We start from the raw sequence: 111,407 nt of genomic DNA, 5'->3' as shown, positions 1-111,407 counted from the left end.
ATTGCGGTTCCGCGACGCCATGCGCGGCCACTGGCCCGAGGCCATCGGCGTTGGCCTCCTGTCACCGCTCTCCTACATCCTGGTGCTCGAAGCCCTGCGCCACGGCGCGCCCCTCAGCATCGTCGCGCCGATGCGCGAGATGTCCATGATGGTCGGCGCGCTCATGGGGCTGTTGATCCTGCGCGAACACGTCGGCCCCTGGCGCCTCGGCGGCTGCGCGGTGCTGGTGGTCGGGGTGATGCTGCTCGGCTCGGCCTGAGCGGTCAGAACCGCCGAAGCCCCGTCAGAACGGCGCGGGCGCCCGAAAGCTCATGCCCCGCCCGCTCTCCGGATGGTTCACCCGCAGCTCCTCCGCATGCAGCATCATGCGCGGGTACTGATCCGCCGTCTCCGGCGCATAAAGCTCATCACCCAGGATCGGATGGCCCAGCGACAACATATGCACCCGCAACTGGTGCGACCGCCCGGTGTGCGGGAACAGCCGCACGCGGCTTTCCTCGTCCGAGGCCTTCATGACCTTGTACCCCGTCAGAGCAGGCTTGCCCGTCTCGTGACAGACCATCTGCCGCGGCCGGTTCGGCCAGTCGACGATCAAGGGCAGGTCCACCTCGCCCGTCCTCGGCTCCAGCCGCCCGGCGACCCGCGCCACGTAGGTCTTCTTCGTCTTGCGCGTCTCGAACTGGTTGCCAAGGTCGCGCTGCGCATGGGCCGTCAGGGCAAAGACCATCACACCCGAGGTATCCCGGTCCAGCCGATGCACCAGCCGCACCGTGGGAAAGCCCGCCTCCAGCCGCGCCAGCAGGCAGTCCGCCAGCTCCTCCCCCTTGCCCGGCACGGACAACAGGCCCGCAGGCTTGTCCACGACCAGCAAGTCGCTGTCTTCGTGCAACACGGTGATCGGATCGGTCGGAGGATTATACGCGCTCATGGGCCCCTCCCTACCGCAGCCCCCGCGCGGCGCAAGCCCTTTTGCCGACGGAGACCCGTGCCCGCGCCGTATCACCGGCACAAGATCGAACAGGAGCCTCCATGTCACACCGCCACAGCCTCAACCCCCGCACCCTGACCGTGACCCTGACCCTCGCGGTCCTCTGCTGCGCCTTCGCCGCCGTGGCCCAGACCCCGCCCGCCCCCCCGCCGGGCCAGGGACCGGGCCAAGGATTGGGCCAACGCCCCACCGGCAAAATCGCCGCCGACCTCGGCATCACGGAACAACAATTCATCGCCTGTTTCGGCAACGTCCGCCCGGGGCCGAACCATGCCCCCGACAGCGCGACCCAACGCGCCAACAAGGCCCGGCTCCTGCCCTGCCTGCAACAGGCCAACCCGTCGATCACCAACGCCAGCCTCGACACGGTCATGGACCGCTACCGCCCCGAAGGCCCGATGCCCCGCCGCTGAACAACGCCGGACAAAGGGGGCTCCGCCCCCGCCGCTCCTTCGGAGCGTCTCCCCCGCGGTATTTGGATCAAGATGAAGACAGCCCACGCCCCTGCCTTCATCTTGACTGAAATACCGCGGTGGAACTCCCGAAGGGAGTTGGGGGCAGAGCCCCCATCGCGCCGCAGGCGCGCCGGTCGATCTGGCGCAGCCGGATCGAAATCCCTTACAGGCGCACCCGCCCGCCGGTCGGATCATACATCGGCTTCAGCGAAACCCTTGCCGCCACACGCCGCCCGGCCACGTCGATCTCGTAATCCGACGCCAACACCACTTCGGCGCTCTCGCCGGTGCAGGGCACATATCCCAGACCAACCGCGCCCCCAAGGCTATGCCCATAGCCGCCCGAGGTCAGCTGACCAACGATCACGCCATCCCGCAGGATCGGCTCGTTATGATACAACAAGGGTTCCGGGTCGCTCAGCAGGAACTGCACCAGCCGACGCTCCAGCCCTGCCTCTCGCTTGCGCAGCACAGCGTCGCGGCCAATGAACGCCGCCTTGTCCTTCGCCACGGCAAAGCCAAGCCCTGCCTCCAGCACATGATCCTCGCAGGTAATGTCGTGACCGAAATGGCGGAAGCCCTTCTCGATCCGGCAGGAATCCATCGCATGCATCCCGCACAGCCGCAGGCCCAGCGGCGCCCCTGCCTCCATGATCGTCTCGAAAACATGGCCGCACATGTCCGAGGACACATAGACCTCCCATCCCAGTTCTCCGACATAGGACACCCGATGCACCCGCGCCTCGCCCATGCCGATATGGATGCGCTGCGCCGTGCCGAAGGGGTTCACGTCGTTCGAGAAATCCCCGTCCGAACAGGCCTCCAGCACCGCGCGCGCGCGCGGTCCCATCACCGCCAGTACGCCTTCCCCTGCTGTCACGTCGGTGATGACCACGGCACGGTCGCCGATGTGCCGCTTGAGCCAGGTCTCGTCCGCCCGCCGCGTCGCCGCCGGTGTCACCACCAGGTAGGCCGTCTCCGACAGGCGGGTCACGGTCACGTCCGCCTCGATCCCGCCGCGCGCGTTCAGGAACTGCGTGTAGACGATCCGCCCCACGGGCACATCCACCTGCGCGCCGCAGACATGGTTGAGAAACGCGCAAGCCTCGCGCCCCTCCACCCGCAGCTTGCCGAAGGAGGACATGTCGTACATGCCCACGCCCTCGCGGATCGCCATGTGCTCGGCCCGCTGGTTGTCGAACCAGTTCTGCCGACCCCAGCTGTAGCGGTAGGCCCTTTCCTGCCCCTCGGTCGCGTACCAATTGGCCCGCTCCCAGCCGGACAATTCACCAAAGACCGCCCCCCGCGCCTCCAACTGCGCGTGGAAGGGCGAGCGCCGCACACCGCGCGCCGTCTCTTTCTGGCGATAGGGATAATGGTCGGCGTAGAGCAGGCCCAAGGTCTCGGACACCCGCGCCGCCAGAAAGCTGCGGTTGGTCTGGAACCCCTGCGCGCGGGCGATGTCCACGTCGCCCAGATCGAAGGGCTTCGCCCCGTCCACCATCCATTGCGCCAAGGCCATGCCCGCGCCGCCCGCCGACTGGATCCCGATGGAATTGAACCCCGCCGCCACCCAGACGTTCTCGCGCCCCGGACACAGCCCCATGTAATAGGCGTTGTCCGGGGTGAAACTCTCCGGCCCGTTAAAGAACGTGTGGATGCCCGCCGATCCCAGCATCGGCATCCGGTTGACGGCCTTTTCGAGGATCGGCTCGAAATGGTCGAAGTCCTCCGGCAGCTGGTCGAACTCGAAATCCTGCGGGATGCCGTTCAGCGCCCAAGGCTTCGCGCCGGGTTCAAAGGCCCCCAGCATCAGCTTGCCCGCGTCTTCCTTGTAATAGGCACATTCGTCCGGCACCCGCAGCACCGGCAGAGGCCCCAGCCCCGCAATGGGTTCCGAGACGATGTAGAAATGCTCGCAGGCCTGAAGCGGGACATCGGTGCCGAGCATCCGCCCCACCTCGCGGCCCCACATGCCCGCGCAGTTGACGACGTGCTCGCAGGCGATCTCCCCGCTGGTGCCATCCTCCGCCAGCCATTGCACGGCGGTGATGCGGTCGTTGACGGCGGTCACACCGGTGGCCTTCACCCGCTCCTGCACCACCGCGCCGCGCATCCGTGCGCCCTTGGCCATGGCCAGCGCGATATTGGCCGGATCGCCCTGCCCGTCCTTGGGCAGATAGACGCCGCCGACGACGCCGTCGGTGTTCAGATGAGGGTACTTCGCCGCGATCTCGGCCACGTCGATCTCGCCGATCTCGACACCAAAGGCCCGCGCCATGGCCGCCGAGCGGCGCAACTCCTCGTGGCGCTCCGCCGTGAGGGCCACGGTGATCGACCCCACCCGCTTGAAACCTGTCGCCACGCCGGTCTCCACCTCCAGCGCGCCGTACAGCTCCTGCGAATACTTCGCCAGCTTCGTCATGTTGGCCGTCGCCCGCAGCTGCGCGATCAGCCCCGCCGCGTGCCACGTGGTGCCGGAGGTCAGCTGCTTGCGCTCCAGCAGCACCACGTCGGTCCAGCCCAGCTTTGTCAGGTGGTAGGCGACGGAGCAGCCGATGACGCCGCCGCCGATGATGACGACGCGCGCGGAAGTGGGAAGGGTCATGTCAGAACCTCGACGGCGGGAACGATTTTTCGCTGAAAAATCGGAAACCGCGCCCTGCGGGCGCGAAGGTGAGTATTTGGACCAAGAAGAAGCATCAGACGATCTCGTGACCCGCCGCACCCAGCCGCCGGGCGATCTCGGCGATATGGGCCGGGCCGGTCTCGCAACAGCCGCCGACGATGCTGGCCCCCATCTCGACCCAGCGCAGCGCGTGGTCGGCATAGACCTCCGGCCCCATGTCGCGGCGGGCGGTCAGCGCGTCCACCGTCGGGCTGTCTTTCAGGAAATCCTTCGTAATCATGGTAAAGCCGTTGCCATAGGCGCCGAAGGGCATACCGGCCCTGGCCAGTTGCTCCAGCGCGGCGGGCATCGCCTCGGGGGCCGAGCAATTGGCCAGCACCGCCGCCGCCCCGTCCCGCGCGATGGCGGCGATCTCTGCCACCGGCTCGCCCGAGCGCAGCCGCGCTCCGTCCTCGTCATCGACCGTCACCGCCAGCCAGACGGGTTTGCCCGTGCGCAGCGCGCCCTCCAGCGCGGCGCGGGCGTGGGCGAGCGAGGCCACGGTTTCGCAGATCAGCAGGTCGACGCGCGGCGCCAGAAACCCCGCCACCTCGGCATAGAGCGGCACGGCCTCGTCATGGGGCGGGTGGATGTCGGGCCGGTAAGAGGCCGCCAGCGGCCCGATGCTGCCGGCGATGCGCCCCCGTCCAGCCGCCTCACGCGCCGCCTCTGCCTCGGACAGGGCGGCGTCGAACAGCGCCTCCAGCCGGTCCTCGATCCCGGCCTTCACCAGCCGGTCGCGGTGCAGCGCATAGGTGTTCGTCGTCGCCACCGTCGCCCCGGCGTCGAAGTAATCGCCATGCACCTGCTGCACCAGCCCGGGGTGTTCGATCATCACCTGCGTCGACCACAGCGGCGTCGGCTTGTCGCCCGCGCGGTGGACCAGTTCCTGGCCCATGCCACCATCAAGAAGGGTTATCGCGGTCACGTCTGGTCTCCTGCATAAGGGGGCGCGCCCCGTCGTTGGTTGTTGCTCAAGGTCACGCTTTCAGTCGCGCGTTCGTCGGGTCCCACAGCGGGCCGTCCGGCTGCACCGTGGCGCGGCGGCGCTGGCCGAAGATGTCGATCTCCACCTCCGTGCCCGCCGTCGCCAGATCGCTCCGCAGCATGCCCAGCGCCACGCATTGCCCGACGCGATAGCCCCATGCGCAAGAGGTCACCTCACCCACCACCGCGCCGTCGTGCAGGATGTTTGCCATATAGGGCGCGTCCTCGTCGCCCGCCGCGACGGTCAGGGTGACAAAGCGTTTCGCCGGGCCCGTTTCGGCCTGCGCCATCAGCGCCGCGCGCCCCGGGAACGCGGGTTTGTCGAAGTGGACGAACCGCTCCAGCCCCGCTTCCAGCAGGGTGTAATCGGTGGACAGGTCGCCCTTCCACGCGCGATAGCCCTTCTCCACCCGCAGGCAATTCAGCGCCCACATGCCAAAGGGTTTCAGCCCGAAGGGACGGCCTGCCTCCAGCAGCATGTCGTAGACGGCGGCGGTGTCCGAGGCCTTGGAATGCACCTCCCACCCCAGTTCGCCCGCAAACGATACGCGCACCAGCTGCACCCAAGTGCCGTTCAGCTGCGCCGACTGGTGCGTCAGCCAGGGCTGCGTCAGGTCCGCTTCGGTCAGCGTGGCGAGGATCTCGCGCGATTTCGGTCCCGTCAGGATCTGGCAGCCGAACTCCCGCGTCACATCCGTCAGGGTGAAAGCGGCACCCTCCGGCACATGGCGTTGCAGCCATTCCAGATCATGCCATTGCGCCACGGCGGCGGTGATGAGGAAGAACATGTCCTCGGCAATCCGCATGGCCGTCATCTCGGTCACGATCCGCCCGCGCGTGTCGGCGAAATACAGCAACCCGATCCGCCCGACCTTCGGGATGCGCCCGGTGCACAGGCTGTCGAGGAACTCCGCCGCCCCCTCGCCCGCCAGCCGGAAGCGCGAGAAGCCCGGCAGGTCCAAAAGCCCCGCCGCATCGCGCACGGCTTCGCATTCCTGTTGTATACGAGGCTGCCAAGAGCCGTTCCTGCCCCATGTCCGGGTCGCCTCTTCGGACAGGTCGTCACCCGGCTGAGCAAACCAGTTCGCCCGCTCCCAGCCATTGTAGGCCCCCATGACGCCGCCCAACTCGCGCACCCGCGCGTCCGCGCCGGACAGCTTGCGGTCACGCGCGGCGGGCCAGCTGTGATACGGGAAGTGCATCGCGTATTCGTGGCCGTAGACCTCCATCGCCTTGTCCACGCAATAGGCGTCGTCGGTATAATCCGTGTAGCGGCGCGGATCGACGGACCACATGTCCCACTCGGTCTGGCCCTCGGTCACCCATTCCGCCAGCACCTTGCCCGCGCCGCCCGCCTGCGTGATGCCAAAGGTAAAGACGCAGGCCTCGAAGGCATCCGGCACACCGGGCATCGGCCCGATCAGCGGCAGGCCGTCCGGCGCATAGGGGATCGGCCCGTTGATGACCCGCCCCACGCCCGACTGCCCCAGCAGCGGCACCCGCGCCATGGCGTCTTCGATGTACCATTCCAGCCGGTCCAGATCGTCCGGATACAGCTGAAAGCTGAAATCCTCCGGCATCGGATCGTCGGGCGTCACCCAATGCGCCTTGCAGTTCCGCTCGTAGGGGCCAAGGTTCAGCCCGTGCTTCTCCTGCCGCAGGTAGTACGAGGAATCCACGTCGCGCAGCAGCGGCAGCTTGCCGTTCTCCTGCGTCCAGGCCTCCAGCTCCGGGATCGGCTCCGTCAGGAAGTACTGGTGGCTCATCACCGCCATGGGCACCCGCCGCCCGCCGTAGGGACGGAACCACTCGCCCACCCGCTGCGCGTAATAGCCCGCCGCGTTTACCACCTTCTCGCAGCGGATCTCGCCCTTTTCCGTCTCGACGATCCACTTGCCCGCCTCGCGCCGCACCCCGGTCGCCCCGCAGAACCGCTCGATCCGCGCCCCGGCCATGCGCGCCCCCCGCGCCAGCGCCTGCGTCAGCTGCGCCGGGTCGATGTCGCCGTCGTCGGGGTCGTACAAGGCCCCCGCCAGATCATGCGTTTCGAGGAAGGGATACCGCGCTTTCAGGTCCGAGACCTGCATCATCTCCAGGTCCATCCCCTGCGCGCGGCCCATGCCCACGGCGCGCTCGAACTCCATCATGCGTTCGCGCGTATGCCCCAGCCGGATCGAGCCGGTGACATGGTAGTTCATCGGGTAATCGACCTCGTCCGCCAGCCGCCGGTAGAGCTGCAACGAATAGCGCTGCATGTTCATCACCGCCCAACTGGTCGAGAACGACGGGCAATTCCCCGCCGCGTGCCATGTCGAGCCCGCCGTCAGCTCGTTCTTTTCCAGCAGGACCACGTCCCACCCGGCCTTGGCGATGTGATAGGCACACGACGCCCCCACCGCACCGCCACCGATGATGACCACGCGCGTCTCGGTCGGGAAATCCTGCTTGCTGTCGGTGCTCATGATTGCGGTACTCCGTCCGTGATGTCGTAGTAATCGCCCTTGTCGGCGGTAAAGATGTGCTTGGTCAGGCGCAGACCGGTGCGCGCGTCCAAGGCGCCGAGGGCAAAGCTGATCGTGTCCTCATCATGCGCCTGCCAGAACAGGAAAGACCCGCAGACGGGGCAGAACCCGCGTTGCGCCTTGTCCGAACTGTCGAACCAGCGCAGCGCTCCGCTGATGGTCAGATCTGCCTTGGGCACGTAGGCCGAGGCCCAGAGATGCCCCGACTGCCGCCGGCACTGGCCACAATGGCAGACGCTGGCCCCCTGCGGGACTGCCGCCGTCTCGAAGCTCACCGCGCCGCACAGGCACCGTCCTCGCGTCATCTTTGCTCCCTCAATAGACCGGCGGCGCGATCACCCAGATCGCGGTCGCGGGCACATCGTACGGATTTTCCCAACGCATCGGCTCGCCCCGGATGCGAAAGCTGTCACCCGGCCCGATCTCGAACCGGTCGCCCCCAATGGTCACCACCAATCGGCCAGAGACCAGCCAAGCCACCTCCTGCGTCGGGCGCGTCACGGTCTCGCCGATCTCGGACCCCGGCTCAAAGACACAGTGCACCATCTCGAAATCATCGGTCAGATCGGGCGAGAGCAGTTCTTCGACCAGCCCGGACACCCGGCTGCCGATGGGCCTGCGCGCGCCCGCCCGGACCACGCGCCCGGCCTCCGGCCCCTCGGCCTGATGCCGTGCCAGCATGGAGACGGTGACGCCCAGCAGTTCGGCCATGTGCCGCAATTCGGTGATCGAGGGCTGCGACAGGTCGCGCTCCACCTGGCTCATCCAGCCGACGGACCGCCCAAGCCCCTCGGCCACCTGCGCCAACGTCAGGCCACGCGCGCGGCGCAAGGCGCGGATATCCGCGCCAAGGGTTTCGAAAGAGGGGCTGTCGTCAGGCATGGCACGCGAGTCGTGAAATTCTATGTCAGAATTTCACGCTGCCACGGGTTCATGAAATTTCAAAATGAAATTTCACGCGCCTCACCCGGCCGTGGCGAACACCTCGTCGAGGATCGCCTGAAGCGCCGTCGCGTCGCCTTCGGTAAAGGCGTCGGGAAAGTCGCTGTCGATGTCAAAGACCCCCAGCAACCGCCCCGCCCCGTCGCGCACCGGCAGGACCAGCTCCGACCGCGTGGAACTGGCGCAGGCGATATGGCCCGGAAAGGCATCCACGTCGGGCACCAGCTGCACCTCGCCGGTTCTGGCACAGGCGCCACAGACCCCACGGGAAAACGGGATGACGAGGCAGCCATGTCCGCCCTGATACGGCCCGATCTTCAGCAGTTCCGGGGCCACGACGCGGTAGAACCCGGTCCAGTGAAAGCGGTCGTCCGCGTGGTGCACTTCGCAGGCGAGGGTCGCCATCAGGGCAACGGTGTCGGTCTCGCCTTCGGTGAGGGCGGCGATGGTCTTGGTCAGGTCGGTGTAATCAACGGTCATGGCGTCACATGTGGCACGGTCGGATGCGAGGGGCCAGCCCCTCGCGCTCCCCGAGGTATTTGGATCAAGATGAAGCAGGGGCGCGGTGTCTTGCCCCTGCGTCGGTGGCTTGTGTCAAAGCCGTTCGATGGCGATGGCGGTGCCTTCGCCGCCGCCGATGCAGATGGCGGCCACGCCGCGCCTGAGGCCGCGCTTTTCCAGTGCATTCAGCAGGGTGACGATGATGCGCGCGCCGCTTGCGCCGATCGGGTGGCCCAGCGCGCAGGCCCCGCCGTTCACGTTCACGATGTCACGCGGCAGGCCCATTTCCTTCATGAAGGCCATGGGCACCACGGCAAAGGCCTCGTTGACCTCCCACAGGTCCACATCGCCCTTCTTCCAGCCGATGCGGTCCAGCAGCTTTTGCGCGGCGGGGATCGGCGCAGTCGGGAAGTCCTTGGGCGCCTGCGCGTGGCTGGCGTGGCCAAGGATACGGGCGCGCGGCACCACCCCGGTGCGCCTGACCTCGTCGAGCGTGGTCATCACCAGCGCCGCCGCGCCATCGCTGATCGACGAGGAATTCGCCGCCGTGACGGTGCCGTCCTTGCGGAAGGCGGGTTTCAACAGCGGGATCTTTTCCGGGCGCGCCTTGCCGGGCTGCTCGTCGCGGGTGATGATCTCCTCGCCGTGACGGCTGTGCAGCGTGACCGGCGTGATCTCGCGGTCGAACGCATCCGAGCGCTCCGCGTCCAGAGCGTTCGACAGGGAGGCCAGCGCGTATTGGTCCTGCGCCTCTCGGGTGAACTGGAAGGCTTCGGCGCAGTCCTCGGCGAAGGTGCCCATCAGCCGCCCCTTGTCATAGGCGTCCTCCAGCCCGTCGAGGAACATGTGGTCGGTCACCTGCTGGTGCCCGATCCGCGCGCCGCCGCGCATCTTTGGCAGCAGGTAGGGAGATTCGGTCATCGACTCCATGCCGCCCGCGACCATCGTCGTGGCATGGCCCAGCGCCAGCCGGTCCCAGGCCATCATCGCGGCCTTCATGCCCGATCCGCACATCTTGTTGAGCGTGGTGGCCGGGACGTCCTCGCCCAGCCCCCCGGCGAATCCCGCCTGCCGCGCCGGGGCCTGCCCCTGACCCGCGGGCAGCACGCAGCCCATCAGCAACTCGTCCACCTGCGGTCCGCTCGCCTCTGCCATGGCCGCGCGGATCGCCGCGCCGCCCAGCGTTGCCGCCGGTACGCCTTCGAACACGCCCTGGAATCCCCCCATGGGCGTGCGCGACGCCCCCGTGATCACCACGTCTTTCATCTCTCTCGCTCCCGTCGTTTTCCCATGCATACCGAATGGTAAGGAATGCCGTCTAGGCTGTGGATCAAAGACAACCTTCGGGCAGCAGGAACCTGACATGCAATTGAACACCCGTTCCGAAAATGGGGTCGAGGTCATCACCGTCGATGCCGACCGGATCGACGCCGCCGTGGCCATCAGTTTCAAGGACCGGATGCGGGAATCGCTGACCAACGGGTCCGGGCGTTTCGTGCTCGATCTGGAAAAGGTCGACTTCATCGATTCCAGCGGCCTTGGCGCCATCGTCGCCGCGATGAAACTCATGCCACAGGGGTCGAAGCTGGAGCTTGCCGGCCTGACCCCCGCCGTGGACAAGGTCTTTCGCATGACCCGCATGGATTCGATCTTTGTCATCCACCCGTCGGCCTCGGCGGCCCTCGGGGCCTGAGGACGCGGCGGGGGCGTGCCGATGTTCGCGGAAACGCTGGAGGATGATCGCCTCTCCATCCAGGGAATTTTGCCCAGCACGCCCGATGCCGTGACCGCGGCCCTGCGCGACCTGCGCGCGCATATGACGGCCGTCCCCGCCCTCGCCCATCTCGACCCGTCGTGGGAAATCGTTCTGGCCGAAGTGCTCAACAACATCGTCGAACACGCCTATGCCAATTGTCCGGAGGGCGAGATCCGCTTTCAGATCACCGTCGCCCCCACGCTTTTGCAGGCAGAATTCTGCGATTGCGGTCGCGCCATGCCCAATGGCGCCCCGCCGCAGCCCAAACCCGCCAATCTCGACGTCCCCTCCGAGGACCTGCCAGAGGGCGGATTCGGCTGGTCGCTGATCCACGCCCTCGTCTCGCGTCTGGATTACACCCGCAGCGACGGTCACAACCACCTTGCACTGGAAATGCCGCTGCGCTGAGGGGGCGCCCGAAAATGACCGCGCTGCGGTCCAAATCGCGCCCGATTCCGACGACATATTCGGTCCTGTAGCTGCATATGGCTTCACCTCGGCACCGGGTGTTATCAGCCCCCACCCAGTACCCGGTGCCGAGGTTCCTAAATCCCTGACACGCCCGACAACACGCCCCACACGGCGTGTTTTTTTGTGCCTGTCGACCTCCAGTCCGTCCCCCGCACGTCCCCCGCACGTCGGCCCCGAAATCACCCAACTCGCTCCACATTCCCGCCCCGTTCGGAAACGATAATCGTTCCTGTAGCTGCATAGGCTTCACCTCGGTGCCGGGCGTTATCAGCCCCCACCCAGTGCCCGGTGCCGAGGTCTCAAAAACGCGCCCCCCACGGCGCGTTTTTTTATGCCCGCCGCCCCGACACCTGCCCCCAAATCACCGCACGCGTTCCATATTCCGGCCCCGTTCGGAAACGATAACGGGTCTTGTAGCTGCATAGGCTTCAACCTCGGCACCGGGCGTTATCAGCCCCCACCCAGTGTCCGGTGCCGGGGTTCCAATGCGCCACCCAACTAAATCACCACATTGACGCTGCCGGTGCGCACCGACATCTTCCCCGCAACAAGGGAGGACTTCATGCGCGATTTCCACATGCCCGGCCGCTCGGCGGTCTGGGCTGAAAACGGCCTTTGCGCCACATCGCATCCGCTGGCCGCCAGCGCCGCCATCGACATCCTGCGCCGGGGCGGCAACGCCATGGATGCCGCCATCGCCGGAGCCCTGATCCTCGGCTGTGCCGAACCGGCCATGACCGGGATCGGCGGCGACTGCTTTTCACTCGTCTCGCCCGCCGGGACCGAGGATGTCATCGCCGTGAACGGCTCGGGCCGCGCGCCCGCCGGGCACAACGCCGCCGACCTGCGCGCGGCGGGCCACGCCACCGTCCCCACCGAAAGCGCGCTGGCCGTCACCGTGCCCGGCGCCATCGACGCCTTCTGCGCCATGTCGGACAAATGGGGCAAGCTCGGCCTCGCCGACAGCCTCGCCCCCGCGATTCACTACATGGAAAACGGCATTCCCGTCGCGCCGCGCGTGGCCTTTGACTACGGGCAGGCGCATGGACGGCTGCAAGGGGCGGCGCAGACCCATTTCCTGCCGTGGAACCGCGCGCCGAAACCCGGTGACAAGCTCGCTCTTCCGGGCAATGCCGAGGTCCTCAAACGCATCGCGCAACAGGGCCGCGACGGCTTTTACACCGGCGAGGTGGCCGAGGACATGGTCGCCAGCCTCAACGCGCTCGGCGGCGCGCACACGCTGGACGATTTCGCCGCCGCCCGCACCGATTTCGCAGCGCCCCTGACCGGCACCTACAAGGACCGCGAGCTGCTCGAGCATCCGCCGAACGGTCAGGGCCTCACCGCGCATCTGATGCTGAACATCCTGTCGCATTTCGACGTGGCCTCCATGGACCCCTTCGGCGCCGACCGCGCCCATGTGGAGGCCGAGGCCGCCAAGCTCGCCTATGACGCGCGCAACCGCTTTGTCTCCGATCCGTCCACCATGACGCGGCTCGACCACCTGCAAAGCCCTGAAACCGCAGCGAAACTCGCCGCGCTCATCGACATGAAGCGCGCCATGCCCTCGGCCACAACGATCTCCGAGGCGGTGCACAAGGACACCATCTACCTCACCGTCGTCGACCGCGACCGCATGGTCGTCTCGCTGATCTACTCGGTCTTCCACAGCTTTGGCTCCGGGCTGGCGTCGGACAAGTTCGGCGTGCTGTTCCAGAACCGTGGCGCGGGCTTCTCGCTGACCGAAGGCCACCCCAACGAGATGGCCGGCGGCAAGCGCCCGATGCACACGATCATCCCCGCCATGGTCCGCGACGGTGGCCGCGTCACCATGCCCTTCGGCGTGATGGGTGGGCAGTACCAGCCCAACGGCCATGCCCGCGTTCTGTCGAACATGACCGATTTCGGCATGGACCCGCAGGCGGCGCTGGATGCCCCGCGCAGCTTTGCCGAGGGCAACACGCTGCAACTGGAGCGCGGCTACGACGCGACGGTCGCCGCCGATCTGGCCGAGAGGGGCCACAAGGTCGAGACCCCTGTTACCCCCATCGGTGGCGCTCAGGCGATCCTCATCCATCCTTCGGGTGTCCTCGAAGGCGCCTCCGACCCGCGCAAGGATGGCTGTGCCCTGGGTTACTAGGCCCCTCCGTCCAACCCGAAAGTATATAAAAATCAATGTGGGTGCCGTTAAGAATTCCTAACAGCGCCCCATTCTCGCCCCGGTTGGACTGCACCCATAGCGTGTATCACTACCGGAGTCTCAGAATGGTCCTGCCGCACACCGCCTTCGCCCGCCTGTTCACCCGGGCGCTTGTCTTCAACGGGCGTTCCAGCCGGTCGGAATTCTGGTGGGGGCAGACGATGCTGGGCAGCGTGGCCGTGGCGGCCGTCTACATTCTGGTCCTCTCCATGCCGGTGTCGATCCTCGACGCCGGGGCGACGCCGCTCACCGACAGCGCCATGGTGATGACCCTGCTCGGCCTGTCCGCCGGTCTCACGCTGATAAATTTCACGGCGCAGGCCCGCCGCCTGCACGATGCCGGGTATTCCTCGCTGTGGATGCTGGTCAGCTTCGTGCCACTGATCGGCGCGCTGGTGCTGCTGGTGCTTTATGTCATGCCGTCCGAAAACGGGTCGAACAAGTGGGGGGCAGGCCCCGACGGCCCCATGGGCTTTGACGACCGCCCCCTGCGCGAGGGCGGAGAGGCAGAACTCTCCCCCACCCCCGCAGCCCCGCGCAAGGTCAAGGCCAAGGGCAAGGCCGGGCGCAAACCCTCCGCCTGGGACAGTTACGCCATCCTCGCCAACGGCGACGCCGATGCCCCGCCCCCGCCGCAGGTGGTCGAGGCGCGCAAGGCCGAGATCAGCGATTACTACCGCCGCAACGTGTTGAAACAGGCCGATATTCCGGCAGAGTGACGGCTGGATATGCGTAGGTCGGGGCTGTGCCCCGACTCCCCCGCAAAATCAGCCCAGACGATCAGTAGGAATAGGCCCCGTAGATCTTCGTCAGATCGCCGTTCCAGTCGCCGTGGTAATGCTCCAGCAACTCGTCCGACGGCACCTTCCCGCTTTCGACCGATTCCTTCAGCGCGTTCAGGAAATGCGTCTCGTTCGGCACAAGGCCCCCGGCCCCCGGACGTGCGCGCGCCACCAGACCCGCCTCGGCGATCTCCAGCACCTCGCGCGCCAGCGCATGCATCGAGATCCCATCGACCTCTGCCTGCAAGCCCTCGCGCGTCGCCGCCAGCCGCAGCGCCTCGCGCTGCTCGGCAGACCAGCCCTTGCACAGATCCCAGGCCGCATCCAGCGCGCCCTGATCGTACATCAGCCCGACCCACAGCGCCGGCAGCGCGCACAGCCGCCGCCACGGACCACCATCGGCCCCGCGCATCTCGATATACTTCTTCACCCGCGCATCCGGGAAAGCGGTCGTCAGGTGATCCGCCCAATCCGACAGCGTCGGTTTTTCACCGGGCAGCGCGGGCAGTTCACCCTTCAGGAAGTCACGGAACGACATCCCCAGCGCATCAATGTACTTCCCGTCGCGGTAGACAAAGTACATCGGCACATCCAGCGCATATTCCGCCCAGCGCTCGAACCCGAATCCCTCTTCAAAGACGAAGGGCAGCATCCCGGTCCGCGAATCGTCCAGCGTCTCCCAGATCTGCATCCGCTTGGACTTCACGCCCACGGGCTTGCCCTCGAAGAAGGGCGAATTCGCGAACAGAGCCGTCGCCACGGGCGACAGGGCCAGCGCCACGCGCAGCTTCTGCACCATGTCCGCCTCGGACCCGAAATCGAGGTTCACCTGCACGGTGCAGGTCCGCCGCATCATCTCGCGCCCCGTGGTGCCGACGGTCGGCATATAGGCATCCATCAGCTTGTAGCGCCCCTTGGGCATCAGCGGCATCTCGTCATGCGACCAGATCGGCGCAGCACCGAGGCCAATGAAGCCCACGCCGATCTCGTCGGCGATGTCCTTCACCTCGCGCAGGTGCTCGTTCACCTCGTCGCAGGTCTGGTGGATGGTCTCCAGCGGAGCACCGGACAGCTCCAGCGCGCCTCCCGGCTCCAGCGAGACATTCGCCCCGTCCTTGGTCAGCCCGATGATGTGGCCGCCTTCCTCCACCGGGGCCCAGCCCCAGCGGTCGCGCAGGCCTTCCAGCACGGCGCGAATGGACCGCTCACCGTCATAGGGCAGCGGTTTCAGCGAGTCCTTGCAGTAGCCGAACTTCTCGTGCTCGGTCCCGATGCGCCAGTCGTCCTTGGGCTTGCACCCCGAGGCAAGGTATTCTGCCAGTTGCTCATGGCGCTCGATCGGCCCGCCGCCGGACTGAGGAATGGACATGTGAGCGCTCCCAAATGCGTTTCGTGTCGTCTGCACCTAACGTCCTGAGGGCAATATTCCAGAGTGTCAATGCAACCGAATGGCTGGGTTCTGCGCCCCCTGTGTGCGCCAGATCACAACCGGCCCCGGAGAGGTGCCCTCCATGTGGCGCAGCATGTGCTCCGTCTGGATGCCCGGAAGGCTGGCGAAGGCGTCGAACAGCTGGTCCGCGCCCTTGGCCGTCAGCGGGATATGCAACGGCTGCTGCCCCGGCGCGCGCAGCACCCAATGCGGCGGCTTCCCCGAAGGGTCCAGCACCAGCGAGGACATGGCCTCGAGGTCGACGATCCCACCGTTCAGCGGCCCGAAGTAGCTGACGCGACGTTCCACCACCTGCACCACGCCGGGGCCGCCGTTACCTTGGTGAAAACGCGCCCGCTGCACGCCCGCGACGATCCAGGCACCACCCGCGAGGCAGACCAGCCAGCCGATCCAGTGCAACAGCCCGCCGCCGGTGAACAGCGCCCAGTAAAGCCCCAGCGCCACCACGGCGACGCCCGCCAGAACCTCCTGCCAGCGCGCCAGCGCCGCGCGCACCTCGGGCCGGATCATGCCGGGTTGCCCAACGTGACGGGCTGCGCCAGCAGCGCCACGCGGTAGTCGCCGCAGCGCTCGAATCCCAGCCCCTCGTACATCTCGGACGCCCCGTCCGAGGCCGAGAACAGCATCGCCCGCGTCACCCCCTCGCCCGCCAGTTCCGCCAGCATCCCGGCGATCACGCGACGCGCATAGCCACGCCGCCGCGCTTCGGGCGGTGTCCAGACGCTGCCCAGCTGCACCGCCGAGCCCGCCCGCGCGTTGATCCCCGCCATGGCCACCGGGACGCCGTCATCCTCCAGCAGCCACAGCCGCCCCGCCAGCACCGACCGTGCCGCCCGCGCCCGCGCGACCTCGTCGGGATCGCCCGGGTCCTGCACGCCGGTCTCTGCCATCAGGTCGCGGAACCACGGCACCAGCGCCGGCACATCGGCGGCCTCGGCCCTGCGCACGCCCGCATGATCGCCGCCCGGACCAACCGCGCGCCGGAACAGCGGCTGCACCGCATTCATCTGCCACGCCTCGGCCCGCACCGGCAAAGCCTCCACCACGGTCTGCACCTGCTCCGCCGCGCCGCTCATGCCCGACAGCGTGTAGCCCTTCAGCAAATGCGCATAGGTCTGCGCCTCCGTCGCGGTCAGCCCCGGCAACTGGCACAGGAGGAACCCGCCGTTGGTCGCGCCGAACACGCCGGTGATTCCTTCTCCGGTCTCGCGCAGGAAAAACGCCGTGCCATGCACATGGTCGCGGTCGTCGGTGCCATGCGCCTCCAGGTTGCCCAGCAGGAACATCGACGTCTCGATATGCCCTTCGAGGAAAGCGGCTATGGCCCCCGCATCCTCCATCCCGGCCTTGCGGATCATGCCCCGCCCTCCATGTCGCGTAGGTCGGGGCTGTGCCCCGACTCCCCCCGCCAGTCGCCCACCGCCACCTGCCACAGCGTCAGCGCCGCCACCGCCGCCGTCTCCGCCCGCAGGATGCGCGGGCCAAGGCTGATCGCCGTGGCGCAGTCCATCCCGCGCAACCTTGCGCGCTCCGCTTCGGAAAACCCGCCCTCCGGCCCGATCAGCACGGCCCATGGCCCCGGCTCAAGCCCGTCCAAGGACACCGCCGTCCCCACGGCGCTCTCGTCGCAGAACAGGATGCGCCGCGCGGGGTCCCAGTCCGCCAGCAGCCGGTCCAGCTTTGCCATCTCGCCCACCTCGGGCACAAACGTCCCACCGCATTGCTCGGCGGCCTCGACCGCATGCGCCTGCTGCTTTTCCACCCGCCAGCGTTCCGAGTTGGTGTATTCCGTCTGCACCGGCAGCACCCGGCGCACGCCCATCTCGACGGCCTTCTCGACGATGAAATCGGTGCGCGCCTTCTTCACCGGGGCAAAGACCAGCCAAAGATCCGGCGGCACGCCCTGCGGCGCCGATTGTGCCCGGCACACCAGTTCCCCGCCGCGCTTGCCCACCTGCGTCACCTCGGCGCGCCATTCGCCGTCGCGCCCGTTGAACAGCGCCACATGCGCGCCTTCCGTCAGCCGCATCACGCCGAACAGGTAATGCGCCTGTTCCTTCTCGAGGCTGACGGCCTGTTCCTCGGCCAGCGGCTGGTCTACAAACAGCCGGACTTTGACTTTTTCCTGATCCATGGGGCGGAACATATGACCGGCACGCAGCAAGCGCCAGACACGGCGGGGCAAGTTTCCGACGCGGTCAAGGGCAACTGGGTCGACACCCTCGCCCCGTCCTGGAGCCGCCCCTACCTGCGCCTGAGCCGCGCCGACCGCCCCATCGGCACCTGGCTCCTGCTCCTGCCCTGCTGGTGGGGGCTGGTGCTGGCCATGGTCTCGGACGGGCGGGCCAGCTGGTTCGACGCGTGGATCTTCGTCGGCTGCGGGCTGGGCGCGTGGCTGATGCGCGGCGCGGGCTGCACCTGGAACGACATCACCGACCGCCACATCGACGGCTCGGTGGCGCGCACCGCCTCGCGCCCGATCCCCTCGGGTCAGGTCACCACGAAACAGGCGCTCGGCTGGGCGGTCGCGCAATGCCTGATCGCCTTCTGCATCCTCGTGACCTTCCCGCCCATGGCCATCGCGCTTGGTGTGCTGTCGCTGCTGCCCGTCACGATCTACCCCTTCGCCAAGCGCTTCACCTGGTGGCCGCAGGTCTTCCTCGGCATCGCCTTCAACTGGGGCGCGCTGCTGGCCTGGACCGCCCACACCGGCAGCCTCGGCCTGCCCGCCGTCCTCCTTTATCTATCGGGCATGGCGTGGACCCTGTTCTACGACACCATCTACGCCCATCAGGACAAGGAAGACGACGCCCTCATCGGTGTCAAATCCACCGCCCGCCTGTTCGGAGACGACACCCCCAAGTGGCTCGCCCGCTTCCTCGTCATCACCGTCTCGCTCATGGGGATCGCCACCGTCCTCGCCGCGCCCGATGGCGAACCGCTGAAGCTGGTCCTCCTGCTCCTTGGTCCTTGGGCGATGGGCTGGCACATGGTCTGGCAGATGCGCCGCGTGAAACTGGATGACAACGAACGCCTGCTAATGCTCTTCCGCGCGAACCGTGATTGCGGCCTTCTGCCCGTGCTGTTTTTCGCCACCGCCATAATCGCCTGATTGCGCCGCCCCCCCGGCTTGCGTATCAGTCCTTAACCCGGAACTTGGGAACTACGCCTTACATGCGGCTTTCATCGCTCTTCATCGTCGCCGGAACCTTTGCCGCCGCAGGGGCCGCAAGCCTGCTGGCCGCCTACTTCTCGGCAGGGATGGTGGAAAGCGCATCGCAGACCGGGGTGCTGAGCGAACTCGACAACGAGGGCCTGACCTGGGCCGAGGTCGACACCAACGGCCTTCAGGTCTTTCTCATCGGCACCGCCCCCGACGAGGCCGCGCGCTTTCAGGCGCTCTCGGCCGCCGGTCGCGTGGTGGACGCCTCGCGCGTCATCGACCAGATGCTCGTCGAGGAACCCGAGGACATGGCGCCCCCGCGCTTCTCGATCGAGATCCTGCGCAACGACGCCGGCATCTCTGTCATCGGCCTCGTGCCCGCCTCCACCGACCGCGAAGACCTGATGGAAAGCTTCCGCTCCATCGCGGGCAGCGCCGAGGTCTCCGACCTGCTCGAAGCCGCCGACTTCCCCGCCCCCGACGGCTGGGAGGACGCGCTGCGCTACGCCACCGGCGCCCTGCGCGACCTGCCCCGGTCCAAGATCTCGGTGGCCGCCGACATGGTCGACATCAAGGCCATGACCGACAGCGCCGAGGCCCGGACCCGGCTGGAAACCACCCTCACCCGGCGCAAGCCCTCCGACCTGCGGCTGGCGCTGGAACTGACCGCGCCCCGCCCGGTCATCACGCCCTTCACCCTGCGCTTCCTCATCGACGAGGACGGCCCGCGCTTCGACGCCTGCTCTGCCGACACCGAGGAAGCCCGCGCCCGCATCCTGCGCGCCGCCGCCCGCGCGGGGCTCGAGGGCAAGGCCAGCTGCACCCTCGGCCTCGGCGTGCCCTCGCGCCGCTGGGCCGATGCCGTCGAACTGGCGATCTCGAAACTCACCGACCTCGGCGGCGGCTCCGTCACCTTCTCCAACGCCGACGTGACCCTCGTCGCCCTCGAAGGCACCGCGCAGAACACCTTCGACCGCGTCGTCGGCGAACTCGAATCGACCCTGCCGGACGTCTTCGCCCTGCACACCGTCCTGCCCAAGGCCCCCGAGGCCAGCGCCGAAGGTCCGCCCGACTTCACCGCAACGCTGTCCCCCGAAGGCCGCGTGCAACTGCGCGGCCGCCTGAACTCCGAAATCGCCCGCCAGACCGCCGACAGCTACGCCAAGGCCCGCTTCGGCTCCGATCAGGTCTACACCGCCGCCCGCGTCGTCGAAGGTCTGCCGATGGACTGGTCCGTCCGCACCCTCGCCGCGCTCGAAGCGCTCTCGATGCTCGCCAACGGCGCGATCACCGTGACCCCGGACAATGTCGTCGTCACCGGCCAGACCGGGATGAAGGACGCCAGCGCCCGCATCTCCGCCCTCTTCGGCACGAAACTCGGCGAAGAAGCCACCTTCGAGATCGACGTCGCCTATATCGAACGCCTCGACCCGACCCTCGGCCTGCCCTCGCCCGAACAATGCGAACGCATGATCGTGGAAACCGTCGGCGCGCGCAAACTCAGCTTCGAACCCGGCTCCGCCACGCTCGACGGCTCGGCCCGCGCGATCCTCGACGACCTCGCCGACCTGCTGAAGAAATGCGGCGACATCCCGCTGGAAATCGGCGGCCACACCGACAGCCAGGGCCGCGAGACGATGAACCAGCAGCTTTCGCAGAAACGCGCGCAGGCCGTTCTGGACGCGCTGCGCACACGCCTCGTGCCGGTCGCCAGCTACACCGTCAAAGGCTACGGCGAGGAAACCCCCATCGCCACCAACGACACCGAGGAAGGCCGCGAGGCCAACCGCCGCATCGAGTTCACGCTCATCCGGGACCCGAACGCGCCCGCCCCCGCTGCGGCCCCCGCCGCGCCCGAGGCTGACACCGATGCAGGCAGCGCCGCATCCGATGCCGCCCCCGAAGCGACCGGCACCGACGGCGGCGTCGTGGCCACACAAGGCGCGGAGGCAGGCACCGACGGGGCCGACGCCCCGCTTCAGGACCCAGCCGCGACCGAGGCCGCCGCCAGCATCGGCGCCGACAAGGCCGTGCCCGATGGCGCGGTCCGCGAACCAGATTTCAAGCCCGAAACGGGCAACGACGGCTAAGACCGCCTGAGGGACAACAAAAACAATGGACAGAACCCAGTTCATCATCACCACGGCGATCATCCTGTTCGTGGCCTTCGGCCTCGGCTGGTTCGCGCATTGGCTCATCCACCGCTTCAAGCGCGTCAGCCAGGCCGACATGGATCAGCTCGAACGCATGAGCCAGGAACTGCACGAGGCCGAGGAGACCCGCGATCAGGCGATCACCTACCTGCAACAGCGCGAGGCCGAGCTGACCAACCAGCTGGCCCAGACCGAGGCAGAGCTTTCGGCAGCCATGGACGGCCTGCGCGAGGCCCGTCAGGAAGCCGAGGAAATGCGCTCCTACGCCGAACGTCTGCACAACCAGCACCACAGCTGACACATCATCTGCCACAGGGGCGCGCGGCCTGCGCCGGGCGTGATTTTTCGCAGAAAAATCGGTCCTCCCCCCGAGGTCAGGCGCATTGGTTAAGATGCTGCGCTGCGGCGCAACACCTCTCCGGCGTCAAAGGTTAACAACCGGCCGCTTTGCCCCGTCAAAGCGGCCGGTTCTGCGTTCAACATCCGGTAAACGCCCGCCGCGCGCCGTTAACGCGCTGTGGTGTCCGCTCCGCAGGCGCCCACATCTTGTGCCCCGGACACCGTGCGCCGCGTTCACCTTTGCTTGGCGCACCCGCCAAACCAGCCCAGACGCCCCGATTTACCCTTTGGCAACGCCCTGTCCTTCCCGCCCGCTTGGCTCTATCTAGGGGGCAACGAGACATGCCAGAGGCCCCAATGACCCAGATCATCTCCCAGCTTTCCGACATTTCCGACCGCTACGACGCCCTCTTCGTCGATCTCTGGGGCTGCGTCCACAACGGGGTCAAGGCCTTCCCCGAGGCCGTCGCCGCCCTCCAGTCCTACCGCGCCCGCGGCGGCGTGGTGGTGCTGGTGACCAACGCGCCCCGCTCCCGGCACGAAGTGGCCAAGCAGTTGATAAAGTTCGACGTTCCCGAAGACGCCTATGACGCCATCGCCACCTCTGGCGACAGCGCCCGCGCCGCCATGTTCACCGGCGCGGTGGGGTCAAAGGTCTGGTTCATGGGCCATGACTTCGACCTGACCTTCTTCGAACCGCTCTCGCTGATCGACAACCCGGTCCACATCGAACGCGTGCCGCTGGCCGAGGCCGAGGGCATCGTCTGCTGCGGCCCCTTCGACCCCCATGCCGATCCCGCCGTTAACCGTCCGGAATTCATTCTTGCCAAGCAGAACGGCCTCAAACTGCTGTGTGCGAACCCAGATATTGTGGTCGATCGCGGCGAACGCCGAGAGTACTGCGCCGGGGCGCTGGCCAAGCTCTACACCGAGATGGGTGGCGAAAGCCTCTACTTCGGCAAGCCCCATCCCCCCATATACGACCTCGCCCGCCGGCGCCTGTCGCAGATTCGTCCCGGCATTTCAGACGCTTCCATCCTCGCCATCGGGGACGGCCCCGCCACCGACATCCTTGGCGCCATGGGCGAGGACATCGATTCCCTCTTCATCTCCGGCGGCCTCGCACGGGAGGAGACCAAAACGACGCACCAGCCCGACCCAACCGCGCTAAGCGATTATATTAAAAAGGAAAAAATCTCTCCGACCTATACCATAGGCGCATTGCGGTAACAAAATTACCGCTTGCTTTTGCTGCATCCGCAAAGTAATAAAATTACCAAACACGGCGCCTATTGGCGATTTTGTTACCGGATGGAGCTCATGGAGGGCAAGATGTTGGACAACCTGCCGCGCGGAACGATCTGCATCGAGGACATCGAGATGGGCATGACCCGTTACCTGCGCAAGCAAGTGACGGATCAAGACATTGAAATGTTTGCCGAAGTCTCCACCGACCGCAACCCGGTGCACCTGGACGACGATTACGCGCAGGACACCATCTTCGAGGGGCGCATCGCTCACGGGATGTTAACCGCCGGTCTGATATCAGCAGTCATCGGCGAACAGCTTCCGGGCCACGGCACCGTTTACCTTGGCCAGTCGCTGAAGTTCCTCGCCCCCGTCCGCCCCGGCGACGTGGTTTATGCCGAGGTCAAGGTGACCGACATCGACCACGCCAAGCGCCGCGTGACGCTGGAAACGCATTGCTCGGTCGATGGCAAGAAGGTCGTCATCGGCGAGGCCAAGGTGCTCGCCCCCTCGCGCAAGTTCGATTGACAACAGGCCACGCAGCGGCTGGTGCAGGGCAAAACATGTTGCGCCCTGCAACACCCAAAGCACCCATGTCAAAAGCGCCCCGCTGGGCGCTTTTTTCTTTTAAAGACAATCCTCTACCCGGAAACCCTCCGGCACCTGATCGCGCCCGTCCAGCACCAGATCGGCCATTACCTCGCTCACCTTCGGCGCCATGCCAAAGCCGATCTTGAACCCGCCATTCGCCACGAAATGCCCCGCCCGACCGGGCCATTCGCCCAGCACCGGCGCCCGCGTCCGCGCCCTTGGCCGCACCCCGGCCCAGCGCTCCACGACCTCGGCATCGCGCAGCGCCGGCAAGGCCTCCCGCGCCCGCGCGATCAAATCCTCGCACCCGCCATCCACCGAATTTTCCGAGGAAAATTCACGCTCCGTCGTCGATCCGATCGCTACCGTCCCATCCGCATGGGGCACGATGTGCAGCCCGCCAACGAACAATTGCGGCGCCTCGCGCGCCTCGCACCGGAACGACGCCGACTGCCCCTTCACACCATCCCCGACCTTGCGTTCCAGGGCGTCTGACAACGCCTGCAATCCCCGCCAGCCACAGGCCCAGACCACAGCCCCCGCATTCGGGGCTTCGGCCTGAACCTCGACCCCACGCGCCGCCAAAGCCGCCACCAGAGCCGCACAAGCCCGGCGCGGATGCATCCGAGCCGACAGCGTGTCCCGGATCACCCAACCCGTTGGCGATGCTGGCGAAAACCCTTCTGCCGAAGGGACCACCTCCCACACCGCCCGGCCCTGCCACAGTTCCGCCGCCCCCTCGGCCCGCGCCCGTGCCAGGGCCAGACCGTTCTCGTCCATGATCGGTTGCAGGCGCCCCGTCCGGCCATAGCCCGACGACACGCCGCCCGCCGCCTGCACCCCGGCCCAGAACCCTTCGGCCATCAAAAGGCTCTCCAGTTGAAAGGCCTTCTTGGCGTTCCAGTTCTCAGGCACATGGGGCGCAAGCGCGCCCACCAACCCGCCCGACGACCCCGCCCCCGCGCCGAAAGGATCGACCACCTGCACCCGCGCGCCGCGCTGCACACAGGCCCAGGCAATCGACAGGCCAAAGATTCCCGCCCCCCGAACCGTCACATCCACGCTTGCCATTGCCGTCCCTTCCCGTCACATCTCGGCCATACCTCTAAGGACTTCCCCGATGCCCGACCAGAGCCCGCTGCTCGATTGGAGCGACGACATCCCCGTCTCGACCCGCTTCGACGACCCGTATTTCTCGCTGGACAACGGGCTGGCCGAAACGCGGCACACGTTCCTTGCGGGCAATGGCCTGCCCGAGAGGTTCCGCGACGGGTTTCACATCGCCGAACTGGGGTTTGGCACAGGGCTCAACCTGCTGGCAGCGCTGCATCTTTGGCGCGCGACGGACCAAGCCGGGCAGCTGCATTTCACCACCTTCGAGATGTACCCGCTGGCCGCCTCCGAGATGACGCGCGCGCAAACCGCCTTCCCGGAAATGGCCGAGATCGCCGCCGGGCTCGCCCCCTTCTGGGCGCAAGGCGCACGCCAATTCACCTTGCCAGACCTCGTGTTCACCATGGTCGAAGGGGATGCCCGCGACACCCTGCCCGTCTGGCCGCACGTCGCGGATGCTTGGTTTCTTGACGGGTTTTCCCCGGCCAAGAACCCCGAACTCTGGTCCCCTGACCTGATGCAGGCCGTCCACGACCACACCGCCCCCCAAGGCACCGCCGCCACCTATACCGCTGCGGGCCATGTCCGGCGCGCTCTGGCAGAGGCCGGTTTTACCGTGACCCGTCAGTCCGGCTATGGCCGCAAACGCCACATGACCACCGCAGCAAAGGCCTGAGATGACCGAACAGAACACCCGCCTTGGCATCCTGCTGATGGTCGCAACCACCTTCGTCTTTGCCATGCAGGACGGGCTTAGCCGCCATTTGGCCAGCGAATACAACACCATGATGGTGGTGATGATCCGCTACTGGTTCTTCGCGGCCTTCGTCATGACCATCGCAGCCCGCCAGACCGGCGGCCTCAGGCGCGCGGTGCGCAGCGGCCACCCCATCGTGCAATGCTTTCGCGGCGCGCTTCTTGTGGTCGAGATCAACACCATGGTCCTGGCTTTCGTTTATCTCGGTCTGGTCGAAAGCCATGCGGTGTTTGCCTGCTATCCGCTGCTCGTAGCAGCCCTGAGCGGCCCGGTGCTGGGCGAGCAGGTCGGCTGGCGCCGTTGGGCCGCGATTGGCGTGGGCTTCGTTGGCGTCATCATCATCCTGCAACCCTCCGGCGGCGTGTTCTCGCCCTATGCCGTGATCCCGCTGGCGGCGGCGCTGATGTTCTCGCTCTACGCGCTGCTGACGCGCTTTGTTGCCCGCACCGACACGGCTGCGACGTCGTTCTTTTACACCGGCACGGCAGGCTCCATCGTCGCCACGGCCATTGGCCTGTGGTTCTGGCAACCGATGACCGCGCCGGATTGGGGCTGGATGGGCCTTCTCTGTCTGACGGGCGCATTGGGACACTGGTTGATGATCCGCGCCTACGAAGTGGCCGAGGCCAGCGCCGTGCAACCCTTTGCCTACCTGCAACTGGTCTTTGCCAGCACGCTGGGGCTGGTTCTGTTCAATGAAACACTGCGCAGCAACGTCATCGTCGGCGCAAGCATGATCGTCGCAGCCGGTCTCTTCACCCTGTGGCGTGCACGGGTGACGGCCAAGGCGGACTAGTCCGACAGCGCCCGCATGGTGCTCCCGACCAGCTCTTCGCTGAAGGGCACCGGGTGCGGGTCCTTGCCCAGCCGTGCGCGGTACACCGGCAGGCTTTCAGTGACGCGCATCACGTAGTTGCGGGTCTCGTCAAAGGGGATCAGTTCGATCCAGTCGACCACGTCGATCCCGCCCTTGCGGGGGTCGCCGTTTTCTTCCATCCAGCGATCGGGCCGCGAGGGCCCGGCATTGTAGCCCGCGGCCATCATCACCGGGTTGCCATCGTAGCGATTGGCCAGCCCCGCCAGGTAGTTGGATCCCAGCGTCGCGTTGTAGGCCGGGTCCGTCAGCAGCCGGTTCGCGTCGTAGTCGAGCGACAAGGACGCCGCGACTTCCTTGGCCGTTCCCGGCATCAGCTGCATGAACCCGCGCGCCCCCGCCCCCGAGATCACCGTCGGATTGAACTCGGATTCGCGGCGCGCGATGGCCAGCACCAATTCCTTGGGGACCGGGTATTCGGTCCCGACCACTTCGGGGTGCAGCGCGTAATACGGTCCCGGCAATTCGATCCCGAATTGCGCCGCGCGCTTGCCGAGCATGACCTGGATATGCGGGCGCTTCATCTCTTCCAGCATGGCACCCATCTGGCCCATCGCATCCCGGTCGAGGCTCTCGGCCAGATGCGTCATGAACCGCTCTCCAAGGTCGACCTCGCCCGCGGCCAGCAACAGGACCGACGCCTGAAACACGCTGGACTTGGTAAAAGCCGCGTCGCGCCAAGTGCCGAAAGCCTCGTTGCCGGACAGGGTCTCGCTGACCGGAAAGCCCCCCCGTTCGGCTGCCAGCAGCCCGTAGAAGGACGTCTGGAACTTTGCCCCCTCCCGGTAGGCGTCCTTGGCGGCGATGGTGTCTCCCGCCGCCTCCAGCGCCCGGCCCAGCCAGTAGCCGCCGCGCCCAACGGAAATCGGCGTCCAGACCGCCGTGTTGAAGTTCTTGAAATGCTGCACCGCCAGATCGGCCCGCTTCAGGTAGCGCAGGGCCAGATACCCGGAAATCCATTCCAGATCCGCGTAGTCCGCCCCTTCAACCAGAAAGTGCCGCGACGCGATCTCGTAGGCTTCGGCGTATTGGCCCGCCTGCATCTGTCGCCGCGCAAGGTCGCGCCGCTCACGGGCCCAGGCCCAGGGTTCGCCCAATGACGCGAGACTGCCGGAGCGCTCCTTCAGCAGCTCGATGGCCTCATCCCGCCGGCCCTTCTTTACCCGCCAGAGAAACCTTTCGAACGCCAACCCGGCATCACCCTGCAATGCGTCCGGAACGCGGGAAATCAGCCCGTCCACGTTGCCAGAGCCGGTGCGCAACGCCATGCGCGCCTCCGCCAGTGCCTTCCAGCCATCATCGACGTAGGGCAGCATCGCCGCCGCGTTCTGCGACCAGCCTTGCCACAGCGCCATGTCCAGCCGCGCTACGTGATGCGGCGTCAGAATGTCCCCCCAACGCTCCATGAAGGCGCGCCGCTCGTCGCCTGACAGCGACAGCGTCCGCCAGGCCAGGACCACATCCGCCTGCGCCAGACCTTCTTCGCCATCCTCGACGTGGACCTTGGCCAGAGCCAGCGCCCCAGCGCCGCTTTGTGGCTGATGGTCGGAAAAGAAGTGGCGCAGTTCGACCGAGGTCGCCTCGTCCGCCATGATCGGCTCGGACTTCTCCCTCAGGTACTCCATCCCCGGCCAGTCCGGACGCCGCGACAGGAAATCCATCACCTCGCGGGAATCGCCTCGACCGGCGCGCAGGGCGTGCCAGAGGATCACGTCCACCGCGATCTGCCCATCGCCGCGTGCCTCGATCTGCGCGGCGGCCCAATTGCCCTCGCGCATATACTGCATGGCCTGTGCCAGCGCCTCGCCCGCCTGCTTCTCGGCGAACTGCCCACGCTGCTGCGCGCGGGCCTGTGCCCGTGTCTGCGACGTGACCTGGGTCTCTGTCTCTGCCTGCGTCTCACCCTCCTCCTGCGCGTACCCCGCGAGGGGCGCGACAGCGCTGGTACCAAGAATCAGCAGAACGGCAAAAAGGCGCGACATCGGCTTGCATTTCTCCGGTGAAGGATGAATAGACCCACCTCGGAGGATACTGCCCGCACCCTTGGCTTCAACACACATTCCCGCTGGGTCGGCGGAAATCTTCCAAGACGTGCAAGAACCCCGAAACCACAGCAAAGGAGCGTGAGATGTTCAAGGGATCAATGCCTGCCCTGGTCACGCCGTTCAAGGACGGCGCGGTGGATTTCGCCACGCTCAAACAGCTGGTGGACTGGCAGATCGAACAGGGCACCCACGGGCTGGTGCCGGTCGGCACCACGGGTGAAAGCCCGACCCTGACCCATGCCGAACACGAACAGGTCATCGAGGCCGTCGTCGAGGCCGCCGCTGGCCGCGTGCCGGTCATCGCGGGCGCGGGATCGAACAACACCGACGAGGCGATCCGCCTTTCGGTGCATGCAAAATCCGTCGGCGCCGATGGCGTGCTGATCGTGACGCCCTATTACAACAAGCCGACGCAGGCGGGCATGATTGCCCATTTCAAGGCAATCCACGACGCCGCGCAGTTGCCGATCGTCATCTACAATATCCCCGGTCGGTCGGCCGTGGACATGACTCCGGCGACCATGGGCGAGCTGGCGAAGCTGCCGCATATCGTCGGCGTGAAGGACGCCACCGGCGACCTCGCCCGCGTCAACGCGCAGCGCATCACCTGTGGCAAGGACTTCATCCAGCTCTCGGGTGAGGACGGCACCGCACACGGCTTCAACGCCCAGGGCGGTCGCGGCATGATCTCTGTCACCGCGAACGTGGCCCCGGCGCTCTGCGCGCAGATGCAAGAGGCGTGCCTGGCCGGTGACTACGCAAAAGCGCTCGAGCTTCAGGACCGTCTGATGCCGCTGCATCAGGCCATCTTCCTCGAGCCGGGACTGTGTGGCGTGAAATACGCCATGTCGCGGCTGGGACTGTGCGAAAACTCGGTCCGCCTGCCGCTGCTGCCGGTAACGGAACCGGTGCAGGAGCGCATCGACGCCGGCCTGCGCCACGCCGGGCTGCTGAACTGATGAGACGGGCCGGTCTGCTGATCGGCCCTTTTCCGTTGCGCCTGCGCATACGGATCATGGCTGCCGCTTTCGCCATCGCGGGAGCGGCCTTGGCCTTGCACATATGGCTCCATGGCGACGGGCGTGGCAGCGCGCTGGAGACGCTTTTCTACGCCGCCAGCTTCGTCGCGCTGTATATCCTCGTGTTCCGCCTGATTCACCCGGCCCTTGTCCGACGCGTGGCGCGCAGCGTGCCGACCACCGGCCTGCGTGGCTGGTATCTGTCCACCGGTCAGCGATAGGCTTTCATCGGGTTGGTGAAGGCACCCAGCTTCAGATCCCGCCTGAACATCGCGTGATCCCGATCCAGCCGCGCCACCGCCTCGCGGGCGAAACACAGCATGTCGTCGATGAACAGTTCCAGCGGCTCCATTGCCTCCAGGATGCGCGGCTCGATCCGGTAATCCAGCTGGCCAGCATCGTCGGACCGCGCATGCGCCTGCGCCAAGGCCTGCCCGCAGGCGTGGGCGTAGCGCTTCCACGACTTCTTGGACAGGTCGTCGAGGTCGATGTCCTCGCGAAACGGTGCGCGTTCCCGCGACATGAAGGACACCCCGTCGATCTCTACCGAACCATAGAACACGTCCCCATTCGCCAGATGCACCGCCTGCCCGTGCGCGATCCGGTCGCCCTGGTCGCCCGCGTGAAAATCATTCGGCGGCACCAGCCCCTCCAGCGCCGAAGGCCGCGCACGCTTGAACTCGATGATAAGGTCGTCCGTGGCGTTCTCGCTCGGCCCCTCCAGCAGGACGTAGTAACGCGCCAGTCCCAGCGACGCCGTCCCCTGCCCGTGCCGCATACACACATCCTTGACCTTCAACGCGCCGACACGGCCCACGTCCTTGATCCCGGCGCCCTTGGCCAGTTGGTCGATATACCCCTGAAATTCCGTCACCCGCGAGGACACCGGCGTCAGTTCGTAGTTCGCGCGAAAGCCCAGCCCGTTTTCCGCCAGATAACGGTCCCAGAGCCATTCCTTGCGGCTGGTCTGCGCCTCTTCGAACAGCTTGCGGATCACCTTTGGCGCATTGTCCTGCCGGATCTGCTGGCTGCTTTCGGTGTCGTGCCGGGCGTAAAAGGCGATGCCCTCGTGGTAGCCCTCGATGAACTTTCGCGCGACCTTGATCCGGTGCTTCTCGGACAAATCGCTTTGCTCTTCGGCGGCCAGCAGAAAACCCGTGGTGCCGCGCTTCAGATCCCATGTGAAAGGTCCGTAGATCACGTCGTCGAAATCGTTGACGCCAAAGATCGGGGCATTGTCCGCATTGGGCATGACGCCGAAATTCTCGGGATGCACGTCGCCCAGCACAAGCACCGTCGGCATCCGTGCGTCATCCCCCAGCATGTCCCGGTGAAACAGCAGAGATGTCCCGCGAAAGAACGAGAACCGCGACTTGGCCAGCGTCTCGAATTTCTCACGCGCGCCGTCGGCCTGTTGGGCGATGCGCAAGGCGTGGTCTTCGAGGATCGTCTCGCGCACATGCCGCCGTCGGTCTTCGCCGGTCAGGTCAGAGGGACGCATGATGCAAGGGTACTCGACGAACCTCTCCGTCAGACGGCGATAGTCGTCCACCCGGCTCTTGAGCTCGGTTTCCGGTGCGGCCTTGTTGGATTTCTTCGCTTCCGGCCCTTTGGCCCTGCCAGAGCCGCCCTGCCCGCCGCCGTCCTTCGGTGCCATGTCCGTCTCCCTTACTTGACGAAGAAAAACGCACGCATTCGATGAATCGTTCCTGCAGAACGACACAGGGCGGGAAAGCCCCGCCCTGTGTTACAGTCCCATCCGGATGACTTACTGACCGACGTTCGCAGCCTCCAGCCCTACGGGCTGACCGACGACGACAAACGCAAGCTCATCCGGCTTCATCAGTTCCGACGCCACGCGGTTGATGCCCTCCAGCGTGACGGCCTCGATATTGGCATTGCGGGTCTTGATGTAGTCCGGGTCCAGATCGTCCAGCTGCATCCCGGCGAGGATCTTGGCAATCGGCCCGTTGCCGTCGAACCGCAGCGGGTAGGCACCCGTCAGGTAGGTCTTGGCGTCGTCCAACTCCTGTTGCGTCACTCCTTCCGAAGCGACCTTGGCCCACTCCGCCTTGATGACCTCGACGGCCTCCGCAACGCGGTCATTGGCCGAGGCCACGCGACCGATCACCAGTTCCGCATGATCGCGCGGCATGAGGTAGGAATAGACCCCGTAGGTCAGACCGCGCTTCTCGCGCACCTCGTCCATCAGGCGCGACTCGAAACCGCCCTCGCCAAAGATGGTGTTCAGGATGTACGCGGCAAAGAAATCCGGATCGTTCCGCTTCATCCCGCGATGGCCGAAAATCGCAACCGACTGCGGCGTATCGAAGGGAACCACGGTCACGCCGGCTTCGGTCATCACGTCCACCCGCGCGGGCTGAGGCGCGCCGGTGTCCGGCAGGTCGGACAGGAGGCGATCCATCAGCGCGCCCAGTTCCTCGGCGGTGATGTCCCCCGCTGCCGAGACCACGACACGGTCCTTGGCAATCGCGTTTTTCCAGGCCTCGACAATATCGTCACGGGTCAGAGCCGAGACGCTTTCCAGCGTGCCCGAGTAATCAGTCGCATAAGGGTGATCGCCGTAGACCATGCCGTCGAACACCCGGCTGACGATCTTGTCCGGGTCCGTGGCATCTGACGCCAGCCCCGACAGCACCTGCTTGCGCACGCGCTCGATGCTGTCCTCGTCAAAGGCAGGATCAACGATCGAGGCCCGCAGCAGGTCGACACCCTCATCCCGCGTCTCGGTCAGGAACTTCGCCGAGATGCTGAGAGTGTCATCGTTCAGGTCATACCCGATCTGCGCCGCGATGCCCTCCTTCGCCTCGGCAAAACCGCGCGCGTCCATGTCGCCCGCACCTTCCTCCAGCAGGCTGGCCATCAGGTTCGTGGCGCCACGCTTTCCTTCGACATCCAACGAGCCGCCCCCCTTGAAACGCAGCTCCAGTGCGACAAAGGGAATGGCATGCTCTTCCACCAGCCAGGCGTCAAAGCCTCCGGGGCTTTCGACTTGCTGGATCTCGATATCCGCCTGGGCGAGCGTCGCGCCGAAGATCAGCCCGACGGCCAGGACAAAACGCTTCACGACGAAATGCTTCATTGCGTCACCTCCTCGGCGGGCTTCAGGAAGCCGGTCACAGAATGGTTGCGGTCAAAGACCATCTTGGCAGCGGCCACCACGTCCTCGGAGGTCACCGCCTGCAGCACCTCCGGCCAGGCCTTCACGTCCTCGACCGTCAGGCCAGAGGTCAGCGCATCGCCATACTTCCGCGCCAGACGACCCACGTCATCCGCGCCATAAATCTGCGAGGCGCGCACCTGGAACTTGATCCGCTCCAGCTGCTTTTCATCCACGCCCTCGGTGATGAACTGCGCGATCACGCCGTCCATCTCCCGTTCAGCCTCTTCCAGCGAAACACCGGGGGCCGGAACGACCACCAGACCAAAGGTCGTGTCGTCCAGCGAGGTGCCGTTGTAGAACGCCGAGGTATAGACGGCTTTCTTCAGGTCGAACTGGAGCTTCTGGTTCAGGACAGACGTCTGCCCGCCACCCAGCACCTCCGCAAGGATGGTCAGCGCCGCTGCGGTCTCCTGCGCGCCGGGATCACGCTCCGGCGCGAGGTAGGTCCGCATGACATAGGGTGTCGAGACTCGCGCATCGCGGAACACCATGCGGCGCTCTGCCATCTGGCGCGGTTCACTGGGACGCGCGCGCGGCTGAAGGTCAGGGTTCGGCGCCAGAGGCTCGTAATACTGTTTGGCCAAGGCCAGCACCGCGTCCGGCTGCACGTCGCCCGCCACGATCAGGATCGCGTTGTTGGGAGCATAGAACTCGCGGTAGTAGTCCAGCGCCGCCTTGAGATCGAGCGCCTCCATCTCGTGCCGCCACCCGATGACCGGCGTACCATATGGATGGTTGAGGTACTGCGCCGCCATAGACTGTTCGCGGAACAGCGCGCCCGGATCGTTCTCGGTGCGCATGTTGCGCTCTTCGATGATGACGTCCCGCTCGGTCTTGATGGCCGCTTCGTCCAGCTGGAGATTGACCATGCGGTCGCTCTCCATCTCCATCATCAGGCCCAGCCGGTCCGCCGCGACACGTTGGTGATAGGCCGTCTGATCGAGGCTGGTAAAGGCATTGTCCGTGCCACCGTTGTCCGCCACGACCTTGGAAAATTCGCCCGGCGCCAGCTTCTCGGTCCCCTTGAACAGCAGGTGTTCGAGGAAATGCGCGACCCCGGACACGCCGACCTGTTCATCGGCCGATCCGGCCTTGTACCAGACCATATGCTCGACCACCGGGGCGCGGTGGTCTTCGATCACGACCACCTCCATCCCGTTGTCCAGCGTGTAGGTTGTCACGGGAACCTCGGCCTGCGCCGGAACGGCGACCAAGGGCGACAAGGCGAGCGCAAGTGAGAGCGTGATGTGGCGCATTGCGTTTCAAGTCTCCACGAGTGTGCGAATAGACACATTACCTACGCGCCGGTGCATTAACTTCAAGTTAACTCTGCCCTTCCAGAGTGTATCTGACGTGGACGTGATGAAACCTGCACTTGTGTATCACCTATTCAGCACAAGTGCCCCAAGGTAAACGCCGAGCAGCGTCCAGAGGAGAACGATCACGATCAAGGCGATCAGACTGCGTGGACGCGCCCTCCCCTGCGCCGTTTGCCGGAAGAGCGCCATAAGGTCCGGCGGGATCAGCCGGACAGCCAGCACAACGCCCAAAGGAACGATCAGCAGATCGTCCAGATAGCCCAGCACGGGAATGAAGTCGGGGATCAGGTCAATCGGGCTCAGCGCATAGGCTGCCGTCGCTCCGGCGACCAGTTTCGCCGCAAGGGGCGTGCGCCGATCCCGCGCCGCGATCCACAGCGCGACCACATCACGTTTGACCGAACGCGCCCAGCCTTTCAGCCCGTCGAGCCAGCGTTTCAAAGCAACTCGGGAAAACCACGCGGCGCGATCACTCGACCGGCGGGGCAGATGGCGTGCGCGCACCGGCGCTGCGGTAACGCTGAAGCCAGGCGTAGGGGTCCAGCTTCTGGCGCTTGTAGGCCGCGGAATAATTGTCCTTCGGCACGATGGACCAGGTGAAGCGCCCCTTGCCCTTGCGGAACTGCGCATCCTCCGAGGCAAGCGTACCGCGGATGTTGTCGTCACGGCCAAAGCGGCTGGCCTGCTGCACAATGGCACCGTCCCCGGCACCGATTGTGCCCGTCGTCGCATTCACCGCCGCCGGGTTGCCCCCCAGCGCGGCCACGGCATCGGCCTTGGGCGTCTGATCGGTGCGGTTCGCACCGCCCGGAGTCGGCTGTGGCAGCTCGGCAAAGCTTTGCGGCATGGTCAGCGGCTTGTTCGGAACAATGGCGAATTCTTCGGGCTCGCCACTGTTGGCGCGCAGGTCGTGCAGGGGCTTCACCTCGCCGCCGCTCGTGCGCGAGCAGCCAGCCAGCGCCACTGCGCCCAGAGTCAGAACAATCGCCAGATGCGCAGCTCGCATCACACCCTCCACCTTCCGTGTTGCAGCGGTTCTAACCCATTGTCAGATCGGCGTCACCCGCCCTTTTCCAACAGCGCGCCTTACGGGGCCTTTTTCGCCGACGGAAACAAGACCAGACCGAAGGCGCCAGCGAAAATCGCGATATCCGCCACGTTGAAGGCAAAGGGATTCACGAAACCGCAGCAGGACATGTTGAGGAAATCCGCCACAGCGCCATACAGCACCCGGTCCACCACGTTGCCCAGCGCGCCGCCCACCAACAGGCCTGCCGAGATCATGCCCAGCTTGCCCGGAGGCTCGCGCCGCATCCAGACCACCACGAAGAGCACGATGCCCAATGCGACCGAGATCAGGATCCAGCGCGTTGCCGCCGCCTCTCCCGCCAGCAGGCCGAAGTTGATGCCGTAGTTCCACGCCATGTGAAAGTTGAGATAGGGAGGTATGACCTCGATCCGCAGCACGGATTTCAGGTCGAGCAGATGCACGACCCAGACCTTACTCACCTGGTCCACAAGGAAAATCCACAACGCGACCCACCAGACAAGTCGAAGGGGCTGCGTCTGTTCACTGCTCTGCCTGCGTATCACCACTGTCTCGCTCATGGCATTTCCGGCGTTGTTATCGTTTTTGCTCTGTTGGGGATAGATGCGTAAACCACGATTGCCTTGCAACCTTGGCGCGATCACGCGCAGTTGACTGCGCCGTTTCGTGCCGATCCGGCCGTTCGCGGGGACTGCTCTTCCCTCTGCTCTTGGGCCAAAAGCATATGCGCCCCGAAAGGGGCGCACAACCGCAGGCATCAGCAATCCGCCCGCGCAAAGGTATAGGAAGAGCAAAGCTTCCGTAAGATCACCCACCCATCAGTGGCGGAAGTGGCGCATTCCGGTAAAGACCATCGCCAGCCCAGCCTCGTCCGCGGCCTTGATGACCTCGTCGTCGCGCATCGAGCCACCCGGCTGGATGACACAGGTGGCGCCAGCGGCGGCGGCTTCCATCAGACCGTCCGGGAAGGGGAAGAACGCGTCCGACGCCACCGCAGAGCCGATGGTCAGCGGCTGCGGCAGCCCCAGGGCTTCGGCCATACGCTCTGCCTTCTTGGCCGCGATCATGGCCGAGTCCACGCGGCTCATTTGTCCCGCACCGACACCCACGGTCGCGCCATCCTTGACGTAGACGATGGCGTTGGATTTGACATGCTTGGCGACCTTCCACGCAAACAGCAGGTCCTGCATCTGCGCATCGGTCGGGGCGAGCTTTGTCACCACCTTCAGGTCGTCCACGGTCAGCGCGCCGTTGTCACGGTCCTGCACGAGGATGCCGCCCGAGACCTGCTTGAACGCCACACCTACCTCAGCCGTGTTCGCCAGACCGGGGGCGAGGATCAGGCGCAGGTTCTTCTTGGCGGCAAAGATGTCCTTGGCGCCCTGATCGATTGCGGGCGCGATCACCACCTCGGTGAAGATTTCGGAAATCGCTTCTGCCGTCTTTGCGTCGAGCGTGCCGTTCAGCGCCACGATGCCCCCGAACGCGGACGTCCGGTCGCAGTCAAACGCCTTCTGGTAGGCCTCCAGCATTGTCGCGCCCTTGGCGACACCGCAGGGGTTGGCGTGCTTGATGATCGCCACCGCCGGGCCGTCCTTGGGCAGGAATTCCGACACCAGTTCGAACGCCGCATCGGTGTCGTTGAAGTTGTTGTAAGACAGTTCCTTGCCCTGCAACTGCTCCGCCACGGCCACGCCGGGACGATTCGACCCATCGGTGTAGAAGGCCGCGCCTTGATGGCTGTTTTCGCCGTAACGCAGCGACTGCTTCAGCTCGCCCGCGATCACACGGCGGCGCGGGGTCTTCTCGCCAATCGCGCCCGCCATCCAGGTGGAAACCGCCGCGTCATAGGCACCGGTGCGGGCATAGGCGATCTGCGCCATCTTCTGGCGGAAACCGTAAGAGGTCTGCGCCTCCTCGCCGCCGTTCGCCTTGATCTCTTCCAGCAGCGCGTCGTAGTCCTCGACGTCCACGACAGTCGTCACGAACTGGTGGTTCTTGGCCGCCGCGCGGATCATTGCCGGGCCGCCGATGTCGATGTTCTCGATCATCTCGTCATAGCCCGCGCCACGCGCCAGCGCTGCCTCGAACGGGTAGAGGTTCACCACCAGTAGGTCGATCGGAACAATGCCATGCTCCGCCATCGACGCCACGTGCATGCCGTTGTCCCGCAGCGCCAGAAGGCCGCCGTGAACCTTGGGGTGCAGTGTCTTGACCCGGCCATCCATCATCTCGGGGAACTCGGTCAGGTCAGACACGTCGCGCACCGGGATACCCGCATCGCGGATCGCCGCAGCAGAGCCGCCGGTCGACAGGATCTCGATCTTCAGGTCTGCCAGCGCACGGGCCAGGTCGATCAGGCCGGTCTTGTCGGAAACGGAAATCAGCGCGCGGCGCACGGGGGCGAGGTCGGTCATCGGGGCTCTCCTGAGGAGTTATACGGTCAGGTCCGCCTCATCCCTCTGGAGGTCGCGCACGGCAATGGCCGTGTCCTGCGCCTTGGCCAGGGACCAGCGGACGCGCGTCGCATACTGCATTGCCCGCCCGGATAGAACCACCTGCTTGGTCGCACGGGGGCGCAAACGGCCCTTTTCCAGGTAAACCGATGCCTCAAGCGACAAATCCACCCCGCCTTCAAAGCGGAACACCCAGATTTCCCCGGATTTCAGCGCCATGGAGACCATGGTTCCGCCCATATCTACCGCCACGTCCACGTCGGGATGCAGGTGAAAGCGAATCTCGAAAGGCACGCCAGACAGTTTGACCGCGTCCATCGCCCGGTCGAATCGCTTTTTGGCCGGGGCATCCAGCGCGACGAGGTAATCCTCGCCCCGCAGACTGCGCCCGTCCAGCGACAGCTCCAGGCTGCGCGCATGGGTCAGCCCCTGCACGCTGACATAGCCATCATGCCCGCCCTCAAAGCGCAAGCTCTCCGCCAGGTGCGCCATGTGGATCGGCGTTTCCCTTGGGGCGTCCTCCAGAAGTTCGCGCCGCGACTGGCCCACCCAGCGCGCAGGCGCCAGCCGGGCCGAGGAATAGCCCTGCAGACACAGCACCGAATGCGACAGCGTCGCCCGGCCCGCCCGTCGCCAATCCTCCCCAAACCCGCCGCCCGAGCCGCAAGACACGATCAAAGGCCGCCGCCCAGACGTCAGCTCGAACGCAAGGGTCGACGCATGGGCATTGGCCGAGGCCGCGCCCACCGGCGGCACGCTGGCATCCACGATCACGCTCGTCCGGCCCGCCGACAGCCGGGCAAAGCCCATGGCAAGCCCGTCCGCCTGCCGCTTCTTCGACCCGGAGGCCGCAAGCGCCATGTCCAGCCGCCCATCCAGCCCCCTGCCCCCGCCATGGAACCGCGCCAGCCCGCCGTCGGCATGGCGGAGCGTCCGCAAGGTCGGCGCTATGCGCCCGATTGCCTGCACGTGGCCGGGATGTGGCTGCATGTCCGCTTCGTCCAGCGCCAGCTGCGCCCAGGTCAGCAGGGTGAAAACCTCCAGCAGTTCCTCGGGGTTGCGCGTGGGGATACCGCCCTGCGCGTCCACCTGCCGTTCGCAATCGACGCCCAGCGCATCCCGCGCCGGGGCGACATGCGCCTGCATCCCTTCCAGCGACAACCCGGCATAGAGAAGGCCGGTCATGGCCTCGAACCGCGCCAGCCCCGGCGGGGCCGAGGCCCCCCGTTTTGCAAGGAACTGCGCCTGCGCGCCCAAGGCCGCGTAAAATGCTTCGGATTTTTCCGAGGGCATGCCGCGCAGCAGGAACAGCGCATGGTGAATCCAGCGGATCACCCGCCGCCCGGTCAGCTCCGGCGTCCAGCCCGGTCCGCGCCCGCGCCCGTAGCGCTCGATCCAGCCCCACAGCCATTGCTGCGCCAGCGCCCGCGCCTTCATGTCGCCCACGGCGGCCAGGTCGTCGAGCCATGCAAAGCCGTGGATTTCCTCGGCAAAGGCCGCTTCGGGCGCCTCGATCTCCCACAGCATCGCGCCGGGAGCCTCGACCAGATGGCCCGCGAACATCAGGTTTCCGGCGATCATCTGCCGCCCGCGCGCAAAGAACCCCACGGTGCGCGGTTCCGGCTGGCTGACAAAGCCATCCGCCGGACGCGCGCGCGCCGCCAGTCTTGCGTGAACATGATTCATGACTCGCGCTGGCGCAGTCCGCCAGTTGGCTTGCGTTGTCATCTCTGCCTGACCTCGTTGCCCTCGGGGGGATGGCCCTTTGCGGGCACTTGGGCGGCATCCTACAGGGCAATCGTTACGAAGTCATCTCCGTAGTTAACCGCCTGTTAACCCCAAGCGGAACGGTCAGTCCTTCGACAGCAGCGCCATGTAAAAGCCATCCATGCCGCCCCGCTGCGGCCAATAGTCCGGGCGCAGCCGCAATCCGCCCTCTTCCGAGCGCCAGCGATCCTCGATCCACGCCTGCTCCAACGGCAGGACCTTCAAGCCGGGGTGGCGCGCCAAGGCCTCCTCGACCTGGCACTCCCCCTCGTCCGGGATCAGAGAACAGGTGGCAAACACCAGCTTTCCGCCCGGTTTCAACAGGGTCAGAGCATGATCCAGCATCCAGGCCTGCAAGCCGATCAGCTCGGAAATCTTCTCGCCCTGATGGGCATGTGGTAGGTCGGGATGCCGACGGATCGTGCCCGTCGCCGAACACGGCGCATCCAGCAGGATCGCATCGTACGCGCCCTTGTGTTCCAGCGCATCGCCCACGACCAGCGTCGCCTTCAGCCCGCAACGGTCGAGGTTCTCCTTCACCCGCTCCATCCGCGCCTCGGACAGGTCGAGCGCCGTCACATTGGCCCCCGCAGCCGCCAGTTGCAGCGTCTTGCCCCCGGGCGCGGCGCACATGTCCAGCACATCCAGTCCTGCCACATCGCCCAGCAGCTTGACTGGCAGGGCAGCGGCGGCATCCTGCACCCACCAATCGCCCGCCTCGAACCCCGGAAGCGCCCGCACCTGCACCGGCCCCTCCAGACGCAGGGACCCGGTGGGCAGCGTCACGCCCTCCAACCCCTCGACCGGCGCGCCCTTTAAGGTCACGTCGACCGGAGCGCCGTTCCAATGCGCGCGCTCCATTTCGGCCACCACCTGCGGTCCCCAGGCATCGACCAGGGGCTTGCGCAGCCACTTCGGCAGACGCGGCACCCGCAGTTTGCCCCAGATCTCAGGCCCCTCGGCGGCGACCTTGCGCAGCACCGCGTTGACCAGCCCCTTGGCCCCCTCGGTGGCCTTGCCGCGCGCCGCGATCTCGACGCAGTCCGACACGACGCCATGCGCCGCACCGCCCATGCACAACTCGACACAGCCCAGCCGCAGGATGTTCATCACCCGAGGCTCCGGGGTCTTGCGCAAATAGCCCTTCAGGATCTTATCCGCGCGCTCGAGATTGCGCAGCACCTCCGCCGTCAGCCGCCCCGCCGCCGCACGGTCCGCCGGTTCCAACGCCGCCAGCCGATTGCCCTGCGACAGCGGCAAGCCGCGCTCCAACACCTGGTCCAACAGGTCGACGGCGGCCAGTCTGGCGGGGCTCGGTGCGCTCATTGATCTCTCCGGGAAAGGCCCCGGCCTTGCCGGGACGGGCTGCCCGGGCCTATATCAACCCAACCAGACAAGGAAAACCCTCATGTCCGAAGAGTCGAAACCAGACCTGCCGCCCGCCGCACAACGCGCCCTTGCCGAGGCCGCCGAACGCCGCGCCCAGGCCGAGGCCGAAGCAAAGGCCAACCCCCGCCCGGTTGAACTTGGTGGCCGCGATGGCCTCGACCCGGCGCGTTACGGAGACTGGGAGAAAAAGGGCATCGCGATCGACTTTTGAACGCTGCTGCACTGCGGTCGCCACGTCGGAGCCATGGCACCCGCGCTGCACGCACGGCCGCCAAAACCCTGTGATAAAAATCAAAAGGCCCCCACCTTCCGGCAGGGGCCTTGCGTTATCAGCCTCAAGCGGCTCAGGCGATGTCGAAGCGATCCGCGTTCATCACCTTGTTCCAGGCGCTGACGAAATCGCAGACGAATTTCGCCTTGTTGTCGTCCTGGGCATAGACCTCGGACAGCGCGCGCAGCTGCGAATTCGAGCCGAACACGAGGTCCACCCGCGTGCCGGTCCAGCGGTCGCCGCCGTCCGAACGGTTGGTCGCCTTGTAGACGCCCTGCTCGCCTTCGACCGGCTTCCACTGCACGCCCATGTCGGTGATGCCCTCAAAGAACTTGGTGTCCAGAACACCGTAGTCCCCGTCGAACATGCCATGCGTGGTGCCACCGTAGTTGGCGCCAAGCGACCGCATCCCGCCGACCAGCACCGTCATCTCCGGGGCCGACAGGCCCAGCAGTTGCGCCTTGTCGACCAGCATCTCCTCGGCGGAAATGCTGAACTGCTGGCTCGAGTAGTTGCGGAAACCATCCGCCTCGGGCTTCAGCGGGTCAAAGCTGTCCGCATCGGTCTGCGCCTCGGTCGCGTCGGTCCGGCCCGGAGTGAACGGCACCTCGCAGGGGTTGCCACCTGCCGCCGCAGCCTTCTCGATGGCGGCATTACCCCCCAGAACGATCAGGTCCGCGATGGACACCTTCTTGGCACCTTTGGCGTCGAAATCTGCCTTGATGCCTTCCAGCGTCCCCAGCACCTTCGCCAGTTGCTCGGGCTGATTCACCTCCCAGTCCTTCTGCGGTGCCAGGCGGATCCGGGCGCCATTGGCCCCGCCCCGCTTGTCCGACCCACGGAAGGTCGAGGCCGAGGACCAGGCCGTGTACACCAACTCCTGCACCGTCAGGCCGCTGGCGAGGATCGCCTCCTTCAGCGCCTTAACGTCACCCTCGTCGATCTGCGGGTAATCCGCCGCAGGAACCGGGTCCTGCCAGATCAGGTCTTCGGCAGGGACTTCCTCGCCGAGGTACAGCGCCTTCGGACCCATGTCGCGGTGCGTCAGCTTGAACCACGCGCGGGCGAACGCCTCCTGGAACTCCGCCGGGTTCTCGTGAAACCGCTTGGAGATCGGGCCGTATATCGGGTCCATGCGCATCGCCATGTCGGCGGTGGTCATCATCGGCGTGACCTTGTCACCCGACCCGTCCACCTGCGGCGCGAAGTCCTCGTCCTTGAGGTCCTTCGGATGCCACTGCCACGCGCCTGCGGGCGACTTCACCAGTTCCCATTCGTAGCCGAACAGCAGGTCGAAATAGCCGTTGTCCCAAGTGGTGGGATGCGCCGTCCACGGGCCTTCGATGCCGCTTGTGATCGTGTGCTTGCCCAGCCCGGTCTCGTGCGTGGACGCCCAGCCAAAGCCCATGGCTTCCAGCTCGCCCGCCTCGGGTTCCGCACCGACCAGTGCCGCATCGCCCGCGCCGTGCGCCTTGCCAAAGGTGTGGCCGCCCGCGGTCAGCGCGACGGTTTCCTCGTCGTTCATCGCCATGCGGGCAAAGGTCTCGCGGATGTCGCGGCCCGACGCCAGCGGATCGGGCTGGCCGTCCGGACCTTCGGGATTCACGTAGATCAGGCCCATCTGCACGGCCGCCAGCGGGTTTTCCAGATCTCGCTCGCCCGAGTAGCGCGAGTTCTCCTTGTCCGAGGTCGCCAGCCATTCGGCCTCCGAACCCCAGTAGACGTCTTCCTCCGGCTGCCATGTGTCGGCGCGCCCGCCGCCAAAGCCGAAGGTCTTGCCGCCCATCGATTCGATGGCGACATTGCCCGCCAGCACGAACAGGTCCGCCCAGGAAATACTGTTGCCGTACTTCTTCTTCACCGGCCACAGCAGGCGCCGCGCCTTGTCGAGGTTGCCGTTGTCCGGCCAAGAGTTCAGCGGCGCGAACCGCTGCTGCCCGGTGGAGGCGCCACCCCGGCCATCCGCCGTGCGATAGGTGCCCGCCGCGTGCCACGCCATGCGGATCATGAACGGGCCATAGTGCCCGTAATCCGCCGGCCACCAGTCCTGGCTGTCGGTCATCAGCGCCGTCAAGTCGGCCTTCAGCGCCTTCAGGTCCAGCTTCTTGAACGCCTCGGCGTAGTCAAATGCCTCACCCATAGGGTTAGAGGCCGGGGCGTGCTGGTGCAGGATGCCCAGGTTCAGCTGGTTCGGCCACCAGTCGCGGTTGCCGCGCACCTTGAAGTTCGTGGCTCCGTGGATCGGGCATTTGCCGATATCGCTACCATCCATGTCAAGTCTCCCTCAGGTCAAAGGTCATATGCTCCCCGAAAGGCACCCAAGCCCCCGGAGTTGTTCGATTCTTCCGATGTCAGGCGTCTGGCCCGCCAGGCTCCTCTCCTGTCCGGACCGGGTGCACCGTTGGGTGCGCCCTCTCCTCGCGCATCAGTCTGGAACCTTTCTAACCCGCGCTTCCAATATATTTAAGTTGAAACTTCTCATCGGATTGATAATCAAAACCTATGATAAACATCACTCTGAAACAGCTCAAATACTTCGAGGCACTCGCCCATCACGGGCATTTTGGCCATGCCGCCGCCGCCTGCGCCATCTCGCAGCCCGCGCTGTCCGTGCAGATCAAGGAACTGGAGGCTGAATTGGGCCAGCCGCTGGTAGAGCGCGGTCCGCGCCAAATCCGGCTGACCGCGTTCGGAGAGGCGTTTCTGGCGCGCGTCACGGACATCCTGCGGCAAGTTGACGAATTGGGCGACTTCGCCCGCTCGGCCCGTGGGGGCATGATGGAACGCCTGCGGCTGGGAATCATCCCTACCATCGCGCCCTACCTGCTGCCGCGCCTGATCGGGCATCTGTCGGCGGATTTCCCCGGCCTCGACCTGAACGTGCGCGAGACCCTGACGCCGCGCCTGATCCAGGAATTGCACGAAGGCCGCATCGACGCGGCGATCCTCGCCTTGCCGATCTCGGAACCGGCACTGACCGAGGTGCCGCTGTTCGATGAATCCTTTGTGCTGGTCCGTCCGTCCGGCGACGCCGGTCACCCTGTGCCCGATGGCGAAACGCTCGCCCGGATGCGCTTGCTGCTTCTGGAAGAAGGCCATTGCTTCCGCGATCAGGCACTGTCCTTCTGCCGCATGGGGTCGGCGGTGCCGCGCGACGGGCTGGACGGGTCATCGCTGACGACGCTGGTGCAGATGGTTGGCGTCGGGCTTGGCGTGACGCTGATCCCCGAGATGGCCGTCCCGGTCGAGGCGCGCTCGGCCGAAGTCGACATCGCGCACTTCTCAGCGCCGCAGCCGACGCGCACGATCGGCATGGTCTGGCGGCGTTCCTCGCCGCTGGCAGACCAGTTTCAACGCATCGCCGAAGTGGTCCGCCGCGTTGGCGAGCAGTCCCGCTGACGCGGCGCACCCTCAAACCGCGTAGCGCGTGGCCCCCCGCCGGGTGGCATCGACGGGAGCTTGCAGCACCAATGCCTGATGCGCCCGCTGGTCGCAGTTCGCGCGGGGACAAATCCGGCAGTTGATACCGATCTCGGTGGCGCGCGTGTCCGACAGGTTCAGCGTCTCGGCATAGCCGATCTCGCGCGCGTGTTCCGTGGCGCAGCCGATGGCCACCGCCAGCCGCACATCCTGTGCATGGCGCGTAAAAGCCGGACGGTCCACCGTGCGCGACAACACGAAGAAAGACGAGCGGTCCGGCATCTCGACCACTTGGCTGGAAATCCGCCCCGGGGTGCGGAACGACGAGTGCACTTCGAGGCGCGGACAGGCGCCGCCGTGTTCGGCCAGGTGGAAGTCCGTGGCGTTGAATCGCTTCGTCACATTCCCGGCCTTGTCGATTCGCAGGAAAAAGAACGGGATGCCCCGCGCGCCGCTGCGTTGCAGCGTCGTGGCGCGGTGGCAGGCCTGCTCGAAGGACACGCCAAAGCGCACGGCGAGGTGGTCAAAGTCGTATTTTGACGCCTTGGCCTCGGCCAAATAGCGGTCGTAGGGCATCAGAACGGCGGCGGCAAAGTAGTTCGCCAGCTCCACCCGACAACGCGCCTGTCCGGTGGGGTCCTTGATGTCGGTCTCGGCCAGGATCGTTTCCAGCAATTCGCGCTGCTCGATCAGGCCCGCGACATGGACCAGCTGGAACAGGCGGTTGGGGTGGTCGAGGGCCTCGGACAGGCGGACCTCGGCGCGCTCGCGGTCGTATTCGCGCAAACTGGCGGGCATCTCGGTCACGGGGACAACGCGCACGCGCAGGCCAAGCTGTTGCCGCAGCCGCGTTTTCAGCGCGAAATACATGTCGTCCACGGCGACGGTCTCGCCCTCCCAGAACGATTCGGCGGCGGCCTCCAGCCGGGGAAAATGGTTCTGGTTGCGGCGAAAGAAGTGGTGGACGGTCGCCTCGGGGGCGGTGTGCAGCAGGCTTGGGGCGTCCTCGCCTGCGCCAGCCCCGGCGACACTCATGAGTTGATCCGTCGCTGCCAGGTAGGCCCGATGCAGTTTGACGAAGGCCCCCGCCAGATCGGGCGCATGGGCCATGGCCGCGCGCAGCTGCGCCAGGTCCGGGCGCGCGCCATCAAAGAGCGGGTCCTGCAACGCGCCACGTATGTCGGCCAGCGCCGCCGTATCGTCATCCTCGGCAATGTCGCGCCAGTCGACACCGTAGGCCTCGAACAGTTTCAGCAGGACCGGCACCGAGACCGATCTCTCATTCTTTTCCAATAGGTTGACGTAGGAGGTGGAGATCCCCAGCTCCTTGCCCATTTGCACCTGTGTATGGCCGTGCTCGATCCTCAAACGCCGCAGGCGCGGCCCGATGAAGGTCTTCATGTCGTGTATTCCTCTTCCCTGCCGCGACCATACACGGAAAAAAGCAGAACACCGATGTATTTTACAGTATACTGAATTTGACATTTTTACAAAACCTGCGGTCTGTAAAATCTCGCATTTACAGCGCGACCCGGAAGCATTTCCAATTCGCGCCATGGCTGTGTCATGACGATAGGCATCGGAGGAGGAGACCGACCATGTTCAAGGCACAGCACAGCGGACAGACCCACCTGTTCATCCCCGGCCCGACGAATGTCCCGGAGGCCGTGCGGCAGGCGATGAACGTGGCGCAGCAGGACATGCGGGCGGCGGACTTTGGTCAGCTGACGCTTCCGCTGTTCGAGGGGCTCAAGAAGGTCTTCAAGACGATGGGCGGCGAAGTCATGCTGTTCCCCGGCTCCGGCACCTCGGCGTGGGAAGCGGCGATCACCAACACGCTGAACCCCGGCGACAAGGTGCTGATGGCGCGCTACGGCCAGTTCTCGACCCTCTGGGTGAAGATGGCCGAGATGCTGGGGCTGGAGCCCATCGTGGTGGATGTGCCTTGGGGCGCGGGCGTGCCGTGGAAGGAATTCGGCCGCATCCTCGGTCGTGACAAGGACGACGAGATCAAGGCGGTCTTCGTCACCCACAACGAGACCGCGACCGGTGTCGTGTCCGATATCGAGGCCGTGCGCCGCGTGATGGACGAGTGCTTCCACGAGGCGCTGCTGTTCGTGGATGGCGTGTCGTCGATCGGCTCGATGGATTTCCGCATGGATCAGTGGGGCGTCGACCTCGCGGTGACCGGCTCGCAGAAGGGACTGATGATGCCGGCAGGGCTGGGCATTCTGGGTGTCAGCCAGAAGGCGCTGGAGGCATCCAAGACCGCCACCATGCGCCGGGCCTACTATGATTTCGCCGACATGCGGGCGTTCAACAAGGACGGTTATTTCCCCTACACGCCGCCGACGCCGCTGCTGCACGGGCTGCGCGCGGCGCTGGGGCTGATCGAGGCGGAGGGGCTGGAGGCTGTCTTTGCCCGCCACGCGCGGCTGGCCGAGGGCGTGCGCCGGGGCGTCAAGGCCTGGGGCCTGGACACCGTGGCCGAGCACCACTCGCTCTACTCGAACACCGTAACGGCGGTGCGGGTGCCGGAAGGCGTGGATGCCCGCGAGGTGCTGCGCATCGCCTACGAGGAGCTGAACGCCTCGTTCGGCTCGGGCCTGTCGCGGTTGGCGGGCAAGGTGTTCCGCATCGGGCATCTCGGGTCGTTCAACGAGGGTATGACGCTGACGGCGCTGTCGCTGGCCGAGCTGGCGCTGGTCAAGGCAGGCGCGCGGGTGCCGCTGGGCGCGGGTGTCGCGGCGGCGTCGAACTGGTTTGCCCATGGCGCGGCTGCGCCGGGCGTGATGGCTGTGGCGGCGGAGTGACCGCCGCTTAAACGATAACGAATTCAGAACTTTGGGCCAAGGAGGCCGGTCGCGTGGACGTGACCGGACAGGGAGGCTCTGACCTTAAAGGAAGGACAATACATGTCTCATACGCTTCATCCCCTGCGCAAGCAGCGCCTGCACCGCTCGGAACTGGCGGTGCCCGCGTCGAACCCTGCGATGGTTGAGAAGGCCGCTGACTCGGCCGCTGACGTGGTGTTCCTGGACCTCGAGGACGCCGTCGCGCCGCCCGAGAAGGAACAGGCCCGCAAGAATGCTGTGGAACTGCTGAACGACATCGACTGGGCCGGCAAGGGCAAGACCGTTTCGGTGCGGATCAACGGTCTGGACACGCATTACATGTACCGCGATGTCGTTGATATCATGGAAAAAGCAGGGGATCGCGTCGATACCCTGCTGGTGCCGAAGGTCGGCGTTCCGGCGGACCTCTACATGGTCGAGGCCATGGTGAATCAGATCGAGCAGGCCTGTGGCCTGACCACCCGCGTGGGTCTGGAGGCGTTGATCGAAACCGCCCTGGGCATGGCCAACGTCGAGGCGATCGCGCAGTTCGGCGGGCGTCTGGAGTGCCTGCACTTCGGCGTGGCGGATTACGCAGCCTCGATGCGGGCGCGCACGACGAACATCGGCGGCCTGAACCCGGATTACCCGGGCGACCAGTGGCATGCGTCGATCACCCGCATGGTCATTGCCTGCCGCGCCTATGGCCTGCGTGCAGTGGACGGTCCCTTCGGCGATTTCAGCGATCCCGAGGGCTACATCGCCGGTGCCAAGCGCGCCGCCGCTCTGGGCTGCGAGGGCAAGTGGGCGATCCACCCGTCGCAGATCGCCATGGCGAACGACGTGTTCTCGCCGCCCGAGGCCGAGGTCACCAAGGCGCAGCGCATCATCGAGGAACTGAAGGCCGCCGAAGCGGCTGGCAAGGGCGCGGCAAGCCTCGACGGCAAGATGATCGACGCGGCCTCCGAGAAGATGGCGCGCAACGTGATCGACATGGCGAACGCCATCGCCGCCAAGGCTGGCCCGATCGCGGCCGAGTAAGCCCCTGATTTTCAGGGGAGTCGGGGCAAAGCCCCGACCTACGCAAACCTCCGAGGGCCCGTACGAGGGGCCCCGGACAGGATGGCGGGGAAACCCCGGCCAACGGTTTGGAGGAGATCGAAAATGGACATTCATGAGCATCAGGCCAAGGAAATCCTGAAGGGCTTTGGCGTGCCGGTGCCGCGCGGGATCGTGGCCTATTCGCCGGAACAGGCGGCCTATGCGGCGCGAGAACTGGGCGGCAAGGGTCCGTGGGTCGTGAAGGCGCAGGTGCATTCCGGCGGCCGTGGCGAAGCGGGCGGCGTGAAGTTGTGCAAGTCGGACGCCGAGGTGGCCGACTACGCCAAGTCGCTGCTGGGCACCCAGCTGGTGACCAAGCAGACCGACGCCAACGGCAAGGGGGTCTACCGCCTCTATGTCGAAGAAGCCTCTGACATTGCGCAGGAACTGTACCTGGGTTTCGTCCTGGACCGGAAGACCGAGCGCATCATGATCGTCGCCTCCGGCCATGGCGGGATGGAGATCGAGGACCTCGCCCACGAGGACCCCGACAGCCTTGTCCGGTCCGTGATCGACCCGGCGGTGGGTCTCCGCGAATACCAGGCGCGCGACATCGGCTTCCGCCTCGGCCTCGACGGGAAGCAGGTCAACCAGTTCGTGACCTTCCTGCAGGCGTGCTACCGCGCCTACCGCGACCTCGACGCCATGATGGTCGAGATCAACCCGCTGGTCATCACCAGGCAGGGCAGCCTGATCGCGCTGGATGCCAAGATGTCCTTTGACACCAACGCGCTGTACCGCCGTCCGCAGGTTGAAGCTCTGCGTGACCCGAGCCAGGAAGACCCGCGCGAGGCCTTTGCCGCCGATCACGGGCTGGCTTACGTGGGCCTCGACGGCGATATCGGCTGCATCATCAACGGCGCGGGCCTCGCCATGGCGTCGATGGACATGATCCAGCTGGCCGGTGGTCAGCCCGCGAACTTCCTCGACATTGGCGGCGGTGCCTCGCCCGAGCGCGTCTGCCAGGCCTTCCGCACCGTGCTGTCGGACAAGAACGTCTCCGTCATCCTCGTGAACATCTTCGCCGGCATCAACCGCTGCGACTGGATCGCGAAGGGGGTCATCCAGGCCTACAAGGAAGTGGGCATCGACCTGCCCGTCGTGGTGCGCCTGTCGGGCACCAATGTCGAGGAAGGTCAGAAGATCATCCGCGAGAGCGGGCTTCCCATCATCTCTGCCGACACGCTGGCCGAAGCCGCAGACCGCGCCGTCGCCGCTGCCTCGCAAAAAATCGCCGCCGAATAAGCCCCTGAGGAGAGACAAGAAATGGCAATTCTCATCACAGATGAAACCAAAGTCGTCGTCCAGGGTCTGTCCGGGCGCATCGGACAATTCCACGCCCAGGAAATGATCGAATACGGCACGAAGGTCGTGGCGGGTGTGACTCCCGGCAAGGGCGGGTCAACCGTCCTGAACCGCCCCATCTTCAACACCGTACGCGAGGCGGTCGAAGAGACGGGGGCGACCGCGTCTCTCCTGTTCGTCCCCCCGGCCTTCGCCGCCGACGCCATGATGGAGGCCGCCGAGGCCGGGATCGAGACCGCGGTCTGCGTGACCGACGGCATCCCGGCGCAGGACATGATGCGCGTGAAGCGCTTCCTCCGCCGCTTCCCGCGCGAGCGCAAGATGCGCCTGATTGGCCCGAACTGCGCGGGCATCATCTCTCCCGGCAAGGGTTTCATGGGGATCATGCCGCCGCATATCTACATGCCGGGCCGCGTGGGCATCATCGGCCGCTCGGGCACGCTGGGCTACGAGGCGGCCAGCCAGATGAAGGCACTGGGCATCGGCATCTCCTCCTCCATCGGCATCGGCGGCGACCCGATCAACGGCTCGTCCTTCCGCGACATCCTCGAACTGTTCGAGAATGATCCCGAGACCGATGCCGTCATGATGATCGGTGAAATCGGTGGCCCGCAGGAGGCAGAGGCCGCAGCCTATGTCCGCGATCACATGAAGAAGCCCGTCGCCGCCTATATCGCCGGTCTCGCTGCCCCCAAGGGCCGCAAGATGGGCCACGCCGGTGCAATCATCTCCGCCTTTGGCGAGAGCGCGCAGGAGAAGGTGGACATGCTGTCCGCTGTGGGCATCACCGTGGCGCCGAACCCCTCGGCCATGGGCGAGACCGTCGCCCGGATGCTGGGGATGAAGGTCGAAGCATGAGCGCGTCCTCCCTCATGAACCCGGATTACACCGACTGGATCGGCCGGTCCGAGACCCGTGAGGGGGGCGTTACGCCCAACCTCGCGGGGATGCTGAACGCCGCCGTGTCGCATGATCTGTCTCCGGTGCATGCCATTGCGCCGGGGATGGTCCTGCCCTCGCTCTGGCATTGGGTGGCCTTCAACGAGTTCGTTCCCATGAGCGACCTGGGCGAGGACGGACATCCGGCGCTTGGGGGATTTCTTCCCCCGCTGCCCTTCCGCCGCCGCATGTGGGCGGGCGGCGACGTGCGCTTCAAGGGCGTGTTCCACGTGGGCGAAAAGCTGACCAAGGTCTCGACCATCCGCGCCGTGACCATGAAGGAAGGCACCACCGGAAAGATGGCCTTTGTCACCGTCGATCACGTGACGACCGGCGATCAGGGCGGCGTTGTCGAGGAAGAGCAGAACATCGTCTACCTCGACATGCCGAGATCCTTCCGGCCGCCAAAACAGACCCCGGTGCCGGAGCGTCTGGCCTATGACGAGCGCGTGCCGATGAACGAGGTCCGCCTGTTCCGATATTCGGCGGCGACCTACAACGCGCACCGCATCCACTACGACCTGCCCTATGCTAGGGAGGTGGAGAAGTACCCGGCGCTGGTGGTGCATGGGCCGATGCAGGCGACCATGGCGATCGAGGCCGCCGAGCGGCACACCGGCAAGTCGCCCTCGCGATTCACGTATCGCGTCGTGCACCCGATGTTCCACGACAGCGACATTCGGCTGGTCGGCGCGCTCGACCCGGCGGGCGGCGCGATCGAAATCGGGACAGCGACCTTCGAGGATTACCTCGGGCTGAAAGCCCGCATGGAATGGAAGACGGGCTCGCGCCCTTCGGGGGAGTGGATGAAATGAGTATCCTGACAGGCATGCGCGTCGTTGAATCTTCGGCCTTCGTGGCAGTGCCGCTGGCGGGGATGACGCTGGCGCAGATGGGCGCGGACGTGATCCGCTTTGACCTGCCGACCGGCGGGATGGACGCGAAACGCTGGCCGGTAACGGCGAGCGGAGAGTCGCTGTTCTGGGCCGGGATGAACAAGGGCAAGCGCTCCGTGGCGCTGGACGTGAAATCCCCGCGCGGCCGCGAGATCGCGCAGGAAATCATCTGCGCGCCCGGACCCGATGCGGGCCTCTTCATCACCAACCTCGCAGTGAAGGGCTGGACCGATTACGAGACCCTGTCGGACCGCCGCCGCGACCTTTGCATGGTTCAGCTGCGCGGCGACCGAAACGGGCGCCCGGCGGTGGATTACACCGTGAACCCCTCCTTGGGCTTCCCCATGGCGACGGGGCCGAAAGGCTCCACCGATCCGGTCTGCCACGTGCTGCCCGCCTGGGACTGTATCGCGGGAAGCATGGTTGTTTCCGGGGTCCTGGCCGCCGAACGCCACCGCCTGCGCACCAAGTCCGGGCAGTTCGTCGATCTGACGCTAAAGGACGCAGCGGCGGCCATGCTGGGCAACCTCGGCATCATCGGCGAATGCACGGTGAACGGCCAGTCGCGCGAAAAGCACGGCAATGCGCTGTATGGCGCCTACGGTCAGGACTTCGAGACCGCCGATGGCCGCCGTGTCATGGTCATCGCCCTGACCGAACGCCAGTGGAAGAACCTCATGCGCGTGACCGGGACCGAGACCGACATGAACTACCTCGCCGGTCGCCTCAATCTGGACCTGTCGCAGGAAGGCAATCGCTGGGAGGCTCGCGCCGAGATCACCAAGGTCCTCGCGCCGTGGTTCGCCGCGCGCAACCTGTCTGATTTCACTGACACTTTTGATCGCTCTGGCGTGACGTGGTCGGTCTTCCGCAGCTTTGCCGAGGCCTTGGCCGAGGACGCGGACCTCAGCGCAGAGAACCCGATGTTCAAGGAAATCGACCAGCCGGGGATCGGGCGCTACCTGACGCCGGGCTCACCGTTCTCCTTTGCCGGATATGGCCGCGACGACCCGCGCCCGGCGCCGGTTCTGGGCCAGCACACAGAGGAAGTCCTCGCCGATGTGGCCCGCCTGCCCGAGACCGAGATCAACAGCCTGATGGACGACGGCGTCGCCATGCAGGTGCGCGGCGACTTTCGCCTCGCGTCATGAAAACACGTTAACTCCTCCAGAGTTAACGCAGCGCGCGCCGTGGCAAACGCGGCGTCCGCACCCAAGATCCTGTGGCAGGATTTGCGCAACACTCCCTGCCATAAGGTTTCCTTTACGGACCTGCACCGTCTGTAAGGGATGAACCGGCCGGAACGGCCCCTCGATCCGGCCGGTTTTTAACCTTTTGCCTGCGTCTCCGATAAACAGCGGAAAATCGTGGTTAACGCCTCAATTTTCCGCACCGCCCCTGCCCTTCATCTTGATCCAAATACCCTCGGGGGCGCGGGGGCAGAGCCCCCGCCGTCGTGCAAAGCACGACAAACTAAAGATGGGCGCCATGCGCAGCACGACACAGGCTGAATGACGCGCAGCCACGACCTGTGCCGCACAGGCCTCGACATCAACCCACCGAAACGGCGCCAAACGAAAAGTCAGGGAACGCCCTCACTCTCCGGCGTCGATCTTCTTCATCAGGTAGGTGTCCATAACCCAGCCATGCGCCTCCCGCGCGGCGGCGCGGGTGGCGATGATGCGCTCGGCCGCCTCGTCCAGCGGGCCATGGTCGAGGATCTGTTCCGGCATGCCCAGGAAGGCGCCCCACCAGATGTACAGCCCCTCCCCCGTCAGCGCCTTGAAGGAGCACTCGCCGTCCAGCACGGTCACCACCGTCTCGGCGCCCTCGGGCCAGCCGCCGTCGCGCAGGCGGCGGCCCGTGGTGGTCAAGATGCGCCCGTTCACGGCGTTGACCGGAATGGCATGGGCGGCGGTCAGCGCCTGTACGGCCGTGATCCCCGGCAGCACCCGCAGGCGGTCGCGTGTCGTCAGCCGCAGCGCGATCCGCATGGTGCTGTCGTAAAACGACGGATCGCCCCAGACCAGCAGCGCCACGGATTTCGCCTCGCCCGCAGCCTCGGCCCAGCGCGCCGCGATCTCGTCGTGCCAGCGCTCCACGCGCTCGAGATAAGGCAGGCTCTCGTCCCGCACCGGGTAGTCAAAGAACGCCACGCGGGCCGTCACCCCCAGCCGATCCAGCAGGGCCAGCCGGATCTCGGCCAGATCATCCTTTCCGGTGCCCTTGCGCGGCACGAGGATGGTGTCCGCCGATGTCAGCGCCTCGGCCCCGTCCAGCGTCAGGTGGCCGGGATTGCCTGTGCCGATGCCCACGAGGGTGACTGTCTCGATCATGGTGCCTCCATGGAAAAGGCCCGGCGCAGATGCACCGGGCCCTGAATGTCGGATCGTGTTTCGATCAGGCGTTGTAGACGCGATCGGTGACGAGGCCGTTGGTGCGGCCCTTCAGCGCCTTGGCAGCGGCCAGCGCGCCGAGGTCGAAGATCGGCTCGACCAGCAGGACAACCATGTAGGATGCGCCGAAGGTCAGGACGCTGTCCACAGCGCCAAAGCCTTGGGCGAAGAACACCCAGAAGGCGACCCATGCGACCACGCCGCCCTGGTACAGGGCAGAGAGCTTCAGCACGTCCGAGTAGGCCAGATCGACGTAGGCGCGGCCCGCGGTCATGCGCTTGGCCACGGCACCCATGGCAAACAGCGGCACCAGCAAGGTGGTGACGTTCACCGCGTACATCGGCATGTCCCAAGGCGCAAAGAACAGGCCCTGGATCAGCAGACCCAGCGCGAGGCCGACAGCCGCAGGCGCCATGCCCATCAGCAGGAACAGCGCGGTGCCCATGATGAAGTGCACTTCGGACACGCCGGCGACGTAGTGCGGCAGCACTTCGAAGCAGACGAAGGTGCCCACGGTCGCCATCGCAGAGCGTGCGATGAAGGACAGCGGGTTGGAGCCCACGATGTCCTTGAGCGCGGCGCGCAGCATGTAGGTGGCGGAGCCTGCCGCGGTGACGGCTGCAAAGCCCATCTTGGCACCGTGCACGAGGCCGGGTTCGATATGCATGTCTGTCCCTTTCCATCTGGCCGCCCCACCGGCGACCGGGGTGCCGCGTTATGCGGCTGGATTATGTTCTGACACGGCAGGTCTCCTGACTTGCGGATCATTGCGCTGTCGGCCTTCCCGGTCCGTCGTGGACCAGTGGATTTCCTTGGCGCTCCTCGCTCACAGTTGCGGGGGCAGTCCGGGTGTCTCACCCGATTCCCTTTTCAGCCGCGCGGATGCGGCACCGTATCACTTTCAGTTAACCCGAGGCGGGGCCGCGAAACAAGTGCGTTTGCGACACTTTCAGGTAAAGCCAAGACCTCTTTGCCCGGACATTGGTCGCATTTTTCCCTATGCCTCGGCGAGTGGCCCGTAGAGGATCAGCGCAGCCTTCGTGCCCTTTTCCTGCGCCAGCTGGTCGGCCAGCGCGCGCACGGTGCTGCGGGTGATCTGCTGGCCGGGGCCGCTGACCTCTTCGGCGAGGATCGCGGGGGTATCGTCCGGCAGGCCACGGGCGGTCAGCGCCTCCAGCAGCAGGGGAAAGGTCCCCTTCCCCATGAAGACCACGGTCGAGGCTGTCGCATCCGCCAGCGCGTCGAGGTTCAGGTCCTCGGGCAGCTTGCCGCCCGCGTCATGGCCGGTGACGAACTGCACGCGGCGCGCGGTCATCCGGCGCGTCAGCGGAATGCCCGCCGCCGCCGCCGCCGCGATGGCCGAGGGCACGCCGGGGATGATTTCATAGGGGATGCCCGCGGCCTTGAGCGCCGTTAGCTCTTCTTCCAGACGGCCAAAGATGCCGCTGTCGCCGGATTTCAGCCGCACCACGCGCTGCCCGGTCAGGGCGTAATCCACCAGCAGGCGGCTGACGTGGTCCTGTTTCGGCGAGGGTCGCCCGGCCCGCTTGCCCACGCCGACGAGGTCCGCGCCCTGCCGCGCGTGTTCGAGGATCGGACCCGACGACAGGTCGTCGAAGAGCACCGCATCGGCGCGCTTCAGGCGGTCCACCGCCTTCAGCGTCAGAAGTTCCGGGTCGCCGGGGCCGGAGCCCACGAAGGATACGAAGCCGGTCATGACGCCTCCGATGTGATGAGGTGAAAGAAGGTGCCCGAGACAAGCCCGCGCACCGATCCGGTTTCCGGCACCGCGTTGCCGTCGGCATCTGCGACGGCGGCCAGCGGCGCGTCGGGTTGCTCGAGGATGGTCGAGTAGTGGAATTCGTGCCCCCTGAGCGCGGTTCCGGCGGCGAAACCCGGCATCGACGCCGACAGCAGGGCGCGGCGGTAGCCGAGGTGGAATTTCCTCTTTTCATAAGAGGTTACGAGGCCCAGCAAACCCGCCATGCGATGCGTAGCGCCGTCCTTGTCGGTCAGCGCCTCGCCCAGCGCCATGTAGCCGCCGCACTCGCCATGCACGGGCTTGGTTTCGGCATGTTTCCGCAAAGCGGCGCGGAAACGCTCCGCCGCCGCCAGCCGTCCGGCGTGCAGTTCCGGGTAGCCGCCCGGCAGCCAGACCAGATCGGCGTTCATGGCCGGGGCCTCGTCCGCGAGGGGCGAGAACGGCATGATTTCCGCCCCGGCCTCCTGCCAACCTTTGAGGATATGTGGGTAAGTGAATGAAAACGCGGCGTCTTGGGCCAATGCGATCCGCTGGGCGGGGGACTTGGGGAGATGCGCGTTTTGCGTCGGTCGGGGATGTCCCCGACCTGCCTCAAGTATGGCGTCCAGGTCCACGTGATCGCGCAGGAAATCCGCGTAGCCTGCGATGGCTGCGTCCAGATCCGGGTGCTCGACCGCCTGCACAAGCCCCAAGTGCCGCTCCGGCAGCGCGAGATCGCCGCGCCGGGGCAGCACGCCCAGCACCTTGATGCCCGCACGCTCCATCCCCAGCCGGGTCAGCCGTTCGTGGCGCGGGGAGGCGCAGCGGTTCAGGATCACGCCCGCGAAGGGCAGTTCCGGCATGTAATCGCGGAACCCCATCGCGGTGGCCGCCGCCGATTGCGCCTGCCCGCCCACGTCGACCACCAGAACCACCGGCCATCCCATGCGCAGCGCCGTCTCGGCCGAGGACCCGAACCCGGTCTGGCCCTTGGTCGCCACGCCGTCATAGAGGCCCATGGACCCCTCGCCGATGCAGAAATCGGCATCTCCCGCCTCACCCGCCAGCGCATCCAGCAAGCTGCCGTCCATCGCCCATGTGTCGAGGTTGAAGGACGCCCGCCCGCAGGCGGCGCGGTGGAACGCCGGGTCAATGTAGTCCGGCCCGCTCTTGAAGGGCTGCACCTTGATGCCCCGGTCCGCCAGCGCCCGCAGCAGCCCCAGCATCACCGTCGTCTTGCCCGTCCCCGAGGATGGGGCCGAGATCATGACCCCCTTCATCCTTTCGGCCCCTCATCCTCGGGCCGCCAGCCCGACCACGGGCTGTCCGCGCTTTGCGGGCGATACCGGCGGTCGTAATCCACCGCATAGAGACAGCTTTCGTCGAATCCCTCCTGCGCCAGCGCAGGCCCAACCAATATCAGCGCCGTGCGCGTGATTCCCTCGTCCAACTTCCCAGCGATGTCCGACAGCACGCCGCGCAGGATGCGCTGATCGGGCCACGACGCGCGGAAGACCACCGCCACCGGGCAGTCCGCCCCGTAGAAGGGCGAAAGTTCCGCCACCACCGTCTCGATGTTCTGGATCGAGAGGTGGATGCACAGGGTCGCGCCGGTGCGGGCGAAATTCGCCAAAGTCTCGCCCTCGGGCATGGCCGAGGCCCGGCCAGAGGTCCGCGTCAGCACCACCGATTGCGCCAACCCCGGCAGGGTCAGTTCCGCCCCCAGCGCCGCAGCGGCAGCGGCAAAGGACGGCACGCCGGGTGTTACAGTATACGAAATCCCCATCTCGCGCAGGCGGCGCAGCTGTTCGCCCATGGCCGACCAGACCGACAGATCGCCGGAGTGCAGCCGCGCCACGTCCTGCCCCGCCAGATGCGCGTCGGCGATTTCCTTCATGATGGCGTCCAGATCCATCGGCGCGGTGTTGACGATCTTCGCGCCCTCGGGGCAATGGCCAAGGATCGCCTCGGGCACCAGTGACCCGGCATACAGGCAGACCGGACAGGACGCGATCAGGTCGCGGCCGCGCAGGGTCAGAAGGTCCGGCGCGCCCGGTCCGGCGCCGATAAAATGTACCGTCATTCGTCTTCTCCAAAGGCAAAGGCGCAGGTGGCCTTGCCGTCTTCGGACACAACGCGCAGCGACAAGAGCCGCGCCCCCGGTCCCGCTGCCGCCAAAGCCGCTGCCTCGGCCACCGATCCCACGCCGCGCGCCTGAAGCACCACCTCGGACACGGTCTCCGTCTCCTGTTCCTGCATGAACCGCGCGGCCACCCCCACGGCGGGGCGGCGCATGTCCGCGCCGAGGTCCTCGACCAGCGGCAGTTTGTCGTCCACCGTCGCCAGCACGTCCGCGTCCTGCCCCAGACGCGCGCGCCTGTAAGCGTCCCGCAGGCTGTCGACGCTGGCCCCGCTGCGATATCCGAATCCTGCCACGATCATAGCGTCACGCTCCATTGCACCACCGGATAGGCGGATTTCCAGCCCCGGCGCGGCCCCAAGGGCGCGGCCTGCGCCAGTTCGATCCGCAGCAGGTCGCCGCCAAAGCGGTCTTGCGCCTGCGCCAGAACCACCTCGGATTCCAGCGTCACCGCGTTGGCCACCAGCCGCACGCCGGGGGTGTTCTGCTGCAACCAGTCCAGCAAGTCCACCGACAGACCGCCACCGACAAAGACCACATCGGGCCTGCGCAGGCCGTCGAGCACGGCGGGGGCCTTGCCCGTCACCACCGCCAGCCGATCCTGCCCGAGGGCGGCGGCGTTGCGCGCGATGCGGTCGGCCCGCTCGGGTTGGACCTCGATGGTGGTGGCGGTCAGCGAGGGGTCGCACATCAGCCACTCGATCGCGATGGACCCCGACCCGCCACCGATGTCCCACAGATGCTCGCCCAGCCGAGGGGCCAGTGCCGAGAGCGTCAGCGCCCGCACGGGCCGCTTTGTCATCACGCCGTCGGTCTCGAATATCGCGTCGGAGCGGCCAGAGGCCAGCGTCAGTGCCGCGCCCTCCGGCTCGATGGCGACGACGACCGGGTGTCCCACGTCCTGCGGCACGTCCTCCGCCAAACAGGTCCGCACCCGTTCCCGCGGCCCGCCCAGCGCCTCCAGCACATGCAGCCGCGAGGCCCCGAAGCCCACCGAACACAGGTAAGCGCCCAGTTCGCCAACCGCCGCCCCGTCGCGCAGGGTGACGACGATGCGCCGCCCCCGCGCCAGCACGGGCCTCAGCCGCGTCAGGGGAGCCGCGTGCAAGGCCAGCGCCCGCACGCCCTCTACCCGCCAGCCCAGCCGCGCGCAGGTCAGCGCCACGCTCGACACGCCCGGCAGCGCGCGCCATTCGCCCGCCTCCAGCCGATCCGCCAGCACCGCGCCCGCGCCGAACCAGAAGGGATCGCCCGAGGCCAGCGCCAGCACGCGCCGCCCCTTCAGCGCCAAGAGCGCCTCAACCCCATCCGAGAAGGGCACCGGCCAAGCCTTGATTTCCGCCGTGCCGCCCGTCAGAACCGCATCCAGCAGGTCAAGGTGCCGGGGCGGTCCCATGACCACCTCCGCCTGCTGCAACGCCGTCAGGGCCGCGGGCGTCAGCCCCTCCGGCCCGTCCTCGCCCACGCCGATGATCGTCAACCAGGGATCAGACATGCCGAACCCCCTCGTCCTCGGTGGCACCACCGAAGCCACCGCCCTCTGCCGCGCCATGGCCGAACAGGGCCTGACCGGCACGATCTCCTTTGCCGGCCGCGTCGAACGCCCTGTGCGCCAGCCGCTGCCGCAACGGGTCGGTGGCTTTGGCGGGGTCGAGGGGCTGGCGGCCTATATCCGCGAGAACAAGGTGACCCATTTGATCGACGCCACCCACCCCTTCGCCGCGCAGATGAGCCGCAACGCGGTGGAGGCCTGTGCGCTGACGGGAACGCCGCTGATCGCCCTCACCCGCGCGCCGTGGCAGCCGCAGGAGGGCGATGACTGGACCCGCGTGCCGGATATCGCGGGCGCCGTCGGGGCGCTGGACTGTCCCGCCGCACGCGTCATGCTGGCCGTGGGCCGGATGCACCTGGCCGAGTTCGCGCCGAACCCGCAGCATTTCTACCTCTTGCGCCTCGTCGATCCGGTGCAGGGCGACCTGCCCTTCCCCGACGCGCACGCCATCATCGACCGTGGGCCCTTCACCACGGAAAACGACAGCGCCCTGATGCAGGAACACCGCATCGACCTCGTTGTCTCGAAAAACGCCGGTGGCACCGGCGCGCAGGCCAAGATCACCGCCGCCCGCCAGCTGCGCCTGCCGGTCATCATGATCGACCGCCCCGCCCTGCCCGATCGGGCCGAGGCGCATGACGTGCAATCCGTGATCGACTGGCTGGTGCATTAGCCTCACCCCTCGACGAAGCGCGGCGTGTAGACGATGCCCGTGCCGGGGATCACCCGCGTCAGCGAGGATCCGACGATCACCATGGTGCGCATGTCGGCCATCTCCGGCGTGGCGTCCTTCAGCGCGACGACGGTTAGCGCCTCTTCCGGCGTGGTCACCGCGCGGGCGAAGATAATCAGCCGTTCCGGCTCGCAGCAGTCGCGCAGGATGTCGAGTGTGCGCTCGAAGCCTTCGGGGCGCGACTTGGACCGGGGGTTGTAGAAGGCCATGGCAAAGTCACCCTCTGCCGCCAGCCGCAGCCGCTTTTCGATCAGCGCCCAGGGTTTCAGGTTGTCAGACAGGTTGATGGTGCAGAAGTCATGCCCAAGCGGTGCCCCCGCCCGCGCCGCCGCCGCAAGCGAGGCCGTGATGCCGGGGATGACCTGGATATCCAGCGTTTTCCATTCCTCCGGCCCGGCCTCCAGCGCCTCGAACACGGCGCTGGCCATGGCAAAGACGCCCGGATCGCCCGAGGACACCACGGCTACACGCTTGCCCTCGGCGGCCATGCTGAGTGCGTGCAGGGAGCGGTCGATTTCCACGCGGTTGTCGCTGGCATGTTTGACCAGACCGGGACGCTCCGGCACCCGGCCGACGTAGGGGATGTAGCCCACCACGTCGGTGCAGGTGTCCAGCACGGCCTGCGCGTCCGGCGTCACCAGCCCGTCAGCGCCCGGCCCGAGGCCGACGATCCGGACCCAGCCGCCCGGCCCGTTCATGGCCTGCGCCCCTGTCCATGCACGATCACGATCGAGAAATAGGGCGTCACCCGTTCGCCCGCGTCACGCAGCCGCTGCACCGTCTGCCCCTCCTGACTGGCATATTCCACCAGCCACGCCCGGTCATACAGACCCGCCGCGCGCAGGGCCGTGCGCACCTTGGCCATGTTGCGCCCGATCTTCATCACGACCAGCGCGTCGGCCTCCTTCATCCGGGCAGCCAGCACTTCCTCCGGCAGGGTCGCCATGAGGACGGTCAGCACGTCGTCACCCCATGTGATCGGGCTGCCCGTGGCCGTCCAGGCCGCCGACATGCCGGTCACGGCGGGGGTGACCTGCACCGGAACCAGGTCTTTCAGCCGCTCGTAGATGTGCATGAAGGACCCGTAGAAGAACGGGTCACCCTCGCAGGGGACCACGACATCCTCTCCGGAAATCAACAGGTTGCGCAGGTGCATGGTGACTTGCGCGTAGAACTCGGACAGCACCTCGTTGTAGCGCGGATCGCCCAGCGGGATTTCCGTCGTGACGGGATATTCCATCGGGAAATGGATCGCGTCCTTGGGCAGGAAGGCCTCGGAAATCGTCAGGGCATGGCCCTTGCGCCCTTCCTTGCGGAAATAGGCGACGTGCCGCGCGCCTTCCAGCAGGCGACGGGCGCGCACGCTCATCAGGTCGGGGTCACCGGGGCCAAGGCCCACGCCGTGCAGCGTGCCCATCTTCGGGCTTTGCGAGGCATGCGCGCTCATTCCGCGTAGCTCGCGATGGCATTGACGGCGGCGACGGTGATCGCACTGCCGCCCAGACGGCCCTCGACGATGCAGCAGGGGACCGGCTGGTCCTGCCATAGCGCGTCCTTCGATTCCATCGCCCCGACGAAACCCACGGGGCAACCGATGATCGCCGCCGGGCGCGGGCAGTCTGGGTCCTCGAGCATGTTGAGCAGGTGGAACAGCGCCGTGGGCGCATTGCCGATGGCCACCAGCGCGCCCGCCAGATGCGGCCGCCACAGCTCCAGCGCCGCCGCGCTGCGCGTGTTCGACATCTCTGCCGCCAGCGCCGGGACCTGCGGGTCATGCAGCGTGCAGATGATTGCATTGTTCGCGGGCAGGCGTTTGACCGTTATCCCCTCGGACACCATGCGCGCGTCACACAAGATCGGCGCACCGTCGCGCAGCGCCTGCCGTGCCGCCACGGCAAAGCTTTCCGAGAACTTCACGTGCTGCTCCAGCCCCACCATCCCGGCGGCGTGGATCATGCGCACGACGATCCCCTCTTCCTCGGCGTCGAACCGCGCCAGGTCGGCCTCGGAGCGGATGGTGGCAAAGGACTGCTTGTAGATCGCAGCCCCGTCGGTCTCGTACTGGTAGGTCATGTGCGGCCTTTGAAATGGGCGGAAAGGTCGGCGGCGGTGAGGCCGGATAGCGAAGGGGCGTCCCACGCGCAACCCTGCTGCACCACGTCATAGAGGCCGTCGCGGCCCACGATGGTGACAGCGGCGGACGTGACGCGGGCGCAGCCCTTGGCGCAGCCCGAGACGTGCAGGTCGGGGACGTGTGGGGCCAAGGCTCGGGCCAGTTGGCGCGTCTCGACCGTGCCCTGGGGGCAGGCAGGCGCGCCGCGGCAGGCGGATGTGGTCAGCAGCGGGTCGGCGGGATCGGTGACCAAGCCGGGATGCGCGTCAGGGCAGTTGCCCTCCACCAGCAGCATCCGCCAAGGCGTCACCCGGATGGCCTGAGCGTCGGAATGCGTCAGAAGCGACACGAGGTCAGCGACCTCGATCCGGCCAAAGGGCGCGGCAAAGGCGCCTTGTTCACCCGGCTGGATGCGGGGGCTGGATGGCAAGGGCGTGGCCCGCTGCCAGTCGTCGGGCAGTTCCGCGACCCAGTCGCGCACGCGGCGCTGCTCGGGTGTGCGGGTGTCGTTGAACAGCTGCGCCAGTTCGATCAGCGCCGGGATCGCCTGCGCCTCGCTCACCACGCGGCCCTTCGCCGCGCCGTCAGCACGCAGGATCAGCCCGGCGTCAGAGCGTTCGAACCGGAAATCTGCCGGATCCCGCGCCAGCATTGGCGCCTCCCCGGTGTCGACGGCAAAACCCACCTTCGGCGGCAGCTTTGGCAGGTCCAGCAGCGCGTCGTACAGCGCCGCCACCAGCCGCACCGTCAGATCGTCCTCCTGCCAGAAGGGCGAGATCAGCACGTTGCGCCGCCCCTCGACCGCCGCGTCCGCGTCCAGCAGACCAAGGCCCGCCAAGCCCTCGATCAGCGCCGCATGATCCGCCTCGGCCACGCCGTAGATCTGCAGGTTCGCGCGGTTCGTCAGCTCCAGCCCGCCGTCGCCGTAGCGGTCCGCCAAGGCGCAGAGCCCCAACACCTGCGCCGCCGTCAGCCGCGCGAAGCGGGGTCGCACCCGCACCACCAGCCCGTCCCCCGAGGCCATGGGCCTGAGCGCCCCCGGACACCATCCCCTGACAATCGGTTCGCTCATGCGCCACCTTCCATATCCGCCAGGATTGAGTTCCGGCGACTGATCCAAAGCCCCGCCCGATGCAGCTCGGCAAAGCGGTGCCGCATGGCCTCCAAGGCGCCGGGATTGGCATCCGCAAGGAAATCGACCACCTCAGGGTCGCCCAAAGTCGCCTCGTGGTAGGCGTCGAACAGATGCGCCGGGACCGCCCGCGCCAGATGGGCGAAGGCGGCCATATGTTCCAACGTCGCAGCGATCTCTGCCGCGCCCCGGAAACCGTGCGGTTTCATGCCGTTGATCCAGACCGGGTTCGTGGCGCGGGCGCGCACCACGCGGGCGATCTCTTCGGGCAGGGTCCGCGCGCGCGGCTGCGAGGGGTCGGAATTGTCGAGGTGATAGAGCGCCGCCGCGCCGCCCGCCACGGCCTGCGCCGCCGCAAAGCCGCCCTCATGCGCCGCGAAATCCGCCGCCAGCAGCAGGTCCGTCTCGGGCAGGTCATGCAGGTGGACAAAGCTGTCGGCCCCCGCCACGCGGGCCTTCAGCCCCTCGTCGTCCCGCCGCACGTCGTCGCCATCCAGGGCATAGGCCGAGGCCCGCAGCCAGGCCTCCCCCGCCGCGCGACGCCCCTCGTCCGTATAATCCTCGACCGAAGCGCCCATGCCGAGACCGAACAGCCCCGGCTGCGGGCCGTAGACGCGCGCCAGATCGGACCGCCCGGCAAAGGGGTTCCAATCCGCCGCCTCGTCGCGCTGCGCCAAGGCCCGCACGGCTTGCGCGAACAGCGTGGACAGCACAGGGAAGACATCGCGGAACAGCCCCGACACCCGCAGGGTCACGTCGACGCGCGGGCGGTCGAGCTCCGCGATCGGCAGCACCTCGATGCCCGATACCCGCTCGGAGCCCTTGTCCCAAGTGGGCCGCACGCCCAACAGATGCAGCGCCATGGCGAATTCCTCGCCCGCCGTGCGCATGGTCTGCGAGCCCCAGAGGTCGACGATCAGCGCACGCGGCCAGTCGCCCTCGTCCTGCAAATGCCGCCGCACCAGTTCCTCGGCCAGCTTCACCCCCTGCGCATAGGCGGCACGGGTCGGCACCGACCTGGGATCGGTGGTGAACAGGTTGCGCCCGGTGGGCAGCACGTCCCGCCGCCCGCGATAGGGCGACCCCGACGGCCCCGGCGCGATCCGCCGTCCGTCCAGCGCATTGAGGATCGCGCGCCGCTCATCCTCTGCCGAGACATTCAAATCCTGCGCGCCAAGACCTTTCGACGAAAGGTCTTCGCCGCCAAGAGCTTTCGTCGAAAGCTCTTGGCCCCCGCGCCCCCAGACGTGCAGCCCTTCGCCGAACTGGCTCTCCTTCACGTCGCAGACGAAACGGTCGATCCGCGTGATCGCCTCGGCGGTCGAGGTCGCCCGGTCCAGCCCAAGGTCATCCTCGACGCCCAGCGCCTGCGCCTCGTCGCGGATATCCGCCTGCAGGCGGTCGCGACGGCGCGGGTCAAGCCCGTCGGCGTTGGAGAACTCGTCCAGCAGCGCCTCCAACCGCGCCAGACGATCCGGCGTGCCGCTTTGCACCAGCGGCGGGGGCACATGACCGATGGTCAGCGCGCCCAGCCGCCGCTTGGCCTGCGCCGCCTCGCCGGGATCATTGACGATGAAGGGATAGATGACCGGCAGCGTCCCGGTCAGCACGCGCGGCCAGCACGCACCCGACAGGGCCACCGATTTGCCCGGAAGCCATTCCAGCGTGCCATGGGCGCCGATGTGGATCAGCGCATCGGCGCGCTGTTGCAGCCAGAGGTAGAAGGCCACGTAGCCATGGCAGGGTATGCGGGACACATCGTGGTAATCGTCATCGCGCGAGGACACTGCCCCGCGTTCCGGCTGCAAGGCCAAGGTCGCGGCACCACAGTCAATTGCGGCAAAGCGGAAGGCCCCGTCCAGCACCAGCGTATCGTCCTCCGGCGCGCCCCACGTCGCGGACAGCGCGTGGCGCAACGCCTCCGGCACCCCGGCCAGCGCCGCCCGGTAGTCCGCCAGCGACCACGACAGACGCCGCTCCAGCAACGCCTCCGCGAGGTCCTCAGGCGCGTCAGACACCGCGTGCCCCGCCTCTGCCAGATCCTCCAGAATCGCCCGCGCCGAGGCGGGTGCATCCAGCCCCACCGCGTGGCCGATGTTCCAGTCCTTGCCCGGATAGGTCGACAGGATCAGCGCCGGGCGCCGCGCCTTTGCCGGTCGCGCCGCCAGCGCCAGACGTGCCGACACACGCTCCACCAATGCCGCGATGCGCTCCTCGTGCGGCTGATGCACCGCACGGGCGAATTGCAAATCCGGGTCGCGCGCGCCGATCTCCTTGAAGGACACCACCTCGCCCAGGATGGTGCCGTCCACCTCCGGTAGCACAACGTGCATCGCCAGGTCCGCAGGGGACAAGCCGCGCTCTGCCTCTGCCCAGGCCTCCCGCGTCGAGGTCGCCAGCACGCATTGGAACACCGGCGCGCCGCAGGCATCGAGCGGAGAGGTCCCGTCCGCGCCCTTCCCGGAAAACGCCGTGGCGTTCAGGATCGCATCGGGGTGCAGCCCCAGCAACTGCCGCCGCAGCCAACCCGCCGCCTCCGGCGCCTTCAGCGACGGGACAAAGAAGGCCGTCACCGCGAACCCGCGCGCGGTAAAGCTGTCAAAGATCGCCTGCATCGGCGCGAGGTCAGCCGCGACAAGATAGGACCGGTAAAACACCAGCGCGATCCGCCGCGCCCCATCCAAGGGCCGCGTCAGCACCGGGCAACTCACGCCATGCTCCGGCGTCCAGCAGCCCAGCGGCGGCAGCCCCTTCGCCCCGATCACCGGCCCGGCATAGAGCCCCGAGGCCATGGCCATCTGCGCCAGCGCCGCCTGTGCCGCCACGGTCCCGCCCGTGTCACACAGATGCTGCAAGCGGCGCAGAGTCGATACCGGCAGGGTCGAGACCTCGTCCAGCCGTGCATCCGCCCGCCCGTCCGCCGGCAGAACCGCCAGCGCGATGCCCTTCTGCAGCGCCAGCGCACGCACCTGCTGCAAGCCGTAGGACCAGTAGGGCACCCCGCCGATCAGCCGGATCAGGATGCCCTTCGCGCCCTCCAGCGTCTGCTCGACATAGGTGTCCACCGACAGCGGGTGCTTCAGCTGCGCGAGGTTCGCCAGGCGCAGCGTCGGCATCCGCCCCTCGCGCCCGCCGCCGCGCCGCCAGCCTTCGGCAAAGGCACCAAGGTCACTGTCCGAAAACGACAGCACGACCAGGTCCGCAGGCGCCTGCATCAGGTCCTGCGGGGTCTCGGTCTCTTCCAACCCGTGGCTTTCGCGGAAAATGACGTGCATCGGTCGAGGTCCCGTAGGTCGGGGATGTTCCCCGACCCGTTCTTATTCTGCCGGAACCGCGTCCGCACCAAGGATGGCGCGGATCTCGGCAGGCTTCACGTCGTCATGCTCGGCGATGACCACCACACGGCTGGCGCGCGACTCATCGGCCTTCCACGGACGGTCGTACTGGTGACGCACCCGCGCGCCCACGGCCTGCACCAAGAGGCGCATGGGCTTGCCCTTCACGCTGGCGTAACCCTTCACCCGCAGGATGTTCAGCTCGTTGGCGAGACGCTCGATGGCCGCCACCAGCTGCTCCGGGCTGTCCAGTTCGGGCAGGTCCACCACGATGGATTCGAAATCGTCATGCTCGTGGTCGTCATGGCCGTCGTGATGCGAGGGACGCGCGTCCATGTCGTCCTCGGCAGCGGCCTCCAGCCCGAGGATCACGCGCGGATCGACAACACCCTCGGCCACTTCGACCACCGGCAGCGGACGCGGCGCCTCGGCGGCAATGATGGCCTTGGCCTTGGCCACCCCTTCCGGACCGGCCAGGTCGGGCTTCGTCAGAAGGATGATGTCGGCGCAGGAAATCTGGTCCTCGAAGACCTCGGACAGCGGCGTTTCGTGGTCGATCGACTCGTCCGCCAGCCGCTGCGCATCCACCTTGGCCACGTCGGGGGCAAAGCGCCCAGCCGCCACCGCCTCGGCATCGGCCAGCGCGATCACGCCGTCCACGGTGATCTTCGAGCGGATATCCGGCCAGTCGAAGGCCTTCAGCAGCGGCTTCGGCAGCGCCAGGCCCGAGGTCTCGATCAGGATGTGCTCGGGGCGCGGGTCCAGCGCCATCAGCGCCTCGATCGTCGGGATGAAGTCATCCGCCACGGTGCAGCAGATGCAACCGTTCGCCAGTTCCATGATGTTCTCGGCCGGGCATTCCGGGATGGCGCAGCCCTTCAGGATCTCGCCGTCGACGCCCACGTCACCGAACTCGTTCACCACCACGGCCAGCCGCTTGCCGCCCGGGTTCTGCATCAGGTGGCGCACCAGCGTCGTCTTGCCGGAGCCAAGGAAGCCCGTGATGACGGTGACGGGCAGTTTCGCAAGATCGGTCATTCGGTCGTCTCCTCGACGGGATCGGTGGTCAAAGGCGGGATGCGCGCCACGCAGTTGCGCTTGAAGTGCTCGGGGCGTTCGCGCCACGGGATCAGCCCATCCGTCGTTGCCTGATAGCGCATCGCGCCGTCCAGCAACATGTCGGGATGCGACACTTCGTGGAGATTGCCGAACACATAGGTCCAGCGATCCCCGCCGCGCAGCGCCACGGTGCAGCCGTGATCGCAGTTTTGCAGGCACTCGACGGGCGTGATGCGCAGCCCCTCGGGGGCCTCGCGGTCCATCAGGGCCTCGTACAACACCTGCCCGGGGCGGCGGTCGTCCTCGGGGATCTCCTGCCCGCGTCGGCACTTGACGCAGACGAGCAGCTCGGCGGCTTCCGGCATGACGGACTCCTTCATGGTGCGAGGGCATACGGGACGAGCGGTCACACCACCCCCGTCACCGGATCACCCCGCCCGGTTTCGTTCCCCCCACCCTTTCCAAGGGCAGGGACACTGGCAGGTCTCCCGGCTTGCGGAATTGGACACTTCGGTCCAGCGGCACCCGACCTTCCCGGCATCCTGCCAGTGGTTCGGGCCCTTTCCGGTCACGGTCGCGGGGGCGGCTGTGCTTGACCTCGGGGCCCGAGGCTGCACATTCCCTTTTCACCTGTTACACGACAGGCACCAGCGTTGCGGCAGATGCGCCGGAAGCAGGCCCATTGTCAAGGAAAGGACACGTGATGACCGACGAAGTGACCGAGGCCGAGGCCATCCGCCACACCGAGAAGATGCAAAAGATCAAGGCCGCCCGCGACCGCATGATGGCCACCAAGACCGAGGAAAAGGGCCTCATCATGGTCCACACCGGGCCGGGCAAGGGCAAGTCGTCGTCGGGATTCGGCATGATCCTGCGCTGCATCGCGCATGAAATGCCCTGCGCCGTGGTACAGTTCATCAAGGGCAACTGGATCACCGGCGAGGCCGAGATGATCCGCACCCGATTCTCGGACGAATGCCGCTTCTTCGTCTCGGGTGAAGGGTTCACCTGGGAAACCCAGGACAAGGCCCGCGACATCGCCGCCGCGCAACGCGGCTGGGAAATCGCGAAACAGCAGATCCTCGACCCCGCCATCCGCTTCGTCCTGCTCGACGAGATCAACATCGCCCTGCGCTACGACTACCTCGACATTGACGAAGTTGTGGACTTCCTGCTGACGCAGAAACCCCCGATGACGCACGTCTGCCTGACGGGGCGCAACGCCAAGCCCGAACTGATCGAAGCCGCCGATCTGGTGACCGAAATGACGCTGGTGAAGCACCCGTTCCGGGATGGCATCAAGGCGCAGAAGGGGGTGGAGTTCTAAGGGGAGCCGGCATTGCAAATGGCCGCTTCGAGCCCTGGGTGACCAATGCTGCACATTGGATGAATGGCGGCAATGAAGTGGGAAGAGACAGCAGCGACTTGTTGTGTACGAAAAAGACACCTATAGGTCGCCAAACCCGTCGGTTGATCGAAGTGTCGAGAACGTGCGCATTTACATTTGTCTTTTTTCTTGTCTTCTCTCTGCACAACCGTCGTATGCGGAAATTGTTCAGGTGCCCCTGCTCGCGGATGGCTCGGTGAACGTCGAAGAAGCACTATCTGGTTTTCAGTTGGCTTTCCCCATCGTGGAAAATGGGGCGCAGCGTATTGTTTTTTCTGGAGAAATTCTCGGTGAACATTTTTTTGGTGAAGTACTCAGGGCTGATACAATGCAGGATTTCACGCTTGTTATTGAGGCTCCAACGCTTTCCGAACACGGCAACTTTCTGATCGCCGCCTTAGCTACAGACGCAATCTGTCTCCGGAGCGGGCTCCGCCCAGGAATGGTTCTTTGGAGCGAAACAAAGAACCACAAAGGCGCGGCCTGGGAGGTGACAACTTCCTGTGCTGCTGCGACTGACTGAAACTATCATATACTCCATCTTGAAGTGACTGCAGACGTTGCAGAGCGTGTCACCCATGACGGCTTCGTCCGCTCAACGGCCCCTCCCCCGAAGTCTTGAAGAGACTTCGCCGCGGAAACTTTTCAAGTTTCCGACCCCCACCGCCCCCGCTACACATGAGCCGGACAAACACCGGAGAATCCCCATGCCCAGACGCCTGCTCACCGAATTCGGCATGGGCACCTCGCTGCGCCGTCAGGATTACACGCAGGCCGCCTGCCGCGCCGTGGAGAACGCGCTCTGGCGCAATTCGATCAACCTCGCGGAGCTGTTCGGCAAGGACAAGACCGACATGCGCATCACCGTCGACGTGGGCGTGCAGCAGCCCGACAAGGTGGACACCGCGCAGGTCGCAAAGGTCTTTCCCTACGGACAGGTCACGGTGAATGTCACCAAGGGCGGCCTCGACGTCCCCCGCCCCGATGGGGACGGCAACCCCACCGTCATGGCCAATGTCGCCATCTCCGTTGCACTGGAGGGTATCTGATGCAGCGTTTCATCATCGAAATGGGCATGGGCAACGACCTTCACGGCCAGGATTACACAAAGGCCGCCGCCCGCGCGATCGAGGACGCGCTCCGCCATTCCTCCATCCCGCTCTTCGGCGCGCTGGGGACCGACCACACCGAAATGCTGGTAAAGGTCACCATAGGCGTCCAGCATCCCGACCGCGTCGACCGCGCCGCCCTGACCGCCACCCTCCCCCGTGGCCGCGCCGAGGTCACCGCCACCCATGGCGGTCTCGACATCACCAACCCCGACACGGGCGAGGTCACCGTCATCGCCCAGGCCGCTGTCGAGGCCTTTCTGCCTGCTCAATCCTGACACCCTGTTCACGAGTTCACAAATGATGCGACCGATTCTCTCTGCCCTTCTGCTGGTGGCGCTGTCCGCCCTGCCCTGGGGGCTGCTCCTGCTTGCCTTCCTGATCTTCCCGGACCTCGGGGTGAAGTTCTACCCGCGCTACACCCAGCCGCTGGCGGCCCTCCTGCCGATGTTCGCCTCGACCCCGGTGTCGCGCTTCCTGCGCAATGGGCGCACCACCATGCCGGGCGCGCGGGAACTCGTCCCTTTCATGGTCCTCTCGATCCTGCTGGCAGGCGCGCTGGCCTACCTGGTCGAAGCCCTGCTGTGCTACATCATCTATACCCAGGCACAGCCCATTGCCCTGACCGAGATCCTGTTTTCCCCCTGGGCCAAGCGCTACAGCGTCACGACCCTCTTCGGGCTCAGCTTCTTTACCTCTGCCACCGCCGTGGTCGCCTATACCGCCATCCTCCGCACACCCGGGCGCATGGTCCACGACCTGAAGGCGGGCGGGCACTGGCCCAGACGTCAGGCCACCTGAGCGGTGCGTCAGCCCGAGCTGATCGTCTGGGACTTCGACGGCGTTCTGAACGCCAACATCCGGGCGACAGCGACCGGGGGGCGCATGCTTTGGGCGGAGCGGATGCAGGAGGACCTCGGCCTGGATCCGGCTTCGCTCGCGGCGCATCTTTCCCGCTCGGGCCTCATGCGCGACGTGATGCGCGGGCGGCAGGACATCCATGACCTGCTGACCGACTGGCTCCGCGCGCAGGACGCGCCGCTGGATGCCGACGTGCTGCTGGCCTACTGGTTCGACCGCGACGCCCTGCCCGATACGCAGGTGCTGGACTGGCTCAAGGCCCACCCCGCCCGCCACGTCATCGGCACCAACAACGAAGCAAGGCGCGCAAGCTACATCGAGCACCAGATGGGCTTTGGCCAACACGTCGAACGTATCTTCGCCTCGGGCCGCATGGGGGTGGCCAAACCCGACCCGGGGTTCTTTGCGACCGTAGAACGCTGGGCGCGCCTGACGCCGCCGCAGATCCTGCTGATCGACGACGCCCCGGCGAACATCGCCGCCGCCCGGGCGCGCGGCTGGCAGGCTTTCCTGTTCAACGCGGACACGCGGGCTAGCTTGCCGGACAGACTCGCACTGTAAGGACCCCCCATGTTCCAAAGCCTGCTGCACGACGCGACACCCCGCCACAAGGAAGTCTACGGCTTCTACGAGAGGCTCTACACCACCATTGATTTCTGCGCCGGCCTCACCTTCCTGATTGGCTCCATCCTGTTCTTCTGGGAGGACACCCAGCGCGCCGCCACATGGCTCTTCGTAGTGGGGTCGGCGCTCTTCGTCGCGCGGCCCGCCTCGCGCTTTGCCCGCGAATACCACCTCGCCCGCCTGCCCCTCCCGGGCGACGACGACTGAGCCACTTTACCCTGCCGCGCCCGCGCCCTATCACGCCCGGGTCAGCAGCGCAGGAGTCTCCCATGCCCGCCCTCATGCTTCAGGGAACCGGTTCGAACGTCGGGAAATCCGTGCTGGTGGCGGGCCTGTGCCGCGCGGCTCTGCGCCGCGGGCTCAAGGTCGCGCCCTTCAAACCGCAAAACATGTCGAACAACGCCGCCGTCACGGCGGATGGCGGCGAGATCGGCCGCGCCCAGGCGCTGCAAGCCCGTGCCTGCGGCCTCGATCCCGTCACCGACATGAACCCGGTTCTGCTGAAACCTGAGACCGACGTGGGCTCTCAGGTCGTCGTACAGGGCAAGCGTATCGCCACGGTCAAGGCCCGGGAATACGCCGCGCTGAAACCGCAACTTCTGACCTCCGTGCTCGACAGCTTCAACCGCCTCGCGGCTTCCCACGACCTTGTCATCGTCGAAGGCGCGGGCTCCCCCGCCGAGGTCAACCTGCGCCCCGGAGACATCGCCAACATGGGCTTCGCCGAGGCCGCCGACCTGCCGGTCGTCCTGATCGGTGACATCGACCGCGGCGGCGTCATCGCCCAGATCGTCGGCACGCAGGCCGTCCTCTCGGCGCAGGACAACGCCCGCATAAAGGGCTTTCTCATCAACAAGTTCCGTGGTGACCCGACGCTTTTCGACGACGGCTATCGCATGATCTCCGACCACACCGGCTGGCAGGGCTTCGGCACCGCCCCGTGGTTCTCCGAGGCCTGGAAACTCCCCGCCGAAGACGCGCTCGACATCCGCAGTGCTCCGAACAAGGACGGCTTTCACATCGTCTGCCTGCGCCTCTCCCGCATCGCCAACTTCGACGACATGGACCCGCTGGCCCAGGAACCCGGCGTGCGCCTCACCATGCTCGGCCATGGCGAGCCCATTCCCGGCGACGCCGACCTCGTCATCCTGCCCGGATCGAAATCCACGCGCGGCGATCTCGCCTTCCTGCGCGCCCAAGGGTGGGACATCGACCTCGCCGCCCACCACCGGCGCGGCGGGCGCATCCTCGGCATCTGCGGCGGCTATCAGATGCTGGGCCAGACCGTCTCCGACCCTGCCGGCATCGAAGGCCCGGCAGGCACCGACCCGGGCCTCGGCCTGCTCGACGTCACGACCACCATGACCGGCGACAAACGCCTGACCCGCACCACCGCCACCCATGCCGCCACCGGCCTGCCGCTGAGCGGCTACGAGATCCACATCGGCCGCACCACCGGCCCGGACACGACACGCCCCTTCGCCACCCTCGACGGCCAGCCCGAAGGCGCGACCGCACCCGACGGCCTGACCCAAGGCAGCTACCTGCACGGCATGTTCGCCGACGACAGCTTCCGCGCCGCATGGCTCAAGGCGATGAACGTGACCGCCTCGACCTCGACCTACGACGCCACCGTCGAAAAAACCCTCGACGCCCTCGCCGACCACCTCGAAACCCACCTCGACGTCACAGGTCTGCTGAACCTGGCCCGCTGACCCTCTCGCGCGGCCCCTGCTTCTTTGGTTTCACAAATACCCTCGGGGAGTCCCGGAACGGGACGGGGCAGCGCCCCAAACCGCGATTTTTCCCCGAAAAAATCGCCCGCCCCTCACAGCCGGGCAAAGGCCGCCTCAACCCGCGCCCATTCCCCCGGCGCAGGCAGCCCCAGCCGGATCCACGACGCGTCATAGGGAAACACCCTGCTCCAGACATGGCCCTCGGCAAGACGGTCCTGCACCCCCGCCGCGTCCCCCACGGAGTACGTCCGAAACAGCTCCGTCCCGCCGACCAGCGACCAGCCCGCGCCCCGCGCCATGTCATCCATCCGCGCGCAATCCGCCCGCAGCCGCGCCACGGTCTCGCCCTGCCACGCCCGATCCGCCAGCGCCGAACAGGCGATCTCGATCGCCGGGCCGGACACCGGCCAGGGTCCCGCCATGGCGCGCAGCCGCTCGACCATGGCACCATGGCCCAGCGCGAAGCCCAGCCGCACCCCCGCCAGCCCGTAAAATTTACCAAACGACCGCAGCACCAGCACGTTCTCCGGCAGCACAAAGCGCGCCACGGAGGCATCCGGCACCGCATCGCCAAAGCTCTCGTCCACCACCAGCACGCCCACCCGCTCCGCGAGGTCGCGCAGTGCCTCGGGCGCAAAGCACCGCCCGTCCGGGTTGTTGGGCGACACCACCACCGCCAGATCCGCGCCCACGAGGTCCAACACGGCGCCGACCTCGGTCACCATCCAGCCGCCCATGCGCAGCGCCGCCGCGTGTTCGTTGTAGGTGGGCGCCAGCACCCGCGCCATGCCGCGCTCGGCCACGAAAGGCACGCTCTGGATCGCCCCCTGCGCCCCCGCCAGCGGCACCACCTCCGCCGAGGTGCCATAAGAAGCCCGCGCCGCCGCCACCAGCCGCTCCATGTCCGTCCGCGTCGGCAGCACCTCCCAGGCGCGCGCCGGAACCTCGCCCACCGGGTAAGGCACGCGATTGATCCCCGTCGACAGGTCCACCCAATCGGCAAAATCCCCACCGAACCGCGCCATTGCCGCGTCGAGGTTGCCTCCGTGATCGCGCATCATACCCTCCTCAGACCAGCGCCAGCGCCGCCAGAACGACACCCGCCAGAACCATGCCCCGCCGATAGACCGCCAAAGCGCGCCCCATGGCCGCCCCATCCGGGTCCGGCGCTCCGCCGTTCAGCCACGGCTCCTCGGCCACATGGGTTTCATAGAACCTAGGCCCCGACAGCCGCACGCCCAGCGCCCCCGCCATGGCCCCCTCGGGCCAGCCCGCGTTGGGCGACCGATGCCCGCGCGCGTCGCGCATCATCACGCGCCACGCCGCGCCGCCGCCGACCAGCGCAAAGAACACCCCCGTCAGCCGCGCCGGGATCAGGTTCACCACATCATCTACCCGCGCCGCCACCTTGCCAAAGGCCTCGTACCGTTCCGACCGATGGCCGATCATCGAATCCATCGTGTTGATCGCCTTGTAGCCGACGATCCCCGGCAGCCCCAGCAGGCAGCCCCAGAATAACGGCGCGATCACCCCGTCCGAGGCATTCTCGGCCAGGCTCTCGATCCCGGCCCGCGCGACACCGGCCTCGTCCAGCCGCGTCACGTCGCGGCCCACGATCATGCTGACCGCATGGCGCGCCCCGCCCAGATCGCCCGCCGCCAGGGGCCGCGCCACCGCCGCCACATGGTCGTGCAGGGACCGCACGGCGACAAAGGGCCAGGCCAGCACACCCGTCACCAGCGCCCCCAGCCACCCGTCCAGCAGCAGCGCCACGCTCGCCAGCCCCGCCGAGACCGCGACCACCACCAGCACCGTCAGCGCGCCAAAGCCGATCCGCCGCCCACGCCCGCCCCGGTTCCACGCCTTTTCACAGCGCGAGATCAGCCCGCCGATCCAGACCACCGGATGTCCGACGCGGGCGTACAGCCCGTCCGGCCAGCCGATCAGCGCATCCAGCCCGAGGGCCACCAGCATCGCCAAGGCAAACATCACGCGCCGCCCCCGGTCCTGAACCGCAACACTCCGGTCAGGCCAGCCTCGCGCAGCACGTCTTCCGCCCGCTCCGGCACGTCGCCGGGGGCAAAGATCAGCCCCCGCGCCGATCCCGTATGCGCCCGCACCACGCCCAAGGCTCCCAGTGCCCGCGCCAGCTCTGCCATGTCATCGCCCGGCCCGCGTAATGCCGTACAGCGTGCGGCGGATTCGCTGGCAACCGCAGCGGCGCGCGCCAGATCAGCCGCCTCAACCGCCTGCCGCCACGCGCTGACAAGGTCGCTCACTTCGGGGAAATCATCATCCCGCGCATCCGTCCGCGTGGGCGCGCCCCAAAAGCCGCCCACGACCTCGCAGGCGGGCGGCGGCGCCATGCGCTCCACCACCTCTGCCGCGCGGGAGGCCCACAGCAGCCGGTCCGCCCCCTCGAACATCAAGGGATCGCAGGCGCCTTCGACCGCCAGACAGGCCCGCGCCAGAACCTCGGGCGCGCCGTCGAACCCCATCGCGCGTGCGACCGCCACCAGCGAGGCCGTGGACACCCCGGCCCCGCCCCCCGGCGGCATGTCCGCCACAACACCCGGCACCTCGCCTGCCAATCCCAACCCGGCGCAGAATCGCGCCAGCACGTCCTCGGGAAACAGCCGCGCATCGCCCTCCGCCCGAACGGCCAGGGCGTCGCAGGCCATGCTCACCAGCACCACGCGCCCGTCCAGCCGCCCCTGCAGCCACTCGCCGAAATGCCCCGACACGCGGATCACACACCGCCCCCGTTCACGCAGCGCACCGCCACAGGCCGCCCCTGCCACACGCCCAGCCGGCTCACAGACAGCGGCGCGACCTCGAAGGCCAGTGCCCCCGGCACCGTCCCCAGCGCCAAGGCCAACCCTGCCCGGATCACCCCGGCATGCACCACGACGGCGACCTTGCCGACCGCCTCGGCGCTGCGGCAGGCCGCCAACAAGGGCGCCTCCACCCGCACGCAGAGATCGGCGAAACTCTCGCCCCCCGGCCAGCGATGCGCCGCCAGCGCCGCGCCATCCAGAGGCCCCAGATCCGGCAGATCGGCCAGCGCCGTCCCGTCCATCTCGCCGAAATCCTGTTCCCACAGCCGCGCGTCCTGCGCCACCTCCATGTCGGGAAACAACGCCTCGGCCGTCGCCACACAGCGCAGCGCCGGGCTGGCCACCACGGCGGCCACGGCAGGCAACCCCGCCCGCACCCGCGCCACCGATTCCGCGTCCAGACGTGCCGGGAAATCGGTCCGCCCGGCCAGCACGCCGGGGACCGCGACAGGCGCGTGTCGTATCAGGATCAGTTCCGGTCGCTTGTCGGCCATGCGCCCTTTTGCCCTTCGTTTTCAGCTTTTCAAACCACGGCGAACCTGCTTTTTCACGACGCCATGGAAAAGGCCATGGAAAAGTCATTCCCCAGAACCACCCTCGTCACCGGCGGGGCGCGGTCCGGGAAATCCGAACTGGCGGAGCGTCTGGCGCTGCGCCCGACCGGCCATGCCGTCTATATCGCCACCGCCGAGGCCTGGGACGACGAGATGCGCGACCGCATCGCGCAGCATCAGGCCCGCCGGGGCGCGCAGTGGTCCGACCACCCCGCGCCGCTCGATCTGGTGCAGGCGCTGGACGCTACCGATGGCGACAGCCCGCGTCTGGTGGACTGCCTGACGCTCTGGCTGACCAACCTCATGCTGGGCGGCCACGATTGGCGCGCCGCCGCCGAGACCCTCGCCGATGCCCTGCCCCGGCAGACTGCCCCCGTGATCCTCGTCACCAACGAGGTCGGCGCAGGCATCGTCCCCGAAAACAAGCTGGCGCGCGAGTTCCGCGACGCCGCAGGCTGGCTCAACCGCCGCGTGGCCGAGGTGTCGGATACCGTCTACCTCACCGTCGCGGGCTGCCCGATAAAGGTGAAACCCCATGACTTCGCTCTCTGACCTGACCACTCTGGCCGACGTGGCCGCACTGGCCGACACCCTGCCGCAGGCCGACGCCAAGGCCATCGAGGCCGCCCGCGCCCGCCAGGACAGCCTGACCAAACCGCCGCGCGCGCTGGGGCGGCTCGAAGACCTCGCCGTCTTCATGGCGGGCTGGCAAAAGACCGACCGCCCCTCCATCGGGCAGGCGCAGGCGCTGGTCTTTGCCGGGAACCACGGCATCTGCGACAAGGGCGTGAACCCCTTCCCGCAAGAGGTCACGGTCCAGATGGTCGCCAACTTCCAGAACGGCGGCGCGGCGATCAACCAGCTGTGCCGCGCGTCCGGGGCCGACCTCGACGTGGTGGCGCTGGATCTGGACAAGCCCACCGCCGACTTCTCCGAAGGCCCCGCCATGACCGAGGCCGAGGTGCTGGCCGCCATGCAGGCCGGGGCCGCCGCCATCCCGCCCTCCGCCACGGTGCTGATCCTCGGTGAAATGGGCATCGGCAATTCCACCGTCGCCGCCGCGCTGGCCTCTGCCGCCTTCGGGGGCGAGGCCGCCGACTGGGTTGGTCGCGGCACGGGATCGGACGAGGCGGGCAAGGCGCTGAAGGCCCGCGTGATCGAGCAGGGCCGCGCCCTGCACGCCGACGCGCAGGGGCTGGCGCTGCTGACCGCCTTCGGTGGCCGCGAGCAGGCCGCCATCTGCGGCGCTGTCCTCGAAGCCCGCGCGCGCCGCATCCCCGTCATCCTCGACGGCTACATCTGCACCGCCGCCGTGGCACCGCTGTTCGCCGCTAACCCCGCCTTCCTCGACCATTGCATCGTCGGCCACCGCTCCGCCGAGCCGGGACATATCAAGCTGCTCGACGCCATGGGCAAGCAGCCGGTCCTGACCCTCGACATGGCGCTTGGCGAAGGCTCCGGCGCGGCTTTGGCCCTTGGCGTGCTGCGGGCGGCGCTGGAATGCCACAACGGCATGGCCACCTTCGCCGAAGCGCAGGTTTCCGGCGGATGAGCGCCCCCCGGCGGCTGGAGGAACTGCGGCTGGCGGTGATCTTCCTCACCCGCCTGCCCGCTGGCCGCCTGTCCGATCCCATCCCCGACCTGTCGCAGGCCCGCTGGGCCTTTCCGCTGGTGGGTCTGGCGGTGGGCGGTATCACGGCGTTGGTCTGGCTGGCTCTGACCGCGCTCGGGATGCAGCCCCTGCTGGCCGCCGCCCTGACGCTGGCGGCGCAGGCCATGACCACCGGCGCGCTTCATCAGGACGGGTTGGCGGATGTGGCCGATGGTCTGGGCGGCGGGCGCGACCGCGCGCACGCCCTTGAAATCATGCGCGATTCCCGCATCGGCAGCTATGGCACGCTGGCGCTGGGGCTGACCACGCTGATCTGGGTGCTGGCGCTGGCGCAGGTCGAACACGCGGCTTGGGCGCTTGTGGCGCTGGCCGTCACCAGCCGCCTGTGCATGACCATCGTCCTGACCGAACTGCCCTCAGTCCGTGACCAAGGCCTCGGCCAATCCGCCAGCGACGGCAGGCGGCCCTACCTCGTCGGCGCGGCCTTCGCCGCCCTGCTCCTGATCCCCCTCGGCCTGCCCGCCCTCGCGGCCCTTGCCGCCATGGCCCTCGCCACCGCCTTCCTCGCCCATCGCGCGCTGAAACGCATCGGCGGCCAGACCGGCGACGTCTGCGGTGCAACCCAACTGCTGTCCGAAACCGCAGGCCTCGTCGCCCTCTCGCTGTGCTAGGCGTTCACTCTGCGAACGCGCGACAAAAAAGTTTACTCGGAAACATTTCAACGGATAGAGTAAGGCACGACTCGGGCTTTGGGAGGGGCCGGACCGGATGCCGCTGCAAGAACGGCAAAGGCCCGCCGAGATGCTCCCTCACCCGCCGCGACAACGCGTTTTCCAGGGAGGAGAACTATGGAACGCCGTGATTTTCTGAAGGCCGCCGCCGCAGGCGTATCGGTCATCGCCATCAACCCCACCGCCGCGCTGGCCAACACCTCCATGCGCATCGCGACCTGGGTGCCGCCGCAGCACCACCAGAACGCCGTGACCCTGCCCCGCTGGATCGAAGCGGTAAAGGAAGCCTCGGGCGGTGCGATCAACCTCACCGTGGACCCGGCGCCCATCGCCAGCCCCCCCGAGCAGTACAACATCGTGCGCGATGGCGTGGCGGACATCGCCTATCACGTGGCCGCCTACACCCCCGGACCCTTCGAAGTGGCCCGCGGCGTCGAAATGCCCTTCCTGTCCCCCAACGCCGAGATCGGTTCGATGGCGGCCTATGACTGGTACGAGCGCAACATCGGCTTCGACACCGAATTCCAGGACGTGAAGGTCCTGACCATCTTCGTGCACGGCCCCGGCGCCATCCACTCCAAGATGCCGATCACCACGCTCGAGGAACTGCAGGGCGCCAAGATCCGCGTCGGCGGTGGCGGCGTGAAGATGGCCGAGGCCCTGGGCGCCGCGCCCGTCGCCATGCCCGCCAGCCAGGCCTACGAGGCGATCCAGAAAGGCGTGGCCGATGGCGCGATGCTGCCCTGGGAATCGATCAAGGGCTTCCGCCTGGGCGAGCTGGTCAACCACCACACCGAGATCCCCGGCGGCCTCTACACCACCTTCTTTGCCGTGGTGATGAACCGCGCCAAATGGGACGCGCTGTCGGACGAGGACAAGGCCGTGATGACCGACCTCGGCGGCATCAAGGGCGCGCAGATCTTCGGCAAGGGCTGGGACGACGCCGACGCGGCGGGCAAGGAAGCCCGCGCCGCCGATGCGACCATCACCGTCCTGTCGGACGAGGAAACCGCCCGCTGGGCCGAAAAGGTCGCCTTTGTCGAGGACGACTGGATCGCGCTGGCCAACGAGCGCGGCCATGACGGCCAGGCCCTGCTGGACGACCTGAAGGCGACCATCGCCAAGTTCGCCCAGGGCTAAGCCACGACCCCTGTTCCCGGCCCGGCGTCGGGGGCAGGGCTGACGCCCCTTGTCAGGCCGGGCGGACCACTCCCCCGCCCGTCCCCTTCACCTTCTGACTGCGCGGCGAGGCCGACCCGCCCGCCGCTCCGGGAACTTGCCCATGCAACGCCTCGCGCGCACCCTTTCCTACGGGCTGGCCGCCGTCTCCGGTGCCGCCCTCATCGCCGTCATGGCGCTGATGTTCGTCGATGTCATCGGGCGCTACCTGTTCAACAACCCGCTCACCGCCGCCGTCGAACTGATCGAGCTTCTGATGGGCCTCGCCCTCTGCTTCGGCTTTGCGCTGACCGCGCTGAGACGCGGCCATATCCGCGTCGACCTCGTGACCCAACTGGCCCCGCGCCCGGTGCAGCGCCTGCTGGACTGGGTCTCCGACGCCACCACGCTGGCCTTCTTCGTGGTCGTCTGCTGGAAGCTGTTCCAGAAGGCCGGCCAGACCTTCAGCGACGGGATCTTTACCCAGATCGTCGGTATGCCGGTGTTCCCGGTCGTCTACCTCATGAGCCTCGCCGCCGCCGCCGCCGTCGTCACCTGCGCGGTGCTGCTGCTGAAACCATCCGCCGGAGGGCCGTCCGCATGACCCATATCGGCATCTACGCCTTCATCGCGCTCTTCCTCATGCTGATCGCCACCGTGCCGATCGGTGTGGCCATGGCCATCGCCGGGGTGGGCGGTCTGGCCGCGATCATCGGCTTCAGCCCCGCGCTGTCGCTGTTCGGCACCACGGTCTACGAGACCACCGTCACCTATTCCCTCTCGGTCGTGCCGCTGTTCGTGCTGATGGGGGCCGTCGCCGCGCGCTCGGGCCTGTCGCGGGAATTGTATGACGTGTTCAACGCATGGCTCGGGCGGTTCCGCGGCGGCCTCGCCATCGCCACCATCGGCGCTTGCGGCGCCTTCGCCGCCATCTGCGGATCGTCGCTGGCCACCGCCGCCACCATGTCAAAGGTCGCCCTGCCCGAGATGAAGCGCCTCGGCTACGCCGACAGCCTCGCCACCGGATCGGTCGCCTCGGGCGGCGTCATCGGCATCCTGATCCCGCCGTCGGTGATCCTCGTGCTCTATGGCATCCTTACGGAAACTTCGATCGGCGACCTGTTCATCGCGGGCGTGATCCCCGGCCTGCTGACGGTCGTGGTCTTCATGCTGGTCATCGCGGGCCTGACCGCGATCCGACCGGACCTTGGCCCGGCAGGAGAACCCACCACCTGGTCCGAAAAACTGCGCGCCCTCGGCCGCACCTGGGCCATCCTGCTGCTCTTTGCCATCGTGATCGGCGGCATCTATTTCGGCGTCTTCTCCCCCACCGAAGCGGCGGGCATCGGTGCCGTCGGTGCCTTCGGCATCGCCGCCCTGCGCGGACGGCTGACGTGGGAAACGGTCAAGGACAGCCTGCTGGAGACCGTCCAGACTTCGGCCATGATCTTTACCGTGCTGATCGGGGCGATCACCCTGAACAACCTGACGATCTTCTCCGGCATCGCCGGGGCGCTGGGGGGCTTCGTGTCGGGCCTCGACATGTCGCCCACGCTGGTCATGGCGGTGATCCTGCTGATCTATCTCGTGCTTGGCTGCTTCCTCGATACGCTGGCGATGATCCTGCTGACCGTGCCGATCTTCACACCCATCGTGACGGGTCTGGGCTTCGACCCGGTGTGGTTCGGGGTAATCGTGGTCATGGTCGCCGAACTGGGTCTCATCACCCCGCCCATCGGCATGAACGTTTTTGTCATCAAGGGCATGGCCCCGGACGTGAAGCTGACCGACATCTACGCGGGTGTGCTGCCGTTCGTGCTGGGACAGGTGGTGCTGATCGTCTTCGTCTTCCTGCTGCCCGAGCTGGCGCTCTGGCTGCCCGAGACGGCCAAGGCGTTCCAATGAGGCCGCTGTTTGACGCGCCGCCTCTGATCCACGCCTTCGACGTCACCGTGGACCTGGCCCCCATCATGGAGATGGGGGCCGGTCGCGCTGGCAAGCGGCGGATCATCCCGATCATCGGCGGCACGGTGACGGGCGAGCGGGTGACGGGCCGAGTCCTGAACCTAGGCGCCGACTGGCAGACGATCTGGGCCGATGGCACAGCGGAACTGGACACGCGCTACGCCATCGAAACAGACGACGGCGCGGTGATCGAGGTCATCAACTACGGCCGCCGCTTTGGCCCGCCCGAGGTCATGGCCCGCGTCGCGGCAGGCGAGGACGTGGACCCGTCCGAATACTACATGCGCACCCATTGCCGTCTGGAATCGGGCGATCCGCGCTACGCCTGGATCAACGCGCCCTTGTTCCTGTCCACCGGCGGACGGCGGGCATCCTCGGTGGTGATTTCCTTCTACCAGATCGGCTGAGGGTTACGCCTTGGCGGTTGGTCTGGAGGGTTTCGCTTTGGCTGCGCAAAAGCGACTGGTCTGAAGAGTTTCGCTTTGGCGCAGCCAAAGCGACCGGCGCGCCCCGGTGGGGCGCGCAACGCCCCCGCGGGGCGTTTGGGGGCTCTGCCCCCACACCCCCGAGGTATTTTCATCAAGATGAAGGAGGGGCCCGACGCAGGGCCTGCGCAACAAGTGCTCCTTGGGGCCGCCGGCGTGGAAATCGCATTTCCCTTGCTTCGGAAATGGTCTAACTGCGGGCCATGCGGATCGTCAGAGACTACCAGTACACACAGGCCCAGGACCGTGGCGCGAGCGCGGCCATCGGCAATTTCGACGGCGTTCACCTTGGCCATCAGGCGGTGATCGACCTGGCGCGGCAGGCGGTGCCCGGCGCGCCGTTGGGCGTGATGACCTTTCAGCCGCACCCGCGTGAGTATTTCGCGCCCGATGCCCCGGCCTTTCGGCTGATGAGCGCCGAGGCAAAGGCGGCGCGGCTGGAGAAGCTGGGGGTCGAGACCTTGTACCAGCTGAACTTCAACAAGGCGTTGGCCTCGCTCAGCCCGCGCGAATTTGCCGAGCGGGTGATCTGCAAGGGGCTTGGGCTGGTCAATGTCGTCGTCGGCTCGGATTTCTGTTTCGGCAAGGGGCGCGCGGGAACCGTGGCAGACCTGCAGGCCTTTGGCGCCGAGATGGGATTCGGCGTGACCGTGGCAGAGTTGATTGAGACCAACGGGTTGGTCGTCTCCTCCACCGCGATCCGCGAAGCACTCTCCGAGGGGCGCCCACGCGATGCCGCTGCCCTGCTGGGCCACTGGCACCGGATCGAGGGAGAAGTCATCGGCGGCGAACAGCGTGGCCGCGAACTGGGCTATCCCACCGCGAACATGTCCATTGACGGCCTGCATCCGCCGCGTTTCGGCGTCTACGCGGTGCTGGTGGACGTGCGCGACGGGCCGCACAAGGGCAGCTACCACGGGGCGGCCTCGGTCGGTGTACGGCCGATGTTCAACGGCGAGGTGCCGAACATCGAAACCTTCCTGTTCGATTTCACCGGCGATCTGTACGGCGCGACGCTATCGGTCGCCCTGGTCGATTACCTGCGGCCAGAGCTGAAATTCGACGGCTTGCAGGCGCTGATCGACCAGATGGATGCAGATTGCGCGCAATCGCGCGAGATCCTGAACGCCCTATGACCGACCCCATCGCCAAGCCCGACCTCGCGCCCCGTTTCTGGGAGACCAAGCGTCTCACCGACCTGTCCAAGGACGAATGGGAAGCGCTGTGTGACGGCTGCGGCAAGTGCTGCATGAACAAGCTGGAGGACGAGGAATCCGGCGAGGTCGTGCTGACCCGGGTCGCCTGCCGCCTGTTCGACGACGCCACCTGCCGCTGTGCGCAATACGACATCCGCCATCAGTTCGTGCCGGAATGCATCGTCATGTCACCGGCGAACATCCCGGCGAACCTCTACTGGATGCCCGAGACCTGTGCCTACAAGCTGCTGTGGAACGGCAATCCCCTGCCCGCCTGGCACCCGCTTCTGACGGGCGACCCGGACAGCGTGCACGCGGCCGGCGTGTCGATGCAGGGCGTGACCCTCCCCGAGTTCGAGGTGGACGAGGACGACTGGGAAGACCACATCATCGAAGAGCCGTTGGGCTGAACTTTGCCTGCCCCCGGCACGGTCGGGTAAACCGGAACATCGCCGGAAAGCCATTCCTGATAGACTGCCTGCATTGCATTTCAACTCACGCAGGTATTTCCCATGTCCAATCTCTGGTGGCACACCCACCGTCAGTTGCAGCGCGGATCGCGCGGCGATGACGTCGCAAAGGCCCAGAAGGCCCTGAATTCCTTTTCCGTCGTCTCGCCGGATCTCGTGCCGGATGGCGATTTCGGCCAAAAGACCCACGACGCGGTCGTGGCCTTTCAACGCTTGTTCGATCTTGAACCGGATGGCATCCTTGGCCCCGTGGCACAGACCAAGCTGCTGGGGGGCAGCTACCGCTTTGAGCTGGCGCAGCCAGACCTGGTTTTTCAGGGAACGCAGTTCCTGTGCTGGGCGTCGTGTCTCCAGTCCGTGCTGGGGCGCGACTGGTCCGGGCGGCCGCGCCGGACCAAGGAGCAGCTGGTGGCGGAATACCCCGACGACGTGACGCAGGACGGGCCGGAGACAGGCGGGATCTCCGTGGCGGCGTTCCGGTCGCGCGTCGGGACCGATTATCGGTTCCGCGAGGTGCTGGTGGCCGCCGATCACACCATCGAGCAGGTGTTCCGGGCGCTGCGCAAGCGCGTGCCCCTGCTGCTGGTGACGATGGACGCGCCGGGCGGGGTGTTCCACGCCTGCGTGGTCTACGGGGCCAAGGTCACGGTCAGCAGCAGCGCGTTGATGTTGATGGACCCGCTGGGGATGTATCGCACCGAAGAGATGTTCGCGGTGAACGCCCACCACCGGACAGGGTTCTTTCTGCCCGACGAGGTGACATTGTAAAGACGGCCAGTGCCGTGGCCGAAAATCTGTCCCGGTTGCGCCTGCCCCGCTCCCGTGGTTGCATCGCGCCCGATAAGGGAGATCCGCAATGTACCTTGCATCCGACAACACCGGTCCGATCCACCCCAAGGTCATGGAGGCGCTGGCGCGGGCCAACACCGGCTATGTCCACGGCTACGGCAACGACCCCGAAACGGAGGCGGCGAAAACCGCCCTGCGCGACCTCTTCGAGGCCCCCGAGGCCGAGGTCTTCCTTGTCCCCGGCGGCACGGCGGGCAACGCGCTGGCGCTGGGGACCATGGTGCCGCCGTGGCAGGCGGTCTATTGCTCGGGGCTGGCGCATATCCATGTCGACGAGTGCAACGCGCCGGAGTTCTACACCGGCGGGGCCAAGATGGTGGCCACCGATCCGGGCGACATGGTCACGCCCGCGAGTCTGCAAAAGGCGCTGGGATTCTGGAACACCGGCGACGTGCACCAGCCCTCGGGCGGGGTGCTGTCGCTGACAAATGTCACCGAGCGCGGCAACACCTACACGCTGGACGAGATGCGCGCCCTTTTCGCACTGGCACATGAGCACGGCCTGTCCACCCATCTCGACGGCGCGCGATTCGCCAATGCCTGCGCGAAACTGGGCTGCACCCCCGCCGAGATGAGCTGGAAGATCGGCGCAGACGCGGTGACCTTCGGCGGGACAAAGAACGGCTGCATGGCGGTCGAAGCCGTGATCTTCTTCGATCCCGACAAGGCGCGCGGCATGGCCTTCCGCCGGATGCGTGCCGGGCACCTGATGTCGAAACACCGCTTTCTGGCGGCACAGATGAATGCCTACCTGGCGGAGGGACTCTGGCTGGAACTGGCGAAAAAGGCCAATGCCACCTGCGCGCGGCTGGTCGAGGGACTGACGGCGCTGGGGGTCGAAGTCACCACGCGCACCCCTGCCAACCTGATCTATTTCCACCTGCCGCTGCGCCAGCACGAGGCGCTGCTGGCCTCGGGCGCGGTCTATTACCACATGCCCGAACCAGGCGACGGGCCGGACACATCGGTGCGCGGACGGCTGGTCTGCGACTGGAACCTGTCCTTCGACCAAATCGACCAGTTCCTGCAAAAGACGAAGGCGGTCCTTTAAGGGACCGCCTTGCGCCTCACGGAGAGTGAGAGAGAGAGTTGGTTCCGCCTCAGTTCAGCTGGAAGTGCAGCTCGTAGCTGCCATCCTCGAACGCGCCAAAGAGGTCGGGAATGTCGGGATGATCCACCGGCTGACCAGAGTAATCGGCGATCAGGTTCTGCTCGGACACGTAAGCCACGTAAAAGCTTTGGTCGTTCTCTGCGAGCAGATGGTAGAACGGCTGCTGCTTCTCCGGGCGCTGCGCCTCGGGAATGGCGTCGTACCACTCTTGTGTGTTCGAGAACTGAGGGTCCACATCAAACACGACGCCACGAAACGGGTGCTTGCGGTGCCGGACGACCTGTCCGAGGTGATATTTTGCGCGGGTGCTAAGCATGTGCTCTACCTTTGTCATACCCGAGTCTTAGCGGTTCCAATGGTTGCTTGTCCAACTTTTGACACGGATTCGCCAGAAACACACTGTGGAAAGCGCCTTAACAGTCCGCATTTCGGGCAGACCGTCCCAAGGACACAATTTCCGGCGGTGAAATGCCTTTCACCGAAATCGTGATTTAAACTCGCGGCACGTTCGGGTAAAATAACAGTCAAACAATAAACACAATGACGCGAGAGGCATATGAGCAGACTCTTTCGCGCGCTGGTGATCCTTCTTCTGGTGGCCTCCTGCGGTGGCGGGGGCGGTTCCGGTACGTCGCCCGACAACCTGGACAACGCCTGTTCGATCCTCCAGCAGCGCCCGACCTATTACCGCGCCTTCAAGGCAACGGAACGCAAATGGGGCGTGCCCGTGCACGTCCAGATGGCGACGATCTACCAGGAATCCAAATTCGATTCCGATGCGCGCACGCCGCTGAAATACTCTCTGGGCGTGATCCCCATGGGACGGCAATCCTCGGCCTTCGGATACAGCCAGGCGCTGGATGGCACGTGGAAGGAATACCTCGCCTCATCTTCGGCCCGCCGCGGCGCACGGCGCGACGACATCCGCGACGCCACGGATTTCATGGGCTGGTACATGAAGCAATCCGCCGACCAGCTGGGCATCCCGATGTGGGACGCACGCAACCATTACCTTGCCTACCACGAGGGCCGGACGGGCTATCGCAAGGGCACCTACAACGCAAAGGCATGGCTGCTGCGGGTTTCTTCCGAGGTGGGCCAGAGAGCCATCACCTACCAGAACCAGCTGCGCAGCTGCCGCAACGCCCGCTGACACCTCCAGCGCCCGCCCCACCCGGCGGGCGCTTTCAGTTTCGCGCCCCCGCCCCTGCTTCATCTTGATCCAAATACCCTCGGGGGAATCGCTCCGCAGGAGCGATGGGGGCAGAGCCCCCTCCCCGCCCGCAAACGCGATACCTAAACCTCAGGGATGTCCCAGCTTTGACCCGGCTCCAGCGCGCGGAACACCTCGGGCGATACCTGATGACGCGCCAGCGCCTCGGCCAGCGCATCGCGCGGCGCAGTCCGCGCCTCGTTGGTCAGCTGGATGGTGCCCCAGTGGTGGCCGATGGCATGCGCCGCGCCTGCCAGCTTGAAGCCCCGCACGGCCTCGTCGGGGTTCTGATGCTGGTCCTGCATGAACCAACGCGGATCATAGGCCCCGATCGGCAGGATCGCCGCCCGCAAAGGCCCGAACCTGTCCAACCCCGTATAGGGCCGCCCGTCGTGAAAGCCCGTATCCCCGATATGCAGCACCGCCCCCATCGGCCCGGTCAGCACGAAGGCCGCCCAAAGCGCCATGGACCGATCCCCCATCCCCCGCGCCGACCAGTGATGGCAGGGCGTGGCGTGGATGGTCAGCCCCTTGAAGGCGGCGGATTCGCCCCAGTCCAGCACCGTCACCGACAGGCCGGTCGGTGCCACCAGAGCATCGTTCCCCAGCGGCGTGATGACCTGCGGGTCATGCGTGGCCTTCAGGCGGTGCAACGTGGCGATATCCAGATGGTCGTAGTGGTTATGCGACAGCAGCACGAGGTCGATCCGGGGCAGGTGCTCGAACCGCACGCCCGGCGCGACAGACCGTTTCGGCCCGGCAAAGGACAGCGGCGAGGCGCGGTCCGACCACAGCGGGTCCGTCAGGATATTCAGCCCTGCCGTCTGGATCAGCAGCGTGGCATGCCCCACCATCGTCACGGTCAGGTCGTCCACCTGCGCAGCGGGCTTCACCGGCGTGACCGCCACGTCCTCGGGCCACTCCGCCGGTTTCGGGCCGAAGCGCCAGCGCAGGATGTCGCGAAAGCCCTTGGGCGTCTGACCTTCGGGGTTGAAGAACCGAACCCCGTCGAAGTGGTCGCTGACAGGGCCGTCGTAATAGCGGTTGGTCTTGCTGCGCATGGTGGCGGCGGTTCCTCCGGCAGCGCCGAGGCCCAGAAGGCCCGCAGCGGATTTCAGGACAGTGCGGCGGTTCATGAATGTCTCCGGTTGCTGTCCGTCACATAGCCCATGCCCGCCCACGCACAACCGCGCGGGCGGGCTATCACTGATGAAGAATCCTCATCAATTCAGGGCAGATTTTCCGGCCAGATTTTCCGGCCAGTATCCCCGGCCAGACTTTGAGGCCAGACCTTGAGGCCAGATTACTGGCGGTCGGGCAGGAAGGCGCTCAGCGGCAGCTGGGTCTTTTCCAGACCGCCCAGCACCACGGTCGTCTTGGTGCCGTCGCCATCGGTGATGATCCACTGGCGCAGTTCCACCGGGTTGGCGGTGAATTTCATCTGGATCGAGCCGTATTCAGGCCGCTTGGGGTCCTGCGCAGTGACGATCGTCGCGGTCCCGTCATAGCTGTGCCCCGTCACCATGCCCGCCGTGCCAAGGTTCACGTTCCGGGCAAGAATGATCGACAGTGGCGTCTGGTTCAGCGGATAGGTCTCGGGCTGGCCGCCCAGCTTGCGGTCGATGATGTAGACCGCCCCCGAGGACACCAGCACCAGCCCACGTTCGGGCGGGTTGTAGTCGAACCGCGCCTTGCCCGGACGGCTGATGGCGATGCTGCCGGTCGAGATCGTGCCATCGGCGTTGATCTGGGTGAACGGGCTTTTGACCGTCTGAAGCGTGTTCAGGTACTTCGAGATCTGGTTCAGCGACAGCTGTTGCGCCGCTGCGGGCAGGCCTGCAACGATCAGCGCAAGGGCCATGACCGGGGCGGCAAGAAACGTGCGAAACATACGGGTCCTTTCGGGTCAGTGTCGGACCTCATATGGCATGGCAGGCACCGTCATGCGATATCAAGACCGTTTCAATCAGATATCGGCGGCCATCTCCCGCCGATCAAGGCCCTTGCTCCGGACCTCGGGGGCCAACGCCCCGCTGGTCAGGCGGTTCCGACAAATTCTTTTGGCCGAAACGGGGGCACGCGGTATGGTGGCGAGATTGATTTTCCAGACCCATTAAGCATTGCACCCTGAATGAACCAGTCCACATGAACCAGATTGCGCCCTACCTGTCCCGCCTCCCTCCGGCCCTGCGCCGCGCCACCTTGCTGTGGGATTCGTGGCGGGATGCGCCGGGCATGACACCTCCCTTCTCGCGGATGCAGCTGGGCGAGATCACCGATCTCGGATTGGCCGTGAGCATCAGCGAAGCCCTTCGCTCTGACCCGGACAGGGACGTAGAGGATTTCGTTGTCATCTATCTGTCTCCCCGCGTGCGCGGGCTCGGCCTGGACAAGGCCGAGGGCAAGCGCCTGTCGGAACGCCCGCACACCCGTCCCGGCAGCCCGACCTTCGAGGCCAGTCGCGCGGCGGTCCAAAGCGGCATGGCGCAATTCTTTGATGCGTCCGGCGACAAGGGCATTCTGGGCTATCGCAGCCTGCTGGGTGTCGCCCTGCCCTTGCGCGGCAACGAAGGCGCGACCGATTTTGCCATGACCGTCGTGGATTTCGAGCTTTAAGGGTCAGCCCCGCGGCGCGGTCGGCAGGATGGTCAGGTCGTAGGTCACGTCCTGCAGGGGCTTGGCAAAGGGCTTCTTGGTATCGGGTGTGCCGACGCGAAAGCTGATGACGTGGCGGCCCGGCGGCAGCGGGCGCAACATCATCCAATAGCCATTGGTGGCCGAGGGATACATCGGCGCCACCCCGGCCTCCGGGGCCATGCGGGCCGTCAGGTCAAAGCATTTCTCGGGGGCAATCCGGTGCTTTTCGGGCAGCGGGACAAGCGTGCCGTCCACGCGGATCTCCATGACGACAGGCGTGTCGGCCACATGGGCCGCGCTGCGCCGCGCCTCGGCGCAGGTCAGCGGGCGCGCCGGGGCGGTGGTGTCGTAAACGCTGGTCACCGGAAAGAAAAGGTGCCGCCCCGCCGGAACGGTGCAGCGGCGGCGCTGCGCCTTGCCGCTGATGGCGTTGGACAGATACCAGACCTTGTCGCCCTGATCGCGGGCGCAGGCCTGCCCCGTGGGGTCGTCCTGCGGGCTTTCACCGCGCGGCGCGGACATGGCCCATTGCCACCAGTCGTTGGCGTAAAAGCCCTGCGTATGCCCAGCCACGGCCTCGTTCAGGGGCACGACATAATCCGCCACCGGAAAGGCGGGTTTCGCGGCAGGCTTTGCCGCGACCGTTGCCGGAGCGATTTCGGCGGCCACGGGGCGTGGCGCCTGCTCGGTCGAGGAGGTCGGCGAGATCGCCATGACGGCGGTCGCCGCGGCGATCACTGCGCCGAAGGAGTAGAACACCTGCATCCTTGTCCCTTTCCGGGGTGCGGCCCTGCGACTCTTGGCCCGTTATGCCTGTTCCGGCACGAGGATCTCGCGCTTGCCGACGTGGTTGGCCGGGCTGACGACGCCCTCGTCCTCCATCTGCTCCACAAGGCGCGCGGCCTTGTTGTAGCCGATGCCCAGCTTGCGCTGGATGTAGGAGGTCGAGCACTTGCGATCCTTGATGACGATGGCGACGGCCTGATCGTACAGCGCATCCTCGCCGCCGGTGTTGCCACCGGTATTGAGGCCCAGCACCGCGTCGATGTTGTCGGCCTTCTCCTCGTCCGGACCTTCGACGACGCCACCGACATAGTCCGGCGGGCCAAAGGCCTTGAGGTGGTTGACGATCTCCTCGACTTCCTCGTCCGAGACAAACGGCCCGTGGCAGCGCGTGATCTTGGCTCCGCCTGCCATATAAAGCATGTCACCCATGCCCAGCAGTTGCTCGGCGCCCATCTCGCCCAGGATGGTGCGCGAATCGATCTTCGACGTCACCTGGAAGGAAATCCGGGTCGGGAAGTTCGCCTTGATCGTGCCGGTGATGACGTCCACCGACGGACGCTGCGTCGCCATGATGAGGTGGATGCCGGACGCCCGCGCCATCTGCGCCAGACGCTGGATGCAGGCCTCGATTTCCTTGCCCGCGACCATCATCAGGTCGGCCATCTCGTCGACGATGACGACGATGTAGGGCATCTTCTTGGGCACGATTTCCTCGGTCTCGAACACGGGCTCGCCCGTCTCGTCATCGAATCCGGTCTGCACGGTGCGCGAGAACATCTCGCCCTTGTCCTGCGCATCCTTCACGCGGCTGTTGTAGCCGTCGATGTTCCGCACGCCCATCTTGGACATCTTGCGGTAGCGGTCCTCCATCTCGCCCACGACCCATTTCAGCGCCACGACGGCCTTCTTCGGGTCGGTCACCACGGGGGACAGCAGGTGCGGGATGCCGTCATAGACCGACAATTCCAGCATCTTCGGGTCGATCATGACCAGACGCAGGTCCTCGGGGGTCAGCTTGTAGAGCAGCGACAGGATCATGGTGTTGATCGCCACCGACTTACCGGAACCGGTGGTCCCGGCGATCAGCAGGTGGGGCATCTTGGCCAGGTTCGCCACAACTGGGTCGCCGCCGATGTCCTTGCCCAGCGCCAGCGGCAGCTTGTGGTTGCCATCGCCAAAGTCACGGCCCGCGAGGATCTCGCGGAAGCAGACCATCTCGCGCTTGTCGTTCGGCAGTTCGATACCGATCACGGAACGGCCCGGAACGGTGGACACGCGGGCGGACAGCGCCGACATCGACCGCGCGATGTCATCCGCCAGACCGATCACGCGGCTGGCCTTCAGACCCGGAGCCGGTTCGAGTTCGTACATCGTCACAACGGGGCCGGGACGGACGCTGACGATCTCGCCCTTCACGCCATAGTCGTCCAGCACGCTTTCCAGCATCCGCGCGTTTTCCTCGAGCGCCTCGTCGGACAGGACGTGGCGTTCGATACGGTCGGGCGACATCAGCAGGTTCAGCGGCGGAAGCTCGTAATCCGGCTGGTGGTCGTCGAACTTCAGCTTGGGCTGCGCTTCAAGCTGGGCACGGGTGGACAGCTGCACGGGCTTGCGCACCTGCGGCTGCACGACCTTCTTGGGTTCCGGCAGGGCCACCCCGGCGCGCAGCACCGGCGCGGCGGGTTTCGGCATCGGCGGCGCGGGGGGCACGGTGGCCTCCTGCTCGGCAGCAAAGGACTGTGCGTCGTACTCGTCGTCGCCGTAATCGTCGCCATAATCGTCAAAGTCCGAAAGGTCGGCGTAGGCCTCTTCCATCTCGGCTTCGGAATAGCGCGGCAAGGTCTGGTGCTGCGGTTGGTACTGCGGCTCGTCCTGCGGCGCAGGCTCAGGCGCGCGCATGACGGGCGCCTGCATCGCGGGCGCGTGCAGCGCCGGAGCGGCGGGAATGTCCATGCGCGGCGCACCCAGCGTCGGCGCGGCGACGGTGCGCGCCATGGCGGCGGTCAGCGGCGGTTCCGGCGGCAGGGCGACAGCCATGGCCGTCAGGGGCGGCTCGGAGGGCAGCGCATGGGCGCGCGGTGCCGCGTTGAAGATCAGCGGCTTCGGCCCATGGCCGCGCCCCTTTGTCAGGGGCTTGGTCGGATCGGGCTTGTGCGCCGTCAGGGTCGGCATCTCGGGGCGGCGCGCCTTGACCGCATGGGCGATCTTGGCACTGATGCGGTCCGGGCCCGGCGCATTGACGTCGTGATCCATCAGGTTCTCGACCAGCTCGGGTTCCGGCAAGGCATCCGGTTCCGAGCGGCGGATCAGCGAGGGCATGCGCGACAGGAACCCGCCCTTCTCGGGCTTGGCCGGAGCGGGGGCGGTCAGCGCGGCATATTCCTCGTCATCCAGTAGCGGGACATCCAGCGAGTCCTCTTCCATGGCAGGCATCGCGTTCATCGGCGGCACGGCGGCGCGGCGCACGCGCGGGGCGGCGGGGATGGCCTCGTGCAGGGTAGCCTGCGCCTCGGCCTGCGCGGCACGGGTGGCGCGGCGCTCGGCGTTCCTTTCCTGCATGACGCGGGCGGCGCCCATGGCCCCGGTCAGCGCACCCGACGCACCCTTGCCGGTCAGGCGCAGCAGTTGCGCATAGGTCATGACCACGCCCACCATCAGGAAGCGGCCAAGGAATTTCAGTTCCGACATGGTGAAGCCCAGGACAAAGGCCCCCATGGCGAGGATCCCGCCCCCAAGCAGCAGCATCATCACCTTCAGGCCCACGGCGGGCGACAGCGGCAGCGCGGTCAGGAAGGACCCCATCACCATGTCACCGAACAGCCCGCCAAGTCCAAAGTGATGCGTCCAGCCATCGCCATGCGGCAGGCCCGAGGCATAGATCGCGCAAAGCGCCAGCCAGATCGGCGCAAAGATCAGACGCGAGAACGCGCGGCCTTCGGTCTTGTGCATGGCAAAACGCGCGCCCCAGACCAGCAGCACCACGGCCAGCGCCCAGGCACCATTGCCGACGATCATGAACAGCGGCGCGGCGATATAGGCCCCGATGGTGCCCAGCCAGTTCTGCACCGGCGCATCGGTGGCGGACAGCCACGAGGGATCATCTGGCGAATAGGACGCGATCATCAGCGCAACGGCGAGACCCAGCACCCCCAGAACCAGCCCGATCAACTCGCGCGAGCGCTTTTCCAGCGCCTCGGCGGTGGTCGAGTCCAGCAGCGGGTCACGCTGCCGGTTGGACTGGTTGATCTGATATGATGCCATTGTTCCGCCTCGTCTTTTTATCGTTATCGGTACAGTGTGTCCCGGATGAGGGTCAGGCCCTCGCGTGTTTCGTCATAAGGCGCGACCATCGCCACGCGGATGTATCCATGGCCGGGGTTCGCGCCCGCCACATCCTTGGACAGATAGGCGCCGGGCAGCACCCGCACGCCGGTCTGCTGCCACAGGTGCAGCGTCGCCGCCTCGCCGTCCGGCACCGGCAGCCAGAGGAACATGCCCGCCTGCGGGCTGAGATAGCCCGGGACATGCCCCAGCAATTCGTCCGCCATCTCGTATTTCGCGCGATACAGCGCGCGGTTCTCGGTCACATGGGTCTCTTCGGCCCAGAGCTTTTCCGACGCGCGCTGGATCGGCAGCGGCAGCGGCGCACCGGCATAGGCGCGCAGTTGGCGCATGCGGGCGATGGTCTCCGGCCCACCGGCGACAAAGCCAGAGCGCAGGCCGGGCAGGTTCGACCGTTTCGACAGCGAGTGGAAGGAGACCACGCGCTCGGGGTCAATTCCCATATCCTTCGCCACTTGCAACGCGCCCACGGGCGGCGTGTCGCGGTAGATCTCGGCGTAGCATTCGTCCGCCATGATCTGGAAATCATGCTTTTCCGCCAGCGCCAGCAGGTTACGCCAATAGGACTCGTCCGCCATGACGCCCTGCGGATTCGCCGGAGAGCAGATGTAGACGGCGGCGGTGCGGTCCAGCACCTCCGGCCCCACGGATGCGAAATCCGGCAGGTGGCCGGTCTCGGCGGTGGCAGGGACGAACCGCGGCTCTGCCCCCACGGAAATCGCCGAGATCATGTAGACTTGGTAGAACGGGTTCGGCATCAGGACGATGGGCCGCTGGCCGTTCTTCGCCTCGGGGATCAGCGCCATCCCGGCGTTGTACAGCCCCTCGCGCGACCCGTTCAGCGCCATGACCTGCGTGTCCGGGTCGAGCATCACGTCGTAACGGCGATAGACCCAGTCGCGGATCGCGGCGCGCAGCTCGGGCGTGCCTTCGTTCGGCGGGTACTTGCCGAACTCATGCGCATGGTTGGCGATGGTGTCGGTGATCCAGCCCGGAAAGGCGTGCTTCGGCTCTCCGATGGACATGTGACGCACCGCGCCGCCCGGCGCATGGACGTCGAGAAGCGCCCGCAAACGCGGGAACGCATAGGCCGGTAGGTTCGAGAACCGCTCGGGGAACATGGTCTAGCTCTGATCTGCCTCAAGTGCCGGGTCGTTTGCCGCCCGACGATTGGCGACAGGATACGGAATTTCGGGGCCGTCTGTCCAGAATCTTGACGGCCCCGCGGCACTCTGTGGCTGGAAAGTGACAATGAGGGCGGGCGGTTGACCTTGATCGTGGCTAAGTCAGGCCCTGAGGGCCTGTTCCGCCGCATGGGCCAGACGCAGCAGGCGATGTTCGCCCATGGGCGAGCCCATCAGCGACACCCCGCAGGAGGGCGTCTTCGTCGGCAGGGTCACGATGGCTCCACCCAGCAGGTTGCCGATGCGGGTGTTGCGCAGGGTGCGCAGGTTCTCCGTGACGTAGTAATCGCCCTGCTCCATCAGCTTCGCCTCCTTGGCGGGCAGGTTCGGCGCGGTCGGGCAGATCACGGCGTCATAGCTGGCGGTGGCGCGCTGCCACTCGGCGCGCACGGCGTGCAGGTGCTGCCAGGCCGCCTGGAAGGTCGCGCCATTGTGCGCCGCGCCGGATTCGAAACGCTCGCGGATCGGTTTGAACATGGCGTCGGGATTAGCGGTGATGGCATCGCCCCATGTGGCCCAGGCCTCGGTCGTGTAGAGCATGGCGCTCTCGCGGTGAGGGCGCTCGATCTGCGGGAAATCCAGCGGGACGATCTGCGCGCCCGCATCACGCAGGCGGTCGAGCGCCTCCTCGTAGGCGCGGGCCGGGGCCTCGTCGAGGTCGTCCAGAACGATGGTGCGCAGCGCGGCAATGCGACGGCCCTTGAGGCTGGCGCCCCGCAGGTCGGGGGCGGCTGTGCCCTCCATGGCGGACAACAGCAGCGCGGCATCCTCGACGGACCGACACAGCGGCCCGACGGTGTCAAAGCTGGTGATGAGCGGCACGACACCCGTCAGCGGCAACCGCCCCGTAGTCGTCTTCAACCCCACCAGATCGTTCCAGCAGGCGGGCAGCCGCACCGACCCGCCCGTGTCCGACCCGATCCCCGCCGGGGCGAGGTCAAAGGCGACCGAGGCCGCCGCCCCCGACGATGACCCGCCCGCGACAGCCTCGGGATCATTCACGCAAGGTGCAGTCGCCGTCACCGGGTTCAACCCAAGGCCCGAAAACGCCAGCTCCGACATATGGGTTTTCCCAAGGCAGACGAGACCGTTCAACGTCGCGCGGCGCAACACCTCGGCGTCACGCTCCGGCACGCGGCCTTTCAGCAGGGCCGACCCGGCCTCGGTGGCGACGCCCGCCGTGTCATAGAGGTCCTTCCAAGAAATCGGCACGCCGTCCAGCGGATGCCGCCGCAACCCCAGATTCGCCCGGGCGCGCGCCGCCTCCGCCTCGGCCATGGCGCGATCCTCGGTCAGGCGCGCATAGATGCGGTCCCGCAAAGGATGCGCATTGATGGCGTCAAGGTACGTCCGCGCCAGATCGACCGGGTCCGCCTCGCCCCGCTCCACGGCGCGGCCCAGCTCTGCGGCGGTGGCTTTGGTCCAGTCGGTCATGTCAGGCGCTCCCTTGTGCTGCGCGCAGACGGTAGCGGCGTGAAATCGCATGGACAATCCCGAAGACGCGCCCATATTCGCCCCCATGGAACACGATCTGATCATCGTGGGCGGCGGCCTCAACGGCCCCGCCCTGGCGCTGGCAGCGGCACAGGCCGGCCTGTCGAGCGTCGTGCTGGACGCCCTGCCCCGCGCGGTACGGGAAACCGACGATTTCGACGGGCGCGGCTATGCGCTGGCCTTGTCCTCGCAGCGGATGCTGAAGGGGCTGGGGCTATGGGAGGCGCTGGCGGATCAGGCGCAGCCGATGCGGCAAATCAAGGTCTCGGACGGGCGCGTGGGCGACGCGCAGGTCTTCCTCGGCCTGCATTTCGACAGCGCCGAAATCGAGGAAGGCCCCATGGGCTATATGCTGGAGGACCGCTTCCTGCGGCGCGCGTTGATGGCGGCGGTGGACGCCTGCGCGCTGGTGACGGACCGTCCCGGCGTGCGCGTCGTGGCACAGGAGGCGTCGCCCGAAGGCGTCAGCGTCACGCTGGACACGGGCGAGGTGCTGAGCGGCCGCCTGCTGGTGGGCGCCGACGGGCGCGCGTCCGGCACGGCACAGCGGGCGGGCATCCGCCGCACCGGCTGGGGCTACGGCCAGACGGCGCTGGTCTGCGCCATCGCCCATGAGAAACCGCATGACGGCTGCGCACATCAGCTATTCATGCCGCCCGGGCCGCTGGCGATCCTGCCCTTGACGGGGAACCGCTCGTCGATTGTCTGGAGCGAGACGGACGACCGCGCACAGGCGATCAACGCGCTGTCGGACGAGGATTACCTGAGCGTGTTGCGCCCCCGCTTCGGCGACTTTCTGGGCGAGATTTCCCTTGCAGGCAAACGCTTTACCTATCCGCTGAACCTGACGCTGGCGAACAGCTTCGTCGGCCAAAGGCTGGCACTGGTGGGCGACGCGGCGCATGGGATGCACCCGATTGCCGGTCAGGGCCTGAACGCCGGACTGCGCGACGTGGCGGCGCTGGCGCATGTCATCAGCCACGCCCAGCGGCGCGGCGAGGACTTTGCATCGGACTTCGCGCTGGAGCGTTACCAGTCGTGGCGGCGCTGGGATACGGCGACGCTGGCGGCCTCGACGGATCTGTTCAACCGGCTGTTCTCGAACGACAACCCGCTGCTGCGCGCGGCGCGCGACATCGGCATGGCGGCGATCAACGCAGCCCCCACCCTGCGGCGCGGATTCATCCGCGAGGCGGCGGGGCTGACCGGCGACCTGCCCGATTTGATGAAGGCCTAATGAAGACCTGTGCTGTCCACGATCCGGACACCCCAGACCTGAACACCAACGAAAACCGTCCGTAGCACCCCGCGCGGGCGGTTTTCGCATACCAATCACCCCCAGAAACCATCCACAATATGGACAGAAAACAAGCCCCCTTCCCCCCCGGGCCAACCCATGCTTAGGTGCCCGAAAACCGGGAGGGTATACCAAATGAAAACCGCCATCGTCACCGGCGCCGCCCGCGGCATAGGCCTCGCCACCACCGACCTGTTCCGCGAAATGGGCTGGCAAGTCGCCATGGTCGACCGCGACCGCGAGGAACTGGAAAAGGTCGCCGCCGAGCGTGACAACATCCTTGCCGTCTACCGCGACGTGTCGAACCCGCAGGACGTCAACTCCATGGTCCGCGAAACGCTGGACTGGGGCGGCCGCATCGACGCGCTGGTGAACAACGCGGGCGTCGCGGAATTTGGCCCCGTGGCCGACTGCACCTTCGAGATGTGGCGCCGCGTCATGGAAACCAACCTCGACGGCGTGTTCCTCTGCACCCAGGCCTGCAGCCCGGCGCTGCAGGAAACCTCCGGCGCCATCGTCAACATCGCTTCGATCTCGGGCCTGCGCGCCTCGACCCTGCGCGTGGCCTACGGCACGTCAAAAGCCGCCGTCATCCAGCTGACCAAACAGCACGCGGCGGAACTGGGCGAACACGGCGTCCGCGTGAACTGTGTCGCCCCCGGCCCGGTCAAGACCAAGCTCTCGGTCGCGGTCCACTCGCCCGAGATCATCAAGGCCTACCACGACGCCATCCCGCTGAACCGCTACGGCAGCGAACGCGAACTGGCCGAGGTCATCTGCTTCCTCTGCTCGGACAAGGCCTCCTACGTCTCGGGACAGGTGGTCGCGGTGGACGGCGGCTTCGAATCCACCGGCGTGGGCCTGCCCGCCCTCAGGACCTGACGCCACCCTCTCCTTCATCTTGACAGAAATACCGCGGGGGAGTCTGCGCGGCAGGCGCAGACGGGGGCAGCGCCCCCACCCGCCTTGCGCGGCACGCGCAAGGTCACCAAGACGCGGCGCCAGCCGCGACCGCGTGGCAATGCAAAAGGGCGGGGAAATCCCCGCCCTTCACCGTTCCACGGATCACGTCGTCACTTGATGCGCTGACCGTTCGCCAGAACATGGCCCTGCTCGTTCACCACGATGGTCGACGACGCCGTATCCGGCTCCGACCCCGGCACGGTGAACATGCCCAGCATCATGCGCGCGCCCATGGCGTCCTGCTCCTGAACGAAACCCATCTGGATAAGCTTGTCGATCACGCCGTTGATGCCGGAGATCTCCAGCTTCACCTCACCCTCCGGACGCGGCAGACCGTCAAAGCTCTCGAGGTCGGTGTTGTCGAAGGTAAACGCCCCCTCGCCCAGGATCTGCGCGCCGATGGCCTTCACCACCAGATCGCTCAGCGTGACCGAGTTCAGCTCGCCCGGCATGGCCTCGCCCGTTTCGACCTTGGCCATGTCCTCGGGGTTCATCAGGCTGACGAAGGGCGTGACCTCGGCCTCGATATTCGCGCCGATGGTGGCGGGATCACGCGGCAAAACCTGGCCCGGATCGAAGATGTTCCACAGCATGTCCGCCATGGTGAACTCCGCCAGCAGGATCGAGAAGGACGCCGGCACCGGCTCCTCGGACTTGGCCAGCGGCATCTCCAACGCGAAACCGGCCTCGCCAAACTGCGCGTCGATCGGGAAGGGCATATCCGGCACCATCATCGATACGGTCTGCCCCAGCGCGGACACCGCGTAGGTCATGGCCTGCGGCGACATGGCAAAGCTCAGCTCGCCACCGGTCGACGACAGCTTGCCCGTCACCACGTCCGACCCGTCCTGGAAATTGAACTCGGTCTGACCGCCCTGATGGGTCATGGTGGCGTCCATCTCCATGCCGGAGGCAAAGATATTCGCAGGGTCGGAGAAATCCGCGTTTTCGGGGATCACCGAGGTGCCAGCAGCGGCAACGCCCTTGACCATGCCCTTGGCCATGGCCATCTCGTCTTCGGTTTCCGGGTTCTTGAAGAAGACGTCATAGGACATGTCGCCGTAGGTCATTTCCTGCGCGATGGTCTGCACGCCGTCTGCCACCGTCACCTTGGAACTGCCTGACACCGGCCCGGCGGTGATCTCGCCGCGCATGACCTCCGGCGGAATCGACTCGCCCTCGACCGTCAGCCCGGCCAGTTTGAAGCCGAGCGTTTCGGCCTCGTAGGTATACAGCATGTCCGTCTCGGTGCCCGAGACGTTCAGCAACATCCCGCTCTGCACCACGTCAAAGGCGACCTCGATGGACTCCGCGTCCTCTGCCGTGAAGGCCACGACCATCTGGCCCGTCCCCGGCAGGGTCACATCGACCGACCCGTCGCCCTTCGCGGTGTAGGTCAGGTCCGGCATGGTAAAGGTCGCGGTGCCGTCCTCTTCGGGGATGGCCATGGTCATGGTGATGCCGGAAACGGTCAGCGTGTCACCCGCCGCATCCTCGGTCGCCGTGATCTCGTAACCGAAGCCCTGCATGTAGGCTTCGAGGTTGTCCCAGGCCTGCTGGGGCGTGATATCCGCAAAGGACGGACCCGCCATGGCCATGAGGGCCAGTGCGGAAACAGAAGAAACCCGTGTCATAATGTACCTTTCTCGTGAGGCTCAAATAATCTGCCCTCAGTGTTGCAGTCCCTCGGGCAGGGTCAAGGGGCTGGATTCCATACTAGGGCTCCTTTACCACCGTGACGAGACCGCAAGGGGGATAAGTGATGGATTTGACAGGCAAGGTTGTGCTCATCACCGGCGCGAGCCGGGGCATCGGCGCCGAGGCCGCGCGGGCCTTCGCGCAGGCCGGGGCCAGGGTGGCGCTGGTTGCACGGGGGGCCGACGCGATTGCCGACCTCGCCGGAGAGATCGGGCCGAACGCGGTGGCGATCCCCTGTGACATTTCCCGCTACTGGGAGGTCGAGCAGGCTGTCGCCGCCTGCATCCAGGCCCACGGCGGTCTGGACATCCTGGTGAACAACGCGGGCGTGATCGAGCCGATCGCGCATATGGCCGAGGCCGACCCCGACGCCTGGGGACAGGTGATCGACATCAACCTCAAGGGCGTCTTTCACGGCATGCGCGCCGCGCTGCCGGTGATGCTGGACCAGGGCCATGGCACGGTGCTGACCATCGGCTCGGGCGCGGCGCATGGCCCGGTGGAGGGCTGGTCGCAGTATTGCTCGTCCAAGGCGGGCGCGCTGATGCTGACGAAAATGGCGCACAAGGAATATGGGACGCGCGGCATCCGCGCCATCTCGCTGTCGCCCGGCACCGTCGCCACGCAGATGCAGCGCGAAATCAAGGCCTCGGGCATCAACCCGGTCAGCCAGCTGGACTGGTCCGACCATATCCCGCCCGAATGGGTGGCGCGGACGCTGGTCTGGATGTGCGGGGCCGAGGCCGACGGCTTCCTCGGCGACGAGGTATCGCTGCGCGACGAAGCCATCCGCGCCAAGGTCGGTGTCGCATGATCCGGCTGGACAAGGACGGCGACCTCTGGATCGCGACCATCGACCGGCAGGACAAGGCCAACTCGCTGACGCCCGAGATGCTGGAACGCCTGTGCGAGATCGCCGAAGACGCCCGCGACGCGCGCGTTCTGGTGCTGACCGGCGCGGGCAAGGTGTTCTCCGCCGGGGCGGATCTGGACGCGGCCCGGGCCGGTCTGGCCACCTCCCCCCTGTGGGAGCGCCTCTCCGGCGCCATCGCCCGCCATCGCGGCCTGACGATCTGCGCGCTGAACGGCACCGTGGCCGGTGGCGCGATGGGCATGTTCCTGGCCTGCGACCTGCGCGTCTCGGTGCCGGGGGCAAAGATCTTCTACCCGGTGATGAAGCTCGGTTTCCTGCCGCAACCCTCCGACCCGATGCGCCTGGCGGCCCTCGCGGGCGTGTCGCGGGCCAAGATGATCTTCATGGGCGGCGCAAAGGTCCCTGTCGAAGAGGCGCAGACCTGGGGCCTGATCGACCGCATCACCGACGACCCGCTGAGCACGGCACGCGAACTGGCCGCCGACACGCTGGCCGCCACGCCCGAACACGCCGCCGGGATCAAGGCCCTGATCCGCTGAGCGCCGCGCTCTGGCCGGCCCCGGCAATCCCGATCCCGCGCGGCTCGGCCCGCCCCCGCTGCCAGCGACCGTCCGGTCCGAGCGCGGTCGCCGTCTGCCTCCGACATCAACACCGTGATCTGCCCCGCCCGACGTCCGGCAGATTCACGGTAATCCGGCCAAACGCATCAGCACCGAAAGGCCCGCGTCAAAGACATGCGCCTGCCGGTCAGCGTATGGCGCGGGGACCACGCTTTTCAACGTTTCACTGAACGCCCTCAAATTTTGCGTTTGCAACTCGGCGGGATTGGTTTGCTCATGCTGGCCAACTGCCATGCCGGCTTCACGGTATGCCTGCCTCGTTCGACCTTTGCGCATCACAGCCTGATACTAATCCGGGTGATGCACCCTCGTGCGGGCATCAGCCCCCCGAATACTTGCACCGGGAAGACGCAGGGACGGCGCCTCGCTTCATCTTGATACAAATACCGCGGGGGAGGCCCGAAGGGCCGGGGGCAGAGCCCCCTCGCGCGCCCGACGGGCGCGCGGATCGACTTGGCGCAGCCAAGGCGAAATCCCTGCCAAAGCTGTTTTACCAGCACCCGATGCGTTGACACGACTCGGGCGTTTTGTTTACGTGTGAACAATATCGGCGCCAACGATGGCGCGACGGGAGGACATCATGGACACCAGCGAAACGCTCGTCACTTACGAGCTGCAAGGAAATGTTGCGCTTATCGGCCTGAACCGGCCAGCAAAGCGCAACGCCATTTCCGACCGTTTCGTCGAGGCGATCCACGACGCCGTGCAACGCGCCCAGTCCGAGGCCAAGGCCGCCGTGATCTTTGGCCATGGCAAACACTTCTGCGCCGGGCTGGACCTCGCGGAACACTCTGAAAAGCCGCTGTTCGAGGCGGTGAAGGGCTCGCGCCGCTGGCACGCGGTGTTCGACGGCATCGAGCGCGGCACCATTCCCTTTGTCGCGGCGATCACCGGCGCGGCCGTGGGCGGCGGGTTCGAGCTGGCGGCCTCGGTGCAGATCCGCGTGGCGGACGAAACCGCGTTCTTTGCCCTGCCCGAAGGCCAGCGCGGCATCTTTGTCGGCGGCGGCGGCTCGGTGCGGATCGCCCGGCTGATCGGCGCACCGCGCATGGGCGACATGATGCTGACGGGCCGCGTCCTGAAGGCCTCCGAGGCCGAGGCCTGGGGCGGTGTCAGCTACGTCGTCCCCGAAGGCGCGGCCATGGAAAAGGCCGTGGCGCTGGCGCAGCAGATGGCCACCAACGCCGAGTTCACCAACTACGCGATCATCAACGCCCTGCCGCGCATCGCCGACATGTCGTCCGAGGACGGGCTGTTCGCCGAATCCATGGTGGCGAGCCTCGCGACCATGACCGACGACGCCAAGGACCGCCTTCGCGCCTTCCTCGAAAAGCGCGCGGTCAAGGTGCAGGACCCGAATGCCTGATCGCGGCGACCAACTGGATTACGGGCAGTTGGGGCATAGCCTCGGCTTCCTGCTGCGTCTGGCGCAGCTGCGGAGTTTTGCGAACTTTTACAAAGACATGGGAGAGCTGAACATCCGCCCCGGCGAGATGACCATGCTCTTTGTGCTGGCCGAGAACCCCGGCGTCCGCCAAGGCGTTCTGGCCAAGGCCCTGCGCATCAAGCGCGCGCATATGACCAAGATGGTGCACGGGATGGAGTCCGAAGGGCTGGTCACCCGCACCGTGCCTGCGGATGACAAACGCTCGGTCGAGCTGTGGCTGACCGAGGACGGCGCGGCGCGGGTCGAGGCGGTGCGTCCCATGTTCGAACAACACGAGGCCCGTCCCGTCGGCGATCTGTCCGGCGCGGAAGTGGCCGAGCTGAAGCACCTGCTCCGGCGCTTCATGGGGATGGAAAAGAGGTAAGGCATGACGGATCGGGTGTTGATCGCGGGCGGCGGCATTGGCGGCTTGGTGATGGCGCTGACGCTGCATCAGATCGGCGTGCCCTGCGTCGTCTTCGAAAAGGTACGCGAGCCGCGTCCTCTGGGCGTGGGCATCAACATCCAGCCCAATGCCGTGCGCGAACTGTTCGATCTGGGGATCGGGGCAGAGGCGCTGGACCGCGTCGGTGTGCCCGCGCGCGAATGGGCGCTGGTGGGCCTGAACGGCAACGACATCTACGCCGAGCCGCGCGGGACCGAGGCAGGCTATGACTGGCCGCAATATGCCGTGCATCGCGGCGCGTTCCACATGCTGCTGCTGGACACCTTCCGCGAACGCGCCGGGAAGGATGCCGTGGTCACAGGCGCGGCGGTCACGGGCTACACGCAGGATGCGGACGGCGTCACCGTCCAACTGGAGGGCGGGCGCGAAGAGCGTGGCACGCTGCTGATCGGCGCCGAGGGCATCCACTCGCCGGTGCGCGCCCAGATGCACCCCGACCAGCCGCCGATCCATTGGGGCGGCGCGGTGATGTGGCGCGGCACCACGCGGGCCAAGCCGATCCGAACGGGATCAAGCTTTGTCGGCCTCGGAACCCACGAACACCGCATGGTGATCTACCCGATCTCGCATCCGGGCGAGGACGGTCTGGCCACGATCAACTGGATCGCGGAACTGACGCTGGATGCATCGCAGGGCTGGCCCGAGGACTCGTGGTTCAAGCAAGTGGAAATCGAGGACTTCGCGCATCATTTCGAGGCCTTCAAGTACGATTGGCTGGATGTACCCGCCATGCTGCGCGCAGCGGACGTCGCCTATGAAAACCCGATGATCGACCGCGACCCGCTGCCCTTCTGGTCTCAGGGACGGGTGGCACTCATGGGTGACGCGGCCCACGCCATGTACCCGACCGGCTCGAACGGCGCGTCCCAGGCGGTGATCGACGCGCGCACCCTCGGCGCCGCGCTGCTGGCGCATGGCGTGACACCCAGGGCGCTGGCGGCCTATGACGACAAGCTCTCCGGCCCGGTGGGGCAACTGGTGCTGCGCAACCGCGGCGCGGGACCGTTCGGCCTGCTGAACCTCGTGGACGAGCGCTGCGGCGGAACCTTCGACGACATCGAGGCGGTGATCCCGGCAGAGGAACGCGCGGCCTTCATGGCGGGCTACAAAAGCGCCGCCGGTTTCGCCAAGGACGCGCTGAACGCCGCGCCGCGCACCATCCCCGAGGGCGCAAAGGCCTGATTTTGGCCTTTCACTCCCGAGCGTTCGCGGCCACCTTGGGCCCAAACGAACAGGGAGTATCGAACATGCTGCGACGCAAGCTGGGGGCCGAGGGGCCCGAGGTCTCGGCGCTGGGAATTGGCGCCATGTCCTTTTCCAACTTCTACGGCCCGGTGACGGTGGACCAGTCGCACGCGGTGCTCGACGCGGCGCTGGACGCAGGGGTCGACCACATCGACACCTCGAACGTCTACGGCATGGGCGTGTCCGAGACGACCATCGGGGAGTGGCTGAAAAAGCGTGGCGGCGAAAGCCCTTACAAGATCGCGACCAAGGCGTCGATCACGCGGGATGCGGACGGCAACCGCTGCTACGACAACTCGCCCGAGCATCTGGAACAGGAACTGGACGGCAGCCTGAAACGCCTCGGCGTCGATCGCGTCGACCTGTTCTACATCCACCGCCGCGACCCGAGGTTCGAGATCGAAGAGGTGATGGAGAGCCTGCTGGCCCTGCGCGCCAAGGGCAAGATCGACCAGATCGGCTTTTCCGAGATCGCGCCGACCTCGCTGCGCCGCGCCGCTGCGGTGGCGCCGGTGGCGGCGGTGCAGTCGGAATACTCGCTGCAGACGCGCCTGCCGGAACTGGGCCTGATCCAGACCTGCGAGGCGCTGGGGACCGCCCTGGTGGCCTTCTCCTCGGTCGGGCGCGGCCTCCTGTCCGACACACCGCCGCAGCCCGGGGCTTTCCCGCCAGCCAGCTTCATGGGCTCGAACCCGCGCTTTTCGGGTGGCAACCACGAACGCAACCTCGCCGCCTCCGAGGCGCTGCGCGATCTGGCGCGCGACGTGGGCGTGCCGACGGCGACGCTGGCGATTGCATGGGTCCTTGGGCAAAGCCCGTCCATCCTGACCATCCCCGGCACACGCAGCACCGCCCACCTGTCGGAACTGCTGCAGGGCGCGGAATCCACCATGGACCCGGAGCTGCTGCTGGAAATCGAAAAGCGCCTGCCCGTCGGCTGGTGCCACGGCGCCCGCTACTCGGACGAGCAGATGAAGGGCCCGGAACACTACTGCTGAGACAGGACCGCGCGCCGGACCAAGGCGCGGCTTTTCCCTTCATCTTGATGAAAATACCTCAGGGGCGTGGGGGCAGCGCCCCCACTGTCGCGCAGCGCGCGACAAAATCAAGCCCGGTGCGGGGGCAGCGCCCCCACTGTCGCGCAGCGCGCGACAAACTCAAGCCCGGTGTGGGGGCAGAGCCCCCGCTGTCGCGCGGCGCGCGACAAACTCACGCCCGGTGTGGGACAACGCTCCCATCCGTCCTGCACAGCATCACACCTCATCCGGGCGTGCGATCCATGACAGACAGCAGCGTGATCGGGCGGCTGAACCCGGCAGCCTTCAACCCGGCGTACGCTCCGCCCATCCGGCAAAGACCTTCTCCAGCGCCACCACCACGTAGTACAGGACGATCCCCAGGAACGCCAAGGCGATCAGCACCGCGAACATCAGCGGGTAGTCCGAGTTGGTCTTGCCGCTGTCGAACAGCGCCCCAAGGCCGCGGCCGTGGGGGGACACGATCTCCATCAGATTGGTGCCGATGAAGGCCAGCGTGACCGAAACCTTCAACGCACCAAAGAACTCCGGCAGGGTCTTGGGCAGGGCGATCTTCCAGAAGATCGTCGTCTGCGAGGCCCCGAGCGAACGAAGAATGTCGCGATACTCCGGTTCCAGCGTGCTGAGGCCGATGGAAATGGACACGGCGATCGGGAAGAACGAGATCATGAAGGCGATCAGCACCGTGTTGAAGTCGTGCATCCCCACGAACATCAGCGCGATGATCGGCACCACCGTGGCCTTGGGGATCGCGTTGAACCCCACCAACAGCGGGTACAATGCATCGCGCATCGTGCGCGAGAAGCCCATTATCATGCCCAGGACGACACCCACCACGATGGCCAGCGCCAGCCCCACCACCGTCCGCCACAGCGTCTGCCAGCCCATCACGAGGAACAGCTCCCAGTAGCGCGTATAGGCAGGCAGCAGGTCCGACGGCGAGGCCATCTTGTAATTCGGCCAGCCCATGACCCAGACCAGCAATTCCCAGAGCATCAGGAAGATCACCACCGCGATCACCGGCGTCGCCACCTGTTTCAGCTTCATGCCGCATCCTCCGCCTGAACGCGGCCCTGCGCGATCTCGATCTGGTGGCGCAGCACGTGCAGCATCTCGGCGGCCTCCGGCGTATACAGGTGGTCCAGGTCACGCGGCCCCGTATCGGGCACATCCAGCACGAATTGCGTCCGCGCAGGGCGTCCCGACAGCACGATCACCTGATCCGCGAGGAAGATCGACTCCCGCAGGTCATGGGTGATGAGCACCCCGGTAAAGGGCTCCTTCTCCTTCACCCTGTGCATCGTCTGCCACAGGTCCTCGCGCGTGAAGGCATCCAGCGCCCCGAACGGCTCGTCGAGGATCAGCACCTCCGGCGAGTGCACCAGCGCCCGACACAGCGACGCCCGCTGCCGCATCCCGCCCGACAATTCCGACGGGCGCTTGTCCTCGAACCCCGACAGCCCCACCAGCGACAAGAGATACCGCGCGCGGTCCTCCTGCTGCGCCTTCGTCAGCTTCGTCGGCACGATCTCCAACGGCAGGATCACGTTCTGCAGGATCGTCCGCCACTCCAGCAACACCGGGTTCTGGAACGCCATCCCCACCGTGTTGCGAGGGCCCTTGACCCGCTCGCCATGCAGCCAGACCTCGCCGTGATCGGGCTTCATCAGCCCGGCGACCAGCCGCGTCAGCGTGGATTTCCCGCAGCCCGACGGGCCGACCACGGCGCAAAATCCCCCCTCGGGGACCGACACGTTCAGCCCGTCCAGCACTGGCAAAGGCCCGTTCTGCGTCTGGTACGCGTGCCGGACGTCCTTGATTTCTATGAGATTTGACATGCCTGCCCCCAAACGCCCCGTGCGTCAGAAAGCCGGACGCCACGGGGACGCCCGGCGGTAGGGTGGGTTTTCAACCCGCCATCACTTCAACGCAAAGCCACCTTCGGGCAGGAACCCGCTGTCGAAGTAGGCTGCCGCATCCGGCGCGTTCTGGAACTCGTAGGTCAGCTTGATCTGCTCCAGCGAGTTGGCAAAACGATCGGCGTCAATCCCGCCAAAGCCGTTCGCCGTGGTCCAGTCCGTCACCACGTTGGTGTCGATGGCCAGTTGCAGACGGCGCTGTTCCAGCTCCGCATCCGCCGCCGGGTTGCGCTCCAACAGGCTGGCCGTGGCGCCCGCCGGATCGGCAATCGCCGCCGCCCAGCCCTTTGCCACCGCGTCGAGGAAGGCCTTCACCTCCTCCGGGTGCTCGGCGGCGAACTCGGTGTTGACGATGATCGCATTGCCGTACAGGTCGACGCCATTGTCCGCCATCAGGATGGTGGAAATGTCATCCTCCGGCACGCCCAGACGCACGAGGTTCAGGAAAGACGAGAACGAAAACCCCGTGACCGAGGCCACCTTGCCCTCCGCCAGCATCGGCTCGCGCGTCGGGAAGCCCACCGGCTCCACGGTGATCTTCTCCATGTCCAGACCGTTCTCGGCGGCAAAGATCGGGAACTGCGCCCAGGCACCATCGGGGGGCGGCGCGCCCAGCACCTTGCCTTCCAGGTCCTTCGGCGCTTCGACGCCCAGCGACTTGCGGCCCACGATGGCAAAGGGCGGCTTGTCGTAGACCATCATGACCGCCGTGACCGGCGCGCCGGGGTTCTGGTCGAGGAACTTGATGAGCGAGTTGATGTCGGCAAAGCCCACCGGGAAGGCCCCCGTGGCGACCTTGGGGATCGCGTCCAGCGACCCCTGCCCCGCGGTCACTTCGACCGTCAGGCCCGCGTCCGCGAAATAGCCCTTGTCGATGGCGGTGAAATAGGGCGCGGCCGGACCTTCGAACTTCCAGTCGAGCGCAAAGGGCATGGCGGTTTCGGCGGATGCGGTGGTGGCCAGCGCCAGCCCCATCAGGCCGATCATGTGACGTGTCAGCAAGGTGTTCTCCCCGTGTCAGATCTTGCGGCCCCCATTTCGATCCCTGCGCGGGACCTCCGACAGTGTGACGCCGGGGACCTGCAAAGCCCGATGGCGGCATTGTTCAGTTTTTGGGCAACTTCTCCATGGGCGCCCTGTTTTTGAACACTATCGGGATCGGGGCATGAAACAGGCCCCTTGTTGACCGCACAACCACGCGGCGAAACGCCCGATCCGACGCCCGAGTCGCCCCGGATTAACGCCCTGTTCACCGTTGGTCTCCGTTCCGGCCGGAAATCACCCTGTTTCCGGCCGGTTCATCGGTAACAGCCATGGTATAAACATAAATATCGGCTGAATCCCTTGTGGTGCGCTCAGGCGCGCCCACAACATCTGCCCGTTGCGTTAACGGCGCACGCCGCCTTTCCGCAACGCCCGCCGTATTAACTGAACAGCCGTTCACGCAACACCACCGCACGCCCGTTGCGGCTTTCGAAAACAATTCGTTAACGGTGGGTATCCTGACTTCCATCTGTCCCCACAGGCTGTATCGTGAGCGCGATTGCATGACGCGGCCCGATCGCACGCCATAGAACAGACAGGATTTCACATGTCCGACGCATCCTCGGCCAAGAAGGCCAAGATCACCTCCGCCAAGGATTTCATCGCCTCCCAGACCACGCCGCAGGCCAAGGTCGAGGCAGAGGCCAAGGGCACCCAGCAGACCACGGCCAAGACCCACGCGGCGATCCAGGACAACCCGTTCTTCAAGATCATGCTCGACGACGCCGCCACCCCGCAGGAAAAGCTGGAGCGCGTCACAAAGGCCCTGACGTTTACCGACAACCGCGCCGAGGCAAAGGCCAACCTCGAGGCCTTCAACGCGTTCAAGGAATACCTCCAGTTCGAACGCAAGCGTATGGCGCAAGAGATCATCGCGCTGACGGACACCGAGGCATTTGGTGAATTGAAACAAGTGTTTGAGGACATCAACACGGCGCTGCTGACCTTCGAGGACAAGATCGGCCCGCTCACCGACATCGTCGATGCGGTCTATACCCTGCGCATGAACGGCGTGACCTTCGACATCTTCCAGGAGCTCTTGCAGGAGCGCGAGGACGAGAAGAAACGCGAGAAGGAAAAGGCGCAACTGCGCGAGGAAATGGAGCAGGTCGAGCACGACATCCGGGCGATGAAGGCCGAAAACGGATTCCTGAAGGAAGACCGGTCGTTCTTTGGTTTCGGCGGGATCAAGCAGACCGCGCAGGACAAGATGGCGCAAAACGACGTGGCCATCGACGACGCCACCCGCAAGGTTCAGAACATCAAGACCCGCATCACCGAGCTGTCGCAAAAGCACCCCGAAAGCGAGAAATTCGCCGAGTTTGCCGAGGAAAAGGCCAAGCTCAAGGAGCTGCTCGACATCACCTCCGAGGAGCACAAGGCCCGGCAGGAGGCGCTGGTCAGCTCGGCGCAGGACTTCATCAACACCACCGAATCACGGGTGTCGAGCGTGCTGGGCCACTTCGACAGGATGAACGGCCAGATCGACAATCTGGACGAGGCCAATTTCACCATGCGCTCCATGTACGCCATCCTCAACGACGCCACCAAAGAGGTCGACACCGCCAACGAGGCACGCCGCGCCGAGATCCAGGCAAAGATCGCAAGCGCCGAGAGTGACTTGGAAAAACTGGGACAGGAGCGGCTGGAACGGGACATCAACGCCTATGTCGCCAACCTCGGACGGTCCTCGGTGGACACGACCTCGGTGCTGGCGGAACTGACCGCCTCCGGCCACCGCATCCACTCGATGAAGGAAGCCAACGAACAGCAGGTCGCCAAGACCCGCCAGCTGCACACATCTGGTGTGGCCGGGGTGGCTGACCAGCTATCCACGGTGTTGCAGGCGGTATCGGCGGCGGCGCTTGGGGAAAGCAGCGAGGCGGCCAAGATTTCGCTGGAGCGGATGAACCGCACCACCTCGGAACTGGGCCAGCGTGAGGTCATCCGCGTGGCCCTGGGCACCAAGGAGATCAACGCCGAGCTCTCCAGCGCCCTCTCCGAGCTGTCGGAATACGGCGAAACCATCCGCGCCGCCACCTCGATCACCCGCGAAGGTCTGTCGGAGACCAAGTCCCTCCTGGCCGAGATCGAACGCAAGACCGCCGAAACCCAGGCAGCGGTTAAGGAAAGCCTGTCGGTCGCGGCGGACGTCACGGGCGGCAAGGGCGGCGTGCGCTCGCCTTCGTCGGAGGAGGTCGCGGAAGAAACTGACGCCCGCCAGGCCCCGCCGAACCCGTTCAACCTCGGTTCATCATGAGGGGTTTCGCTTTGGCTGCGCCAAAGCGACCGGCGCGGGGGGGGGGGGGGGGGGGGCGGGGGG

General features: G+C 66.5%; 109 protein-coding genes and 2 riboswitches (1 of these 111 running past the window's edge). Of the genes, 54 read left to right on the top strand and 55 right to left on the bottom strand.

The annotated features are described in order from the left end of the window. Nucleotides 1-259: the 3' end of an EamA family transporter gene (locus tag ACP16H_RS08370; RefSeq protein ID WP_425071827.1), read on the top strand. Its footprint begins 614 nt before the window's first position; the window shows 259 of its 873 coding nt (coding positions 615-873); its start codon lies beyond the left edge, outside the window; the stop codon is at nt 257-259. A gap of 24 nt (nt 260-283) precedes the next feature. Here the strand turns inward: ACP16H_RS08370 and ACP16H_RS08365 are convergent, their stop codons facing one another. After that, nucleotides 284-928: an RluA family pseudouridine synthase gene (locus ACP16H_RS08365; protein ID WP_425071826.1), complete on the bottom strand. Its 645-nt coding sequence runs from the start codon at nt 926-928 to the stop codon at nt 284-286. Between the two features lie 101 nt (nt 929-1,029). Between ACP16H_RS08365 and ACP16H_RS08360 the strand changes: the two genes are divergently transcribed. Next, complete coding sequence (locus tag ACP16H_RS08360; RefSeq protein WP_425071825.1) at nt 1,030-1,401, top strand: hypothetical protein; 372 nt, start codon at nt 1,030-1,032, stop codon at nt 1,399-1,401. A gap of 205 nt (nt 1,402-1,606) precedes the next feature. Here the strand turns inward: ACP16H_RS08360 and ACP16H_RS08355 are convergent, their stop codons facing one another. The 7 genes from ACP16H_RS08355 to ACP16H_RS08325 form a co-directional block, all read right to left on the bottom strand. Beyond that, entirely contained in the window at nt 1,607-4,051 is a 2,445-nt protein-coding gene (locus tag ACP16H_RS08355; protein WP_425071824.1) for a GcvT family protein, read from the bottom strand. A 94-nt stretch (nt 4,052-4,145) separates the two neighbouring features. Further along, nucleotides 4,146-5,039: a homocysteine S-methyltransferase family protein gene (locus ACP16H_RS08350; RefSeq protein WP_425071823.1), complete on the bottom strand. Its 894-nt coding sequence runs from the start codon at nt 5,037-5,039 to the stop codon at nt 4,146-4,148. 52 nt (nt 5,040-5,091) lie between these two features. Further along, a complete protein-coding gene (locus ACP16H_RS08345; RefSeq protein WP_425071822.1) occupies nt 5,092-7,560 on the bottom strand; it encodes a GcvT family protein in 2,469 nt (822 codons plus the stop codon). After that, nucleotides 7,557-7,925, bottom strand: a complete 369-nt coding sequence (locus ACP16H_RS08340) for a GFA family protein (protein WP_425071821.1) — start codon at nt 7,923-7,925, stop codon at nt 7,557-7,559. The genes ACP16H_RS08345 and ACP16H_RS08340 overlap by 4 nt, the downstream gene beginning before the upstream one ends. A gap of 10 nt (nt 7,926-7,935) precedes the next feature. Then, nucleotides 7,936-8,502: a helix-turn-helix domain-containing protein gene (locus tag ACP16H_RS08335; protein WP_425071820.1), complete on the bottom strand. Its 567-nt coding sequence runs from the start codon at nt 8,500-8,502 to the stop codon at nt 7,936-7,938. Between the two features lie 81 nt (nt 8,503-8,583). Continuing rightward, nucleotides 8,584-9,042 carry a GAF domain-containing protein gene (locus ACP16H_RS08330; protein ID WP_425071819.1) on the bottom strand — a complete coding sequence of 153 codons (459 nt, stop codon included), beginning with the start codon at nt 9,040-9,042 and terminating at the stop codon, nt 8,584-8,586. A 114-nt stretch (nt 9,043-9,156) separates the two neighbouring features. Beyond that, nucleotides 9,157-10,329 carry an acetyl-CoA C-acyltransferase gene (locus ACP16H_RS08325; protein WP_425071818.1) on the bottom strand — a complete coding sequence of 391 codons (1,173 nt, stop codon included), beginning with the start codon at nt 10,327-10,329 and terminating at the stop codon, nt 9,157-9,159. A 97-nt stretch (nt 10,330-10,426) separates the two neighbouring features. Between ACP16H_RS08325 and ACP16H_RS08320 the strand changes: the two genes are divergently transcribed. The 4 genes from ACP16H_RS08320 to ACP16H_RS08305 all read left to right on the top strand — a co-directional run bounded on the left by ACP16H_RS08320 (nt 10,427) and on the right by ACP16H_RS08305 (nt 14,209). Beyond that, nucleotides 10,427-10,756: an STAS domain-containing protein gene (locus ACP16H_RS08320; protein WP_425071817.1), complete on the top strand. Its 330-nt coding sequence runs from the start codon at nt 10,427-10,429 to the stop codon at nt 10,754-10,756. Nucleotides 10,757-10,777: 21 nt separating this feature from the next. After that, nucleotides 10,778-11,227 carry an ATP-binding protein gene (locus ACP16H_RS08315; RefSeq protein WP_425071816.1) on the top strand — a complete coding sequence of 150 codons (450 nt, stop codon included), beginning with the start codon at nt 10,778-10,780 and terminating at the stop codon, nt 11,225-11,227. A gap of 625 nt (nt 11,228-11,852) precedes the next feature. Beyond that, a complete protein-coding gene (locus ACP16H_RS08310) occupies nt 11,853-13,430 on the top strand; it encodes a gamma-glutamyltransferase family protein (protein ID WP_425071815.1) in 1,578 nt (525 codons plus the stop codon). Between the two features lie 125 nt (nt 13,431-13,555). Next, nucleotides 13,556-14,209, top strand: a complete 654-nt coding sequence (locus ACP16H_RS08305) for a DUF805 domain-containing protein (protein ID WP_425071814.1) — start codon at nt 13,556-13,558, stop codon at nt 14,207-14,209. 61 nt (nt 14,210-14,270) lie between these two features. Here the strand turns inward: ACP16H_RS08305 and ACP16H_RS08300 are convergent, their stop codons facing one another. From ACP16H_RS08300 to ACP16H_RS08285, 4 genes are all read right to left on the bottom strand, one after another. After that, nucleotides 14,271-15,641 carry a glutamate--cysteine ligase gene (locus ACP16H_RS08300; RefSeq protein WP_425071813.1) on the bottom strand — a complete coding sequence of 457 codons (1,371 nt, stop codon included), beginning with the start codon at nt 15,639-15,641 and terminating at the stop codon, nt 14,271-14,273. Between the two features lie 66 nt (nt 15,642-15,707). Continuing rightward, nucleotides 15,708-16,232: a hypothetical protein gene (locus tag ACP16H_RS08295; RefSeq protein ID WP_425071812.1), complete on the bottom strand. Its 525-nt coding sequence runs from the start codon at nt 16,230-16,232 to the stop codon at nt 15,708-15,710. Further along, nucleotides 16,229-17,080, bottom strand: a complete 852-nt coding sequence (locus ACP16H_RS08290; RefSeq protein ID WP_425071811.1) for a GNAT family N-acetyltransferase — start codon at nt 17,078-17,080, stop codon at nt 16,229-16,231. The genes ACP16H_RS08295 and ACP16H_RS08290 overlap by 4 nt, the downstream gene beginning before the upstream one ends. Continuing rightward, nucleotides 17,077-17,856, bottom strand: a complete 780-nt coding sequence (locus ACP16H_RS08285) for a 16S rRNA (uracil(1498)-N(3))-methyltransferase (RefSeq protein ID WP_425071810.1) — start codon at nt 17,854-17,856, stop codon at nt 17,077-17,079. The genes ACP16H_RS08290 and ACP16H_RS08285 overlap by 4 nt, the downstream gene beginning before the upstream one ends. 12 nt (nt 17,857-17,868) lie before the next feature. Between ACP16H_RS08285 and ubiA the strand changes: the two genes are divergently transcribed. The 5 genes from ubiA (at nt 17,869) to ACP16H_RS08260 (ending at nt 23,153) form a co-directional block, all read left to right on the top strand. Then, a complete protein-coding gene (gene ubiA, locus ACP16H_RS08280) occupies nt 17,869-18,834 on the top strand; it encodes a 4-hydroxybenzoate octaprenyltransferase (RefSeq protein WP_425071809.1) in 966 nt (321 codons plus the stop codon). A gap of 62 nt (nt 18,835-18,896) precedes the next feature. Then, nucleotides 18,897-20,975, top strand: coding sequence for an OmpA family protein (locus ACP16H_RS08275; RefSeq protein ID WP_425071808.1), 2,079 nt, complete (start codon nt 18,897-18,899; stop codon nt 20,973-20,975). A 25-nt stretch (nt 20,976-21,000) separates the two neighbouring features. Continuing rightward, nucleotides 21,001-21,336, top strand: a complete 336-nt coding sequence (locus ACP16H_RS08270) for a hypothetical protein (protein ID WP_425071807.1) — start codon at nt 21,001-21,003, stop codon at nt 21,334-21,336. Between the two features lie 398 nt (nt 21,337-21,734). Continuing rightward, nucleotides 21,735-22,607 carry a TIGR01459 family HAD-type hydrolase gene (locus ACP16H_RS08265; RefSeq protein WP_425071806.1) on the top strand — a complete coding sequence of 291 codons (873 nt, stop codon included), beginning with the start codon at nt 21,735-21,737 and terminating at the stop codon, nt 22,605-22,607. A 102-nt stretch (nt 22,608-22,709) separates the two neighbouring features. Continuing rightward, nucleotides 22,710-23,153 (top strand): MaoC family dehydratase, encoded by a 444-nt coding sequence (locus tag ACP16H_RS08260; protein WP_425071805.1) that lies wholly within the window; start codon nt 22,710-22,712, stop codon nt 23,151-23,153. A gap of 99 nt (nt 23,154-23,252) precedes the next feature. Here the strand turns inward: ACP16H_RS08260 and ACP16H_RS08255 are convergent, their stop codons facing one another. Continuing rightward, a complete protein-coding gene (locus tag ACP16H_RS08255; protein ID WP_425071804.1) occupies nt 23,253-24,287 on the bottom strand; it encodes an NAD(P)/FAD-dependent oxidoreductase in 1,035 nt (344 codons plus the stop codon). Between the two features lie 49 nt (nt 24,288-24,336). Between ACP16H_RS08255 and mnmD the strand changes: the two genes are divergently transcribed. Beyond that, nucleotides 24,337-25,005, top strand: a complete 669-nt coding sequence (mnmD, locus tag ACP16H_RS08250; RefSeq protein WP_425071803.1) for a tRNA (5-methylaminomethyl-2-thiouridine)(34)-methyltransferase MnmD — start codon at nt 24,337-24,339, stop codon at nt 25,003-25,005. 1 nt (nt 25,006) lies between these two features. After that, nucleotides 25,007-25,882, top strand: coding sequence for a DMT family transporter (locus ACP16H_RS08245; RefSeq protein WP_425071802.1), 876 nt, complete (start codon nt 25,007-25,009; stop codon nt 25,880-25,882). Here the strand turns inward: ACP16H_RS08245 and ACP16H_RS08240 are convergent. Next, nucleotides 25,879-27,942, bottom strand: coding sequence for a transglycosylase SLT domain-containing protein (locus ACP16H_RS08240; protein ID WP_425071801.1), 2,064 nt, complete (start codon nt 27,940-27,942; stop codon nt 25,879-25,881). The genes ACP16H_RS08245 and ACP16H_RS08240 overlap by 4 nt on opposite strands. Nucleotides 27,943-28,088: 146 nt before the next feature. On the opposite strand from ACP16H_RS08240, the gene dapA reads away from it, so the two are divergent. Both dapA and ACP16H_RS08230 read left to right on the top strand, forming a co-directional pair. Then, nucleotides 28,089-28,964, top strand: coding sequence for a 4-hydroxy-tetrahydrodipicolinate synthase (dapA, locus tag ACP16H_RS08235; RefSeq protein ID WP_425071800.1), 876 nt, complete (start codon nt 28,089-28,091; stop codon nt 28,962-28,964). A gap of 56 nt (nt 28,965-29,020) precedes the next feature. Beyond that, nucleotides 29,021-29,245, top strand: a complete 225-nt coding sequence (locus tag ACP16H_RS08230; protein ID WP_425071799.1) for a hypothetical protein — start codon at nt 29,021-29,023, stop codon at nt 29,243-29,245. On the opposite strand, the gene ACP16H_RS08225 is transcribed toward ACP16H_RS08230, so the two are convergent. The 9 genes from ACP16H_RS08225 to ACP16H_RS08185 form a co-directional block, all read right to left on the bottom strand. Beyond that, entirely contained in the window at nt 29,236-30,681 is a 1,446-nt protein-coding gene (locus tag ACP16H_RS08225; protein WP_425071798.1) for a DUF2252 domain-containing protein, read from the bottom strand. The two genes, ACP16H_RS08230 and ACP16H_RS08225, sit on opposite strands and share 10 nt — an antisense overlap. 111 nt (nt 30,682-30,792) lie before the next feature. Next, the gene (locus ACP16H_RS08220) at nt 30,793-32,127 is read right to left on the bottom strand and encodes a M16 family metallopeptidase (RefSeq protein WP_425071797.1); all 1,335 of its coding nucleotides are present in this window, start codon (nt 32,125-32,127) and stop codon (nt 30,793-30,795) included. Beyond that, nucleotides 32,124-33,464, bottom strand: coding sequence for a M16 family metallopeptidase (locus tag ACP16H_RS08215; RefSeq protein ID WP_425071796.1), 1,341 nt, complete (start codon nt 33,462-33,464; stop codon nt 32,124-32,126). Before ACP16H_RS08215 ends, ACP16H_RS08220 begins: the two co-directional genes overlap by 4 nt. A gap of 126 nt (nt 33,465-33,590) precedes the next feature. Next, the gene (locus ACP16H_RS08210; protein WP_425071795.1) at nt 33,591-33,968 is read right to left on the bottom strand and encodes a YkvA family protein; all 378 of its coding nucleotides are present in this window, start codon (nt 33,966-33,968) and stop codon (nt 33,591-33,593) included. 28 nt (nt 33,969-33,996) lie between these two features. Continuing rightward, nucleotides 33,997-34,533, bottom strand: coding sequence for a DUF3035 domain-containing protein (locus ACP16H_RS08205; protein WP_425071794.1), 537 nt, complete (start codon nt 34,531-34,533; stop codon nt 33,997-33,999). A gap of 80 nt (nt 34,534-34,613) precedes the next feature. Further along, nucleotides 34,614-35,135, bottom strand: a complete 522-nt coding sequence (lspA, locus tag ACP16H_RS08200; RefSeq protein WP_425071793.1) for a signal peptidase II — start codon at nt 35,133-35,135, stop codon at nt 34,614-34,616. Nucleotides 35,136-35,393: 258 nt separating this feature from the next. After that, the gene (gene purH, locus ACP16H_RS08195; protein ID WP_425071792.1) at nt 35,394-36,992 is read right to left on the bottom strand and encodes a bifunctional phosphoribosylaminoimidazolecarboxamide formyltransferase/IMP cyclohydrolase; all 1,599 of its coding nucleotides are present in this window, start codon (nt 36,990-36,992) and stop codon (nt 35,394-35,396) included. Between the two features lie 18 nt (nt 36,993-37,010). Continuing rightward, the gene (locus ACP16H_RS08190) at nt 37,011-38,759 is read right to left on the bottom strand and encodes a heparinase II/III family protein (RefSeq protein ID WP_425071791.1); all 1,749 of its coding nucleotides are present in this window, start codon (nt 38,757-38,759) and stop codon (nt 37,011-37,013) included. 123 nt (nt 38,760-38,882) lie between these two features. Further along, entirely contained in the window at nt 38,883-40,124 is a 1,242-nt protein-coding gene (locus tag ACP16H_RS08185) for an RsmB/NOP family class I SAM-dependent RNA methyltransferase (protein ID WP_425071790.1), read from the bottom strand. A gap of 82 nt (nt 40,125-40,206) precedes the next feature. Here ACP16H_RS08185 and ACP16H_RS08180 point away from each other — a divergent pair, with 82 nt between their 5' ends. After that, nucleotides 40,207-40,398 (top strand): DUF1674 domain-containing protein, encoded by a 192-nt coding sequence (locus tag ACP16H_RS08180; RefSeq protein ID WP_425071789.1) that lies wholly within the window; start codon nt 40,207-40,209, stop codon nt 40,396-40,398. A gap of 133 nt (nt 40,399-40,531) precedes the next feature. Here ACP16H_RS08180 and katG read toward each other — a convergent pair whose 3' ends face one another. Next, entirely contained in the window at nt 40,532-42,730 is a 2,199-nt protein-coding gene (katG, locus tag ACP16H_RS08175) for a catalase/peroxidase HPI (RefSeq protein WP_425071788.1), read from the bottom strand. Nucleotides 42,731-42,960: 230 nt separating this feature from the next. On the opposite strand from katG, the gene ACP16H_RS08170 reads away from it, so the two are divergent. After that, on the top strand, nt 42,961-43,857 hold the full coding sequence (locus tag ACP16H_RS08170; protein ID WP_425071787.1) for a LysR substrate-binding domain-containing protein: 897 nt from the start codon (nt 42,961-42,963) through the stop codon (nt 43,855-43,857). A gap of 12 nt (nt 43,858-43,869) precedes the next feature. Here the strand turns inward: ACP16H_RS08170 and ACP16H_RS08165 are convergent, their stop codons facing one another. Continuing rightward, a complete protein-coding gene (locus ACP16H_RS08165) occupies nt 43,870-45,279 on the bottom strand; it encodes a helix-turn-helix domain-containing protein (protein WP_425071786.1) in 1,410 nt (469 codons plus the stop codon). A 197-nt stretch (nt 45,280-45,476) separates the two neighbouring features. Here ACP16H_RS08165 and ACP16H_RS08160 point away from each other — a divergent pair, with 197 nt between their 5' ends. The 6 genes from ACP16H_RS08160 to ACP16H_RS08135 all read left to right on the top strand — a co-directional run bounded on the left by ACP16H_RS08160 (nt 45,477) and on the right by ACP16H_RS08135 (nt 52,104). Beyond that, nucleotides 45,477-46,691 (top strand): pyridoxal-phosphate-dependent aminotransferase family protein, encoded by a 1,215-nt coding sequence (locus tag ACP16H_RS08160; RefSeq protein ID WP_425071785.1) that lies wholly within the window; start codon nt 45,477-45,479, stop codon nt 46,689-46,691. A 102-nt stretch (nt 46,692-46,793) separates the two neighbouring features. Beyond that, nucleotides 46,794-47,753 carry an HpcH/HpaI aldolase/citrate lyase family protein gene (locus tag ACP16H_RS08155; protein ID WP_425071784.1) on the top strand — a complete coding sequence of 320 codons (960 nt, stop codon included), beginning with the start codon at nt 46,794-46,796 and terminating at the stop codon, nt 47,751-47,753. Nucleotides 47,754-47,876: 123 nt separating this feature from the next. Next, nucleotides 47,877-49,058, top strand: coding sequence for a malate--CoA ligase subunit beta (locus ACP16H_RS08150; protein WP_425071783.1), 1,182 nt, complete (start codon nt 47,877-47,879; stop codon nt 49,056-49,058). Between the two features lie 21 nt (nt 49,059-49,079). Then, complete coding sequence (gene sucD / locus ACP16H_RS08145; RefSeq protein ID WP_425071782.1) at nt 49,080-49,976, top strand: succinate--CoA ligase subunit alpha; 897 nt, start codon at nt 49,080-49,082, stop codon at nt 49,974-49,976. Next, complete coding sequence (locus ACP16H_RS08140) at nt 49,973-50,872, top strand: FAS1-like dehydratase domain-containing protein (protein WP_425071781.1); 900 nt, start codon at nt 49,973-49,975, stop codon at nt 50,870-50,872. The genes sucD and ACP16H_RS08140 overlap by 4 nt, the downstream gene beginning before the upstream one ends. After that, a complete protein-coding gene (locus ACP16H_RS08135) occupies nt 50,869-52,104 on the top strand; it encodes a CoA transferase (protein ID WP_425071780.1) in 1,236 nt (411 codons plus the stop codon). The genes ACP16H_RS08140 and ACP16H_RS08135 overlap by 4 nt, the downstream gene beginning before the upstream one ends. A 444-nt stretch (nt 52,105-52,548) precedes the next feature. On the opposite strand, the gene cobF is transcribed toward ACP16H_RS08135, so the two are convergent. The 7 genes from cobF to cbiE form a co-directional block, all read right to left on the bottom strand. Continuing rightward, nucleotides 52,549-53,289: a precorrin-6A synthase (deacetylating) gene (cobF, locus tag ACP16H_RS08130; RefSeq protein WP_425071779.1), complete on the bottom strand. Its 741-nt coding sequence runs from the start codon at nt 53,287-53,289 to the stop codon at nt 52,549-52,551. 64 nt (nt 53,290-53,353) lie between these two features. Next, nucleotides 53,354-54,016 (bottom strand): energy-coupling factor ABC transporter permease, encoded by a 663-nt coding sequence (locus ACP16H_RS08125; RefSeq protein WP_425071778.1) that lies wholly within the window; start codon nt 54,014-54,016, stop codon nt 53,354-53,356. A gap of 58 nt (nt 54,017-54,074) precedes the next feature. Continuing rightward, a riboswitch (cobalamin riboswitch) is annotated at nt 54,075-54,259 on the bottom strand. A gap of 87 nt (nt 54,260-54,346) precedes the next feature. Then, nucleotides 54,347-55,066, bottom strand: coding sequence for a uroporphyrinogen-III C-methyltransferase (gene cobA, locus ACP16H_RS08120; RefSeq protein WP_425071777.1), 720 nt, complete (start codon nt 55,064-55,066; stop codon nt 54,347-54,349). After that, nucleotides 55,063-56,370: a cobyrinate a,c-diamide synthase gene (locus ACP16H_RS08115; RefSeq protein ID WP_425071776.1), complete on the bottom strand. Its 1,308-nt coding sequence runs from the start codon at nt 56,368-56,370 to the stop codon at nt 55,063-55,065. Before ACP16H_RS08115 ends, cobA begins: the two co-directional genes overlap by 4 nt. Beyond that, nucleotides 56,367-57,173 carry a precorrin-4 C(11)-methyltransferase gene (gene cobM / locus ACP16H_RS08110; protein WP_425071775.1) on the bottom strand — a complete coding sequence of 269 codons (807 nt, stop codon included), beginning with the start codon at nt 57,171-57,173 and terminating at the stop codon, nt 56,367-56,369. Before cobM ends, ACP16H_RS08115 begins: the two co-directional genes overlap by 4 nt. After that, nucleotides 57,170-57,532: a cobalamin biosynthesis protein gene (locus tag ACP16H_RS08105; protein WP_425071774.1), complete on the bottom strand. Its 363-nt coding sequence runs from the start codon at nt 57,530-57,532 to the stop codon at nt 57,170-57,172. The genes cobM and ACP16H_RS08105 overlap by 4 nt, the downstream gene beginning before the upstream one ends. Further along, the gene (gene cbiE, locus ACP16H_RS08100; RefSeq protein ID WP_425071773.1) at nt 57,529-58,725 is read right to left on the bottom strand and encodes a precorrin-6y C5,15-methyltransferase (decarboxylating) subunit CbiE; all 1,197 of its coding nucleotides are present in this window, start codon (nt 58,723-58,725) and stop codon (nt 57,529-57,531) included. The genes ACP16H_RS08105 and cbiE overlap by 4 nt, the downstream gene beginning before the upstream one ends. On the opposite strand from cbiE, the gene ACP16H_RS08095 reads away from it, so the two are divergent. Beyond that, nucleotides 58,724-59,455, top strand: coding sequence for a cobalt-precorrin-6A reductase (locus ACP16H_RS08095; protein WP_425071772.1), 732 nt, complete (start codon nt 58,724-58,726; stop codon nt 59,453-59,455). The two genes, cbiE and ACP16H_RS08095, sit on opposite strands and share 2 nt — an antisense overlap. A gap of 2 nt (nt 59,456-59,457) precedes the next feature. Here the strand turns inward: ACP16H_RS08095 and cobJ are convergent, their stop codons facing one another. The 7 genes from cobJ to ACP16H_RS08060 are packed head-to-tail and all read right to left on the bottom strand — an operon-like array spanning nt 59,458 to nt 67,519. Then, nucleotides 59,458-60,213: a precorrin-3B C(17)-methyltransferase gene (gene cobJ / locus ACP16H_RS08090; RefSeq protein ID WP_425071771.1), complete on the bottom strand. Its 756-nt coding sequence runs from the start codon at nt 60,211-60,213 to the stop codon at nt 59,458-59,460. Then, nucleotides 60,210-60,962: a precorrin-2 C(20)-methyltransferase gene (gene cobI, locus ACP16H_RS08085; protein ID WP_425071770.1), complete on the bottom strand. Its 753-nt coding sequence runs from the start codon at nt 60,960-60,962 to the stop codon at nt 60,210-60,212. The genes cobJ and cobI overlap by 4 nt, the downstream gene beginning before the upstream one ends. Further along, the gene (locus ACP16H_RS08080; RefSeq protein WP_425071769.1) at nt 60,959-61,588 is read right to left on the bottom strand and encodes a precorrin-8X methylmutase; all 630 of its coding nucleotides are present in this window, start codon (nt 61,586-61,588) and stop codon (nt 60,959-60,961) included. The genes cobI and ACP16H_RS08080 overlap by 4 nt, the downstream gene beginning before the upstream one ends. Continuing rightward, nucleotides 61,585-62,700, bottom strand: a complete 1,116-nt coding sequence (locus tag ACP16H_RS08075; protein WP_425071768.1) for a cobalamin biosynthesis protein CobG — start codon at nt 62,698-62,700, stop codon at nt 61,585-61,587. Before ACP16H_RS08075 ends, ACP16H_RS08080 begins: the two co-directional genes overlap by 4 nt. Then, nucleotides 62,697-66,035: a cobaltochelatase subunit CobN gene (gene cobN, locus ACP16H_RS08070; protein WP_425071767.1), complete on the bottom strand. Its 3,339-nt coding sequence runs from the start codon at nt 66,033-66,035 to the stop codon at nt 62,697-62,699. The genes ACP16H_RS08075 and cobN overlap by 4 nt, the downstream gene beginning before the upstream one ends. A 42-nt stretch (nt 66,036-66,077) precedes the next feature. Next, a complete protein-coding gene (gene cobW, locus ACP16H_RS08065; RefSeq protein ID WP_425071766.1) occupies nt 66,078-67,133 on the bottom strand; it encodes a cobalamin biosynthesis protein CobW in 1,056 nt (351 codons plus the stop codon). Next, complete coding sequence (locus ACP16H_RS08060) at nt 67,130-67,519, bottom strand: DUF1636 family protein (protein ID WP_425071765.1); 390 nt, start codon at nt 67,517-67,519, stop codon at nt 67,130-67,132. The genes cobW and ACP16H_RS08060 overlap by 4 nt, the downstream gene beginning before the upstream one ends. A gap of 96 nt (nt 67,520-67,615) precedes the next feature. Continuing rightward, a riboswitch (cobalamin riboswitch) is annotated at nt 67,616-67,821 on the bottom strand. A gap of 36 nt (nt 67,822-67,857) precedes the next feature. Between ACP16H_RS08060 and cobO the strand changes: the two genes are divergently transcribed. The 8 genes from cobO (at nt 67,858) to ACP16H_RS08020 (ending at nt 72,850) form a co-directional block, all read left to right on the top strand. Further along, nucleotides 67,858-68,481, top strand: coding sequence for a cob(I)yrinic acid a,c-diamide adenosyltransferase (gene cobO, locus ACP16H_RS08055; protein ID WP_425071764.1), 624 nt, complete (start codon nt 67,858-67,860; stop codon nt 68,479-68,481). Between the two features lie 163 nt (nt 68,482-68,644). After that, complete coding sequence (locus ACP16H_RS08050; protein ID WP_425071763.1) at nt 68,645-69,064, top strand: hypothetical protein; 420 nt, start codon at nt 68,645-68,647, stop codon at nt 69,062-69,064. Between the two features lie 184 nt (nt 69,065-69,248). Then, nucleotides 69,249-69,590 carry a Lin0512 family protein gene (locus ACP16H_RS08045; protein WP_425071762.1) on the top strand — a complete coding sequence of 114 codons (342 nt, stop codon included), beginning with the start codon at nt 69,249-69,251 and terminating at the stop codon, nt 69,588-69,590. After that, the gene (locus tag ACP16H_RS08040; protein WP_425071761.1) at nt 69,590-69,928 is read left to right on the top strand and encodes a Lin0512 family protein; all 339 of its coding nucleotides are present in this window, start codon (nt 69,590-69,592) and stop codon (nt 69,926-69,928) included. The genes ACP16H_RS08045 and ACP16H_RS08040 overlap by 1 nt, the downstream gene beginning before the upstream one ends. Before the next feature lie 22 nt (nt 69,929-69,950). Then, complete coding sequence (locus ACP16H_RS08035) at nt 69,951-70,451, top strand: hypothetical protein (protein ID WP_425071760.1); 501 nt, start codon at nt 69,951-69,953, stop codon at nt 70,449-70,451. Nucleotides 70,452-70,454: 3 nt separating this feature from the next. Next, complete coding sequence (locus ACP16H_RS08030; RefSeq protein WP_425071759.1) at nt 70,455-71,072, top strand: HAD family hydrolase; 618 nt, start codon at nt 70,455-70,457, stop codon at nt 71,070-71,072. A 9-nt stretch (nt 71,073-71,081) separates the two neighbouring features. Then, on the top strand, nt 71,082-71,342 hold the full coding sequence (locus ACP16H_RS08025; RefSeq protein ID WP_425071758.1) for a YrhK family protein: 261 nt from the start codon (nt 71,082-71,084) through the stop codon (nt 71,340-71,342). Nucleotides 71,343-71,404: 62 nt separating this feature from the next. Then, nucleotides 71,405-72,850, top strand: a complete 1,446-nt coding sequence (locus tag ACP16H_RS08020; protein WP_425071757.1) for a cobyric acid synthase — start codon at nt 71,405-71,407, stop codon at nt 72,848-72,850. A 113-nt stretch (nt 72,851-72,963) separates the two neighbouring features. On the opposite strand, the gene cobD is transcribed toward ACP16H_RS08020, so the two are convergent. From cobD to ACP16H_RS08000, 4 genes are read right to left on the bottom strand one after another with little or no spacing between them, the layout of a single operon-like run. After that, nucleotides 72,964-73,929: a threonine-phosphate decarboxylase CobD gene (cobD, locus tag ACP16H_RS08015; RefSeq protein WP_425071756.1), complete on the bottom strand. Its 966-nt coding sequence runs from the start codon at nt 73,927-73,929 to the stop codon at nt 72,964-72,966. 10 nt (nt 73,930-73,939) lie between these two features. Further along, entirely contained in the window at nt 73,940-74,863 is a 924-nt protein-coding gene (cbiB, locus tag ACP16H_RS08010; RefSeq protein ID WP_425071755.1) for an adenosylcobinamide-phosphate synthase CbiB, read from the bottom strand. Next, nucleotides 74,860-75,624: a hypothetical protein gene (locus tag ACP16H_RS08005; RefSeq protein WP_425071754.1), complete on the bottom strand. Its 765-nt coding sequence runs from the start codon at nt 75,622-75,624 to the stop codon at nt 74,860-74,862. Before ACP16H_RS08005 ends, cbiB begins: the two co-directional genes overlap by 4 nt. Then, nucleotides 75,621-76,202: a histidine phosphatase family protein gene (locus ACP16H_RS08000; protein ID WP_425071753.1), complete on the bottom strand. Its 582-nt coding sequence runs from the start codon at nt 76,200-76,202 to the stop codon at nt 75,621-75,623. Before ACP16H_RS08000 ends, ACP16H_RS08005 begins: the two co-directional genes overlap by 4 nt. A 75-nt stretch (nt 76,203-76,277) precedes the next feature. Between ACP16H_RS08000 and cobU the strand changes: the two genes are divergently transcribed. The 11 genes from cobU to ACP16H_RS07945 all read left to right on the top strand — a co-directional run bounded on the left by cobU (nt 76,278) and on the right by ACP16H_RS07945 (nt 85,779). After that, nucleotides 76,278-76,814: a bifunctional adenosylcobinamide kinase/adenosylcobinamide-phosphate guanylyltransferase gene (cobU, locus tag ACP16H_RS07995; RefSeq protein WP_425071752.1), complete on the top strand. Its 537-nt coding sequence runs from the start codon at nt 76,278-76,280 to the stop codon at nt 76,812-76,814. Then, a complete protein-coding gene (gene cobT, locus ACP16H_RS07990; protein ID WP_425071751.1) occupies nt 76,798-77,814 on the top strand; it encodes a nicotinate-nucleotide--dimethylbenzimidazole phosphoribosyltransferase in 1,017 nt (338 codons plus the stop codon). Before cobU ends, cobT begins: the two co-directional genes overlap by 17 nt. Continuing rightward, on the top strand, nt 77,811-78,545 hold the full coding sequence (gene cobS / locus ACP16H_RS07985) for an adenosylcobinamide-GDP ribazoletransferase (RefSeq protein ID WP_425071750.1): 735 nt from the start codon (nt 77,811-77,813) through the stop codon (nt 78,543-78,545). Before cobT ends, cobS begins: the two co-directional genes overlap by 4 nt. 177 nt (nt 78,546-78,722) lie before the next feature. Beyond that, nucleotides 78,723-79,745, top strand: a complete 1,023-nt coding sequence (locus ACP16H_RS07980; RefSeq protein ID WP_425071749.1) for a TRAP transporter substrate-binding protein — start codon at nt 78,723-78,725, stop codon at nt 79,743-79,745. Between the two features lie 142 nt (nt 79,746-79,887). Next, entirely contained in the window at nt 79,888-80,367 is a 480-nt protein-coding gene (locus ACP16H_RS07975; RefSeq protein ID WP_425071748.1) for a TRAP transporter small permease, read from the top strand. Further along, nucleotides 80,364-81,668 carry a TRAP transporter large permease gene (locus ACP16H_RS07970; protein WP_425071747.1) on the top strand — a complete coding sequence of 435 codons (1,305 nt, stop codon included), beginning with the start codon at nt 80,364-80,366 and terminating at the stop codon, nt 81,666-81,668. The genes ACP16H_RS07975 and ACP16H_RS07970 overlap by 4 nt, the downstream gene beginning before the upstream one ends. Continuing rightward, nucleotides 81,665-82,135, top strand: a complete 471-nt coding sequence (locus ACP16H_RS07965) for a DUF3237 domain-containing protein (RefSeq protein ID WP_425071746.1) — start codon at nt 81,665-81,667, stop codon at nt 82,133-82,135. The genes ACP16H_RS07970 and ACP16H_RS07965 overlap by 4 nt, the downstream gene beginning before the upstream one ends. Before the next feature lie 281 nt (nt 82,136-82,416). Continuing rightward, the gene (locus ACP16H_RS07960) at nt 82,417-83,349 is read left to right on the top strand and encodes a bifunctional riboflavin kinase/FAD synthetase (protein WP_425071745.1); all 933 of its coding nucleotides are present in this window, start codon (nt 82,417-82,419) and stop codon (nt 83,347-83,349) included. Then, nucleotides 83,346-83,819, top strand: coding sequence for a YcgN family cysteine cluster protein (locus tag ACP16H_RS07955; protein ID WP_425071744.1), 474 nt, complete (start codon nt 83,346-83,348; stop codon nt 83,817-83,819). The genes ACP16H_RS07960 and ACP16H_RS07955 overlap by 4 nt, the downstream gene beginning before the upstream one ends. A gap of 102 nt (nt 83,820-83,921) precedes the next feature. Then, on the top strand, nt 83,922-84,647 hold the full coding sequence (locus tag ACP16H_RS07950) for a peptidoglycan-binding protein (protein ID WP_425071743.1): 726 nt from the start codon (nt 83,922-83,924) through the stop codon (nt 84,645-84,647). Between the two features lie 88 nt (nt 84,648-84,735). After that, complete coding sequence (locus tag ACP16H_RS07945; protein ID WP_425071742.1) at nt 84,736-85,779, top strand: threonine aldolase family protein; 1,044 nt, start codon at nt 84,736-84,738, stop codon at nt 85,777-85,779. Nucleotides 85,780-85,828: 49 nt separating this feature from the next. Here the strand turns inward: ACP16H_RS07945 and hspQ are convergent, their stop codons facing one another. Beyond that, nucleotides 85,829-86,155, bottom strand: a complete 327-nt coding sequence (gene hspQ, locus ACP16H_RS07940; protein ID WP_425071741.1) for a heat shock protein HspQ — start codon at nt 86,153-86,155, stop codon at nt 85,829-85,831. A 240-nt stretch (nt 86,156-86,395) separates the two neighbouring features. On the opposite strand from hspQ, the gene ACP16H_RS07935 reads away from it, so the two are divergent. Then, a complete protein-coding gene (locus ACP16H_RS07935; RefSeq protein ID WP_425071740.1) occupies nt 86,396-86,992 on the top strand; it encodes a lytic transglycosylase in 597 nt (198 codons plus the stop codon). A 143-nt stretch (nt 86,993-87,135) separates the two neighbouring features. Here the strand turns inward: ACP16H_RS07935 and ACP16H_RS07930 are convergent, their stop codons facing one another. Beyond that, nucleotides 87,136-88,188, bottom strand: coding sequence for an MBL fold metallo-hydrolase (locus ACP16H_RS07930; RefSeq protein WP_425071739.1), 1,053 nt, complete (start codon nt 88,186-88,188; stop codon nt 87,136-87,138). 167 nt (nt 88,189-88,355) lie between these two features. Continuing rightward, entirely contained in the window at nt 88,356-88,943 is a 588-nt protein-coding gene (locus ACP16H_RS07925) for a LolA family protein (RefSeq protein ID WP_425071738.1), read from the bottom strand. Nucleotides 88,944-89,197: 254 nt separating this feature from the next. Here ACP16H_RS07925 and ACP16H_RS07920 point away from each other — a divergent pair, with 254 nt between their 5' ends. Next, nucleotides 89,198-89,668, top strand: coding sequence for a hypothetical protein (locus ACP16H_RS07920; protein ID WP_425071737.1), 471 nt, complete (start codon nt 89,198-89,200; stop codon nt 89,666-89,668). A 3-nt stretch (nt 89,669-89,671) separates the two neighbouring features. Here the strand turns inward: ACP16H_RS07920 and ACP16H_RS07915 are convergent, their stop codons facing one another. From ACP16H_RS07915 to ACP16H_RS07900, 4 genes are all read right to left on the bottom strand, one after another. After that, nucleotides 89,672-90,454, bottom strand: a complete 783-nt coding sequence (locus ACP16H_RS07915) for a hypothetical protein (protein WP_425071736.1) — start codon at nt 90,452-90,454, stop codon at nt 89,672-89,674. A gap of 42 nt (nt 90,455-90,496) precedes the next feature. Beyond that, entirely contained in the window at nt 90,497-93,736 is a 3,240-nt protein-coding gene (locus ACP16H_RS07910) for a DNA translocase FtsK 4TM domain-containing protein (protein ID WP_425071735.1), read from the bottom strand. Nucleotides 93,737-93,759: 23 nt separating this feature from the next. After that, nucleotides 93,760-94,938, bottom strand: coding sequence for an aminotransferase class I/II-fold pyridoxal phosphate-dependent enzyme (locus tag ACP16H_RS07905; protein WP_425071734.1), 1,179 nt, complete (start codon nt 94,936-94,938; stop codon nt 93,760-93,762). A 165-nt stretch (nt 94,939-95,103) separates the two neighbouring features. Continuing rightward, nucleotides 95,104-96,435 (bottom strand): amidase, encoded by a 1,332-nt coding sequence (locus ACP16H_RS07900; RefSeq protein WP_425071733.1) that lies wholly within the window; start codon nt 96,433-96,435, stop codon nt 95,104-95,106. 49 nt (nt 96,436-96,484) lie between these two features. On the opposite strand from ACP16H_RS07900, the gene ACP16H_RS07895 reads away from it, so the two are divergent. Both ACP16H_RS07895 and ACP16H_RS07890 read left to right on the top strand, forming a co-directional pair. After that, the gene (locus ACP16H_RS07895) at nt 96,485-97,732 is read left to right on the top strand and encodes a UbiH/UbiF/VisC/COQ6 family ubiquinone biosynthesis hydroxylase (RefSeq protein WP_425071732.1); all 1,248 of its coding nucleotides are present in this window, start codon (nt 96,485-96,487) and stop codon (nt 97,730-97,732) included. A gap of 195 nt (nt 97,733-97,927) precedes the next feature. Beyond that, on the top strand, nt 97,928-98,674 hold the full coding sequence (locus tag ACP16H_RS07890) for an SDR family NAD(P)-dependent oxidoreductase (RefSeq protein WP_425071731.1): 747 nt from the start codon (nt 97,928-97,930) through the stop codon (nt 98,672-98,674). Nucleotides 98,675-98,865: 191 nt separating this feature from the next. Here ACP16H_RS07890 and ACP16H_RS07885 read toward each other — a convergent pair whose 3' ends face one another. Further along, the gene (locus ACP16H_RS07885) at nt 98,866-100,389 is read right to left on the bottom strand and encodes a DUF2125 domain-containing protein (RefSeq protein ID WP_425071730.1); all 1,524 of its coding nucleotides are present in this window, start codon (nt 100,387-100,389) and stop codon (nt 98,866-98,868) included. Between the two features lie 128 nt (nt 100,390-100,517). Here ACP16H_RS07885 and ACP16H_RS07880 point away from each other — a divergent pair, with 128 nt between their 5' ends. Both ACP16H_RS07880 and ACP16H_RS07875 read left to right on the top strand, forming a co-directional pair. After that, nucleotides 100,518-101,267 (top strand): SDR family oxidoreductase, encoded by a 750-nt coding sequence (locus ACP16H_RS07880; protein WP_425071729.1) that lies wholly within the window; start codon nt 100,518-100,520, stop codon nt 101,265-101,267. After that, on the top strand, nt 101,264-101,866 hold the full coding sequence (locus ACP16H_RS07875; RefSeq protein ID WP_425071728.1) for an enoyl-CoA hydratase/isomerase family protein: 603 nt from the start codon (nt 101,264-101,266) through the stop codon (nt 101,864-101,866). The genes ACP16H_RS07880 and ACP16H_RS07875 overlap by 4 nt, the downstream gene beginning before the upstream one ends. Nucleotides 101,867-102,010: 144 nt before the next feature. Here the strand turns inward: ACP16H_RS07875 and ACP16H_RS07870 are convergent, their stop codons facing one another. Next, nucleotides 102,011-102,181 (bottom strand): hypothetical protein, encoded by a 171-nt coding sequence (locus ACP16H_RS07870; protein WP_425071727.1) that lies wholly within the window; start codon nt 102,179-102,181, stop codon nt 102,011-102,013. Between the two features lie 346 nt (nt 102,182-102,527). On the opposite strand from ACP16H_RS07870, the gene ACP16H_RS07865 reads away from it, so the two are divergent. From ACP16H_RS07865 to ACP16H_RS07850, 4 genes are all read left to right on the top strand, one after another. Beyond that, nucleotides 102,528-103,313, top strand: coding sequence for a crotonase/enoyl-CoA hydratase family protein (locus tag ACP16H_RS07865; protein WP_425071726.1), 786 nt, complete (start codon nt 102,528-102,530; stop codon nt 103,311-103,313). Further along, entirely contained in the window at nt 103,306-103,758 is a 453-nt protein-coding gene (locus tag ACP16H_RS07860; RefSeq protein ID WP_425071725.1) for a MarR family winged helix-turn-helix transcriptional regulator, read from the top strand. The genes ACP16H_RS07865 and ACP16H_RS07860 overlap by 8 nt, the downstream gene beginning before the upstream one ends. A 3-nt stretch (nt 103,759-103,761) precedes the next feature. Beyond that, entirely contained in the window at nt 103,762-105,021 is a 1,260-nt protein-coding gene (locus ACP16H_RS07855; RefSeq protein WP_425071724.1) for a flavin-dependent oxidoreductase, read from the top strand. A 65-nt stretch (nt 105,022-105,086) separates the two neighbouring features. Beyond that, nucleotides 105,087-106,082 carry an aldo/keto reductase gene (locus ACP16H_RS07850; protein ID WP_425071723.1) on the top strand — a complete coding sequence of 332 codons (996 nt, stop codon included), beginning with the start codon at nt 105,087-105,089 and terminating at the stop codon, nt 106,080-106,082. Between the two features lie 324 nt (nt 106,083-106,406). Here ACP16H_RS07850 and ACP16H_RS07845 read toward each other — a convergent pair whose 3' ends face one another. The 3 genes from ACP16H_RS07845 to ACP16H_RS07835 all read right to left on the bottom strand — a co-directional run bounded on the left by ACP16H_RS07845 (nt 106,407) and on the right by ACP16H_RS07835 (nt 109,027). Further along, a complete protein-coding gene (locus tag ACP16H_RS07845) occupies nt 106,407-107,168 on the bottom strand; it encodes an ABC transporter permease (RefSeq protein WP_425071722.1) in 762 nt (253 codons plus the stop codon). Beyond that, nucleotides 107,165-107,959 carry an ABC transporter ATP-binding protein gene (locus ACP16H_RS07840; RefSeq protein WP_425071721.1) on the bottom strand — a complete coding sequence of 265 codons (795 nt, stop codon included), beginning with the start codon at nt 107,957-107,959 and terminating at the stop codon, nt 107,165-107,167. Before ACP16H_RS07840 ends, ACP16H_RS07845 begins: the two co-directional genes overlap by 4 nt. 81 nt (nt 107,960-108,040) lie before the next feature. Next, the gene (locus ACP16H_RS07835; RefSeq protein WP_425072005.1) at nt 108,041-109,027 is read right to left on the bottom strand and encodes an ABC transporter substrate-binding protein; all 987 of its coding nucleotides are present in this window, start codon (nt 109,025-109,027) and stop codon (nt 108,041-108,043) included. A 604-nt stretch (nt 109,028-109,631) separates the two neighbouring features. On the opposite strand from ACP16H_RS07835, the gene ACP16H_RS07830 reads away from it, so the two are divergent. Next, the gene (locus tag ACP16H_RS07830) at nt 109,632-111,344 is read left to right on the top strand and encodes a hypothetical protein (RefSeq protein ID WP_425071720.1); all 1,713 of its coding nucleotides are present in this window, start codon (nt 109,632-109,634) and stop codon (nt 111,342-111,344) included. Nucleotides 111,345-111,407: the final 63 nt, after the last annotated feature.

This window comes from Sagittula sp. S175 (genome assembly GCF_049800975.1).
GTDB lineage: Bacteria > Pseudomonadota > Alphaproteobacteria > Rhodobacterales > Rhodobacteraceae > Sagittula.
Note: the sequence above shows the minus strand (reverse complement) of the source record. Positions and strands in the feature narration are given on the sequence as shown.

Coding starts and splice junctions, on each gene's coding strand:
- ACP16H_RS07930 (WP_425071739.1), bottom strand. CDS start 88,188: ATGAACCGCCGCACTGTCCTGAAATCCGCTGCGGGCCTTCTGGGCCTC.
- ACP16H_RS07915 (WP_425071736.1), bottom strand. CDS start 90,454: ATGCAGGTGTTCTACTCCTTCGGCGCAGTGATCGCCGCGGCGACCGCC.
- ACP16H_RS07865 (WP_425071726.1), top strand. CDS start 102,528: ATGGACACCAGCGAAACGCTCGTCACTTACGAGCTGCAAGGAAATGTT.
- hspQ (WP_425071741.1), bottom strand. CDS start 86,155: ATGCTTAGCACCCGCGCAAAATATCACCTCGGACAGGTCGTCCGGCAC.
- ACP16H_RS07935 (WP_425071740.1), top strand. CDS start 86,396: ATGAGCAGACTCTTTCGCGCGCTGGTGATCCTTCTTCTGGTGGCCTCC.
- ACP16H_RS08365 (WP_425071826.1), bottom strand. CDS start 928: ATGAGCGCGTATAATCCTCCGACCGATCCGATCACCGTGTTGCACGAA.
- ACP16H_RS08140 (WP_425071781.1), top strand. CDS start 49,973: ATGAGCGCGTCCTCCCTCATGAACCCGGATTACACCGACTGGATCGGC.
- ACP16H_RS08255 (WP_425071804.1), bottom strand. CDS start 24,287: ATGGCAAGCGTGGATGTGACGGTTCGGGGGGCGGGAATCTTTGGCCTG.
- ACP16H_RS07900 (WP_425071733.1), bottom strand. CDS start 96,435: ATGACCGACTGGACCAAAGCCACCGCCGCAGAGCTGGGCCGCGCCGTG.
- cobF (WP_425071779.1), bottom strand. CDS start 53,289: ATGATCGAGACAGTCACCCTCGTGGGCATCGGCACAGGCAATCCCGGC.
- ACP16H_RS08185 (WP_425071790.1), bottom strand. CDS start 40,124: ATGAGCGCACCGAGCCCCGCCAGACTGGCCGCCGTCGACCTGTTGGAC.
- ACP16H_RS08275 (WP_425071808.1), top strand. CDS start 18,897: ATGCGGCTTTCATCGCTCTTCATCGTCGCCGGAACCTTTGCCGCCGCA.
- ACP16H_RS08330 (WP_425071819.1), bottom strand. CDS start 9,042: ATGACCGTTGATTACACCGACCTGACCAAGACCATCGCCGCCCTCACC.
- sucD (WP_425071782.1), top strand. CDS start 49,080: ATGGCAATTCTCATCACAGATGAAACCAAAGTCGTCGTCCAGGGTCTG.
- mnmD (WP_425071803.1), top strand. CDS start 24,337: ATGCCCGACCAGAGCCCGCTGCTCGATTGGAGCGACGACATCCCCGTC.
- ACP16H_RS07885 (WP_425071730.1), bottom strand. CDS start 100,389: ATGACACGGGTTTCTTCTGTTTCCGCACTGGCCCTCATGGCCATGGCG.
- cobO (WP_425071764.1), top strand. CDS start 67,858: ATGACCGACGAAGTGACCGAGGCCGAGGCCATCCGCCACACCGAGAAG.
- cobD (WP_425071756.1), bottom strand. CDS start 73,929: ATGCGCGATCACGGAGGCAACCTCGACGCGGCAATGGCGCGGTTCGGT.
- ACP16H_RS07850 (WP_425071723.1), top strand. CDS start 105,087: ATGCTGCGACGCAAGCTGGGGGCCGAGGGGCCCGAGGTCTCGGCGCTG.
- ACP16H_RS08305 (WP_425071814.1), top strand. CDS start 13,556: ATGGTCCTGCCGCACACCGCCTTCGCCCGCCTGTTCACCCGGGCGCTT.
- ACP16H_RS07975 (WP_425071748.1), top strand. CDS start 79,888: ATGCAACGCCTCGCGCGCACCCTTTCCTACGGGCTGGCCGCCGTCTCC.
- ACP16H_RS08190 (WP_425071791.1), bottom strand. CDS start 38,759: ATGACAACGCAAGCCAACTGGCGGACTGCGCCAGCGCGAGTCATGAAT.
- ACP16H_RS07845 (WP_425071722.1), bottom strand. CDS start 107,168: ATGAAGCTGAAACAGGTGGCGACGCCGGTGATCGCGGTGGTGATCTTC.
- cobT (WP_425071751.1), top strand. CDS start 76,798: ATGACTTCGCTCTCTGACCTGACCACTCTGGCCGACGTGGCCGCACTG.
- lspA (WP_425071793.1), bottom strand. CDS start 35,135: ATGAGCGAGACAGTGGTGATACGCAGGCAGAGCAGTGAACAGACGCAG.
- ACP16H_RS08125 (WP_425071778.1), bottom strand. CDS start 54,016: ATGCATATCGAACCCGGCCTCGTGCACGGTGCCAAGATGGGCTTTGCA.
- ACP16H_RS08260 (WP_425071805.1), top strand. CDS start 22,710: ATGTTGGACAACCTGCCGCGCGGAACGATCTGCATCGAGGACATCGAG.
- ACP16H_RS08150 (WP_425071783.1), top strand. CDS start 47,877: ATGGACATTCATGAGCATCAGGCCAAGGAAATCCTGAAGGGCTTTGGC.
- ACP16H_RS08040 (WP_425071761.1), top strand. CDS start 69,590: ATGCAGCGTTTCATCATCGAAATGGGCATGGGCAACGACCTTCACGGC.
- katG (WP_425071788.1), bottom strand. CDS start 42,730: ATGGATGGTAGCGATATCGGCAAATGCCCGATCCACGGAGCCACGAAC.
- ACP16H_RS08080 (WP_425071769.1), bottom strand. CDS start 61,588: ATGACCTACCAGTACGAGACCGACGGGGCTGCGATCTACAAGCAGTCC.
- ACP16H_RS07945 (WP_425071742.1), top strand. CDS start 84,736: ATGTACCTTGCATCCGACAACACCGGTCCGATCCACCCCAAGGTCATG.
- ACP16H_RS08230 (WP_425071799.1), top strand. CDS start 29,021: ATGGCTGCCGCTTTCGCCATCGCGGGAGCGGCCTTGGCCTTGCACATA.
- ACP16H_RS08020 (WP_425071757.1), top strand. CDS start 71,405: ATGCCCGCCCTCATGCTTCAGGGAACCGGTTCGAACGTCGGGAAATCC.
- dapA (WP_425071800.1), top strand. CDS start 28,089: ATGTTCAAGGGATCAATGCCTGCCCTGGTCACGCCGTTCAAGGACGGC.
- ACP16H_RS07875 (WP_425071728.1), top strand. CDS start 101,264: ATGATCCGGCTGGACAAGGACGGCGACCTCTGGATCGCGACCATCGAC.
- ACP16H_RS08320 (WP_425071817.1), top strand. CDS start 10,427: ATGCAATTGAACACCCGTTCCGAAAATGGGGTCGAGGTCATCACCGTC.
- ACP16H_RS07855 (WP_425071724.1), top strand. CDS start 103,762: ATGACGGATCGGGTGTTGATCGCGGGCGGCGGCATTGGCGGCTTGGTG.
- ACP16H_RS08300 (WP_425071813.1), bottom strand. CDS start 15,641: ATGTCCATTCCTCAGTCCGGCGGCGGGCCGATCGAGCGCCATGAGCAA.
- ACP16H_RS08360 (WP_425071825.1), top strand. CDS start 1,030: ATGTCACACCGCCACAGCCTCAACCCCCGCACCCTGACCGTGACCCTG.
- ACP16H_RS08155 (WP_425071784.1), top strand. CDS start 46,794: ATGTCTCATACGCTTCATCCCCTGCGCAAGCAGCGCCTGCACCGCTCG.
- ACP16H_RS07920 (WP_425071737.1), top strand. CDS start 89,198: ATGAACCAGATTGCGCCCTACCTGTCCCGCCTCCCTCCGGCCCTGCGC.
- ACP16H_RS07905 (WP_425071734.1), bottom strand. CDS start 94,938: ATGTTCCCCGAGCGGTTCTCGAACCTACCGGCCTATGCGTTCCCGCGT.
- ACP16H_RS08310 (WP_425071815.1), top strand. CDS start 11,853: ATGCGCGATTTCCACATGCCCGGCCGCTCGGCGGTCTGGGCTGAAAAC.
- ACP16H_RS07880 (WP_425071729.1), top strand. CDS start 100,518: ATGGATTTGACAGGCAAGGTTGTGCTCATCACCGGCGCGAGCCGGGGC.
- ACP16H_RS07960 (WP_425071745.1), top strand. CDS start 82,417: ATGCGGATCGTCAGAGACTACCAGTACACACAGGCCCAGGACCGTGGC.
- ACP16H_RS08340 (WP_425071821.1), bottom strand. CDS start 7,925: ATGACGCGAGGACGGTGCCTGTGCGGCGCGGTGAGCTTCGAGACGGCG.
- cobU (WP_425071752.1), top strand. CDS start 76,278: ATGGAAAAGTCATTCCCCAGAACCACCCTCGTCACCGGCGGGGCGCGG.
- ACP16H_RS08135 (WP_425071780.1), top strand. CDS start 50,869: ATGAGTATCCTGACAGGCATGCGCGTCGTTGAATCTTCGGCCTTCGTG.
- ACP16H_RS08290 (WP_425071811.1), bottom strand. CDS start 17,080: ATGATCCGCAAGGCCGGGATGGAGGATGCGGGGGCCATAGCCGCTTTC.
- ACP16H_RS08060 (WP_425071765.1), bottom strand. CDS start 67,519: ATGCCGGAAGCCGCCGAGCTGCTCGTCTGCGTCAAGTGCCGACGCGGG.
- ACP16H_RS07835 (WP_425072005.1), bottom strand. CDS start 109,027: ATGATCGGCCTGATGGGGCTGGCGCTGGCCACCACCGCATCCGCCGAA.
- cobW (WP_425071766.1), bottom strand. CDS start 67,133: ATGACCGATCTTGCGAAACTGCCCGTCACCGTCATCACGGGCTTCCTT.
- ACP16H_RS08245 (WP_425071802.1), top strand. CDS start 25,007: ATGACCGAACAGAACACCCGCCTTGGCATCCTGCTGATGGTCGCAACC.
- ACP16H_RS08265 (WP_425071806.1), top strand. CDS start 21,735: ATGACCCAGATCATCTCCCAGCTTTCCGACATTTCCGACCGCTACGAC.
- ACP16H_RS08000 (WP_425071753.1), bottom strand. CDS start 76,202: ATGGCCGACAAGCGACCGGAACTGATCCTGATACGACACGCGCCTGTC.
- ACP16H_RS08180 (WP_425071789.1), top strand. CDS start 40,207: ATGTCCGAAGAGTCGAAACCAGACCTGCCGCCCGCCGCACAACGCGCC.
- ACP16H_RS07830 (WP_425071720.1), top strand. CDS start 109,632: ATGTCCGACGCATCCTCGGCCAAGAAGGCCAAGATCACCTCCGCCAAG.
- ACP16H_RS08170 (WP_425071787.1), top strand. CDS start 42,961: ATGATAAACATCACTCTGAAACAGCTCAAATACTTCGAGGCACTCGCC.
- ACP16H_RS08215 (WP_425071796.1), bottom strand. CDS start 33,464: ATGCGCCACATCACGCTCTCACTTGCGCTCGCCTTGTCGCCCTTGGTC.
- ACP16H_RS07870 (WP_425071727.1), bottom strand. CDS start 102,181: ATGGCAGTTGGCCAGCATGAGCAAACCAATCCCGCCGAGTTGCAAACG.
- ACP16H_RS08095 (WP_425071772.1), top strand. CDS start 58,724: ATGCCGAACCCCCTCGTCCTCGGTGGCACCACCGAAGCCACCGCCCTC.
- ACP16H_RS07965 (WP_425071746.1), top strand. CDS start 81,665: ATGAGGCCGCTGTTTGACGCGCCGCCTCTGATCCACGCCTTCGACGTC.
- cobM (WP_425071775.1), bottom strand. CDS start 57,173: ATGACGGTACATTTTATCGGCGCCGGACCGGGCGCGCCGGACCTTCTG.
- ACP16H_RS07925 (WP_425071738.1), bottom strand. CDS start 88,943: ATGTTTCGCACGTTTCTTGCCGCCCCGGTCATGGCCCTTGCGCTGATC.
- ACP16H_RS08240 (WP_425071801.1), bottom strand. CDS start 27,942: ATGTCGCGCCTTTTTGCCGTTCTGCTGATTCTTGGTACCAGCGCTGTC.
- ACP16H_RS08045 (WP_425071762.1), top strand. CDS start 69,249: ATGCCCAGACGCCTGCTCACCGAATTCGGCATGGGCACCTCGCTGCGC.
- ACP16H_RS07860 (WP_425071725.1), top strand. CDS start 103,306: ATGCCTGATCGCGGCGACCAACTGGATTACGGGCAGTTGGGGCATAGC.
- ACP16H_RS07890 (WP_425071731.1), top strand. CDS start 97,928: ATGAAAACCGCCATCGTCACCGGCGCCGCCCGCGGCATAGGCCTCGCC.
- ACP16H_RS07840 (WP_425071721.1), bottom strand. CDS start 107,959: ATGTCAAATCTCATAGAAATCAAGGACGTCCGGCACGCGTACCAGACG.
- ACP16H_RS08160 (WP_425071785.1), top strand. CDS start 45,477: ATGTTCAAGGCACAGCACAGCGGACAGACCCACCTGTTCATCCCCGGC.
- ACP16H_RS08105 (WP_425071774.1), bottom strand. CDS start 57,532: ATGATCGTGGCAGGATTCGGATATCGCAGCGGGGCCAGCGTCGACAGC.
- cobN (WP_425071767.1), bottom strand. CDS start 66,035: ATGCACGTCATTTTCCGCGAAAGCCACGGGTTGGAAGAGACCGAGACC.
- ACP16H_RS08075 (WP_425071768.1), bottom strand. CDS start 62,700: ATGAGCGAACCGATTGTCAGGGGATGGTGTCCGGGGGCGCTCAGGCCC.
- ACP16H_RS08205 (WP_425071794.1), bottom strand. CDS start 34,533: ATGCGAGCTGCGCATCTGGCGATTGTTCTGACTCTGGGCGCAGTGGCG.
- ACP16H_RS08315 (WP_425071816.1), top strand. CDS start 10,778: ATGTTCGCGGAAACGCTGGAGGATGATCGCCTCTCCATCCAGGGAATT.
- ACP16H_RS07895 (WP_425071732.1), top strand. CDS start 96,485: ATGGACAATCCCGAAGACGCGCCCATATTCGCCCCCATGGAACACGAT.
- ACP16H_RS08355 (WP_425071824.1), bottom strand. CDS start 4,051: ATGACCCTTCCCACTTCCGCGCGCGTCGTCATCATCGGCGGCGGCGTC.
- ACP16H_RS07980 (WP_425071749.1), top strand. CDS start 78,723: ATGGAACGCCGTGATTTTCTGAAGGCCGCCGCCGCAGGCGTATCGGTC.
- cobJ (WP_425071771.1), bottom strand. CDS start 60,213: ATGAACGGGCCGGGCGGCTGGGTCCGGATCGTCGGCCTCGGGCCGGGC.
- ACP16H_RS07950 (WP_425071743.1), top strand. CDS start 83,922: ATGTCCAATCTCTGGTGGCACACCCACCGTCAGTTGCAGCGCGGATCG.
- ACP16H_RS07955 (WP_425071744.1), top strand. CDS start 83,346: ATGACCGACCCCATCGCCAAGCCCGACCTCGCGCCCCGTTTCTGGGAG.
- cobA (WP_425071777.1), bottom strand. CDS start 55,066: ATGACCGGCTTCGTATCCTTCGTGGGCTCCGGCCCCGGCGACCCGGAA.
- ACP16H_RS08115 (WP_425071776.1), bottom strand. CDS start 56,370: ATGAAGGGGGTCATGATCTCGGCCCCATCCTCGGGGACGGGCAAGACG.
- cobI (WP_425071770.1), bottom strand. CDS start 60,962: ATGAGCGCGCATGCCTCGCAAAGCCCGAAGATGGGCACGCTGCACGGC.
- ACP16H_RS08270 (WP_425071807.1), top strand. CDS start 21,001: ATGGACAGAACCCAGTTCATCATCACCACGGCGATCATCCTGTTCGTG.
- ubiA (WP_425071809.1), top strand. CDS start 17,869: ATGACCGGCACGCAGCAAGCGCCAGACACGGCGGGGCAAGTTTCCGAC.
- ACP16H_RS08225 (WP_425071798.1), bottom strand. CDS start 30,681: ATGGCACCGAAGGACGGCGGCGGGCAGGGCGGCTCTGGCAGGGCCAAA.
- cobS (WP_425071750.1), top strand. CDS start 77,811: ATGAGCGCCCCCCGGCGGCTGGAGGAACTGCGGCTGGCGGTGATCTTC.
- ACP16H_RS07970 (WP_425071747.1), top strand. CDS start 80,364: ATGACCCATATCGGCATCTACGCCTTCATCGCGCTCTTCCTCATGCTG.
- purH (WP_425071792.1), bottom strand. CDS start 36,992: ATGACCGACCTCGCCCCCGTGCGCCGCGCGCTGATTTCCGTTTCCGAC.
- ACP16H_RS08335 (WP_425071820.1), bottom strand. CDS start 8,502: ATGCCTGACGACAGCCCCTCTTTCGAAACCCTTGGCGCGGATATCCGC.
- ACP16H_RS08325 (WP_425071818.1), bottom strand. CDS start 10,329: ATGAAAGACGTGGTGATCACGGGGGCGTCGCGCACGCCCATGGGGGGA.
- ACP16H_RS08035 (WP_425071760.1), top strand. CDS start 69,951: ATGATGCGACCGATTCTCTCTGCCCTTCTGCTGGTGGCGCTGTCCGCC.
- ACP16H_RS08285 (WP_425071810.1), bottom strand. CDS start 17,856: ATGGATCAGGAAAAAGTCAAAGTCCGGCTGTTTGTAGACCAGCCGCTG.
- cbiE (WP_425071773.1), bottom strand. CDS start 58,725: ATGTCTGATCCCTGGTTGACGATCATCGGCGTGGGCGAGGACGGGCCG.
- ACP16H_RS08025 (WP_425071758.1), top strand. CDS start 71,082: ATGTTCCAAAGCCTGCTGCACGACGCGACACCCCGCCACAAGGAAGTC.
- ACP16H_RS07910 (WP_425071735.1), bottom strand. CDS start 93,736: ATGGCATCATATCAGATCAACCAGTCCAACCGGCAGCGTGACCCGCTG.
- ACP16H_RS08165 (WP_425071786.1), bottom strand. CDS start 45,279: ATGAAGACCTTCATCGGGCCGCGCCTGCGGCGTTTGAGGATCGAGCAC.
- ACP16H_RS08295 (WP_425071812.1), bottom strand. CDS start 16,232: ATGATCCGGCCCGAGGTGCGCGCGGCGCTGGCGCGCTGGCAGGAGGTT.
- ACP16H_RS08345 (WP_425071822.1), bottom strand. CDS start 7,560: ATGAGCACCGACAGCAAGCAGGATTTCCCGACCGAGACGCGCGTGGTC.
- ACP16H_RS08220 (WP_425071797.1), bottom strand. CDS start 32,127: ATGAAGCATTTCGTCGTGAAGCGTTTTGTCCTGGCCGTCGGGCTGATC.